The organism is Ruegeria sp. BE10 (genome assembly GCF_056538905.1).
The window spans coordinates 1-113059 of the sequence record NZ_JBQFTX010000005.1; the positions used below are offsets into that span (position 1 = coordinate 1).

Below are 113059 nucleotides of genomic sequence, written 5' to 3' on the forward strand. Positions count from 1 at the left end.
GCTTCGGCTTCGGCTTCGGCTTCGGCTTCGGCTTCGGCTTCGGCTTCGGCTTCGGCTTCGGCTTCGGCTTCGGCTTCGGCTTCGGCTTCGGCTTCGGAAAAGCCCTCTTCTACCGGCTCGGCCGCGTCAACAGTAGCTTGTTCCTCGGCAATTGTGGATTCGACCGCTTCGTCCGACTTGGGGTCTTCCACTGGCTTTTGATCGGTTTTCTTCTTACGAGCCACCGCAACATTCCCCTTATCGAATCCAAAATCATATGAATAACAGGCCACTCTAAGTTAATCGGTGGTCTCGCTACCCTCAACCCGCATCGCATGTTTCACAAGTTTTTTAACCGCTTTCCGCATTTTCTTCGGGGTTGGCGCTTTGGCGACCCTTAAATGCGCATAGTCCAAAAAATAAAGGGGTTCCGCAGTCGCTTCGCTGATTGCGGCCAGCCACAGGGGCGCTGAACCAGCCCAGATATCGGCAAATTGTCGCGCCGTCCGGGGCGAAAATAACGGTGCGATGACCGGCTCTTTGCCATCGGCGGCGGCTGCGGCCTCGGGTGTCAGCGGTAACAGGCGCTGCTGATAGACGGCCTGTTCGCGCACGGTCAGTCCCGACTCGGTCAGGCGGGTGGCGACATTGCCCCGGCTGTGTTCTCCACGCAAATGCAAAAGCGGGCTGTCGGGCCGATGTTTCAGCAGATAGGCCACCAGTTCTTCGGCCGCTGCGCCAACCATCTGCGCGTTCCAACCAGCACTTTGGGCCGTGCTGGTGGTGGCCGGGCCGACGCAAAAGGCGGGCATGTTCCGAGACAAGCCCAAGGATACGGCAGCATTCACCCCATTGGCCGAGGTGAAAATCAGTCCCCGCACACCACTGGTGTCGACATTGATCGGCAAGGGGTTGATTTCGAGTAGTGGGGAATAGATGACCTTGACCCGGGATCTGGTGCGGGCCGGCAGCTGCGCGACAAACCGTTCTGAGGCGGCGCGCGGGCGGGTCATCAACAAATACAACGGTCGGCGCCTTCCGCCTTGGGATTGTTTGCATCCGCGCAGGGTGATACCCCGCTTGGCAGTCATGGTGTAACGGATCAGGCCAATGGTGCAAACACTTACCATCCTCGGGTTGGAAAGCAGCTGTGATGACACGGCCGCCGCCGTCGTGCGCCAAACCGATGGTGCAGAGGCCGAGGTTCTGTCTTCTATCGTGCATGGCCAGACCGAGTTGCACAGCGCTTTTGGCGGCGTAGTGCCCGAAATTGCCGCCCGCGCGCATGCCGAAAAACTGGATGTCTGCGTGGTGCAGGCATTACAGTCCGCAGGGCTGACCCTGGCCGATATGGACGCCATCGCGGTCACCGCCGGGCCGGGTCTGATCGGCGGCGTCATGTCGGGCGTCATGTGTGCCAAGGGGCTGAGTGCAGCATCTGGCCTGCCATTGGTCGGGGTGAACCATCTGGCCGGGCATGCCCTGACACCGCGTCTGACGGATGGGATCGCTTTTCCTTATCTGATGCTGTTGGTCTCGGGGGGGCATTGTCAGTACCTGATTGCCCACGGACCGGAAAATTTCACCCGTCTGGGCGGCACCATCGACGATGCCCCCGGCGAAGCGTTCGACAAAACCGCCCGCCTGCTGGGCTTGCCGCAACCCGGCGGCCCCTCGGTCGAGGTCGAAGCCCGGTCGGGCGATCCTAAGCGGTTCCGCTTTCCCCGCCCACTGCTGGACCGGCCAGGATGTGATCTGTCGTTCTCGGGGCTCAAGACCGCGCTGATGCGGATGCGAGACCAGATCGTTGCCGAAAAGGGTGGGTTGACCCGACAGGACCGCGCAGATCTGTGCGCTGGGTTTCAGCAGGCCATTGTCGACACATTGGCCGAAAAAACTCGCCGGGCGATGGATCTGTATTTGGAGGAAAACCCTGCAGAGCCGGTGATCGCGGTTGCAGGTGGCGTAGCAGCAAATTCGGCAATTCGTGCAGCATTAGAGACCGTTTGCATAGAAAAAGGTGCGCGATTCACGGCCCCGCCGCTGAACCTATGCACCGATAACGCCGCCATGATTGCCTATGCCGGGATGGAGCGGTTTCGTACCGGTGCCCGGGATGGATTGGACCTGACCGCCCGGCCCCGCTGGCCGTTGGATCAGACCAGTCCCGCCATGCTGGGCAGCGGTAAGAAGGGAGCCAAAGCATGAGTGTTGCTGTCCTTGGGTCAGGTGCATTTGGCACCGCGCTCGCGATCTCGCTGGCCGGGAACGGATCGGTGACGCTGTGGTCGCGCAACACCGTGCAAGCCAAACAAATGCAAGACAGCCGCGAAAACGCTGCGCGCCTGCCAAACGTCGCCCTGCCGGACGAAGTGTTGGTGACAGCCGACATGCAGGACGCCGTGACCGCTGATGTCTTGCTGCTGGCGGTGCCTATGCAGAAATTGCGTGCAGCTCTGACGGAACATGCCCCGGTTTTGGCCGGTAAGACGCTGGTTGCCTGCTGTAAGGGGATCGAACTGTCCTCGGGCCTTGGTCCAATCTCGGTGATCCGCCAGACTATCCCGGATGCGCACCCGGCCCTGTTGACCGGGCCCAGCTTTGCCGATGACATCGCGCGCGGGCTGCCCACGGCGCTGACGCTGGCCTGCGCGGATGGTGATCTGAGCGAAACGCTGCAGACCGAACTGACCACTGCGAACCTGCGCCTTTATCGCACCACCGACGTGATCGGCGCGGAACTGGGCGGGGCATTGAAGAACGTCATGGCCATCGGCTGCGGCGCTGCCATTGGGGCCGGACTGGGCGACAGTGCCCGCGCTGCCCTGATGACCCGTGGTTTTGCCGAGATGCAGCGGTTCGCTTTGATGCGCGGTGCGCGTCCCGATACCTTGATGGGCCTGTCTGGATTGGGCGATCTGGTGCTGACCTGCTCATCCGAATTGTCCCGAAATTATCGTTTTGGCCTGTGTTTGGGTCAAAATCGCCCTTTCGACAGCCAAACAACGGTCGAAGGCGTCGCAACCGCGCGCGCCATGGCGGACATTGCCACGGCTGAGGGGCTGGACATGCCCATCAGCGCCACGGTGGCCGACCTGAGCCACGGTACCTATAGTGTGCCCCAAGCCATTCAAACCCTGCTCAACCGACCCCTCAAGGAGGAATAATATGCTCATTGCCCTGATCGCCAAGGACAAGGACGGTGCCCTGCAAACCCGGCTGGACAATCGCGCCAACCACCTGGCCTATATCGAGGAAACTGGCGTTGTTGCACAGGCAGGCCCCCTGCTGGACGGCGACGCGATGATCGGCTCGTTGATCATTCTTGAGGTCGAGGACATGGCTGCTGCGCAAACATGGGCAGACAACGATCCCTATGCCAAAGCAGGGCTGTTTCAATCCGTTGATCTTATCGTATGGAAGAAGGTCGTCGGCTGATGGCATATTGGCTGTTCAAATCCGAACCCTCAACCTGGAGCTGGGACCAGCAGGTTGCCAAAGGGGATGCGGGTGAAGAGTGGGACGGCGTGCGCAATTATCAGGCGCGCAATTTCATGCGTCAGATGGCAATCGGTGACCGCGGGTTTTTCTACCACTCGCAAAAGGACAAGGCGATTGTCGGCATTGTCGAGGTCTGCGCCGAGGCCCACCCCGACAGCACCACAGATGATGAACGCTGGGAATGTGTGGATATCAAGGCTGTACGCCCGTTCACCACAGCTGTCACTTTAGAGCAGATCAAGGCAGATGAACGTCTGGACGAGATGGTGCTGGTGAAAAACTCGCGCCTGTCCGTTCAACCTGTGACTGATGAGGAATGGGCAACCATCTGTGCGCTGGGGGCCACCCAACCGGATTGACGGAATCAACGTCTAAGGGTGCAAACCTTCTCAAACCACCAATAAAATGGTATATTTTTAGAGCTGCACCATGTGGGGGCAATGGCGGCCGCAGTTTCAGTGGTCGTCTGTCTTTTGGTGTTGCTCGATCTTTGGTTGATCAATTCGAAAGCAAGAACCCATGTCTGACGTTGAAGGCAGCGGTGGGAAGAACGAAGACATTGCTGCTGAGCTGAGTTCAAAATGCTGGGAAGCGCGCCTTGAGATTGCGCGAAAACAGCGCGCCGCTGCGCTGGCCGATGTGCAGCAATCAGGTCACCTGAAAATGTCACCGGAAATCGAGATTGAAGCGCCGCAGGAAGACAGCCCCGCAGAACCCGGTGAATTCAAATTTGAGCAGGTTGTGTTCAAAAGTTCTCAGTCGAAACACCCAATACAACCGCCCCGAAAACAGCGCGTCAATCGCATGTATCCGATCGTTTTTGGTGCAATGTTCTGTGGCGCTGCCCTGCATTGGGCCGCAACAAGTGTTTTGGCAGGATGGCGAAACCCCGACGCGGTGGTTCAAACCAGCTTATCTATTGATACAACAGCAGAAATCGACGCAAACGCAAATCCGGTGGCAGGTGATCCAAATGACGGTGATACGACCCTGTCCAGCTTGGAATCGGACGCGGCAGAACCGATTTCGCGGTTTGCCAAAGTGACGCACAAGACGTCCACTGCAAATACGGGGCCAGGGTCAGAAAGGAGCAGTTCAGTTGTTCCAATGAACTATGCGCCTGCCTGGGGTGAGACGCTATTGCCGCCAGTGATACAAGGCTCTTACGAACCGGTGGCTCCGCTAACAACCGTACCTGACCTCGTGATCGCCCGAGCCACCGCACCGAGATCGGTTCTCGTGATCCCCGAAAAACATGACAGCCTGCCTAATCATGACCAGCCGGCTGAAACAGGGGTATCTCTTTTTGTACCCGTTGGCGTGTCGAACGAAACCAGCATCGCCGTGCTTGAGATTTTGACCTCGGACCAGACTGACGTGATTGCAACAGCGCGGGTAAATTATGCCGTGAAGGCGACTCAGGTCCGATTCTATCACCCCAAGGACGCGCAAATTGCGGAACTGACAGCAAATTTGCTTGGCGGTATCTCTCGGGACTTTACGAAGTCCGGTCTAAAAACGCGACCGGGTCATATTGAGGTTTATTTGGCCGGTAAGGGGGGTGGAAGAAAACGCCAACCAAATCGAGGGCCAGATTCAGTGGAACGGTTTGTTGCCCGAATTATTGAAGAGTTCCAATAAAAATGCGGGAAGGTTCCGACGATGCAGAACCTTCCCTACCCCCGCGTGCTCCCTACTCACCACACGCGTCTGGAAATCTTTGGCTCTGACCGTACTGGTCACTCTTAGATTTTAGCCGAGTTCTGGTGGTCAGCACAAACACCAAGTGCTTAAAATTGAAAACGCCCGCCAGTGGCCTGACGGGCATCAAGGGATCAGCCGTAGACCGACTCTTTGCCGAAATGCTTGGTCAGCATGTAATAGACAACGGCGCGGTATTTGTTACGCTCAGACATGCCATAGGTTTCAAGCGCAGTGTTGATTGCACCCGTCAACTCTGGCCCGTCTGACAGGCCCAGCTTCTTGATCAGAAAGTTGTTCTTGACCGTCTCGATCTCACCTTCCTGCGTGGCAGCCACGGTCGACGCGTCGGCGTCATAGATCGCCGGACCACATCCGATTGTGACCTTGGTCAGCAGGTCCATGTCAGGGTCCATTCCGCATTTGTTTTTCAGATCATCTGCGTATTTTGCGATCAGCTCGTCGCGTTTTCCCATGTCCCAATCTCCCTAAGTTACAATGAAACGGCACCCTTACCGTCTTCATTAAGGTTAGCCGCGACGGATATTTTTCCGAAAGGAAAAAATTAAGGGATTTCTCCCCCTAATGCCGATAAGGGCGCAAAGCGGCCCGGCTAGCCTAGCGGCAAAAGCCCCAACCCGGACCCTGCAGGTGGAAATGGTCGGCATGCAAGCGATTGTAATCTGGCCCCAAAACAACCCGGAACCAGTCACAAGCACCACGTCCAATTCGATGCAAAAAGGCGGCCTCGGGTCCGGGTGTGTCCCAATCTGTCAGCAGGGTCAGGGATCGGCCATCCCCCAGTTGCAGGCCGATTATATCAATCGCGTCCGCGGTGGCGTGGCTGCTCCAGCCGCTGTCCTGCCCCTGCGCAGTGCGCACCCGGCGGCAATTGTAGCTGCCCACGTGGCGTAAGGCGCGCACGTCGGTGCCCAGGATCTCGCGCGCGGCCGGCTGCACCACGTGATGTTCCCATAAGGCCAGCCGCAATGTTGTGGTGCAGCTGGTTTCGACCGCTTCGATCCGTGCAGTGGTCAGACCAGACAAGAGGCCCCGACCGGCAATGCCGCAGTTCCGATCCACCACCAGCTCGTCCATCGGCTCAAAAACCACTCCGGCTGCGGACAGGGCGGCCCGGCACTGTGCCTCATCCCCCAATGCGTGGCGCAGCTGATACGCGGTGACCGGCGTAACCGGTGCTGTCACGGTCAAGTCCCGCAGCGGGTTCCAATGTGGCGGCACCGGAGTTTGCGGATGCGACAACACCCACCACCCGCCGCCGCCCACGACGATCAGCAAGGCAACGAGTGTAAAAAAGAAAGACGCCGCCAGATACAAAATCCGGCGGCGTCCTGTGCGTTTGGTCATACCCGTTCCGCAATCAATAGCGGTAATGCTCGGGCTTATAGGGGCCTTCGGGTTTCACGCCGATATAGGCCGCCTGTTCGTTGTCCATCTTGGTCAGTTTCACACCGATACGGTCCAAATGCAGACGGGCGACTTTCTCATCCAGATGTTTGGGCAGGATGTAGACGTCGTTTTCATACTGATCACCCTTGGTGAACAGCTCGATCTGCGCCAGAACCTGGTTGGTGAACGAGGCCGACATTACGAATGAAGGATGCCCGGTGGCGTTGCCGAGGTTCAGCAGACGACCTTCGGACAGCAGAATGATGCGGTTGCCCGAGGGCAGCTCGATCATATCCACCTGTTCCTTGATGTTGGTCCATTTGTGGTTCTTCAGGCTGGCCACCTGAATTTCATTGTCGAAATGACCGATGTTGCCAACGATGGCCATATCCTTCATCTCGCGCATATGCTCTATGCGGATCACGTCCTTGTTGCCGGTGGTGGTGATGAAGATATCAGCGCTGGCGACTTCGTCTTCCAGCAGGGTGACCTCGAACCCGTCCATTGCGGCCTGCAGGGCGCAGATCGGGTCAACCTCGGTCACTTTTACACGGGCACCCGCACCGCGCAGCGACGCGGCCGAGCCTTTGCCCACGTCACCATAACCACAAACGACAGCAACTTTACCGGCCATCATCGTGTCGGTGGCACGACGGATGCCGTCGACCAGCGATTCCTTACAACCGTATTTGTTGTCGAATTTCGACTTGGTGACACTGTCGTTCACGTTGATCGCCGGGAACGGCAGGTGGCCGTCTTTCACCAGCTGATACAGGCGGTTCACACCGGTGGTGGTTTCCTCGGACACGCCCTGGATCTGATCACGCATCTTGGTGAACCAGCCAGGGCTTGCCGCCATTCGCTTGGCGATCTGGGCCTTAATGACTTCTTCCTCTTCCGAGCCCGGAACGGGGATGATGTCTTCGCCGGCTTCGGCACGTGCGCCCAGCAGGATATACAGCGTTGCGTCGCCGCCATCATCCAGAATCATGTTCGGGCCGTCTTCGAACAGGAAGGATTTGTCCAGATAATCCCAATGCTCTTCCAACGTCTGGCCTTTGATCGCAAAGACCGGAATACCAGCCTCGGCAATGGCTGCCGCCGCGTGATCCTGGGTTGAGAAGATGTTGCACGACGCCCAGCGCACATCCGCGCCCAACGCCACCAATGTTTCGATCAGAACAGCCGTCTGGATGGTCATGTGCAGCGAGCCGACGATCCGCGCACCTTTAAGGGGCTTTGCGTCACCGTATTCCGCGCGCAGGGCCATCAGGCCCGGCATCTCGGTTTCGGCGATGTCCAGCTCTTTGCGGCCAAACCCGGCCAGCGCAATGTCTTTGACGATATAGTCCCCGGCCATCATATACTCCATTCCGGTAAGCAGGTCCGGGCTGCCCCCTAGCATCCCTTGGGGCAGGTAGCAACGCAGATGGCCGAAAACAGATTATTTGGCAGCAAAAATCAGCTGGGCTCACCCTTTAGTGTAATCTTCGGGATCGCTTCAAAAAAATCGGTGCCAACGGCGACAATACAACTAATGCCGTTCGCTTGGGTCACCAGAACCGTGTAGCTTCCGGTTTCCTTCGAGGTCCAAACCTCCATAACCGCCTGCGCACCACGCGTTTTCTGCAATCCACCAAAGACTAGCTCTTCTGCATAGCTGTCTTGCAGCTTGGCGATCACATGCTCGCGTTGCGCACAACCTTGGGCAAATGCAGGGGGGGCAGTGGCGGCCATTCCAAAGGCCAGGGTAATTCCAAACAGTCGCTTAAACATAGTAGCTCCCTTCGATACGAGTTACGTTCCGAGAGGGGCACACCAGGAGGAGCATGCACCCCCCTCAGCACAGATGTCGGTATCACCACGCGCCAATTCAAAGCACGTCTGGTCAAGAAAAAGTTGGCAGCTGGTGATCTCGACAGGTACATCATAACACAAAAACCCAAAACTTACGTGAGCGACTTCACAGGGCATGGCATAATGGCAACACAAGCACGAGCGTGGCAAAGAATGCTGTCGGGGCGCAGGCTGGATCTGCTGGATCCGACCCCCGTGGACATCGAAATCGAAGATATCGCCCACGGATTGGCCTTTGTGGCCCGTTGGAACGGCCAAACGGCGGGTGATTTCGCCTATTCCGTGGCCGAGCATTCCCTGCTGGTCGAAGAGCTTTTTGGCCGGATTGCGCCCAAAGCACCGGTGAAATGGCGCCTCGCGGCTTTGTTACATGATGCGCCGGAATATGTGATCGGAGATATGATCTCGCCGGTCAAATCCGCCGTTGGCCCCGATTACGGCGCTTTGGATGATCGTCTGGCGGCCGCGATCCACATTCGGTTCGGGTTGCCTGCTGCAGTGCCGAAAACGGTGAAACGGCAGATCAAGAAAGCCGACAAGATCAGCGCCTGGATGGAGGCAACGCAAATCGCGGGGTTTTCCGAGGCCGAGGCGACGAAGTTCTTTGGTCGTCCGGATAAGTCGGTGATGGAAGGATTGACGATTACGTTACGCCCGCCGGTTGAGGCACGCGAGGCGTATATGGCGCGGCATGAGAATCTGATCCAGAAGATTTAACAAAGGATGGCGTGTTCTCGGATCAATTGGTCCAATCAATAGGAAATGTACAAAAATCCGATCACAGACAGACCGATCAGAGTCAACCAGCCGATAAGTTGATATAGAAACCTCAATTTCTCCGCATTCATCTCACCGGTATCAAAGGGCTCCAGAGATGAACGGGTTTGCTTGGCCCCAATAAGTTTGGGGAAAAGTGCCGACAAAGCATGGGCGATGCCGAAGAAGGTCAAAAGAGAACAAGTTGCTAGTCCAAAGACACTCGCCGTTAAGCCGGTCATAGTCCATGGTCCATTCCAAGTTTGAAAAACAATGGATCCCACAACGATCAGAGCTCCGAGGGAACAGACGCCAAAAACCAAAGCGCCTAGACGTTGCACCCAAGTTTCAGGCGCGGTTTTCGCCAATAGCTGCAACACCATTCGAACTGAGTCTGTAGCCTACCTCGGACTGCGCTTCGCCAAAATTCGCTGCAACGTTCGGCGGTGCATGTTCAGGCGACGGGCGGTCTCGGAGACATTCCGGTCGCACAGCTCATACACCCGCTGGATATGCTCCCAGCGCACGCGGTCCGCGCTCATGGGGTTTTCCGGCGGTGGCGGCAGTTCGTCACCTTTGGCCAGCAGCGCATTGGTGATGTCGGTGGCATCGGCGGGTTTTGACAGGTAGTCGGTCGCGCCGATCTTGACGGCGGCCACGGCGGTGGCAATCGCGCCATATCCGGTCAGAACCACAACCCGGCTGTCGGGGCGTTTTTCGCGCAAAACTTCGACCACATCCAGACCGTTGCCATCCTCAAGCCGCAGGTCGACAACGGCATATGCAGGGGGGCGGGCTGTAGAAATGGCGCGGCCTGCGGCGACGGAACCTGCGGTCTCAACTTCGAACCCGCGCTTCTCCATGGCTTTGGCCAGACGTCTCAGAAACGGCTCATCATCATCCACCAAAAGCAGGGATTTATCGGGGCCGATATCCAGGTCAGAGCTGTCCGCCATATTCTGTTCTTTCCGTAATTTTACGTCTTTGGCTTAAACATGAGTAATAGCAGCGCCATTTCAAAGGTCAAATCGACTGTGCGCCCTACATCTGATCCAGGAAGCACCCGACCTTGTCGGCCATCTGCTCCGCCGTGTCGTCGCGGTTGAAGAATTCCAGGAATCCATGCTCGGGCGTCATCAGGTAAGTAAAGGTGGAATGGTCGACCAGATAGAATTCGTCGCTTTTGTCATGAGCCTTGTAATAGGTCTTGTAGGTTTGGCTGGCAGCCTTGACCTGCTCGGGCGTGCCGGTCAACGCGATGGTTTTGCCGCCCAGATTGAACGCATAATCAGCCATCACTTCGGGTGTGTCGCGATCCGGGTCGATCGAGATGAACAGCGGCGTCACAGACTGGCCACGCTCAGCCAGAATATCCACGGCCTCGGCATTGCGCGACATATCGAAAGGGCAGACATCGGGGCAGAAGGTATAGCCGAAATAAACCAGCGTCGGCTCGGTGATCACATCTTTGTCGGTAACGGTCTCTCCCTTGCCGTTGATCAGCTCGAACGGGCCGCCAATCGCGGCTGAGCCACCGGCGATCTGGCCGGAACGGCATTGCGCGAACCGATCGTCCGACCGGCCCCCCAGCGTCAGCAGCCACATGGCGCCCAGGCCAACGGCCAGAACAACGGTTGCGAGGATGGCATAAAGGCGGGTCATGACATCAATCCTGAAATGAGAGGGGTTGTTGATCGTTTTCGCCGGGACACCTATCAAGATGAACAGCCGATGCAACAGGACATAATAGACCGATGGCAAATTCCAACATCACTTCGTGGACCGGTCAAGAAGGCAGCAACTGGATTCGGCTGCGCACGCTGATCCTATTGCGCTGGGTGGCCATCATTGGCCAGTTCACGGCCATCACTGTGGCACAGCGATATTATCACGTGCAGCTGGAACTGGCCCTGTGTTATCTGGCCATTGGTGTTTCGGTCATGGGCAACATGACGGCCATTCTTCTGTTCCCGCAAAACAAACGCCTGACCGAGTTCGAGAACTTCCTGATGGTTCTGTTCGATTTGCTGCAGCTGGCCATTTTACTTTATCTGACCGGTGGTCTGAACAACCCGTTTGCATTGCTGCTGCTTGGGCCGGTGACCATTTCGGCCAACGTAATGAGTACGCGTTCAACCCTGATCGTGGGGGGTGTTGCGATTGTTGTGGCATCCTTGCTGGCTGAGTTTCATCTGCCGCTGCGCACGGATCAGGGCGAGGCTTTGCTAATCCCCGACATGTTATTGTTCGGAAACTGGGCCGCGATCGTTATCGCAATTGTGTTCATCGGTGCCTATTCGCACCGCGTCAGTTCCGAGGTCCGATCCATGTCCGAAGCGCTTGCAGCCACCCACATGGCCCTGGCGCGCGAACAGAAGCTGACCGATCTGGGCGGTGTGGTCGCCGCCGCCGCGCATGAGCTGGGAACGCCATTGGCCACGATCAAGCTGACCAGTTCCGAGCTGATCGAAGAGCTGGATGACCGCCCCGACCTGAAAGACGATGCCGCACTGATCCGCGAACAGGCCAATCGCTGCCGCGATATCCTGCGCGATATGGGCCGCGCCGGCAAAGATGATCTGCATCTGCGGCAGGCTCCTCTGTCCACCGTGGTGCATGAAGCCGCCGAACCGCATATTCATCGCGGCAAGACGGTGCATTTTGACGAAGGGCCTGCCGGGGACGGTGATGTGCAGCAACCCTCGATCCTGCGCAAGCCCGAGATCATTCACGGATTGCGCAACCTGATCCAGAATGCGGTGGATTTCGCCCGCGCCAATGTCTGGGTCGAGGCCGAATGGACCACCGATCAGATCACCATCAATATCATGGATGACGGGCGCGGTTACCCTTCGCAGATGATTGGTCGTATTGGTGATCCCTTCATGCGCCGCCGCCGAGCCGAATCCGATCAGCGGACCCGCCCGGGGTATGAAGGCATGGGGCTGGGGTTATTCATTGCCAAAACCCTGCTGGAACGCAGCGGGGCAGAGCTTCAATTCGCCAACGGGTCAGATCCCTATCAGAACCTGAGCGACAAAAAAGACCGGCGGGGCGCAATCGTACAGGTTTCCTGGCCGCGAAATCTGATCGACGCGCAAACCGGCGACACGCCTGTCCCGTCGGGTGCGAACCAGCGTATCCAGGTCTGAGTTAAGACCCCGTTAACCATTAACGGGCATAGTTCCTTCTCGTGATGTCAGTACCGAGGAGAGCATGGTCGACTGGATCATTCTGGCCGCTATCAGCCTGGTATCCGCCAGCCTGGCGGTGCAATGGCTTTTGCCCCGTCGTCGGCAGCGGGGCGATAGTTTCGGTCTGTCCTCACCCGCGTCGCTGTTCGATGCAGTGTTTCTGTTCGATGAGGACCGCCTTATCAGCCATTCCGATATTTCTCTGGAAGGGTTTCAGGCAGTCCGCGACTGGCCTGATCTGCGCCGCCTGCTGCAACGGGACTTTCCGACCTTTCCGGAAACACCAGACCGTATTCGACGCGAAGGTACCCTGGTCATTCCTGCCATCGACTGCACCATCGAACGCGATGTCCTGTGTGAATGGATCGACGGGATCGTGCGGGTGCAACTGCGCGACAGTACCGACCGCCCCGACCCGGTGCAGCGCGACCCCCAAGACCCGATCCGGCTGGCGATGGAACAGGCCCCCTATCCGGTTTGGCTGCTGGATCATCAAGGTAACGTGCGTTGGTGCAATGCCGCCTATGTCTCACTTGTGCGCAAGGTCCGTGGTCAGGATACTGATTTGACCGCACCGATGTTCCCCGGCGCTGATGAAGACGCACGGTTGGGGGCAAAAAGCCGCATCTCAATTTCGTCCGAAGGCAGCGGCAACAAGCTGTGGTTCGATCTCACTCTGGTGGATCACCCCGAGGGGCACCTGTGCTATGCCGTCGATATCAATGCCATCGTCGCCGCAGAGACCGCTCAGCGCAAGTTCGTCCAGACAATGACGAAAACCTTTGCTCAATTGTCTATCGGGCTGGCCATATTTGACCGCAACCGACAACTGGCCTTGTTCAACCCGGCGCTGATCGATTTGACCACCCTGCCCCCGGATTTCCTCAGTTGCCGCCCCAGTCTGTCCAGCTTTTTTGACCGTCTGCGGGATCAACACATGATGCCGGAACCCAAGAATTATCGCGGGTGGCGCAACCAGATGAACGACCTGCTCGAAGCGGCCGAGGACGGGAATTACCAGGAAACCTGGTCGCTGCCATCGGGGTCAGTATATTCGGTCAGCGGGCGGCCCCATCCCGACGGCGCCGTAGCTTTTCTGTTCGAAGATATCACGGCCGAGATTACCCTGACCCGGCGCTTCCGCTCGGAAATGGATCTGATGCAATCGGTTCTGGATAAGTTGGCCGATGCCATCGCGGTGTTTGGTGATGACGGAACACTGGCATTTACCAATCGCACCTATCAACAATTGTGGGGGGATTCTGGTGAGGCCGGGTTCGAACCGGATTCCGTGCTGGATGTGACGCGTGGCTGGCAGGAACAATGCGTTGCCTCACCGATCCTCGGCGAGATTCGCGATTTCGTGGAAATGCGCGACAACCGTGCTGAATGGTCCAACGACCTAAAGCTGCGGAACGGCACCCAACTGTCCTGTACGGTCAGTCCCATGCAGAACGGCGCAACGATTGTGCGGTTCTCGGTCGAGGATGCGCCGTCAACCCTGCCGATCCGTCAAATCAGCGCCTGAACCGGGTTGCAGCCGCCCGGGCGTACGGTCATTGTGGCGCCATGACGTTGCACGCCCGTTCGATCACCCTGAATTCGCCCGAAGAAACCGCCGATCTGGCCGCACGGCTGGGTGCAAAATTGCGCCCTGGCGACATCTTGTTGCTTGAGGGTGAGATCGGCAGCGGCAAGACCCATTTTGCGCGCAGCCTGATCCAATCACTGATGTCTGTGCCCGAGGACGTGCCTTCGCCCACCTTCACGCTGGTACAAGCCTATGATACCCTACCTGGCGAGATCTGGCACTGCGATCTGTACCGGCTAAGCGCCTTGGAAGAGATCGAAGAACTGGGGCTGTCCGACGCTTTTGAAACTGCCATTTGCCTGATTGAATGGCCGGACAAGCTGGGTCCGCTGACCCCTGCCACTGCCCTGACCTTGCATTTGAAAACAGACCCTAACACGACGGGTTTGCGATATCTGACCCTTTCGTGGTCCGATCCGAAATGGCCCCAAATACTGGAGAGTGCCGCATGACGAACCGGGCTGTGCTGGCCGAGGCGCTGATTGCACAAACACCATGGTCCAACGCCACGCGCGCACCGCTGGCCGGGGATGCCTCGAACCGCCGGTACGAACGTTTGACCGATCCAGACACTGGCCGCACGGCGGTTTTCATGGACTCACCTCCGGGCAAGGCCGAACCGGTTGAGGCTTTTGTCCGCATGGCCAACTATCTGCGGGAAGTCGGGCTTAGCGCACCCGAAATCTATGCCGAGGACACAGAATTCGGCTTTCTGTTGCTGGAGGATCTGGGCGATGATCTGTTCGCCCGCGTCCTCAGGCAAAACCCTCGGATGGAGCGCGAGCTGTATGAGGCTGCAACCGACGTTCTGATCGAGCTGCACAAGGCACCTACCCTGTCACTGCCGTCTTATGATCCGACGATGATGACCGAATTGGCTGCGTTGTCCTTCACCAAATACGCCCAAGCGGTATTGGGGGAACATGATGCAGACGCTCGGATACGGTTTGAAAACCGCTTTGCGGATATTTTGCACCAAGAAACCTCGGGCCGCAAAGTGGTGATCCAACGTGACTATCACGCGGAAAATATGATCTGGTTGCCGGACCGTGACGGGGTCAAGCGGGTAGGATTGCTGGATTTCCAGACCGCGATGCTGGGCCACCCGGCCTATGACCTCGTGTCGATGTTGCAAGATGTGCGCCGTGATGTGGCACCGGGGACCGAGATGCGGATGGTAAACCGATACATCGATGCAACCGGCGAAAAGGATCATGACTTTCGCACTGCCTACGCCGTGTTAGGTGCGCAACGAAACCTGCGCATTCTGGGCGTGTTCGCCCGATTGGCGGTGGACTATGGAAAACCGCAATACATCGATCTGATCCCGGCCACATGGGCGCATCTGATGCGCGATCTGGACCATCCTGCGCTGGTCTCTGTTGCTGATCTTCTGCGCAGCGCCCTGCCCGCCCCAACCCCGGAAAACCTGGACAGGCTCAGACAGACATGACCCGACACCCCGACGCCGTGATGTTGTTTGCCGCCGGGTTTGGCACCCGTATGGGCACTTTGACCAAAGACCGGCCCAAACCCCTGATCGAGGTCGCAGGCCGCCCGCTGATCGATCACGCGCTGGATTTGACGGACGATCTGCCCGCTGATCGAGTGGTTGCTAACCTGCATTATTTGCCCGACCAGCTTGCAGCGCATCTGACCCCCAAGGGCGTGCTGACCTCTTTGGAAGAGCCGGAAATTCTGGAAACAGGCGGTGGGCTGCGTGCTGCTCTGCCCCTACTGGGGCTGGATCCGGTATTTACCTTGAATACGGATGCAATCTGGTCCGGGCCGAACCCTCTGACCCTTTTGCGCAAAGCCTGGGACCCCAACCGAATGGATGCGCTGCTTATGTGTGTTCCCATCGCCCAGACCATCGGGCATGCCGGACCGGGCGATTTCACGGCAGATGCCGAGGGCCGGATCACCCGTGGCCCCGGATTGGTCTATGGCGGGGCGCAGATCATTAAGACCGAAGGGCTGGCAGCCATATCGGAACAGGAATTTTCGCTGAACTTGCTGTGGGATCAGATGCACAAACAGGGCCGTCTATTCGCGGCCACCTACCCCGGTCGCTGGTGCGACGTGGGCCGCCCCGAGGGGATTGCCCTGGCCGAGGGGCTAATTGCCGATGTTTGAGCCCAGCGCCGCACCCCGCGTCTTTGCCGTGCCTCCGGGCGCAGATTTTCCAAAGGCTCTGGTGGATGGCCTGCGTCTACGCGCCAATGACCAACCGGCCGAGGCGCTGGCCCGGGTCCAACTGGTTGTCAACACGCGCCGTATGGCCCGGCGCGTACGCGATCTGTTCGATCAGGGCTCGGCCTGCCTATTGCCACGCCAATCGCTGGTGACCGATCTGGGCGAAAGCGTCGATCTGGCGCAAATCCCGCCCGCCATCCCCGCATTGCGACGCAAGTTGGAGCTGACGCAACTGATTGCCAAGCTCTTGGAACAACAGCCTGATCTCGCTGCGCGATCCTCATTGTTCGATCTGTCCGACAGTCTGGCGGCGCTGATTGACGAAATGCAGGGCGAAGGTGTTTCGCCAGACGCGATCCGGCAGCTGGATGTCAGCGACATGTCTGGTCATTGGGCACGGGCCCAGGCTTTTATCGGGATTGCCGACCATTTCATTGACTCTGGCCCTGATGCGCTGGACGCGCAGGCGCGGCAACGGCGTGTGGTGGAAAACCTGATTGATCGCTGGCAGGTTTTGCCCCCGCAGCATCCGGTAATCCTTGCGGGCTCTACCGGCTCGCGTGGCACCACATTGATGCTGATGGAGGCTGTCGCCCGCCTGCCGCAAGGGGCGCTGATCCTGCCTGGTTACGATTTCGATCAACCTGACCATGTCTGGCAGGGATTGGACGATGCGCTAGCCTCAGAAGATCACCCGCAATACCGGTTCCGAAAACTGATGACCCGGCTTGAGATACAGCCGAGGCAGATCGAACGTTGGACGAACAACCCTGCCCCGTCCCCTGCCCGTAATCGGCTGATTTCACTGGCGTTACGCCCAGCGCCGATCACTGATGCCTGGATGTCCGAAGGTCCCCAGCTAACCGATCTGGATGGCGCCACCAAGGACCTCACCCTGGTTGAGGCGCAATCCCCCCGCGCCGAGGCATTGGCCATTGCCCTGCGTCTGCGTGAAGCGGCAGAATCCGGCCAGACCGCCGCGTTGATCACGCCTGATCGGATGCTGACTCGTCAGGTCAGCGCCGCATTGGATCGGTGGAACATTCTGCCGGATGACAGTGCGGGTCTGCCATTGCAGCTAACGCCTCCGGGCCGGTTTCTGCGCCATGTGGCTGGGCTTTTCGCCCGGAGGCTCGAGGGCGAGGCGCTGCTGACCCTGCTGAAACATCCGCTTTGCCACGATGGCGGCGATCGCGGTGCGCATCTGCTGCATACCCGTGATCTGGAACTGGATTTGCGGCGACACGGCCCTCCGTTCCCCGAAAGCGCCAGCCTGGCCGCTTTTGCCATCCGCAAAGAGGTGCCAGAGCAGTGGATGCAATGGCTGGTGGCGCAATTCTGCGACCAGCACGTGACGGGTGAATTACCTCTATCCGAATGGGTGACCCGCCTGCGCAATCTGGCCGAGGCGATATCGGCCGGTAGTGAAGGCGACGCCGGAACGCTGTGGGACAAGAATGCGGGCCAAAAGGCGTTGTCGATTCTGACTGCGCTTGAGGACGAGGCCGAACATGGCGGCCCGATGACGGCCCATGATTTCGCCGACCTGCTGGGCGCGCTGCTGGCGGGGGAAGAGGTTCGCGACCGGGACGCGCCACATCCGCATATCATGATCTGGGGAACGCTTGAGGCCCGGGTTCAGGGCGCTGATCTGTTGATTCTGGGCGGCCTAAATGAAGGCAGCTGGCCCGAGGCGGCAGCACCTGACCCTTGGCTGAACCGACAGATGCGCGACAAGGCGGGGCTGTTGCTGCCCGAACGCCGCATTGGCCTGTCAGCGCATGATTTCCAACAAGCCGTCGGAGCGCCCGAGGTCTGGTTGACCCGCGCAACCCGATCCGATGACGCCGAAACCGTGCCATCGCGCTGGCTGAACCGGATGACGAACCTGTTGCAGGGCTTGCCGGGGCAGGGTGGTCCCGAAGCGCTGGCTTCAATGCGCGCTCGTGGCAAGCAATGGCTGCGTTGGTCGGAACAGCTTGAGGTCGCGCCGAAGATCGAACCGGCCGCGCGTCCATCGCCGCGCCCGCCGGTCGCCGCACGCCCACGCCGTCTGAGCGTGACCGAAATCAAACGCCTGATCCGCGATCCCTATGCGATCTACGCCAAACATGTGCTGCGCTTGCGGCCACTGGACCCCATGGTCCAGGCACCAGACGCTTTGCTGCGCGGGATCGTCATCCACGAAATCCTTGAACATTTCGTCAAGGACAGTGTTTTGGACAGCGCTTTGCTGACACGCGAGAATTTCCTGAAACGCGCTGAGACGCTGTTGGACCAGCATGTCGCGTGGCCGACCGCCCGCAAACTGTGGCTGGCACGGCTTGAGCGGATTGCCGATGACTTCCTTACCGCTGAAACCGCCCGACGTGGCGATGGCGGGCCAGTGGCGTTTGAGGCCGCGATGAAGCTGGTGCTATCGCCACTGGATTTCACCATCGCCGGACGAGCCGACCGAATCGATCACAACAGCCGTGGCGCGCTGCGGATCGTGGATTACAAGACCGGCACGCCTCCGACCGAAAGCCAGCAAGCCAAGTTCGACAAACAATTGCTGATCGAGGCCGCCATGGCCGAGCAAGGCGCCATCGAAGGCATCGATCCGTTACCGGTTGCCGAGGCTGTATTCATCGGCATGGGCGGTACTTACAAAGAGGTCGCGGCCCCATTGGCCAAGGAGCCGCCTGACAAGGTTCTGACCGAGCTGAAAGAGCTGGTATCTGCCTATTTAGAGCCTGATCAAGGCTTCACCGCGCGCCGGATGCTGCACAAGGACACGGATGTTGGCGACTATGACCACCTCGCCCGGTTCGGCGAATGGGACCGCACTGACAAAACCACACCCGAGGTGCTGAAATGAACGCCCGCAATGATGCAACCGAGCGGCAGGTGCAGGCGGCGCGCCCAGATGCCTCGACCTGGTTGGCGGCCAATGCGGGGTCGGGCAAGACGCGGGTTCTGACCGACCGGGTGGCACGGTTGCTGCTGGGTGGCGTGCAGCCGCAACATATCCTCTGCCTGACATACACCAAAGCCGCCGCCAGCGAGATGCAGAACCGGTTGTTCAAACGGTTGGGTGAATGGGCGATGCTGGGGGATGACAGTTTGCTGGCGCAGCTGACTGATCTGGGCGTGCCGGGCGTGATCGACCCTGACAGGCTGGCGCAGGCCCGCACCCTGTTTGCCCGCGCCATCGAAACGCCGGGTGGACTAAAAATCCAGACGATCCACTCATTCTGCGCTTCGCTATTGCGGCGATTTCCTTTGGAGGCCGGGGTTAGTCCTCAGTTTTCCGAGATGGAGGACCGGGCCGCAGCGTTATTGCGCGAAGAGATCGTCGAAGATTTTGCCGAAGGTGCGCAGGCCGCACTGATTGAGGATGTCGCCCGTTTCGTGACAGATTCCGGCTTTGACAATCTGACCGCCGCCGTCACGCATAAACGCAACCTCTTCTCTCAGCCAATAGAGTGGCCTGATCTGCTGCAACGTTTCGATCTGCCCGACGGGTTCGACGAAAACGCCCTGCTGGCCCGCGTGTTTCTGGGTGGTGAGGTCGACTTGATCCGCGCGATCCTGCCTGCACTGACCGAAAGTGGCGGCAATAACGCCAAGGCTGCGGCCAAACTGGCGGCGTTTACCGAGGCGCGCATCAACAGCTTGCCGCTGTTGGAGAGCGTGTTTCTGACGGGCAAATCGGCCAAAGAACCTTTTACCACCAAGATCAACAGTTTCCCCACCAAAGCCCTGCGGGAAGGCGTGTTGGCTGGTCATATGCCACAGCTCGAAGCCCTCATGCTTCGGATCGAGGCCGCACGCGAACACCGGCTGGCGCTGGTCGCGGCACGCAAAACACATGTTCTGCACCGTTTTGCTGCTGCCTTTTTGCCAGAATACGAACGCCGCAAGCTGTTGCGCGGCTGGCTGGATTTCGACGACCTGATCCTGCGCGCACGGCAGGTGCTTAACGATCCGGCCGTGGCGGAATGGGTGCTGTACCGTCTGGATGGCGGCATCGACCACATTCTGGTGGATGAGGCGCAGGATACCAGCCCAGATCAATGGGATGTTGTTGAAAAGCTAGCTCAGGAATTCACCAGCGGGGAAGGGGCCCGATCCGGGGTCGAGCGGACTATTTTCGTGGTCGGCGACAAGAAACAGTCGATCTATTCCTTTCAGGGCGCCGACCCGCAGGCCTTTGACCGGATGCAGCAGGAATTTGGGCGCAGATTGGAAGAATCAGGCTCTAAACTGTGGGATTCGACGCTAGAATACTCATTCCGATCCTCCAGTGCGATCCTCTCACTGGTCGATATCCTGTTCGAAAACCGTGCCGAGGCCGGGTTTCACAAGGATAGCCTGCACCGCGCATTTAAGGCCGATTTGCCGGGGCGCGTTGATTTGTGGCCGGTGGTGGAAAAGGTCGACGAAGATGATGATGGCGACTGGACCGATCCGGTGGATCGACCCGGTGCGCGGCACCACACCGTCATTCTGGCCGAACAGGTAGCCCGCTCGATCAAGACCATGATCGACACCGGCGAGACGATCCCCGAGGATGGTGACCGGCCCGGCACTTTCGTTCGGCGCAAGGTGCAACCGGGGGATTTTCTGATCCTCGTCCAACGCCGTTCAGACCTGTTTGCCGAGATCATCCGCGCCTGCAAGGCCGAAGGCCTACCCATTGCCGGGGCCGACCGTTTGAAAGTGGGCGCGGAACTAGCGGTCAAGGATCTGGCGGCGCTGTTGAGCTTTCTGGCCACGCCCGAGGACAGCCTGTCACTGGCCACAGTGTTGAAATCGCCTTTGTTCGGGTGGGGTGAACAACAATTGTTCGACCTGGCGCATCGGCGGCAGGAACAGTTTCTGTGGGCCGCCTTGCGACAACGGGCCGAGGAGTATCCCGAAACGCTAGGCATCCTCAACGATCTGCGCGGCCAAATCGACTTTCTGCGCCCTTATGACCTGATCGAACGCATTCTGACCCGGCATGACGGGCGGCGGAAACTATTGGGCCGATTGGGAGCCGAGGCCGAGGATGGTATCAATGCATTGCTGTCACAGGCGCTGGCTTATGAGCGCACTGATATCCCCAGTCTCACCGGGTTTTTGATCTGGATGCAAACCGACGATCTGGAAATCAAACGGCAGATGAGCGGTGTCGGCAACATGATCCGCGTGATGACGGTGCATGGCTCCAAAGGGCTTGAGGCCCCGATCGTGATCCTGCCGGATACCGGCAAGCGACAAGCCCCGCGTGATGCCGAGATCATGGTGGGAGAGGGCACACCGCTGTGGAAAGTACCCGCGGATGCCTCGCCAGCCTTGATCGCCCAGGCACGAGCCGAGGCACGGACGCGGGAAGAAAATGAACGGCTTCGACTGCTATATGTGGCTCTAACGCGGGCCGAAAAGTGGCTAATCGTCGGCGCCGCCGGGGATGTCGGCAAAGACGGAACCAGTTGGTACCAGATGGTCGAGGCTGCGATGGCACGGGCAGGGGCCGCAAAGGTCCTTGGCTCGGAAACCCTGCGTTTGTCACATGCAGATTGGGACGCGTTACCTCTTGTCGAACATGTGGAGCCTCAGATTGCCGCGACTCCGCTGCCCAACCAGTTCCTTTCCCCAGCGTCCGTGCCAGAACAGGCGCCCGAGACGCTCAGCCCGTCTGATTTAGGTGGGGCCAAAGCGTTGCCCGGAGATACCGGCCAGGATGAAGAGGCCGCCAAACTGCGTGGCACGCGCCTGCACCTGTTATTGGAGCACTTACCATCCGTTGCACCAGAGAATTGGCCGCAGCTTTGCGCCCGGGTTCTACCTGATATGCAACAACCTGACCGGCAGGAACTGTTGGATGAGGCGCAGGCCGTTCTGGCGGCTGACCATCTGAAATTCGTGTTCGCCAATAACACAATGGCCGAAGTCTCGGTGACCGCCGATCTGAACGGGCGGCGCATGCATGGAGTGATCGACCGTCTGATCGTGACCGAGGCGGATGTGCAGGTGATTGATTTCAAATCAAATACCACGGTTCCTGACAGCGCATCAGCCTGCCCCGAAGGTCTGTTGCGGCAGATGGGGGCCTATGCGCAGGCGCTGGCGCAGATCTATCCGGATCGGGAAATCCGGACCGCGATCCTGTGGACCCGCACTGCCGATCTGATGTGGTTGCCACACGATCTTGTGACGGACGCGCTGGCCTGCACCCAGATATCTTGACCTTGGGCGGTGCCGACCCTACGTTCTGTTCCCGAGTTTACCCCATTCAGGAGACAGAATATGTCGACCGTAGCCGTGACCGACGATACCTTTGACGCCGAGGTTAAGAATTCCGACATCCCCGTTGTTGTCGATTTCTGGGCCGAATGGTGTGGCCCCTGTAAGCAGATCGGCCCCGCCCTGGAAGAGCTGGCCGCTGAATACGGCGACAAGGTGAAAATCGCCAAGGTTGACGTAGACAGCAACCCGAACGCCGCCGCCGCCATGGGCGTTCGCGGTATTCCGGCGCTGTTCATCTTCAAGGACGGTCAGGTCGTCTCGAACCGCGCAGGCGCGGCGCCGAAGGCGGCACTGCAAAGCTGGATCGACGAATCCATCTGATCCAACGTGATCAGCAAGTCATCAAAGGCGCCTTGAACCGGGCGCCTTTTTTATTGCCGGGAGGATCAGATGGCAAAAACACGGGTACTTGTGGAGTTCGGCATGGGGACGTCTTTGCGCCGCGAGGATTATACCGAGGCCGCGCTGCGGGCGATCAAAGATGCACTATGGCACAATTCGGTCAACATGGCCGAGCTGTTCGATTTTCCGAAAGAAGCGATGATCATCGACGCCGAAATTGGGGTTCAGCAGCCCGAAAAGGTGGATCGAGACGCATTGACTGCCATTTTCCCTTATGGACAGCCCAATATCACCATCACTCAAGGTGGGTTGGATATTGAAAAGCCGCATACCGAAGGTCGGACAGTCATTGCCAATGCGGCCATCATCGTTTCTTTCGATATGGAGCCCGCGACATGACCGAAAAACGTATCATTCTGGAAATGGGTACCGGCAACGACCTGTATGGGCAGGATTACACCAAGGCTGCACGCCGGGCGGTGCAGGATGCACTGCATCATTCGTCGATCACGCTGTTCTCAAAGCTGGGTGTGGATCATACCGACATGCGCGTTTGCGTCACGATTGGGGTACAGGACCCTGACCAGGTGAATTGCGATCTTGTTGCCGCCGATCTTCCCCGCGGACGGGCCGAGGTGCGGGCTGTCAAAGGTGGGTTGGATATCGAAGATACTGAGGCCGGCACGAGACATGTGGTGGCAACCGCCGCGATCGAGGCTTTCCTGCCCGACCTGTCCGGCCAATACAAACTGTCCTGACAAAGAAAAAGCCGCTCGGACGAGCGGCTTGCATTCTTTTTGCACTGGGCGCGGATCAGACGTTTCTGATGTCCGCGCGGCACAGGCCGATATCTTCCAGCTGTGCGTCGCTCAGCTCCGACAGGGCCTTGCGTGTCTTGCGGGATTCATTCCACGCGATTGCTTTGTCATAGGTTCCGTAGAACGCGTCCACTACGTGCAGGATGGTAGCTGCTCCGAGCGGCGCATGGGTTTTAGCGATGGTTGCCATTTGCGCAGTCCTTATATGTGAAACAGCCGACCGGTTGTCGGTTGTGAGGCTCATGTAGGACGTCAGGCTGAGACTCACAATTGCTAGTCCGGTAACCCCGCATTGCGATTCCTGCATATCTTTTAAGCAGTTCGTGACCTGTTGCGCTGCGGACAGGTCCGGCCCATATAGGACGGCAGTTGAAAACGGAGGCTTTTATGGCGGATAGCGATTTTCCCGGATGGCACGGCACAACCATCATTGGCGTCAAAAAGGGCGGTCAGGTGGTGATTGCCGGTGACGGACAGGTCAGCCTGGGCCAAACCGTGATCAAGGGAACAGCACGCAAGGTGCGCCGCCTGTCGCCCGGCGGGTTTGAGGTTGTCGCCGGTTTCGCCGGGTCAACCGCCGATGCCTTCACCCTGCTGGAGCGTCTGGAAGCCAAGCTTGAGGCCACACCCGGCCAGCTGGCGCGCGCCTCGGTCGAACTGGCCAAGGATTGGCGCACAGACAAGTACCTACAAAAGCTTGAGGCGATGCTGATCGTCACCGACGGCAAGGACCTGCTGGTGATCACCGGGGCAGGGGATGTGCTGGAGCCCGAACACAACGTGGCCGCCATCGGCTCGGGTGGGAACTTTGCCCTCGCCGCAGCCCGCGCCATGATGGACAGCGACAAACCCGCCGAGGACGTGGCGCGCGAGGCAATGGCGATTGCCGCCGATATCTGCGTCTATACCAACGGCAACCTGACGGTCGAGACGATCTCAGGCTAACAGCGCCTTGATCTCTTTTCCTTTCCAGCGCAGGTGCATGCCGACCAGCCCCATCAGGGCTGTCGCGATGACGATGTAATAGGGTAGGCGGATATCAAAGCTCATCAATCCGCCGCCGATCAGAGACATGACACCGCCCGCCAGACAGAAGACAGCGGTGGTCACACCCATGACCCAACCCTGATCGGTCTCGGCAACGGCCGAAGAAAACAGCCCCAACAGGGTTGGGTATGAGACTCCGAAAAAGAAATAGAAGAAGAAAACCGGCACGTAACTCAGCACACCGCTGGGGCTGAAGGCAAAACCGAACCCGCAAATCACCATCACCACCAGCGAAGTGTAGATGATCTGGTGCTTGCTGAACCTCTCTTGCGCAGGCTTCACCAGGAAGGTGCTTGAGAACGCCAGCGCAAAACCGATCACCACCATCGCCATGCTACCGCCAATGACTCCGTATCCCCAGGCGCTGGTCAGGAAATTATCAACGAAGACATAGAAGGTGACATTGGCGATCATGAACAGCGCATAGACTGGCAGGATTTTCAGAACCATCGGGTGTTCTCGCACAGCAATCAGGCTGTCGGTCACGTCCCGCGGGCGGAACACAAAAGCCGTACGCTCGGTCCGGGTGTCCTTGAAAAAGGTCAGCACAAGGAAGATGGCGATCAACACCAGAATAAATGCGCCATAGAACGGGGTTTTCAGCGTGGCAAAGCTGCCCAGCAGGTTGGCATCGGACAGAACCGCGCCAATGATTGGGCCGCCGACAAGGCCAAAGCTGACACCGGTTATGATGTAACCCATGTTGCGGTCGCGATCCGCCGCATCGGTACTGCCGTCAATCATCGCCGCCTGCGCGATGGGCTGGTTCCCTGCGGTGAACCCGGTGATCGAACGGCCTATGATCAGCAACAGCAAGCTGTTCATATACAGCGCCGCAATGGTCAACGCATACCCTACCAGTGCCCCGCTCAGACAGACCAGCAGCGCATTCTTACGCCCGATGGAATCCGAGACCTTGGACACATAGACCACACCCAGAAACCACGACAAAAAGAAACAACCAATTACCAGCCCGTAATACAGATGGCGGCGACCATCGGGCGTACTCTCGGGCAGGAACCCCGATTTCGTCTCCATGATCAGCGAGTTGATGATGGGAAACACCAGTCCTTGCCCGATCAGGTCCACAAACACCACGAACAGCAAGGTGATCTTGGCAATTTTCGTCACTTTCACACTCCTGACCGTCAACACCTTGAAATCACTGTAACAGAGGGCGCGCGTTTCACCTATGGAAAGCGTTTGCAAACCGGATGGGCCATTGCTAACCAACGCTGCCAATGAAAAGGGCTTGGTTGTTTTCGCGATTGCGGTGATTACCTAAGCCCAAGACTAGCCATGCCGACCGAAAGGACCGCCCCTGTGACCGACCTGACCCCGCGCGAGATCGTCTCGGAACTGGACCGCTTTATCATCGGGCAGAAAGACGCCAAGCGCGCCGTGGCCGTGGCGCTGCGCAACCGCTGGCGGCGCAAGCAACTAACCGATGACATCCGGGATGAGGTCTATCCCAAGAACATCCTGATGATCGGGCCCACCGGTGTCGGCAAGACCGAGATCAGCCGCCGTCTGGCAAAACTGGCCCGCGCGCCCTTTATCAAGGTCGAGGCCACCAAGTTTACCGAGGTTGGCTATGTCGGCCGCGACGTGGAACAGATCGTGCGCGATCTGGCGGATGCCGCCATCATCCAGACCCGCGAATACATGCGCGAAGACGTCAAGGCCAAGGCTCATCAGGCCGCCGAAGACCGCGTGATCGAAGCCATTGCCGGTACCGATGCCCGCGAAGGCACGCGCGAGATGTTCCGCAAGAAACTGAAAGCCGGCGAACTGGACGATACGGTGATCGAGCTGGAACTGTCCGACACCTCGAACCCAATGCCGATGTTTGACATTCCCGGCCAGCCCGGCGGCCAGATGGGGATGATGAATCTGGGTGATATCTTCGGCAAAGCGTTTGGCGGGCGGACCGTCAAGAAACGCCTGACCGTCGCCGAAAGCTATGATGCGCTGATCGGGGAAGAGGCCGACAAGTTGCTGGATGATGAAACCGTCAACAGGGTGGCGCTGGAATCGGTGGAACAGAACGGCATCGTGTTCCTGGATGAGATCGACAAGGTCTGCGCCCGTTCCGACGCCCGCGGTGGCGATGTCAGCCGCGAAGGGGTGCAGCGCGACCTGCTGCCCTTGATCGAGGGCACCACCGTGTCAACCAAGCATGGTGCGGTGAAAACCGACCATATCCTGTTCATCGCCTCGGGTGCGTTCCACATTGCCAAGCCGTCGGACTTGCTGCCCGAATTGCAGGGCCGACTGCCGATCCGCGTAGAATTGCGCGCCCTCACCGAAGAGGATTTCGTTCGCATCCTGACCGAGACCGACAACGCCCTGACCCGCCAATACACCGCATTGATGGGCACTGAAGAGGTCACTGTCAGTTTTACCGAGGACGGCATCGCCGCCCTGGCCAAGATCGCAGCAGATGTGAACCAAAGCGTCGAAAATATCGGCGCGCGGCGGCTGTACACAGTGATGGAGCGGGTGTTCGAGGAGCTTTCGTTCACCGCACCTGACAAGGCCGGGTCCGAGATCACCGTCAACGCCGATTTTGTCAGCGAAAACTTGGGCGAATTGACCAAGTCGACGGATCTGAGCCGTTACGTTCTGTAACGTCTTCAGCCGGAAATTGCCGCTGATCCTGCCCCATGTCGCTGGACGTGGGGCAAGAATTCGATAGCTTAGCGCAAAAGGCCGTTAGGACCCTGTTTGATGCGCTACCTGATTTTTCTATTTATGTCTTTGTCTCTGAGCGCCTGTGTTGACAGGACGGTCTCTGAAATTGTGCCGTCGGCTGCGTCCATAGGAACGACGAAAACCGTATTTGCCAGCACGACCAGGGCCCGCGAGGCAGACGGATCATTTGGTTTCAGGCGCAGTGAAAAACTGCAGTTTCTGGAAACCACCGTGTCCATACCGCCAACACACACGCCGGGAACCCTGAAGTTCTCTTATGCAAATCCTAACCCGCAAAAAGAGTTCGTTCTGGCTGGTGTGACCGAATTGAACGGGCCTCAGGGACTGCGGCAACATCTACGTGGGCAGGACGAAGTGACGATCTTTGTGCATGGCTATAACTCGACCCAAACCGAAACCATCTTTCGCGCGGCGCAGCTGTCGCATGACATTGGTCTGCCCGGATCGATCCTGGTGTATTCCTGGCCCAGCCGTGCGACGGGATATGGATACGCTTACGATCTGGACAGCATGCTTTTTGCCCGCGACGGTTTGGAACAGACCATTCGTGAATTGAAATCGATGGGCGTAAACCGGGTTCTGCTTGTGGCGCATTCCATGGGCAGTGCCCTGACGATGGAGATGATGCGACAAACCGAATTGCAGGAACCGGGTTGGGCCAAAAGAAATATCGAAGGTGTGGTTCTGATCTCTCCTGATCTGGACGTGGATTTGTTCCGTTCGCAGATGGACAGGATCGACAATCCACCCGACCCGTTCATTGTCATGGTCTCGCAAAAGGACAAAATCCTGAACATTTCAGCCCGTCTGCGAGGCACGGACGAGGGCGAACGGCTGGGCAATATCAGTTCGATCAAAACGCTTGAGGACTTTCCTATCAACGTGATCGACACGACCGCATTCAACAGCGATGCCGAATCTTCGCATTTCGTTGCTGCTACATCTCCGGCTTTGCTGGCGATCCTCAACTCGATCCGGCGGGTCAACAATACATTTGGCCCTGACGAGCGTCCGGCTATCGACATTCTGGTCCCCCCCAGCGAACGCAACCCCACAGGCGCGACCGGGATCGTGTTGACGGAAACGGGACAGGCGCAGGTGTCCAACCCGTGACACGGGTTAAATTGCGTCATTTTCTTTTTCAAAATGCCTCTTGGTTGAGCGCCGGGGTTCTGCTGACGTTTTTGTCCAGCTTTGGGCAGACCTTTTTCATCTCGGTCTTTGCCGGTGAAATCCGTGCAGCTTATGGGCTGAGTCACGGGGCCTGGGGAGGGCTTTATTCCCTAGGTACCACCGTTGCGGCTGTGGTGATGATCTGGGCCGGCGGGTTGACCGATATCTTTCGTGTTCGGGTTCTGGGGCCGGTGGTGCTGGCTGGTTTGACGCTTGCGGCGCTGTCGATGGCGTTGAACAATAGACTGTTCCTTCTGCCTATCGTGATCTTTCTGTTGCGCCTTTTCGGGCAGGGGATGAGCACCCATCTGGCGCAAGTGGCCATGGCGCGCTGGTTCACCGCGACACGTGGCAAGGCGCTGTCGATCGCCTCACTGGGATACGCGGTCGGAGAGGCGCTGTTGCCGGTGATTTTTGTCGCCGCGATGGTGTTTCTCGACTGGCGATTGTTGTGGGTGGTGGCCGCAGGTGTGACGGCATTGGGTATCCCGGTTCTGATGCGTCTGCTGCGTCTGGAGCGCACGCCGCAAAGCCTGTCAGGGGATCACATTGCCACCGGCATGCAGGATCATCACTGGACCCGGAGCGAGGCGCTGCGCAATTCGCTGTTTTGGTTCATGGTTCCCGCGATCCTTGCGCCATCTGCCTTCATCACCGCGTTTTTCTTTCATCAGGTCCATCTGGCGCAGGTCAGGGACTGGCCGCATATTCAACTGGTGGCGCTGTTCCCTGTATTCACCGGCGTTTCGATCCTGTCGATGTTTGCCGCTGGTTGGGCGCTGGATAAATGGGGCACCGCGCGAATCATGCCGTATTATCAACTGCCGATCGGTGTGGGCTTTGCTATTCTCTCGGTCACCAACACCATAACCGGCGCCCTGATCGGCCTGGTCTTTCTGGCTCTGACGGTCGGTGCGAACAACACATTGCCTAGCGCCTTTTGGGCTGAGTTTTACGGCACTCGCCATATTGGCGCGATCAAGGCGCTGGCGACCGCGGTCATGGTGCTGGGTTCGGCCATTGGGCCAGCTCTAACTGGGGTGCTGATCGACTGCAACGTCACGCTTGGTACTCAGTTTATGTGGATCGCTGCATTCTTTGTTGTAGTCAGCGGTTTGGTCTGGACCGGCATTCACCGCGCGAAAACCGCGTTTTAACGACCCCGGCGCAGATACACGTAATAGGCCCCGTCGCCGCCGTGGCTGATATGGGCGGGTGTTACCTGTAACACAGCCTGCGCCAGCGGTGGGATGGACAGCCAGTGTGGCACCTGATTACGCAGTACGCCGCGTGGGGTCGGGATGGGGCCGGGTTCGTCACGGTCCTTACCCTTGCCCGTAATCACCAGCACCAGCCGCTTGCCCTGTGCCTGCGCCGTCAACACAAACCGCACTAGCGCCGGATGCGCCGTGTCGATCCGCATACCGTGCAGATCAATCCGACCTTCGGGTTTCAGCTTGCCGCGCTTCATCCGTCCAAAAGCCTTGGTGTCCATCTGCACCGGGCTGGCGCGCAGGCTGTCAGTGACCGAGGGCTTCAACGCATGACGCGCCACTTTGGCGGGCGCGGTCTGGCCGATCTCGAACCCGTCCAGGCGCATCTTTGGTGTTTTGGTTGGCTTCGGTTTGGGCAGGGTGGTGGGATGAACCGATTGCGGCAGCTCAGGATGCAAACGTTCAGCCTGTTTGGTGACCTTGCGCCACAGCTCGATCTCTTCTTCGGTCAGTTTGCGCCGGGTCATCAGAACTCATCCGGGATCAGGGCATAGGCGCGTTGGATCGGCAACAGGATCACCATGCGGCCCGGATCTTTCAGACGCCCGGCTGCCTGCCCAGCGGCATCACCGGTGCCAAAGAAGATATCCGCCCGCTGAGCACCCTTGATGGCAGCACCCGTATCCTGCGCGATCATCAATCGGCGCATCGGGTCCTTGCCGTCTTTTTCCACCCAGACCGGAGACCCCAGCGGCGTATATTCAGGATCCGCGGCAATGCTGCGCATGGTGGTGACAGATCGGTTCATCGCTCCCAGCGGGCCAAGTTCGGGCGCAACGCGGGTGACTTCACGAAAGAAAACGTAAGAAGGGTTGTGAAGTAACAGTTCAGACCCGGCCTCGGGGTTTTTGCGCACCCAGGCGCGGATCATCTGCGCGCTCACCTCATGCGCGCCTAACGCACCGCGGCGGATCAATTCGGCCCCGATCGACCGATACGGATGCCCGTTCGCGCCGCCATAGCCCACGCGTAAGCCACCACCATCTGGCAGACGAATACGGCCCGAACCCTGGATCTGCAGAAAGAACAGCTCGACCGGGTCATCAACCCAGGCGATCTCAAGCCCCCGGCCAGTCATAGCATCCCCGGTAAGGATGTCCCGGCGGCTCAGCCAAGGCCCTTCGGCGCGTGCTTCGGGTGGCATTTTGTAGATTGGGTATTTGAACCGGTCGGTCCGGCTGCGCGATCCATCCAGTTCGGGCTCAAAATAGCCGGTGAACAGCGCATCTTTACCGTCTTCAACCAAAACCGGACGGAAGAACAGCTCGAAAAACGCCCGCGCTGCATCCCCTTCATAGGTTCGGGCCACAGCACAAAGGGCACGCCAATCCGGATCATTCAGATCGCCGCACGTATTCAGAAAAACCGAAAGGGCCGCCCCGTGATCGTCAGCGGCCCAGCCCTCAAGGTCATCAAACGACAGGATCGAGCGCGTCGCCTCAGCTCCGGCGGCGCTAGCGGTGGTCATCGCACCCACCAGTAAAAGCGACCGGAGTGCGGCAATCATGCGTCCGTGGCGACAAGCAGCCAGTTCGGATCGTCCGCGCCCATGACACGGGCAAAGGTCCAGCTGTCCTTTTGGCGTTTGACGGTGTTCGGGTTGCCTTCGATGATATCGCCGCCGCGATCACGCACAACCGAGGTCAGCTCACCCACGAATTTCATGGTGATCTCGGCCTGATTGGTATCTTTGTCGAATTTCACGTCGGCCAATGTGGTTTCACGCACGCCGATAAACTCGGCCTCGATGGTCAGGCCTTGATCTTCACGGGCGGCCACAACGGACACAAACGTGTCGAACACCTCTTCGGACAGGAAGGGTTGGATTTCGTCCAGATTACCCTTTTCGAAACCCATGACGATCATCTCATAGGCACCGCGCGCGCCCTGCACGAATTCGGTGACGGAAAAGCTGGGCTCGATCCGCTTCATCGCGGCAAGCGTCTGTGCCTGTTCGCTGTCTTCGGCAACATGGTCTGTGATGTCGAAATCAGGACCACCTTCAATCACCTCAAACCCGCGGCGGGCACTGTGCCCGTCGGGTTGTTCCTGAACAGGAGGTTTCTCAAAACCTTCACGCGTACCCAGCACGCTTTTCAGGCGCAGGATCAGGAAAACGGCTATTCCGGCCAGGACCAGCAACTGGATCATCGGTTCGTTCATTTCATCCTCTTTTCAGACCGCGACTTTGTATACGCGGCCTCATGCCACTATGTAGGTGACAGTTCGTGGCAAGTCCACTGCCCGACCACTGGTAAAGGATAACGCATATGTACCTGTTCTTGGCATTTTTATTGGTTCCGATCATCGAGATTGCCCTGTTCATTCAGGTGGGTGGTCTGATCGGCCTGTGGCCAACCCTTGCAATAGTGGTGCTGACCGCTGTTCTGGGCACTGCGTTGGTCAGGACACAAGGTCGCATGGCGCTGGCGAACCTGCAGCGATCCTTTGCCGAGTTGGACGATCCGACAGAACCCCTGGCCCATGGGGCGATGATCCTGTTGTCCGGCGTTCTGTTGCTGACGCCTGGGTTTTTCACCGATGCGGTCGGCTTTGCGCTGCTTGTTCCGGGCATTCGCGTGGCCGTGTTCCGATACCTGAAATCGAAGGTGACGATCACCCAGTTCCAGATGGGCAATGGGGCACAGTTCCGGTCTGGTCCTGCACCATTCGAGCAAGATGACGTGATTGACGGCGAATTCACCGAGGTTCGGCCCCGTCAGGACCCTTCGAAACCATCGAAATGGGTTGAAGGACCGTGACCTGCATTGAGGTGCCGCGCCCAACTTGCTAAGCAGTGTCGAATTTCATTTTTGGAGTAGATCCATGGCCGAAGAAAACGCTGCAGAAAACACGGCAGCCCAAGCCGCCCCCCAGGTACAAATGCGAGTGCTGGGGCAATTCATCCGCGATTTGTCCTTTGAAAACGTGATGGCACAAAAAGGTGTGTCCGGTGACGTTCAGCCCGAAATTGCCGTTCAGGTGAATCTGGATGCAAAAAAGCGCGCGACGGAGCATCAGTATGAAGTTGCAGTCAAACTGAACCTCAAGTCGAAAGCCAAAGGACTGGAAGACGTTCTGTTCCTGTGCGAAATCGACTATTGCGGCCTGTTCCACATCGAAGGCGTGGCCGAGGACCAGTTGCATCCGTTCCTGATGATCGAATGCCCGCGCATGTTGTTCCCGTTCCTGCGCCGCATCGTCAGCGATATCACCCGTGACGGTGGCTATCCGCCGGTCAATCTGGACAATATCGACTTTGTCGCGCTGTACCGCAACGAACTATTGCGTCGTCAAGCCGAAGCGCAGAAGGCGAACGCCTAATCGATTTGACCCGCGCCGGGTTTCACCTCAGGCGCGGGTCCACAAGGCGTTTTCGCCCAATTTCTCTACAAATGCTTTATGCGCCGCGCGTTCTTCGTCGGTGATCTTTGACGCCAATGGTGTCGGACGCGCCGCTGGGCGCCAATCGTCCTGACCGCCCGCGGCCGAGGAAGCAGTCGCGGACAAGCCGAAGTCCGGCTGCCGCCCCCCGATCAGTTCCAGATAGACCTCGGCCAGAATTTCCGAGTCGAGCAACGCCCCGTGCAGTACCCGGTTCGTGTTGTCGATATTGAACCGACGGCACAGCGCATCCAGTGACGCAGGTGAGCCCGGAAACCGTTTTCGCGCAATCGCCAGCGTATCTAGCGCCTGATCCATCGGAATCTGCGGCAATCCCATCCATTTGAGCTCCGCGTTCAGGAATTTCATATCGAAGGATGCGTTGTGGATCACCAGCTTCGAATCCTGGATGAAATTGAGAAAGCCCTGACCCACCTCGGCAAAGACCGGCTTGTCCTTCAGCGTGACCTCACCCTTTTCCGGCGGGCGCGGGTTTTCCAGCAGGTCGGGGCCGATCCCATGCACGCCAAACGCCTCTTCGGGCATCGAGCGCTTAGGGTTGATATAGACGTGATAGGTCTCGCCCGTGGCCACGTGGTTCCATAGCTCGACCGCGCCGATCTCAACAATCCGGTCGCCGCTTTCGGGATCAAACCCCGTGGTTTCGGTATCGAGTACAATCTCACGCATCTGCTATCCCCGCCCGTATTTGCCTGACCACATCCTGCACCTGCGCGCGGGCATGGTCCAGAGTATCGGTCACGATCACATAATCTGACCGCGCGCATTTTTCGTCATTCGGCATTTGCTTGGCGCGGATCTGTTCAAACTGTGCATCAGTCATCGTACCGCGCGCCATCACGCGACGCTTTTGTTCGTCCGCCGGGATCGAGACACAGGCCACCGCATCCATCACCGCATCACCACCGGTTTCAAACAACAGGGGGATGTCGAACACCAGAATATCCGCGGTCGCGTATTCCCTAAAAGTAGCGCGATCTGCGGCAACAAGCGGATGTACGATGGCCTCAATCTGTTTCAGCGCGGCTGGGTGCTGCGCGATGACTTGTTTCAGGGCGTCACGATTGACAGACCCATCGATGATGGCATCTGGAAAAGCAGCGCGCATCGGCCCGACGGCCGCTCCTTCCCTTGAATAGAGTCTATGTACGGCTGCATCCGCATCCCACAGCGCACAGCCTTCTTCGACGAACATCTGCGCCGTGGTGCTTTTGCCCATCCCGATCGAACCGGTTAAACCAAGCGCGAAACTCATCCCAAAACCGCCGCGCGCAGGTCATCGGTCACCTCGGGGCGGGTGCCGAACCAGCGTTCAAAACCGGGCACTGCCTGATGCAGCAACATGCCCAGACCATCGACCGTGGTACAGCCTGCTTCCTCTGCCGATTTCAGAAGATGCGTTTGCAAAGGTGCATAGACCAAATCATTCACAACCGCACCTGCTTGCAACCCATCCAAGGGCACCCGTAGTTCCGGTTGTCCCAGCATTCCCAGTGAGGTCGTGTTGACCACCAGCTCGGCCTCTTCGATGACATTGCCGGCCTGTACCCATTCCAAAACAGTGATGCGGTCGCCAAATTCATCCTTCAACTGATCCGCACGGGCGCGCGTACGGTTGGTCAGCATGATCTGGGGCACGCCCGCGTCCAACAAGCCCTGCAACACCGCCCGTGCCGCGCCGCCTGCACCAAATACTACCGCCGGGCCATCCGACGGAACCCAATCCGGCGCACCGCTGCGCAGGTTCTGCAAAAACCCATAGCCATCGGTGTTGTCCGCGTGGATCGTACCGTCACCCTGAAACACCAATGTATTTGCCGCCCCGATGACTGATGCGCGTTCCGATACGTGATCCGCAATACGCAACGCTGCTTCTTTGTGGGGCACCGTCACATTCGCCCCGACAAACCCCGCCTTCGGCAGGGTGTGCAGAACCGTCTCAAGATCCTCGGGCGTCACGTCCATGGGAATGTAATGCCCGGCCAGCCCATACTTCTTTAACCAATGGCCATGCAGCTGCGGTGATTTCGAATGCGCAATCGGGTGTCCGATTACTCCGGCCAGCGGAATTCGGTTATGTGTCATTGGTCGATCACCCCTTTGACGGCCAGATAATTGAGCAGTTCCAACAGGGGCATACCCAAGACATTAAAATAGTCGCCGTCAATGGTAGCGAACAGGCGAACGCCTTCTTCTTCCAGCTTATAAGCACCCACCGCGTGCCGGATACTGTCCCAGTTTCGGTCGATATAATCGCGTAAGTACGCGTCCGAACTCATCCGCATGCGCAAACGCACCTGCCCGACATGGCGCCAGATCGGCTCGCCATCCTGATAGATCACCGCCGCCGACAACAGCATGTGCCGCTTGCCCCGCATCGCCTTGAGCTGCGCCAGCGCGTCCTGGGGCGTTTCCGGTTTCGACAACAGCTTCCCGTCGAAATCCAACACCTGATCGCACCCCAGAACCATCGCACCGGGGTTTTTGTCGCTGACCTTGCGCGCCTTCATCTCGGCCAGTGCATCGGCGATGTCCCGAGGCGGGGCATCCTCGGCCAACAACGCGCCCTTCATGGTATCCTCGTCCACGCGCGCGACCTGAACGGAAAACGGCACACCTGCGTTTTCCAGCAGCTGCGCGCGTATGGATGAGCCTGAGGCCAGGATGATGGGGACAGACATGTGGACAACCCCGTGTGCAAATCGTTGAGCGTTCTTGGATGGTTTGTATGGTTTTCCGATTGACACGCAACCCCGGGATTTTCGCGCAGATCTTCCCTGAGTCGCTCGAACCCTGTCCATCCGGGACAAGGATAAGTTGGAATGACGGGATAAGCGGGAACTCCACATATACTCAGAAACTTATCCCCAGGGCACCTTTCGAATAAATAAATTAACACACTGATTTAATTACAATATTTTAACTACTAACAGAATCAGTGCTTTGACGCGTAAAAAATGTTCACCTGGGGAAAACACATGTGTAAAAAAGTAATCCACGGATTTTGTTCACCCTACAAAACCATCTTCCTTTTTCTTTTCTTATTTTTTTATTAGGGAGAGTTCCGAGCAACACCCGGAGCCAGGATGACCGATCTTCTTTTCACGATTTACCCGTGGGTGAAGTCTTTACATATCATGGCCGTGATCTCGTGGATGGCCGGTTTGTTCTATTTGCCCAGACTGTTCGTCTATCACGTAGAAAAGGCGCAGGCTGTCGATGGTGCTGAAACCATTTTCTTTGAAATGGAAGAAAAGCTGCTGCGTGTGATTATGCGCCCTGCCATGATCGTAGCGTGGGTGTGTGGCCTGATTATGGTGTTCACGCCAGGCATTGTCGGTTGGGACTTTACCTGGCCATGGGTTAAAGGTGCTGCCGTGATCGGCATGACCTGGTTCCATCACTGGCTGATGGCGCGGCGCAAAGACTTCTTAGAGGGCCGAAATACACTCACTGGGCGCCAGTACCGCATGATGAATGAGGTTCCCACCATTTTGATGGTTGCCATCGTTCTGGCGGTCATTCTGAAATTCTGAGGGCCTGTTTGACTCCGAAGTCAGCCGCGCTTATGTAGGGATCAACACGCCCGTCCGGGCGGCGTATCTTCCGTACTGAAATTCCACTTCGTGCCGCGATGCCTGCGGCGAAGGTATATATCATGACAACTGACACCCTGAATCTGGCTGACCTTAAGGCCAAAAGCCCCAAAGACCTTCTGGCGATGGCCGAAGAGCTGGAAATCGAAAACGCCTCGACCATGCGCAAGGGCGAGATGATGTTCCAGATTCTGCGTGAACGCGCTGATGAAGGCTGGACCGTTGGCGGTGATGGCGTGCTTGAAGTGCTGCAGGACGGCTTTGGTTTTCTACGTTCACCCGAAGCGAACTATCTGCCGGGCCCAGATGACATCTACGTTTCACCGGATATGATCCGTCAGCATTCGCTGCGCACCGGGGATACGGTCGAAGGTGATATCAAAGCACCGGATGAGAACGAGCGGTACTTCGCGCTGATCAAAGTCACCAAGATCAATTTTGAAGAGCCTGAAAAAGCCAAACACAAGATCCTGTTCGACAACTTGACGCCTTTGTATCCCGATGAACGTCTGAAGATGGAGATCGAAGATCCCACCATCAAAGATAAGTCGGCCCGGGTGATTGATCTGGTCTCACCTATCGGTAAAGGACAGCGGTCTTTGATCGTGGCGCCGCCGCGGACTGGTAAGACGGTGATCTTGCAAAACATCGCGCATTCGATCGAACAGAACCACCCGGAGTGCTATTTGATCGTTCTGCTGATCGACGAACGCCCCGAAGAGGTGACCGATATGCAGCGCTCGGTAAAGGGTGAGGTTGTGTCCTCGACCTTTGATGAACCTGCAACACGCCACGTCGCCGTATCCGAGATGGTGATCGAAAAAGCCAAGCGTTTGGTCGAGCATAAACGAGATGTTGTTATTCTTCTCGATTCGATCACAAGGCTTGGTAGAGCGTTTAACACTGTGGTCCCCTCATCCGGTAAAGTTCTGACCGGTGGTGTGGATGCAAACGCTCTGCAACGGCCCAAGCGCTTCTTTGGTGCTGCGCGGAATATCGAAGAGGGCGGATCGCTGACCATCATCGCCACCGCGCTGATCGATACCGGCAGCCGGATGGACGAAGTGATCTTTGAAGAATTCAAAGGCACGGGTAACTCGGAAATCGTTCTGGATCGTAAGATCGCAGACAAGCGCGTGTTCCCGGCGATCGACATCCTCAAATCCGGCACCCGGAAAGAGGACCTGCTGGTCGACAAAGGTGATCTGGCCAAGACCTTTGTTCTGCGCCGTATCTTGAACCCGATGGGCACCACTGATGCGATCGAGTTCCTGCTGTCTAAGTTGAAGCAGACCAAGACCAACGGTGAGTTCTTCGACTCGATGAATACCTGATACAGGTCTTAACCGACGCGAGGCCTTCGAATGGATACGATATTCGCCTTGGCCAGCGCCCAGGGTAAAGCAGGGGTGGCGGTCATCCGCCTCTCGGGCCCTTTGGCGCATTCAGCCGCAACCGAGCTGACCGGCAGCCCGCTACCGCCCCGCGGTATGCGGGTTCGGTCTTTGTGTGCAGCTGATGGGTCGCGCTTGGATGATGGGTTAGTTCTGACCTTCCAGGCCCCGGCCAGCTTTACCGGTGAAGATGTCGCAGAGTTGCAGATACACGGCAGCACGGCTTCGGTTAATGCGGTAATGCGCAATTTGTCCGATACGGTTGGGTTGCGGCTTGCGGAACCCGGGGAATTCACGCGCCGTGCATTGGAAAACGGCAAGATGGACCTGACGCAGGTCGAAGGTCTGGCCGATCTGATCGATGCCGAAACCGAGGCGCAGCGTAAACAGGCCCAGACCATTTTGGCCGGAGAGCTGGGTGGCTTGGCCGAACGCTGGCGCCGTGACCTGATCCGGGCGGCATCTCTGCTGGAAGCCGTTATAGATTTCGCCGATGAAGAGGTTCCAACCGATGTGACACCTGAGGTCTGCACATTAGTGACCGGCGTCATGCAAGACCTGCAACGCGAAGCGGACGGTGTAAAAATTGCCGAACGTATCCGGACCGGGTTCGAAGTTGCTATTGTTGGCCTTCCAAATGCAGGAAAGTCGACCTTGCTGAATGCGTTGGCGGGTCGAGAGGCCGCGATCACGTCGGAATATGCCGGCACAACTCGTGACGTTATTGAAGTTCGCATGGATCTCGGTGGTTTGCCTGTGACTTTGCTGGACACCGCAGGGTTGCGCGAAACCGAAGATCACGTTGAAAACCTTGGGATTAAGCTGGCCCGTAAACGTGCGGACGCGGCTGATTTGCGGGTATTTCTGACCGAAGACCCGTCAGACCTTGGTGTTCCCATGGTCGAAGGTGACATTCAGCTTTTTCCGAAATCTGACCTGCGCGGGGATGATAAGGGCGGGATTTCCGGGAAAACCGGTCATGGAATTGATCAGCTAATTTCCCATATATCGTGTGTATTGGGTGAGAGATCCACAAGCCATGGTATTGCAACCCGTGAACGCCACCGAGTCGCACTGAATGAATCCAAGGCAGCTTTGGTCGCGGCGATGACAGTTCTGGAATCAGGCCCAGACCTGTATGATATCGCGGCAGAAGAGTTGCGGACGGCTATCCGCGCCCTTGAAACATTGGTCGGCAGAATAGGGGTCGAAGACCTTTTGGATGAAATATTCTCCAGTTTCTGCCTGGGTAAGTAAGGAGTGTTTCACGTGAAACATTCAAAGTTCGATGTTGTTGTGATTGGCGCCGGACATGCCGGAACCGAGGCCGCCCATACCGCTGCACGCATGGGGGTTGAGACGGCATTGGTGACGCTGTCTGAGTCCGATATTGGAGTGATGTCCTGCAATCCTGCCATTGGGGGTTTGGGGAAAGGCCACCTGGTTCGCGAAATCGACGCGATGGATGGTGTCATGGGCCGCGTTGCGGACCAGGCCGGTATTCAATTTAGATTGCTGAATCGCCGCAAAGGGCCTGCTGTGCAGGGCCCAAGGACTCAGGCAGACCGGGCACTGTATCGTGATGCCATGCAGAAAGTGACACAGGCGCAAGAGCATTTATCCGTGGTGGTCGGGGAGGTCACAGATTTTCTGACAGATGGACCTCGTATCGTCGGAATACAATTGGCAGATGGGTCCGAGATTCATGCCTCGGCCGTGATACTCACATCTGGGACCTTTCTGCGCGGTGTTATTCATATCGGAGACGTTTCCCGACCTGGCGGGCGAATGGGGGACCGACCTTCTGTCAAACTGGCAGAGCGATTGGACAGCTTAAACCTTCCAATGGGGCGATTGAAAACAGGTACACCACCCCGGTTGGACGGTCGAACCATTGATTGGTCAGATCTAGAGCGGCAGGATGGAGACGAAGATCCGACGCTATTCTCGTTTTTGTCTGAGTCAGCTGTCGCACCCCAAATCTCGTGCGGAATTACGCATACGAATGCGCGTACACATGAGATAATTGAAAAAAACCTGTCACGGTCGGCAATGTATGGCGGTCATATTGATGGGGTCGGGCCCAGATATTGCCCTTCGATTGAGGATAAGATTGTTCGGTTTGCCGAAAAAGAATCCCATCAGATTTTCCTTGAGCCTGAAGGGATCCATGATCACACGATCTATCCAAACGGGATCTCAACTTCGCTTCCGCAGGACGTCCAGCATGATTATGTGCGGTCGATCAAAGGCCTGGAAAAGGCGGAGATCCTGCAACCGGGCTATGCAATTGAATATGACTATATCGATCCCCGTGTTCTGACGTCGTCCTTGTCCTTGCCTGATGCCCCGGGGCTATATCTTGCCGGGCAAATTAACGGGACAACAGGATATGAAGAAGCAGCCGCACAAGGGCTTGTCGCTGGTCTGAATGCAGCACTCGCTGTCCTGGGTCGGGAACCCGTTCATTTCACGCGTGCTGACAGCTATATAGGCGTTATGATCGATGACTTGACTACGCGAGGGGTTGCAGAACCTTATCGGATGTTCACCTCTCGGGCAGAGTTCAGGTTGTCTCTTCGGGCTGATAACGCTGATCAGCGATTAACACCTCTTGGAATTGACCTTGGATGTGTTGGTGATACGCGGGCTGAAAGATTTGATGAAAAGATAGAGAAACTTACAGCTGCCAAGTCAATACTGACAGACCGGACTTATACACCAAAGGAGGTCCGTGCAGCTGGAATCAATGTCAATCAGGACGGAAATCGCCGAGATGGCATGGCTTTGCTGGCTTTTCCTGATGTTACGTTCAATGATCTGATTCCGCTTGAGGCGGGTTTGCAAGATATTGAGGAAGATATCCGAAGCCAGGTCGAACGGGATGCGCTTTATGCGAACTATATTGCGCGCCAGAAAAAAGACGTTGAAGCCATGAAACGCGATGAATCCTATGAAATACCGCGCGATTTCGATTATTCGGTGTTGGAAGGCCTATCCTCCGAGATGAAACAAAAACTGTCTGAGGCAAAGCCGATTAATATTGCTCAGGCCGGGCGGGTAGAGGGCGTGACGCCCGCCGCTTTGACCTTACTGCTGGCCAAGTTGAGGCGAGAGCAAAAGGTCCGAAAGGCATGAGCTATGAGGTGTTTAAAGGTTTAGATGTTTCACGTGAAACATTTAGCCGTCTTGAAACCTACGTAGAACTGGTTCGGCGCTGGAATCCCAAGATAAATCTGGTGTCGCGCAACAGCCTGAATGACATCTGGTCACGGCATATTCTGGATTCAGTGCAGGTATACCGGTGTTCGGATGTGTTCCATAATTGGGTAGACTTGGGCAGCGGCGGTGGGTTCCCTGGCATGGTTTGCGCGATCATGGCTATAGAAGAAGCGCCAGCGGCGCGATTTACACTTGTAGAAAGCGATCAGCGTAAATCTGCCTTTCTGCGTAGCGTTGCACGGGAATGCGGGGCGAACTGTTCTATTGTGTCAAAAAGGATAGAATCCGTGGATCCGTTGAACGCCGATATTTTGTCTGCCCGCGCCCTTGCGGATCTGCCCACGTTATTGTCCTTTTGTGACAGGCATTTAAAAGAGTCCGGTACGGCGCTGTTGCCGAAAGGCGCAAGCTGGAAAAAAGAGCTGAATGACGCGCGCAAGGAATGGAATTTCGACTGCGAGCCGATTACAAGTTTAACTGAGCCCCAAGCTGTTATTCTAAGGATCAAAGGAGTATCGCGTGGTTGATCTGTCTCGTCCCTCAGGGCCCCGGATAATTGCGGTCGCCAATCAAAAGGGTGGGGTGGGAAAAACAACAACTGCGATCAACCTTGCGGCCGGTTTGGCAGAAGCAGGAAGCAGGGTTCTTGTGGTGGATCTGGATCCACAGGGGAACGCGTCAACCGGTTTGGGTGTTGAGGACAGGGATTGGACCACATACGATTTGATCCTGGACGATGCACCGCTTGAAGCTGTGGTACAAGAGACAGAAATTGGCGGGTTGCTGGTAATACCGGCAACCGTTGATCTAAGCTCGGCGGATATCGAACTGATTTCCAATGAAAAACGCAGCTATTTGTTGCATGACGCCCTGCGTCAGACCTCGATCGACCAGTTTGAGCTTGATTTTGTGCTGATCGACTGCCCGCCATCTCTGAACTTGCTGACTGTGAATGCGATGGTAGCTGCCCATTCCGTTCTGGTTCCCCTGCAAAGTGAATTCTTTGCACTGGAGGGGCTTTCGCAGTTGATGTTGACGATCAGAGAGGTTCGGCAAACTGCGAATCCGGACCTGAGAATCGAAGGTGTTGTGTTGACCATGTATGACAACCGCAACAACTTGTCCCGCCAGGTTGAAAAGGATGCACGTGACAATCTGGGTGAGATGGTATTTAAAACCAAGATACCCAGAAATGTGCGGGTCAGTGAGGCGCCGTCATACGCCTTGCCGGTGTTGCAGTATGACTCGGGATCGTTGGGTGCGATGGCATATCGACATTTGGCGCGTGAAGTCATTCACAAGAACAAAAATGCCGCTGCCTGAGCGGCAGTGAGGAGGGCGCAGTGGCCGTCAAAAAATCAAAACCCAGAGGTTTGGGCCGGGGACTATCTGCCCTGATGGCAGATGTAACGCAGGAAGCCGAAGGTCTGGTGACTACAGAACCGCGTCGTCCGGACATGAAAGTTCCGATTGAAAAGCTGCAGGCCAACCCTAACCAGCCGCGCCGTACATTCTCAGCGGATCAATTGGATGAACTGGCAGCCTCGGTCAAAGAAAAGGGCATTATTCAACCGCTGATTGTGCGGGAAATCAGCAATGGCGGATATGAAATCGTAGCCGGGGAACGGCGTTGGCGCGCTGCTCAGATGGCGCAGTTGCATGATATTCCGGTTATTGTGCGTGAGTTTGACGACACAGAAGTGTTGGAAGTCGCCATTATCGAAAACATACAGCGGGCTGACCTGAATGCGGTCGAAGAAGCTGCTGGCTATAAGCAGTTGATGGACCGTTTCGGGCATACTCAAGAGAAGTTGGCCGAAGCCTTGGGTAAAAGCCGCAGTCATATTGCGAACCTATTGCGCTTGCTGTCGTTGCCCTTGGACGTTCAGACGCTGGTCATCGAAGGTAAGCTGTCTGCTGGGCACGCACGAGCGTTGATAACGGCCGAAAACCCAACAGAACTGGCGAAAATCGTAGTACGGGATGGGCTTTCGGTTCGCGCAACCGAAGCGCTGGTAAAAAAACAACAGGCAGATCCGGCGAAAGCTGCCCCGCGTTCCCGAAACCTGGATGCGGGTAAAGACGCTGATACGCGAGCCTTGGAAAAAGATCTGTCGGCAATTCTGGCGATGAAAGTTGCGATCAATCACAAGGCTGGATCAGAAACCGGGCAAGTGGTGCTGACCTATGAAAACCTGGATCAGTTGGACGATCTGTGCGCCAAGCTTAGCCGTTAGGCCGGGTCCAGATAAACAGCATCACCGCGCCCAAAACCACGGCCTGAATGATCAGGACATGAGACGGCAGGGACAACAGAACCGATAGCCCGAACACGGCGGCGACCGAAATGGTGGCCGCCTTTTTTGCCCCGGGTCGGATAGCGCCGGACGTTTGCCAGTCAACGATCAACGGGCCGAAAGTGCGATGTGTAATCAACCAGTTGTGCAGGCGAGAAGACGACCGTGCAAAGAAAAACGCGGCCAGCAGCAAAAAAGGAACAGTAGGCAATAAGGGCAGAACGATGCCGACCACCGCGAAGCCAACGCAAATCAAACCCAGGGTGGCCCAAACATATTGCATCATTTACCCCAAAAGTTCCCGGATCACCGCATTTAAAACGGCGCGCCCATCTTTGGTGGCAATCAATCGGCCATTTGTCTGTTTGATCATCCCAAATTCTGTTAGATCGGCCAATTTGTCCTGCGGCAACGGGTGATCTGCCAGGGCATTATACCTGTCAATATCTAGACCCTCTACAACTCTTAACCCCATCATAAGGTATTCTTTGGCCTGCTCTTGCGCTGATAGGGGCGAGCGTTCTTTTTCTCCACTGCCTTTTCCGACAGCAGTTAGCCAAGCGTTTGGGGACAGGTAGGTTTCTGTAGCCAGTTTTTGACCATTCAAGGTGACGCGCCCGTGGGCACCAGGCCCGATGCCGACATAGTCGCCATAGCGCCAATAGATCAGGTTGTGCTGTGATTCAGCGCTGGGGCGTGCGTGGTTGGAAATCTCGTAGGTCAGCAGGCCATGTGCCTCGCAGATGTCCTGTGTTTCCAAATACATGTCGGCAGCGCTGTCATCTTCGGGTAGGCCACGCAGTTTACCAACGGCATAGCGATCCCCAAAGGCGGTTCCGTTCTCGATGGTCAGTTGGTACAGCGACAGGTGGTCGACAGCCATCGAAAGGGCTTCGGTCAGCTCGGCTCGCCAGTCTTCGGGGGTTTGGTGTTGGCGGGCGTAGATCAGGTCAAAACTGACCCTATCAAAGCAATTTCTGGCAATATCAAAGGCAGAACGTGCCTCAGCCACAGTGTGAATGCGACCCAATCGACGCAAATCTTCGTCATTAAGCGCCTGAACCCCCATCGAGATGCGGTTCACCCCGGCGTCCCGATATGCGGCAAAACGGCCAGCCTCGACCGAGCCCGGATTGGCCTCAAGCGTGATTTCCATGTCATTGGCCGGATGCCAGAGGGCGCGGGCCTGATCGATCACAGCGGCGACAGTATCTGGGTCCATTAACGACGGCGTGCCGCCGCCGAAAAAGATCGTGTTTAAAACCCGGCCTGGTGTTTCGGCAGCCGTGCGGCGCAGCTCATCCAAATATGCATTAAGCCATTGTTTTTGGTCGATATTACGTGAAACATGGCTATTGAAGTCGCAATAGGGGCACTTGGCCTCGCAAAAAGGCCAATGCACGTACAGGCCGAAGCCCCCGTTGCGCCAATCATCCGCCAAAGCAGCCCTTCACGAACATTTCCACAGCGCGGCCGCGATGGCTGATCTTGTTCTTTTCCCAGCGATCCATCTCGGCAAAGGTAATGTCGTACCCGTCCGGGACAAACATTGGATCATAGCCGAACCCGTCCTTGCCACGGATGGGCCAGACCAGTTGACCAGGGGCGATGCCTTCGAATACCTCGTCATGCCCATCGGGCCAGGCCAGTACCAGAGTGCATCGGAACTGCGCCGTGCGGGGATGGGCGGCACCTTTAGCCTCTAGCTCATCGTGGGCGCGGGTCATGGCCATCAGGAAATCTCGACCATCACCGGTTTCGGCCCAATCAGCGGTGTAAACTCCCGGAGCGCCATCCAGCGCATCAATGGTAATCCCGGAATCGTCCGACAGGGCAGGCAGGCCAGTGGCTTGGGCGGCAGCATGGGCCTTGATCCGGGCATTGCCGACGAACGTGTCCTCAGTTTCTTCCGGTTCGGGCAGGTCCATCTCAGCCGCGCCAACAACGGTCACGCCGAAGGGTTCAAGGAGATGTTTCATCTCCTCAAGCTTTCCCTTGTTATGCGTGGCCACCAGCAGCCTGTTGCTGTCGAACTTGCGGGTCATGCGGTTGCGGCTTTCTGGGCTGCGGCCAGCTCGCCCACACCTTTTTCGGCCAGATCCATCAGCTGATCCATCTGCGCGCGACTAAAGACCGAACCCTCGGCGCTCATCTGCACTTCGATCAATTTGCCCGAACCGGTCATGATGAAATTGCCGTCTACGCCTGCTTCGCTGTCCTCTGGGTAGTCCAGATCCAGAACGGGTTGGCCGGCATAAATACCGCAAGATACCGCTGCAACAGGGTCTATCAACGGATCCGAGATTACGTCCCCGGCCTTCATCAGCTTGTTCACCGCCAGCCGCAGTGCAACCCAACCACCAGTGATCGAAGCACAACGAGTGCCCCCATCGGCTTGGATCACATCACAGTCCACAGTGATCTGGCGTTCGCCCAGGGCAACCCGGTCAACACCAGCCCGCAGGGCACGACCGATCAGGCGCTGGATTTCAACGGTGCGCCCACCTTGCTTGCCCGACGCCGCCTCGCGCCGCATCCGGGTGTTAGTGGCGCGGGGCAGCATACCGTATTCAGCCGTAACCCAGCCCAGACCCGAGCCTTTGATGAAGGGGGGTACGCGATCCTCGATCGTGGCGGTGCACAGTACATGGGTGTCACCCATTTTGATCAGGCAGGAACCTTCGGCATGTTTGGTGAACTCCGTTTCGATTGAAACGGCGCGCATTTCGCTTAAATCTCGTCCTGAGGGTCGCATGGAAAATCCTTTGTTTGCTGGGTTGGGGATAACGCCCTCATGGCTTACGATGCAACCCCGATTGACCTTTCATATGCCTGCGATTTAATGACGGCCCAGCAGGGGACCGCTGATGAGCGAAGCGAGCAAAATTCTGAACGAGATGAACGACCGGTCACGTGAGGTGTTCCGGCTGATCGTCGAAAGCTATTTGGACAGCGGTGAGCCTGTTGGCAGCCGCACCCTGACCCGCACATTGTCGGAAAAAGTCAGCGCCGCCACCGTGCGCAACGTCATGCAGGATCTGGAGTTTCTGGGCTTGCTCGACAGCCCCCATGTCAGTGCGGGGCGCATTCCGACGCAGCAAGGCTTGCGTATGTTTGTCGATGGTTTGCTTGAGGTTGGCGATCTGGGCGCCGCTGATCGGCAGAAGCTGGACGAAACACTAGGGTCTAACGCAGGCGATGTGGGCGGGATGCTGGATCGCGTGGGTTCGGCCTTGTCACACGTGACACATGGTGCCTCCTTAGTTTTGACCCCCAAGCAAGAATCCGAGATCAAGCATATCGAATTTGTTTCGTTAGCTCATGACCGTGCATTGGTGGTGCTGGTTTTTGCTGACGGGCACGTTGAAAACCGCCTGTTTACACCGCCACCGGGGCAGACACCCAGTTCGATGCGTGAAGCGGCGAATTTCCTGAACGCGTTGATCGAAGGCCGCACGCTTGGCGAAGTGCGCCGTCAGATGCAGGCGCAGATTGACGCGCGTAAACAAGAGATCGACGTGCTGGCGCGGGAAATGGTCGAAAGCGGCATGGCGGCTTGGGACGGGGATGGGGGCGACTCGGCCCGTCTGATTGTGCGCGGGCGGGCGAATCTGCTGGGTGAACCGGGTGAAGTTGAGGAGCTGGACCGAATCCGCTCCCTGTTTGATGATCTGGAACGCAAACGAGACATCGCGGAATTCCTTGAATTGACCGAAGAAGGCGAGGGTGTGCGCATTTTTATCGGCTCTGAGAACAAACTTTTCTCACTTTCGGGTTCCTCTTTGGTGGTGTCTCCATATATGAACGCTGATCGAAAGATAATTGGTGCGGTCGGGGTCATCGGGCCCACGCGTTTGAATTATGGACGGATCGTACCGATCGTGGATTATACGGCGCAACTGGTCGGCAAGCTGATATCCGACCGGAGCTAGAGGGTAAGAGATGGCAGAGCCCAAAGACGAAGACTTCCTGGACAATATCGCAATGGCAGAGGCTGAAGAGCTGGCCGAAGAAATCGCCGAGTTCAGCGACGAAGCGCTAGAGCTGGATGAGTTGCGCGCTGAGCGCGACGATTACAAAGATAAGTTTATGCGTGCGCTGGCAGATGCCGAAAACGCCCGTAAGCGTGGCGACAAAGCGCGGCGCGATGCTGAGCAATACGGCGGTTCGAAACTGGCGCGTGATATGCTGCCGGTCTACGACAACATGAAGCGCGCACTCGAAGCCGCGACCGATGAGCAAAAAGAAGTGGCCGCCGGTCTGCTGGAAGGGATCGAGCTGACCATGCGGGCGCTGAAGGATGTATTCCAAAAACACGGGATCGAGGTGATCACGCCCGAGGTTGGCGATCGATTTGATCCAAACGTGCATGAGGCGATGTTCGAAGCGCCGGTTCCTGGAACCCGCGCCGGTGACATCATTCAGGTATCGGCCGAAGGCTTCATGCTGCATGATCGTCTACTGCGACCGGCGCAAGTGGGTGTGTCGTCGACACCTGCAAGCTAAGCGGCTTTAAAACCAAAATTTTTTTGAGGCGGTCAGGATCTGGCCGCCTCTTTCAGTTTATAAATCAGGTCCAGTGCCTCGCGCGGGGTCAGCTCATCAGGCAGCACGTCGTCCAGCATATCCGTGACCGGCGATGCCTTGGGTGCAGGTGGCGGGGGCGGCGGAGCGGCGGAAAATAGCGGCAGATCGTCGATCAGCGCCTTTTGCTTGCCGCCTTCGCGTTCGGTTTTTTCCAACTGGTCCAGTACGACGCGGGCTCGATCCACCACCGATGCGGGCAGACCGGCAAGCTGCGCGACTTGCACCCCATAGGAGCGGTCGGCGGCCCCCTTGTGGACTTCGTGCAGGAAAATGACCTCACCTTCCCACTCCTTGACTGCCACGGTTGCGTTGTCGACGCCCTCTAACTTGCCGGCCAGGGCAGTGAGTTCGTGGTAGTGGGTGGCGAATAGCGCGCGGCATTGGTTGGCGGCGTGCAGATGTTCCAGCGTGGCCCAGGCGATGGACAGGCCGTCATAGGTGGCCGTGCCACGGCCAATTTCATCGAGAATCACCAGCGCGCGGTCGTCGGCCTGATTCAGGATGGCGGCCGTCTCGACCATTTCCACCATAAAGGTCGAACGGCCCCGGGCCAGATCGTCGGATGCGCCGACGCGGCTGAACAATTGGCTGACCACACCGATATGCGCCTGTTCAGCGGGAACATAACTGCCCATCTGGGCCAGCAGGGCAATCAAGGCGTTCTGACGCAGGAAGGTCGATTTACCTGCCATGTTGGGACCGGTCAGCAGCCAGATCGCCGCGCCCTGATCCGCGCTGAGATCGCAATCATTGGCAATGAAGGCATCGCCGCTTTGTTGGCGCAGCGCGTGTTCCACAACCGGATGACGTCCACCCTGCACGTGGAAGGCGCGCGATGTGTCGACCTGGGGACGGCACCAATTTTCTCCGCGCGCCAGATCGGCCAATGCGGTGGTCAAATCCAGCTCGGCGAGCCCCCGGGCGGCTTGGTTGAGACGCGCGGCGCGGTCCAGAATCTCGTCAGAAAGCCTTTGATAGAGCCTCTTTTCTATTTCCAATGCCAAATTACCGGCGTTCAGGATGCGGGTTTCGATCTCGGACAGTTCGACGGTTGTAAACCGCACCTGATTGGCAGTGGTCTGGCGGTGGACATAGGTCTCAGAAAATGGCGGGTTCAGCATCTTCTCGGCATGGGTGGCCGTGGTTTCGATGAAATAACCCAGCACGTTGTTATGCTTGATCTTCAGCGAAGCAATGCCGGTGTGTTCTGCGTATTTCTGTTGAAATCCCGCAATGACGGATCGGCCTTCGTCGCGCAGTTTGCGGGCTTCATCCAGTTCCGTGTCAAAACCCGGAGCGATGAAACCGCCGTCACGGGCCAGCAGGGGTGGTTCTGCCACAAGGGCCTCATCCAACAAGGTCAAAAGATCGTCAAACCCGATCAAGTTCTGCACTGCGGTGGCCAGCAGAACCGGCAAATTCTGTGTGTCACAGATACCTGCAATAGCAGCTGCCTGCGTCATTCCGTTGCGGATGGCGGCCAGATCACGAGGGCCACCCCGTTCCAGCGACAGGCGCGACAGGGCGCGGTCCAGATCAGGGGTTTTGCGCAGGGCATCGCGCAGGTCTGAGGCGGTCAGACTGTCCTCAGCTGCAAAACTCACAGCATCCAGCCGGGCATGGATCACGTCCAGATTGCGCGAGGGGCTGGACAGGCGCTGTTCCAGCAACCTTGCCCCGCCCGGAGTGACGGTGCGATCGACCACCGACAATAGGGATCCGGCGCGACCACCCGACAAGGAACGGGTCAGTTCAAGATTGCGGCGTGTGGCGGCGTCGATCTGGACAACGCGATCCTCTGATTCCTTCAAGGGGGTCTGCAGCAGGGGCAGTTTGCCCTTTTGCGTGATCTCAAGATAGTCGATCAAGGCACCCATTGCCGAAACCTCGGCCCGACCGAAATTTCCAAACGCATCCAAAGCGCCCACGTGGAACAATCCGCAAATACGTTTTTCGGCGGCCGTGCTGTCAAAACTGGCGCGGCCGATGGGGGTTAGCGAAATTCCCAAATCACGGACTGGTTCCTGCAAAGCCTGTTCCGATCCGTCGGCAACGATCAGTTCGGACGGGGCAAGCCGTGCCAGTTCGGGGCTCAGCCGCACGGTTGTCAAAGGCATCACGTGAAACGCCCCGGTAGAGATATCAGCCCAGGCCAAGGCGGCCTCATCCCGCACTTCGGCATAGGCGGCCAGAAAGTTGTGGCGGCGGGCTTCCAAAAGGGCATCTTCGGTCAATGTGCCGGGTGTCACCAGACGCACGACATCGCGCTTTACTACTGATTTAGAGCCTCTTTTCTTCGCCTCGGCCGGGCTTTCCATCTGCTCGCAGACTGCCACGCGAAAGCCCTTGCGGATCAGGGTCAGCAAATAACCTTCGGCGGAATGAACAGGTACACCGCACATCGGGATGTCGGTGCCGTTATGCTTGCCGCGTTTGGTCAGGGCGATATCCAACGCCTCGGCTGCGTTGACGGCATCTTCGAAGAACATCTCGTAGAAATCGCCCATACGGTAGAACAGCAGGGCATCGGCGTGGGCCTCTTTGATTTCGAGATATTGCGCCATCATCGGCGTGACTGTGGACAAGGCTGACCCCTTTTGGCGTGTTCCGGGCGCGACCTTACAAATCCCGCATCTTCTGTAAAAGCCGAAAACTCATTCTCGTTGAGGCGCGCGTTTTCCTGCGCTATGAGGCGACAGCCCAACAGATGTAAAGAAACGACATATCAGATGCCCAAAGCGAAAATTACCGACGAAGAAGCCCTGGCCTTTCACCTGGACCCCACCCCTGGCAAATGGGAGGTGCAGGCCACGGTTCCAATGACAACCCAGCGTGATCTGTCGCTGGCCTATAGTCCCGGTGTCGCTGTTCCATGTGAAGCAATCGCGGAAAACCCCGAAACGGCCTATGACTATACCAACAAGGGCAATCTGGTCGCGGTAATCTCGAACGGCACGGCGGTTCTGGGGCTTGGAAATCTGGGCGCGTTGGGCTCAAAACCGGTGATGGAGGGGAAATCGGTCCTGTTCAAACGGTTTGCCGATGTGAACTCGATCGATATCGAGTTGGACACTGAAGACCCAGATGAATTCTGCCGCGCGGTGAAGCTGATGGGGCCGACCTTTGGCGGCATCAATCTGGAAGACATCAAGGCGCCCGAGTGTTTCATCATCGAACAGCGCCTGAAGGAAGAGATGGACATTCCCGTCTTTCACGATGATCAACACGGCACGGCGGTGATCTGCGCGGCAGGTCTGCTGAACGCACTGCATATCTCGGGCAAAAAGATCGAGGATGTGAGGATTGTTCTGAACGGTGCGGGTGCGGCGGGTATCGCCTGTATCGAACTGCTCAAGGCGATGGGCGCGCGGCATGAAAACTGCATCGTCTGCGACACTAAAGGCGTTATCTACCAAGGCCGGACCGAGGGTATGAACCAGTGGAAATCGGCCCATGCGGTCACCACTGAACTGCGCTCGCTGGAAGACGCCATGAACGGCGCGGATGTGTTCCTGGGCGTTTCAGTCAAAGGCGCGGTCACGCAGGACATGGTCGCCAGTATGGCAGACAACCCGGTGATTTTCGCCATGGCCAATCCAGATCCTGAAATCACGCCAGAAGAGGCGCATGAGGTGCGTGTGGATGCCATCGTCGCCACGGGGCGCAGCGATTACCCGAACCAAGTCAACAACGTGCTGGGCTTCCCCTATCTGTTTCGGGGTGCGCTGGACATTCATGCCCGTGCCATCAATGACGAGATGAAAATTGCCTGTGCCCATGCGCTGGCCCGTCTGGCGCGCGAGGATGTGCCGGATGAGGTTGCGATGGCTTATGGCAAATCGCTGACCTTCGGTCGCGATTATATCATCCCGACACCTTTTGATCCCCGACTGATCCATCGTATCCCACCTGCCGTGGCCAAGGCGGGCATGGATACCGGCGCAGCGCGGCGTCCGATCATCGACATGGACGCCTATGAGCTGAGCCTCAAATCCCGCATGGACCCGACCGCCAGCATTCTGCGCGGCCTGAACGCCCGTGCGCGCCAAGCGCAAAGCCGTATGATCTTCGCCGAAGGTGACGATCCACGTGTACTGCGCGCTGCTGTGACCTATCAGCGGTCTGGTTTCGGCAAGGCCCTGGTTGTCGGTCGCCCCGATGACGTAAAACAAAAGCTGGAAGAGGCCGGGCTGGGCGATGCCGTGCGCGAGTTGGAGGTGGTGAATGCCGCCAACACCACGCATCTCGAGACCTATACCGATTTCCTGTACAAGCGCCTGCAGCGCAAAGGTTTTGATAGCAAGGATATTTACCGCCTAGCGGCGCGTGACCGGCATGTGTTCTCATCCCTGATGCTGGCGCATGGGCATGGTGATGGCCTGGTAACCGGGGCCACGCGCAAGTCAGCGCATGTGCTGGACCGGATCAATCACGTGTTCGACGCGGACAAGGCGCATGGTGCGGTGGGTGTGACCGCCCTGTTGCATAAGGGGCGGATCGTGCTGATCGGTGATACGCTTGTGCATGAATGGCCGGACGAGAATGACCTGGCCAATATCGCCGAACGCTCAGCCGCCGTAGCCCGTCATATGGGGCTTGAGCCGCGCGTGGCCTTCGTCAGTTTCTCGACCTTTGGGTATCCGGTGTCGGAACGGGCCGAAAAGATGCACCGCGCGCCTGTCGTGCTGGATAAGCGCAAAGTGGATTTCGAATACGAGGGCGAGATGACCGTGGACGTTGCCCTGAACGAGGATCAACAGGCAGGCTATCCGTTCCAGCGCCTGACCGGCCCGGCGAATATCCTGATCGTTCCCGCTCGGCATTCGGCGTCGATCTCGACCAAGCTGATGCAGGAAATGGGCGGGTCCACGGTGATTGGCCCGATCCTGTCTGGTGTAGACAAGCCGATCCAGATCTGTTCGACCGGGTCGACGGCGAATGATATTTTGAACATGGCCATCCTGGCCTCGTGCGATATCGCTTAAGCCATGACGATCTGGAACCTCGGCTCGATCAACGCGGACATGATTTATGACGTGCCGCACCTGCCCGGACCGGGAGAGACGCTTTCGGCCAATCGGCTGGATCGGTATCTGGGTGGCAAAGGGGCAAATATGTCTGTGGCCGCCGCTCGGGCCGGGGCGCAAGTGGCGCATATCGGGGCCGTGGGGCCGGATGGGCGCTGGGCGCTGGATCGTATGACCGAATATGGCGTGGACACGCGCCATATCACTGGAGTCGAGGTTCCGACCGGTCATGCCATCATTGCGGTGGACGCACAGGGTGAGAACAACATCATTCTGTTCCCCGGCTCAAACCACGCGATCACTCAGGGTCAGTTGGGGCAAGCGCTGTCCTCGGCCCTGCAAGGTGATGTGCTGGTGATGCAGAACGAAACCAACTTACAGGTTGAATCTGCAAAGATGGGGCGCGATCTGGGGCTGACTGTCTGCTATGCCGCCGCACCGTTCCAGGCTGACGCGGTTCAGGCCGTGTTGCCGTATCTGGATTTTCTGATCCTGAATGAGATCGAGGCTGAACAACTACAGCAGGCAACCGGGCAATCCGTTACCGACCTTGAGGTCGAGCATGTAATCGTCACTTTGGGGTCAAAAGGAGCGCGGTATTACCATCGCGGCGCCGCTACGGATTTTCCGGCGCACAAGGTAAAGGCCGTGGATACCACTGGCGCAGGGGATACTTTCACCGGCTATGTTCTGGCAGGAATGGATCGCGGGATGCCAATGGCACAGGTGATTTCACAAGCAAACCGTGCCGCGGCCTTGATGGTCACGCGGCACGGCACAGCTGATGTTATTCCCGATCTCAAAGAGGTGCGCGAAGCGCGGCTCGATTAAGACCCCGCGAACGGTGCGTCACTGCCCCAAAGCTGCTTGACCCGGTCATCACGGCCGCAGGCTTTGCGATAGGCTTTGTACGCGCTGTGCTGGCGTTTGGGGCCAAAGCGGGTCAGGACCAGCTTGTTCCCCTTATAGTAATCCTGATGATAGGCCTCAGCCGGGTAGAATGCCCCTTGCTGCAGGATTGGCGTCACGATCTGTTGCCCCAGAGCGTTCTGGGCACTTGTCTTGGCTTGCTGAGCCAGGGCTTTTTCCCCAGCGTTAGAGACGAAAATGGCCGTGCGGTAGCTGTCACCCCGGTCACAGAACTGACCGCCCGCATCCGTTGGGTCGACCGAACGGAAGAACATACTCAGCAGGGTTTCACGGGAAACGCGGGCCGGGTCAAAGGTGATCTGAACCGCCTCGTAATGGCCGGTTTCGCCTTTGGTGACCTGATCATAGGTTGGATTGGCGGTACTGCCACCGGTGAAACCCGACACGGCGCCAGTCACGCCCGGAACGGATTCGAAATCGGATTCGACGCACCAGAAACAGCCCCCTGCAACCGTCAGGGTTTCGGACCCGGCGGCGGGTGCCGGGGCGGCACGCAGCAGGGCGACAAGAGCGATCAACGTGAACTGAAGCGTAGGTTTGAAAAAATTGAGATTGGCGATGCGGGTCATGGCAGGTCTCCTTTTCGGGATAAGGCTGCCCTGACTTATGCGTTGGCGCAATCCGCTGACATGGTTTGTCACGGGGTGGTGAGACGAGTTTATCGTCTTAACCTAGCAGCTGTCCCAGCTTCATCGCCACACCCATATTGCCCGAAATCTTGAGCTTGCCCAATGCTACGCCGGTCATCGGGTTCAGCTTGCCCGTCAGTAATTTGGTCAGGTTGTCCTGCGAAATGCGGATGGTGCAATCGGTGTCGCGATCCTGTGTGCTGGCCCGATTTTCGGCTAGAACGATGACACCATCCTCGCCACAATCGAATTTCAGCGAGCCCTCAAAGCTTTTGCCATCCAAGCCTTGCTGAATGCCTTTGGCGATGTCCTGCAGCATCTTTGTCCCCTTCACAATTTGCCTATGCGTAAAGAGAATGGGCGTTCTTGTGCAAGGGTGACCCAACTGGACCCTGCAATCACGACATTTGCAGGATTTGCCGGGTCCGCTCACAGGGTTGCCCATCATAAAAGGCATCAAGAACAGTCTGAAACTCTGACGGAGCTCCGGGCACGGATGCAAACAACGTCATCGAGGACCGCAGTTTCTTTGCGTCAACCCCACCCAGAATGTCACTGGCATCGCGCCCCTTGTGCTGCAACATCAACCCAGCAACCTTGGTCAGGCGCTGGCGGAGGTCTGGATTATCCAGATAAGCTGTGGCCTCATCCAAATCCTCGATCCCGTACAGCTGCGCCATGTGAGACCGGCCAAGTTCGGCCAATTGCGGAAATACAAACCACATCCAGTGGCTGGTTTTCTGTCCTTGTTCCAATTCGCGCAGGACGTCGGACCAGACCGCGTCCTGCGCTTCGATGAACAGATCGAGTTCGTCGTTGATGTCGTCGTCGTCGATCACTTGGACAGGCGCTTATCCCGCGCCGCCAGCAATTTCAGGCGCAGCGCGTTCAACTGGATAAATCCGGCCGCGTCTTTTTGGTCATAGGCGCCGGCGTCATCTTCGAACGTCACATGCTCTTCAGAATACAGCGAATGATCCGACCAGCGACCCACGGTCGAAGCCAGACCTTTGTACAGTTTCACGCGGACAGTGCCGGTGACATGGTCCTGAGATTTGTCGATGGCGGCTTGCAGCATTTCCCGCTCGGGGCTGTACCAGAAGCCGTTATAGATCAGCTCGGCATATTGCGGCATCAGCTGATCTTTCAGGTGCATCGCGCTGCGGTCCATGGTGATGGATTCGATCCCACGGTGCGCTTCCAGCAGGATGGTACCGCCGGGTGTTTCGTAGATACCGCGCGATTTCATGCCCACGAAACGACCTTCGACCAGGTCCAGACGGCCAATACCGTGCTTGCCGCCATATTCGTTCAGCTTGGTCAGGATGGTTGCGGGGCTCATCGCCTCGCCATTGATGCTGACCGCGTCGCCTTTTTCAAAGCCGATCTCAATGAACTCGGGCTCGTTCGGTGCGTCCTCGGGGTGGACGGTACGCTGATAGACATAGTCTGGCGCCTGATCTGCGGGGTCTTCCAAAACCTTACCTTCGGACGAGGTGTGCAGCAGGTTGGCATCGACCGAGAACGGCGCCTCACCGCGTTTGTCCTTGGCAATTGGGATTTGGTTCGCTTCGGCAAATTCCAACAGCTTGGTGCGGCTGGTCAGGTCCCATTCACGCCAGGGTGCAATGACCTTGATGTCGGGGTTCAGGGCATAGGCGGCCAGTTCGAACCGCACCTGATCGTTGCCTTTGCCGGTCGCGCCATGTGCAACGGCGTCGGCACCGGTGGCCTCGGCAATCTCGACCAGACGCTTCGAGATCAGCGGACGCGCGATTGAGGTGCCCAGCAGATACAGGCCTTCGTATTGCGCATTGGCGCGGAACATCGGGAAGACGAAGTCGCGAACAAACTCTTCGCGGATGTCCTCGATATAGATGTTTTCGGGCTTGATCCCCAGCAGCTCGGCCTTTTGGCGGGCGGGCTCCAGCTCTTCACCCTGACCCAGATCGGCGGTGAAGGTCACGACCTCACAGCCATACTCGGTCTGCAACCATTTCAGGATGATCGAGGTATCAAGGCCACCGGAATAGGCCAGAACAACTTTCTTGGGCGCGGACATCTGACTTCCCCTTATGCGTAAGACGCTTGGCCCCTAACGGGTTTTGAACGTGGGGGCAAGTTATCTGCGTTGACCCTGGGTGGGAATTGAGGTGATACAGGTGGAAAGAGAACAACGATTGGTTGAGAGGGCGGTTTCAGGATGTTGAGTTGGCAGATTTTCAAACATGCGCTTGGAATGATTTTCAATGATTTAGGCACAGCATTGCGCGTTTCGTCTCCTGTAATTGCGGTGTCTCTGCTGGGAGTGCTTTTGTTCATCGTAAAAGGGCCGGCATTTGTAACAGGAGAGCAGGGAGTTGCCGGTGGGGTTTTTCTGCTCGCGATCCTGAACTACATCGCTGCACTTTGGGTGGCTGTTGGATGGCATCGCTATTGTTTGCTGTCAGAATACCCAGGCAAAGTATTCCCTGAATTCAACGGGTCACGCATTTTGGCTTATTTTGGCTGGGCGCTGCTGCTGGGATTAATCTTTGCGGGAATGGCCCTCGTTTTAGTCGGAGTTGTTTATGTCGTCGGAGGGATTGGAACCGGTTCTTTCTCACTGCTCGGCGGAGCTGTCTTGACCGTTGGTTTCATCTTTATTTTTTGGGTTGCGCAGCGTTTGAGCCTGATACTTCCGGCAAGCGCAGTTGGGAACACGATTTCAATATCTGAATCGTGGCGCGCCACTCAAACAGTAGCGACGGCGATAATTATGGTTTTTCTATTTTTCTTCGCGTTTAGCTTTGTTCTGGGGTTTCTCGCAGGGTTTGTCGGTGCCTTTTCCGGGTTTCTGGGTTTTGTTCTTCAGGCTGTTGTGAACTGGATGATTGCGATGGTCGGCCTGAGTATCCTAACGACGTTCTATGGTATTTGCGTTGAAAAACGCGAGCTCGCCTAACCCGCGTACACATATGTATTCCTTGCTCTTTTAGTCGGGATAGGCCACTGAAACGGTCATGACTGATTTCATGACCCGCGCCCGCGCCGCCGAACAGGCGATGCGCACCGTCTTTCCCGCGACGCCTCTGCAGCGGAATGCCCATCTGTCTGATCGGTTTGGTGCTGACATCTGGCTCAAGCGTGAAGACCTCAGCCCGGTGCGGTCGTATAAAATCCGTGGTGCGTTCAACGCCATGCGCAAGCAGCAGGGGCAAGAGCTTTTCGTCTGCGCCAGCGCGGGAAATCATGCGCAGGGCGTGGCCTTCATGTGCAAGCACCTGAACGTGCGTGGTGTGATCTTCATGCCGGTGACGACGCCGCAGCAGAAAATTCAGAAAACCCGCATTTTTGGCGGCGACAATATCGAAATTCACCTGACCGGAGACTATTTCGACGACACGCTGGCCGCTGCGCAGGCGTGGTGTGCGCAGCAGGGCGGGCATTTTCTGTCGCCCTTTGATGATGAGGATGTGATCGAGGGGCAGGCGTCTCTGGCTGTCGAGGTTGAGGCGCAGCTGGGTGGCGTCCCGGATCACGTGATCCTGCCTGTTGGCGGGGGCGGCATGTCCTCGGGCGTGGCGACATGGTTCGGGGATCGGACACATTGCCTGTTTGTCGAACCCAAAGGCGGGGCCTGTTTGCATGCGGCCATGGCAGCGGGGCATCCGGTGGCGTTGGATCACATCGACAATTTTGTCGATGGGGCAGCGGTCGGGAAGATCGGGGCGAAACCGTTTGAACTGCTCAAGGATCGCCACCTGTCCGACGTGTTGGTCCTGTATGAGGACCGTATCTGCACCACCATGATCGAAATGCTGAATGTCGAAGGCATCGTGCTTGAGCCCGCAGGCGCTCTGGCGATCGAGGCGGTGACTGATGTGCAAAGCTTTATCCGCGGCAAAACCGTTGTCTGCGTCACCTCGGGCGGCAATTTCGATTTCGAACGTCTGCCCGAGGTCAAGGAACGGGCGCAGCGTTATTCCGGCGTCAAAAAGTACTTTATCCTGCGCCTGCCGCAGCGCCCCGGCGCGTTGAAAGAGTTTCTGGGCATATTAGGGCCGGAAGACGATATCGCCCGGTTCGAATACATGAAGAAGTCGGCGCGCAATTTCGGTTCGGTCCTGATCGGCATCGAAACCCGTAAGCCCGAGAATTTCGCACGCCTGTTCGCGCATCTGGATGAGGCTGGCTTTACCTATACCGACATCACCGAAGACGAGACGCTGGCGCAGTTCGTGATCTAGGACAGGTTCGCGGCTTTCTCGGCAAAGAACACAGTTTTGGAGTTGTCATAAACGGCCAGGAGGGCAGGCAGATCGACGTCACTGGCCTTGCCAGCGGCGGCGTTGCGCTCTGCGTCCTGACACAGCTTGAAAAACCGGTCGAACCCCAGACTCAGCGCGCTGCCCTTGAGGAAATGCATGTTCTGTTCGAACTCAGCCCGGTCGGTGTCCTGATGCAGCCGGTCGATGGTTTCCTGAACCTCGTCCAGAAAGATCTGCACCACCTCTTCGAATTCGTTGGCACCCACTTCATCCTGCAGTTGTCTGACTCTGGACCAGTCGATCATGTTCGGCCTCTCCACACATATCGCGACCTGACTTGCGTAGCTCACGGCGAGTAAAGAGCGGGTTAAGCAACAAGACAAAGACGCCTTCACCGGATGTTAAACCGCCCCGCGCTAGGGTCGCTGCGTTCCGTAAAGGTCGCAGTGCAGAGGGTTCAGGTGGCAGAAGGCAGTCAGGCAGAGGCCAGGACAGAGCTGGATTTTGGTGCGATCCAAAAGGTGCTTGTCGTCGATGACAGCCGCCTGCAACGGCGGATTCTGGTGGCTTCACTGAAAAAATGGGGCTTTGAGGTGCTTGAGGCCGACAGCGGTGATGTTGCGATCGAGATGTGCGCCACCGACCCGCCGGATCTGGTGGTCAGCGACTGGGTGATGCCGGGGATGAGCGGGCTGGAATTCTGCCGTGCCTTCCGGGCGCTGGAAAGTGATCAATATAGTTACTTCATCCTGTTGACCTCAAAAAGTGAAAAGCAAGAGGTGGCGCGCGGGCTGGACGCTGGTGCGGACGATTTCCTGATCAAACCGCTTGAGGCGGATGAGCTGCGCGCGCGGATCTCGGCCGCGGCGCGGATTCTGGATATGCAGCGCGAACTGTCCGAGAAGAACCGGATGATCGAATCCGCGTTAGAAGACCTGCGCGTGGCGCATGATGCCATCGACAAAGACCTGATTCAGGCCCGGAAAATTCAGGAATCCCTTGTCCCCGAACTGACGCGGGATTTCGGGAAATCGCGGGTCAGCATGCTGCTGAAACCCTGCGGGCATATTGGCGGTGATCTGGTGGGGATGTTCTCGCCCGGGGTCAATCGGCTGGGGTTTTACAGCATTGACGTGTCGGGCCACGGTATCACCTCGGCGATGATGACGGCACGATTGGGCGGCTATCTGTCCAGCAATCATTTCGATCAGAACGTGGCGATGGAAAAACGCTTTGACAAGTTCTATGCTCTGCTGCCACCCGAACAGGTGGCCGAGATGCTCAATTGCCGCCTGATGGCCGATGCCGGCGTCGAAGAATATTTCACCATGGTCTATGCTATTGTCGACTTGCGCAACGGGCATCTTAAGATGGTGCAGGCCGGGCACCCGCATCCACTTGTTTTGCGCCAAGACGGCAGTGCCGAATTTCTGGGCGAAGGCGGCCTGCCCATCGGTTTGCTGCCCGATGTGTCCTTTCAGCGGATCGAAACTTACCTGCAACCTGGCGATAAACTGATGCTGTATTCTGATGGCTTTACCGAGTGTCGTCTGGCCGATGGCGGCTTGCTTGAGGAAGAAGGCCTGCAGCAGATGGCCCGCGATTGTGCGCCCGACCGCAGCGGTACTGAGTTTCTGGACGATATGTTCTGGCGCCTGACGCAGGCCATGGCACCGGGCAGCGGCATGGATGATGACGTGTCCGCCGTGTTCTTTGAATATAACGGAGCTTAGAAACTGTTCAGATGTCGGGTAGCAAAGTGACGGTCCCCCTCGTTGCCAAGCATCTGCACCGCAACGGCAGTTTCCATCCAAAGTGCTTCGTGAAACTCTTCGCGAGGCGGTCCCATCCGGCGCACCGGACGAGCGCTGTAGATCATGCAGATTTTCTCGGCCCAAAGGTCATATTCAGGCATAAAGGTGAACCGGCGAAACGCACCGATCCGCCGCGGGGCGGCGATCAGCCAGCCGGTTTCTTCGAACACTTCGCGATGCAGCGCGGTAATCGGGGATTCGCCCGGATCAATGCCACCGCCCGGCAGCTGCAATTCGGGGTTCAGCCCGTCGTCATACCACGTGACCAGCAGGTCTTTTCCTTGCGGCAGCAACGCATAGACACCCGGTCTGCGTGTATATGTACGCCCTTTTTCCGGGGTTTCACCGAACCGTCTGATCATGTATGGCCCCTTCAAACCCAATCTGTTCAACCTATATGGTGCCGGTATGCCAACCCGTGGCGTGTAAGGAAACCCCATGTCTCTTGGAACGAAAATCGCGTGGGACGATACTGTCCTGCCCTTTCAACTTGATGTATCGGATATGCGCGGCCGTGTAGCCCGTCTGGATGGCGTGCTGGACGGTATCCTGAAGCAGCATGACTATCCCGAAAAGGTCGAGGCGTTAGTGGCCGAGATGGCCCTGCTGACCGCGTTGATCGGCCAGACCGTTTCGCTGCGTTGGAAACTGTCTTTGCAGGTGCAGTCCAAGGGCCCGGTGCGCATGATCGCGACCGATTACTTTGCGCCCAAGGTCGAGGGAGAGCCGGCCCGCATCCGCGCCTATGCCAGCTATGATCGCGACCGCCTGACCGATGGCGGGCCGTTTGATCAGGTGGGCGAGGGTTATTTCGCCATCATGATCGACCAGGGTGAAGGCACGCAGCCGTATCAGGGGATCACTCCGCTGGCGGGGGGCTCGATCTCTGCCTGTGCCGAGGCGTATTTCGCACAATCCGAGCAGCTGCCGACGCGGTTCTCGCTCAGCTTTGGCAAATCGACCGAGCCGGGCGTCGGTGAACACTGGCGCGCGGGCGGAGTGATGCTGCAGCACATGCCCAAGGCCTCGCCCTTTGTGGCGGACGGACAAGGTGGGGGGCAGATCCTGACCGCCGAAGATCTGGTCGACGGGGAAGAGAGTGAAAACTGGGGCCGCGTCAACATCCTGTTGGATACGGTCGAGGATCTCGAATTGATCGGGCCTTCGGTGGCGCCGACCGACCTGTTGATCCGGCTGTTTCACGAGGAACAGCCGCGGGTCTATGACGCTCAGTCCGTGCAATTCGGCTGCACCTGTTCGGAAGATCGTGTGCGGCAAAGCCTGTCGATCTATTCGGCCAAGGACATCGAAAAGATGACCACGCCCGAAGGCAAGGTAACCGCCGATTGTCAGTTCTGTGGCGCACATTACATACTGGAACCGGGTTCGGTCGGCTTTGATGCGGACGACGCCTGATCCTACGGACCAGCTGCGGGCGGCCCTGCGCCGCCCCGGCCATGGTTCAAGCGATTTCGACCTGAACCCCGAAACCATCCTGCCTGAAGGGCGCAAATTGCGCCCGGCGGGGGTGCTGGTTCCGATTACGGTGATTGACGACACGCCGCGGCTGATTCTGACGAAACGATCCTCGGCTCTGAAACACCACCCCGGCCAGATCGCCTTTCCCGGCGGTAAGCAGGATCAAGGCGACGTAGATGTCACCGCCACTGCCCTGCGTGAGGCGCAGGAGGAGATCGGTCTGCCGCCCGACTTGCCCGAGATTCTGGGCCACCTATCGTCTCATGAAACCGTCACGTCCTTTACCGTTACACCGGTTGTCGCGATCCTGCGCGAACCGTTTCAACTGACCCCCGAACCGGGCGAAGTGGACGAGGTGTTTTCGGTTCCGCTTGCACATGTCCTCAACCCCGCGAATTATATCGTTGAATCGCGCCGCTGGCGTGGTCACAAACGGTATTATTTCACGGTGCCGTTCGGCCCCTACTACATCTGGGGCGCGACGGCCCGAATGTTGCGGGGATTGGCCGCACGGGTGAATGAATGACGCGAATTTCTGAGGCCTGGGTTACTGACCCGGCAACGCAAAAGGTCTGTGCGGCGTTGACGGGCGCTGGTGCGCAGGCGTTGTTCGTCGGGGGTTGCGTGCGCAACGCGCTGCTGGGCGCGCCGGTCTCGGATATCGATATAGCCACCGATGCGCGCCCCGAACGGGTGATGGAGCTGGCGCAGGCAACGGGCCTCAAGGCCATCCCCACCGGAATCGACCACGGCACGATCACTGTGGTCAGTGGCGGTGCCCCGCATGAGATCACCACCTTTCGCCGCGACGTGGAAACCGATGGCCGCCGGGCGGTGGTGGCTTTCTCCGACAAGGTGGAAGAGGACGCCGCGCGCCGCGATTTCACCATGAATGCGATCTATGCGCGGCCCGATGGCAGTATTCTCGACCCGTTGAACGGGCTGCCCGACCTGCAATCCCGCCGTGTGCGCTTTATCGGCAACGCCGAGAACCGCATTCGAGAGGATTACCTGCGATCCCTGCGGTATTTCCGGTTTCACGCCTGGTATGGCGATGCAGAGGCTGGGTTTGATCCGGACGCTCTGGCGGCGATTGCGTCTAATCTGGACGGGCTAGAGGGCCTGTCTCGTGAACGGGTCGGGGCCGAACTTCTGAAACTTATGGGCGCATCCGATCCGGCACCCTCGATTGCCGCGATGCGTCAATCGGGAGTTCTGGCCCGGCTGTTGCCAGGGGCCGAGGACCGTGCGTTGGCACCGTTGATAGCCTTAGAGGAACAGGCCGGAGCCGCGCCTGAGTCAATTCGGCGTCTGGCCGCAATCACAACGCCAGAAATCGCCGAGACTCTGCGCTTGAGCAAGGCGCAATTACAACGTCTGACCCGCATGCGGGATGAGGCATCCGGTACCGCCAGCGTTGCCGAACTGGGGTTTCGCTATGGCGAAGAGGGCGGCTTGCACGAAACCCTGCTGCGCTGCGCCTTCCTTGAACAGCCGTGGAGCGAAACCTTGCGCACCGATCTGCACAAAGGGGCTGAGGCTGATTTCCCGATCAAGGCCACCGACCTGATTCCCGATTTCACCGGTCCCGCGCTGGGCAAAAAACTGGCCGAGCTTGAGGCGCGCTGGATTGCATCAGGCTTTGCGCTGACCCGCGAGGAATTGCTGAGCATCTGACACGAAGTCTCAAAAGGGGATGACAAATCAACTTCTTTGTGGTTTCGTGCGCCTGTCACATGAATGGAGGGATGCGAATGTATTACGGGATCTGGTTCGGCTAAAGCCGGAACACTTTGACCCGTAGGGGTGGTGTTCTGGCGCCATCTTTCTTCGCATGACCTATTTACTGCTCAATCGGAGCACTCTCCATGTTTCGCTATTTCGAAAACCTTGTTGACCCTTTTGCCGACTATACCGAGACCGACACACCGCCCACGCGGCTGTGGCCGTTTATGCTGGATTATTCCCGACCTTTCATGCGGGTGTTTTTCTGGACCGCGCTGATTTCAGTCATCGTCGCCGCGGTCGAGGTCGGGCTGATTTATTACATGGGCCGCGTGGTTGACCTGTTGTCTGGCCCTCCGGCTGAGGTCTGGCAGGCCCACGGGACTGAATTGATTCTGATGGCTGTGTTTGTGCTGCTGTTACGGCCGATGCTGCATGTGGTTGATGTCCTGCTGCTGAACAACACGATCCTGCCGAACTTTGGCACCATCATACGTTGGCGGGCGCATAAGCACGTGCTGCGTCAGTCCGTGGGGTGGTTCGAGAATGACTTCGCGGGCCGTATCGCAAACCGGATCATGCAGACGCCCCCCGCCGCGGGTGAGGCCGTGTTTCAGGTTTTTGACGCGATTTCTTTCTCGCTGGCTTATCTGATCGGGGCGGCGATCCTATTGATGGCGGCCGATCCGCGCCTGTTGTTGCCGCTGCTGATCTGGTTTGCACTATATGCATTGTTGGTGCGCTGGACGGTCGCTCGGGTCGGACCGGCGTCCAAGGCGGCGTCGGATGCGCGCTCGGCGGTGACAGGTCGGGTGGTGGACAGTTACACCAACATCCACTCGGTCAAGATGTTCGCGCATGATGATCAAGAGTTGGACTATGCCCGCGAAGCCATCGCTGAAACCCGTCGCACCTTCCAGGTTGAGATGCGGATCTTCACCATTATGGATGCGGTTCTGGTGACGTTGAACGGCCTGCTGATCGTTGGAGTTGTCGGTTGGGCCATTGCCTTGTGGATGCAGGGCAGTGCCACGGTCGGTGTGGTGGCAGCGGCGACCGCACTGACCTTGCGACTGAATGCGATGACCGGTTGGATCATGTGGGCGTTGACCAGTTTCTTCCGCCAGCTTGGTGTGGTGGCCGAAGGGATGGAGACGATTGCCCAGCCTATCGACCTGCTGGATGCGCGGGATGCGAAACCTTTGCAACTGACCACAGGTCAGATCGACATCCGCGACCTGTCGCATCACTATGGCCGCAAAACCGGTGGGCTGGATCATATCAACATGACCATTCAACCGGGTGAAAAGATTGGTCTGATCGGGCGGTCCGGTGCCGGAAAATCGACCCTAGTAAAGCTGCTTTTGCGGTTTTACGACGTGGAACAGGGCGCAATCCTGATCGACGACCAGAACATCGCAAGCGTCACTCAGGACAGTCTGCGCAGCAAAATCGGTATGGTGCAGCAGGACAGCGCCTTGCTGCATCGTTCGGTGCGCGACAACATCCTCTATGGCCGTCCCGAGGCGACTGAGGAACAGATGATCGCCGCCGCCAAACAGGCCGAGGCGCATGAATTCATCCTCGACCTGCAAGACCCACAAGGACGCACCGGCTATGACGCGCATGTGGGGGAACGGGGCGTAAAGCTGAGCGGTGGTCAACGGCAGCGGGTGACGCTGGCGCGGGTGATCCTGAAAGACGCGCCTATCTTGCTGTTGGATGAGGCGACATCTGCTCTGGATTCCGAGGTCGAAGCGTCGATTCAGGAGACCCTCTACGGCATGATGCAAGGTAAAACCGTGATCGCCATTGCCCACCGGCTGAGCACCATTGCGCAGATGGATCGTATTCTGGTTATGGATGGAGGTCGGATTGTAGAGCAGGGCGGCCATTCCGAATTGTTGGCGCATGGGGGGCTTTACGCTCAGTTCTGGGCGCGGCAATCTGGGGGCTTCCTGAACCCGGAGGCTGCGGAATGAAGGCTGCCGATCTTATAGATCCGTTCAAAAACTCTGAGACGCCCCCGCCGCAAACGCTGGGGGCGTTCATCCGTTGGTGCCTGTCCGGCGCGTGGCCGATGATTTTTGTCGCGGCCAGTTTTTCGGCCATGGCTGGCGCGATGGAGGCAGGAACGGCCTGGATGTTGGGTCTGGTGATCGATCTTGCCTCGGAAAATGGACCTCAGGGTTTTTTCAACGCAGATAATCTGTGGATGATTCTGGGCGTGGTGGCATTTTTCATGTTGCTGCGCCCGGCGCTGTTCGGGCTGTCTTCGGTGACGAACAACTATATCGTCATGCCCAATGTGCCGCCGCTGGTGCTGGCCAAGCTGAACCGCTGGACCCTTGGCCAATCGGTCACTTATTTCGACGATGATTTCGCGGGCCGGATCGCGCAGAAACAGATGCAGACGTCGAATGCGTTGGCCTCTGTCGTGTCCGAGACAATCAGTGCAATTGTGTTTGCCTTGGCCTCACTTGCCGGTTCTTTGCTCTTGTTAGGGTCTATTCATCCACTGGTGATGTTACCTTTCGCCGGGTGGCTGGTGGTGTATTTTCTGCTGATCCGCTGGTATCTGCCACGCATTCGCGCCCGGTCTGCTGCGCGGGCTGGCGCGCGCGCCATGGTGTCCGGGCAAGTGGTTGATACCATCACCAATATCAAGACCGTAAAGCTGTTCGCCCATTCTGCGTTCGAGGATCAGGCCGCGCGAAACTCGATGGTTGATCTACGCGAAAAGATGTTGGCCTTCGGGGCATTGTCCGCCAGCTTCCGATTTATCCTGATGGTGCTGGCCGGGGTTCTTCCGGTTCTCTTGCTGGGCGCGACGCTGCTTTTGTGGAGAAACGGGATTGCGACGGCGGGTGATATCGTGGCGGCTGGCGCGGTTTCAATCAGAATTGCGCAGATGACCGGCTGGGTCAGTTTCACACTGATGGGGCTCTACGCGAATGTGGGTGAGGTCGAGAACGGTATGAAGACGCTTGCCAAACGCGACCGGGTCGAGGACGTCGCGCAAGCCACTGACCTGACAGTGACCGAGGGGCGGATAGATTTCAACCATGTCAGCTTTGCCTATGGTCGCGATGTGGGCGGTGTGTCCGATGTGAGCATGACCGTGCATCCGGGTGAAAAGCTGGGAATTGTTGGGGCCTCGGGTGCTGGGAAATCCACTTTGGTCTCGTTGTTGCTCAGGCTCTATGACGGGGAAAAAGGCATTATTCGCATTGATGGGCAAGATGTCAGCCAGGTAACGCAGGACAGTTTGCGTAGTCAGATCGGCATGGTCACGCAGGAAACTGCGATGTTCAACCGTTCGGCGCGTGAGAATATCCTGTATGGCCGCCCAAACGCGTCAGAAGACGACATGATTGCAGCGGCGAAGAAGGCCGAAGCGCATGATTTTATTCTTAGCCTACAGGATGCCCATGGCCGCAGCGGCTATGAGGCGCATCTGGGCGAACGCGGTGTGAAGCTCAGCGGTGGGCAGCGGCAACGGATCGCTCTGGCGCGCGCTATCCTCAAAGATGCGCCGATTCTGGTGCTGGATGAGGCGACCTCGGCGCTGGATTCCGAAGTTGAGGCGTCGATTCAAACCGCCCTGCACCGGGTGATGCAGGGCAAGACGGTCCTGGCGATTGCACATCGCCTGTCCACGCTCAGCGAGATGGACCGGATTATCGTCCTGGATCAGGGGCAGATCGTCGAATCCGGCACCCATGATGCGTTGTTGGAGCAGGGCGGGCTGTACGCGCGGTTCTGGCATCGCCAATCGGGCGGGTTCATTCAGGCCGAAGCCGCCGAATAGCGCACAAAGCGTGCTAGGGGGTTTTGTTGCGCGCAAAGCCCCGGTATCAGGCCCCTTATGACGCAATACTTCACCATAAATCGCCTGGGTCATCAGGGAGACGGCATTGCTGACGGCCCGGTTTACGCGCCGCGTACCCTGCCAGGTGAGGTGGTAAGTGGTACATTAATAGGGCAGCTGCTGACTGACCTACGGGTTGAAACACCCTCGGACCAACGGGTGAAACCTCCTTGCCGTCACTACAAGGCCTGTGGTGGATGCCAATTGCAGCACGCAGCAGATGATTTTGTGGCCGACTGGAAGGTCGAAGTGGTGCGCACCGCACTGGCGGCGCAGGGGCTAGAGGCGAAGATGCGCCCGATCCATACTTCGCCCGAGCGGTCGCGCCGCCGTGCCACGATCGCCGTGCGTCGAACCAAAAAGGGCACACTGGCCGGATTCCATGGCCGAGCGTCCGACACGATCACCGAAATCCCCGAATGTCATCTGCTGGACCCGGCCCTGATTGCTGCCATACCGGTGGCCGAGGCGCTGGCTATTCTGGGCGGAAGTCGCAAGGGCGTGCTGGCCGTGACACTGACCTTGTCCGAAGGCGGGCTGGATGTGGCCGTCAAGGGTGGCAAACCGCTGGATGGGCCGTTGGAACTGGCATTGGCGCAGGCAACCGAGAAGCACGGCTTGGCGCGGCTTAGCTGGGATGGTGAAGTGATCGCAATGCGCCAACCTCCGATGCAACGCTTTGGGGGTGCTGGGGTTGTGCCACCGCCCGGAGCATTCCTGCAGGCGACAAAAGACGGGGAACAGGCTCTGTTACAGGCGGTTTTGCAGGCAATACAGGGTGCGAAGCGTATTGCCGACCTGTTTGCAGGCAGTGGGACCTTCTCACTCCCCCTCGCCGAAAATGCCGAGGTTCACGCGGTCGAAGGTGAAGCCGCGATGACGGATGCGCTGGATCAGGGCTGGCGCCGCGCGCAAGGGTTGAAACGGGTCACGACCGAGTCCCGCGACCTGTTCCGCCGCCCGCTGATGCCCGATGAGTTGAAATCCTTTGACGCCGTTGTGCTGGACCCGCCCCGCGCTGGGGCCGAGGCGCAAGTTGCCGAACTGGCACAGGCGCAGCGCCCGGTGATTGCATATGTCTCGTGCAACCCGGTGACCTTCGCGCGGGACGCAAAAACGCTGGTTAATGCGGGCTACACTCTTGAATGGGTACAGGTGGTGGACCAATTTCGATGGTCGTCACACACGGAACTTGCCGCGCGGTTTGTATGGGGGCCCGCATCATGAGCAGACAGGAGAGTGTCAATATGGGCTTCAATCAGCGTCTGCTGACCATCATCGAACATCCCACTTTTGGCCGGTTCATCACTGCGGTCATCATCTTTAATGCTGTGTTGTTGGGGATGGAGACATCGCCAACCCTGATGGAGGCCGCGGGACCCCTGATCGTGACGCTGGACACAATCTGTCTGGCCATTTTCGTGGCCGAGATCGCCATGAAGCTGTTGGCGACCGGGCGACGGTTCTTTCTCAGCGGCTGGAACGTTTTTGACTTTATCGTTGTCGGCATCGCCTTGATCCCCAGCGCCGGGGGGCTGTCGGTGCTGCGGGCGTTGCGAATCCTGCGGGTACTGCGGGTTATCTCGGTCGCGCCGCGCCTGCGGCGGGTGGTCGAGGGTTTTATTTCGGCCCTGCCGGGCATGGCCAGCGTATTCCTGTTGATGGCGATCCTGTTCTACATCGGTGCCGTGATCTCGACCAAGCTGTTCTCTGCCACTTTCCCGGACTGGTTCGGCGACCTAGGTCTGTCGGCCTATACGCTGTTCCAGATCATGACGCTGGAAAGCTGGTCCATGGGCATTGTCCGTCCGGTGATGGAGGTCTACCCCTATGCCTGGCTGTTCTTTGTTCCGTTCATCATGGTCACCACCTTTGCGGTCGTGAACTTGCTGGTCGGTCTGATTGTAAACTCGATGCAGGATGCGCATCATGCCGAGGATGAGGTGCGAACTGACGCCTATCGCGACGAAGTATTGGAACGGCTGGAAAGCATCGAGCGCCGCCTGACCGAACAGCAGCACATTAAAAAGTGATTTCAGTTTTTCGGAAATCTGGCATAATGCTGAAAAAAAAGAGCAGGCAGTGAAACATGGATCGTCGAGCATTTGGATTGGGCGCTATGGCAACGCTGGGCCTTTCGGCCTGTGCCACAGCTAGCCCACGATTTCTGACATACGATGGCCCCGAGGTGACCTCATTGGTCATCAACAAGGGTTCGCGGAAGATGTATCTTCTGCACAACGAAACCATTCTCAAGGAATATAAGGTGGATCTGGGCTTTGCGCCGAATGGCACAAAGACCAAGCGCGGTGATGGCCGCACCCCCGAAGGCAGTTATCTGATCGACCGTCGCAACCCCAACAGTCGCTATCACCTGTCGCTGGGGATTTCCTATCCGAATTCCAATGATATCGCGCAGGCCAAGGCGGCCGGTGTTGATCCGGGTGGTGATATTTTCATTCACGGTCAGCCGAAAAAGCGGTCGGAACTGAAACGCGCCAAGAAGACAGCGGATTGGACTGCCGGTTGTATCGCCGTCAAGAATGAAGAGATCGAAGAGATCTATGCGATGGTCAACAAGGGCACACTGATCACGCTGCGCCCGTAACTGGTTCCCAATCCCCGAACCCGAATTGCATATAGTCGCGCTGGTAGGCCTCAGCCGCCAGCGTTTCTAATTTGTCGTCATAAATTTCGGCCAGCGTGAACGGGATTTCCGGCGCGCAAAACCCAGGTGTTGGTGGGCTGTGATGCCCCATCCGTCTGGCTAGATCGGGCAGGGTTGTTGCGATCTCATCCTCGCGCAGGATGAGGTCAGGCAGAGCAAAGGATGCCATTCCGTCTAATACCTGAGACTGGCTGCACCACGTTCCATCCACACGAATGGGCGTCTGTCCGGCTAGATTTTGGCCTAGGAAGATTAGGAAAGCCGAAAACGCCTCATAATGCTGATCAACCGGGTAATTGCCGTCACGCAGCTGACCCGGGATCGGAATTTTGAACCGGTTGCGCAGCATATTTCGGATTTTCAGGTAAGCGCCGGGCCCGGTGCTGAGAATGTTGGAACAAAAGGCCGAATGCGCCCGTGCCAGAGGGTGCTGTAGTACCGTGAATTTTCGGTGTCCGGGATGAGCGTGCAGCCATCGCCGCATCTGTTTGCGGTTCAGATTGGTGACCAGCTTGTCGGTGCTGACCGAGTCAAGATCGGCCATCCATTGGGTCACAGGTGCCTCAAGCCCGCCGCGTATCGGCATAAACATTAGCGGCGTATGCGGCGCGGCAACAAAATTGCCGACGGTCGATCCGCGCCGGGGCTCGAAATTCGGGGTGCGATGCAGGTTGAAACTGTCGATCCGGGCCAAGGCATGCTCGGTCTCTTCCGGGTTTGTCACTTTGGACAGGGTCGGGCCCGGGTTTTGCGGCTTGATCGTATCGTCAATCGAAGCCGACCGCGCCGATATACCCAACCACGCGGCCAGCCCGTTCAGCACCTCCAGATTGGTCAGGTCGTCATAGGAAATGTAAAACCCGGTTTGACCCGTTCGCTGAAGGGTATTGAGCAACAAGAGCTGAAAATCCTGCTGTCTATCCAGATAGGATTCAAACTCTTCCGCACTAAACTCTACCTGTGCTTCGCGGCGGCGTTTGATGTTCTTCAGTTGCCACTGCTTGGTTTCCCGCGCAATTTTCAACGAAACGTAACTGTCCAGAGGATTGCGCGTCAAAATGATTTTGGCGCAGCGTGGGTCAGCCAAAACAGGCTCTAACACGCGGTTATCGTGCCCCTGAAAGAAGCGGAACCCATTTAACTCGCCGGGTGCATCTTTGATTGCCTGCACCAGTTTCATCGGATCGCCGTCACGATCTTCCAAAGTTACATCCAACAGACTTTCAGATTTCAGCCGACCAATGAAATGTGGGTTGAATGCCTCACCAAAGCTGGTGACGCCTTCAAGCGCGTTGAGATTAAACTCAAGCAGGTTGGACCCGGTGCGCATCGCGGCGAGGATGACGAAATAGTCGAACTTGGATGTCATGACAGACTATTGCACCAGATAGGGTTTCTTGAATGGCCGAACCCGCGCGCCGAAAATATCATCCGCCGGAAAATCCCCCACCAAATAAGGATGCATTCCCTGATTTTTGAGGTTCTGGAGGAATTGTCCAAAGCCAGTCAAATCCACCATTTTTGGCGCCTCGGTCAAATGGTTCGCGCGATGGGTGCCGATTTCCTCAATCACGGTCTGCATGGGCTCCATCGGAGATTCCACAAATTCGGCCAAGGACCAGGTCCGCACCTGCGCCTTGGTCCAGACCGAGCCCAGAACCTCAAGCTGTTTGGTTTCAATCTGTTGAAGGCGTGCCGCTTCACAGCGGATATCGGCGAAATTCATGTTCGACCGGAACAGTGGGATCGCCCAGGCCCCGGTGATAACCGAGATTTGCGCGTTCTTATCCCGCGCCAGAAACCAGCTGATCTTTTGCGTATCCCCGGGACCGAATTGAAAGCACTGCCGCTCACCCCGTGTGTTCCAGATCAGGTTCGAGATAAAGGCCGTAGGGTTATAGTCACGCAGAACCGCACAATCGCTGAGCGCACCGTTTGTGATCGTGTCCCCGTTGGCGAACTCGGCCCGAGCGGGGCCAAACAAGTGCCCATGCACCCGTGCGCCTGTGGTCTCAGCCAGCCAGGGTTCAAAATCCTCGAACAGCTCGGCAAAGCCCTGAAATACCGAATAAGGGAATGAGGTCAGGCCGTTCTCACTGCCGTGGCGAGGAAAGCGGCTTTGCATGTACAGCCCGTCGCGCCCACGGGTTCGACGCTCGACCGCTTTGGAAAACACCCGGTCGATCTTGCCCGGGTTGGGTTCGGCTGGTCGCATGGCGCTGCTCTGATCGGTCAGAAAGGCCTGATACAGCCGATCAGCACGCGTCCAGATCTTTCGGGCCACAAAACAGTCCGAGCGGCGCAGCAACTGCAGATGATCATCATAAAAGATATGTGGTCGCCCCTGATAGTCGAATTTCGACAAGGTCAGCGACCGGCTTTCGATGTGGGTGGAATACAGTCGGGCCAGCGTCTGGAAATAGCTTTCATCCGGAATCCAGACGCGGCGGAAATAGCGGTCATAGGTCTGCCGCTTGGGGTCCTGCAGAATGGCCGACAGGGTCTGTCGGGTCAGGCACCACCATTGGCTGCCCATATGCGGCATCAGCCCTTCGGGGATTTTGCGGCGCATCCCGAGGGCGCGTTGCAGTTTTACATAAGCGTCGAACAGTTTGCGGTTCCGGCGCCAGGAAAACGGAAAGCGCAGTGTAAAACGTTCCTGATCCAGCCCACCGATCGTCCAGCTGACATCGGCGGTCGTGGCGCTTTCGATGAAATCGACCCGAGGCCGGTCAGAAAGATAGTCGATCAGCTCATCCACGGGCCGTAGGGGCAGGCAGGCCCCCGAAGACAGGTAGACGTGATGAACGTCCGGAAAAGCCCCAAGCATCAGTTCGGACGCGGATTGTGAGGCCGCGACAATTCCCCAACTACCCCATTCGCAGGTATGGCGTTCCGAGAACCGGATCAACGCTTCATCCGCGAATGCGGCAACGAAATCGGAATAAACTTGATCCGGCACTTTGCGGTCCACATGGATCACCACCGGACAGCCCGATGCCGTCCAATGCCGTGCCACCTGCTCGGCCCGGTGCAGTGCTGTATGAACCAGCATAACAACGCCCAGACGGCTCATGCCCAGTTTCCTTTCGACATGAGGCCAAGAATCTCTAACTGACGCCAGTTGATGTATTTCTCGGACCGGTCGCACCAGAATACCGGCTGCTCGTCCAGCCCCTGGGCATATGCGCGATATTCGCCCGAGCGGCGGTAATGCTGGCCGCGCTGCATCTCTTCGCGGGCTTTGTCGCCCAGCGTGCTGATCAGCTTTGCGTGCAGCAACGCGCCACTGGTCTTTTCACCGCCCCAATCGTCATAAACCTGGTTTAAGCCACGCGGCAGCAGCGAATGGGTCGAGCTGACATAGACATAGCGACAGTCCCATTTGACCAAGGGGATCTTGTTCAGCGCAGGCGCTTGCAAGGGGGTGTCGCGAAAGAACACGCGCGCACGAGGTCCCCCCTGAATCCACAGATTCTTATACTCGGGGTTCTTTGTGATCATATAGTTGCCGGCATCAAACCAGCGGGCGATCTCAAACGGGTCCTGCCCTTCGTGATACGGCTGAGCATCCACTGGTCCTTGCGGATACATGTCGATCAGCATGGTGCCGAAACTGCGTACCGCGCAGCCGTCCAGCCAATCGGTCAGGGCGCGGATCGGACGGGTGTCGCAGAACGGATAGATAAGGAACTCATCCGGGTCGACTGTCAGAACCCAATGTCCGTGTGCGTATTTTCGCAACAGGTAGTTTGACCAATCCAATCCAAACGAAGCCTGTTTATAGCTGGCATTTGCCCGCCAGACCGAAACGTCGGGTTGGCTTGCCAGGTATTCGCCCGAGCCATCATCGCTGTCGTTGTCGACAAACAGAAAATGATCGACGCCCAACCTGCGGTAGTATTCCAGAAAGTAAGGCAGGCGGATTTTCTCGTTCCGCAGAACGCTCATCAACAAGATATCGTCGCGTTGGATATCGTTGGTCTTGTCGGATATCGGCTTTAATTGCCGACGTTTGCGCAGGCAGCGCACCAGACGACGCTTGCGCCGTAATCTCATTCGGTATGATTCCAACAGGCTCACGCGTTTGCACTGCCTTTTTCGTTACGCGAGCATGCCCGGGGGCTGGACGATCCAGAGTGGTGCCGGGCAAGTGCCGTTTTATGCCATTGATGCATCTTTCAAGGCAACGAATTTAAAAACCGTTAGTCACATATGCTGCTTTTCAGCAAACTTTCCCCATCAGACCCAATTGTTGTAATTGGGCCCAGCCCTCAAGACGCACGGACTGAGGCGTCCACATGTCGGGGCGGTTTCCAATCGCATCATAATATGACCCAAATAGGTCGGGATCATGAAAATGCTGCCGTCGGGTTTTTTCGGTCGATGACTTGTCCACCACCTCGGGAAGAAATTTGGTGTGAAGCAACACGCCTGAAGGCGTCTTGCCGCCGGGGCCGTCATAGACCGCGTTCAGATGCCGGGGCAGGGCCGAGTGGCACGAGTTCACATAGGCATAGCGCCGTGACCAGCGCACCAGCGGGATTTTGTTCAACGTGGGCGAATGCCGCGGCCTGTCGGCAAAAAACATCCGTTCTCGCGCGCCACCCTGCACCCACAGGTTGCCCAATGGGCCTTGGCGCTGCGCCCGGTAGGGGCCGGGATCGAACCAGCTAAGGGTTTTGGTCGGGTCCATTTCGGGGTCATAGGGCTGCGCGCCCAGTGGCCCCTTGGGGTAGAGATCCAGCAGCAGCGCGCCAAAGGCGAAGTGGCCTTGTTGGTCCAAGGTGCCTGTTAGGTCATGCAGGGATTTGCTGTCGTGGTTGGGGTAGATCAGCAGCTCATCCGCGTCCACCATCAAGGTCCAGTGTCCGTGGCCATAGCGCATTTGCAGCCATGTCAGCCAATCCAAACCGTATCGCGCGTCGCGATAGCTGTTAGAGGTCTGCCACAGCGACACATCGGGCTGATCGCGCAGAAATCCGACCGAGCCGTCATCGCTGCCGTTATCCACGACCAGAAAGTGATCCACCCCGAGCCCGCGATAGTGGCGGAAGAACCACGGAAGGCGATTGACTTCATTGCGCAGCGTGGTGAAGGCCAGTACCGCGCCGGGTCTGATATGCGCGGTCTGATCCTTGAGACTGGCTAGCTGATGGCGGCTGCGAAAGGATCGCCAAAGCAACCGCCGTCGTTTCAGACGCAACCGGTACTTCTGCACCCATCCAATGGGGGGAAGATTATCGGCTGCATGATCTGTCACCTATGGCTCACTTTTCGTAATTGCCGTTCTGATGCCAGCGCCAGGCATCACTGATCATCGTCTCTAACGTTGATCTTTTTGGGGTCCAACCAAGCTCTTGCCCCGCGCGGACCGAGCCTGAAACAAGCTTGGTGCAATCGCCAGCGCGGCGGGGGCCGATGGAATAAGGCACCTCGCGGTTGGTGACGGCTTTGGAATGGCCGATCACCTCCATCACCGAAAAGCCCGATCCGGTGCCAAGGTTGAACACGCGGCTGCCCTTGCCCTGTTCCAGCCAGTTCAACCCCAGAACATGAGCATCGACCAGATCACAGACATGCACATAGTCGCGGATGCAGGTACCGTCGGGCGTGTCGTAATCGGTGCCGAACACAGTCAGCCCGTCGCGCTTGCCGTCAATGGCGTCCAGCATCAGCGGCACCAGATGAGTTTCGGGACGGTGGAATTCCCCCACTTCACCCTCGGGGTCGGCACCGGCCACGTTGAAATAGCGGAAGATCACGTGATTCAGGCCATATGCGGCCTCGAAATCATGCAGGATATCTTCGATGGCCCGCTTTGAGGCACCATAAGCGTTCAGCGGCAGTTGCGGTGTGTCTTCATCCAGCACCACATTGTCATGCTCACCATAGGTGGCGCAGGTCGAGGAGAACACAAAGTTCAGGCAACCGGCTGCCACGGCTGCCTCGATCAGGTTCAGTGATCCGGTGACATTGTTGGTCCAATATCTGCCGGGCTGGGACATCGCCTCGCCCACCTGACTGAGGGCGGCGAAGTGCATTACGGCGGCGGGCTGGTATTTGGCGAAGACCTCATCCAACCGAGCGCGATCCAGCAGATCGCCCTGTTCGAACGGTCCGAATTTCACCGCGTCCTGCCAGCCGGTGATCAGGTTGTCATAAGTCACGGGTGTATAGCCCGCCTGCGCCAGCGCCTTGCAGGCATGCGATCCGATATATCCAGCTCCGCCGGTTACAAGAATATTGGTCATCTGTCTTCCAGACAAAGAAGTTTGCGCCCTGCTATGCCAACAGGTGTGTCCAGGTCAGGGGGAAAATGGCTCAATCCAACCCCATCGCGGCCATCATTTCCTCAAGCTTGGGAACGTCCTGCGGGTTGTTCAGTTCCCAGAACTGGCGGCCTTTGGCCTCAACCTCGACGCACAGAACTTTGCGGCCATTCTCCATAAAGCGCAGTTGCTCAAGCCCTTCCAGCTGTTCCAGCGGGCCCACCGGCCAGGTGGAATAGGCGGCCAAAGCATCGGGGCGATAGGCGTAGACGCCGACATGGTGGAAAACCGGGGTCTCTTCTTCGCCTGCGTAGGTCTCGGCGGTGAACGGGACGACTTCTTTTGAGAAATACATGGCGCTGTGATCCGCGGCGAAGACGGCGGTGGTGCCGCCAACGCGCCCGTGCTTGCGGTCGTTTAGCAGGCTGTTCAGCGCGTCACCATCGCAGCGCAGCACGGGTGTGGCCACGCCCGCCCCGGGCGCAGCGCGCAGGCCAGCGATCAGGTCTTCGACAAACCAATGCGGTGTCAGCGGCGCGTCGCCTTGCAGGTTCACCACGATGTCATAGCCATCGCCAAGGTTGGCATGGGTCTCAGCGCAGCGTTCGGTGCCATTGCCACAGCTTTCCGAGGTCATCACCACCTCGGCCCCGAACCCTTCGGCCACTTCGCGGATGCGGTCGTCATCGGTGGCAACGACCACCTTGTCGACGCCCGACACCGAACAGGCAGCGCGCCAGGACCGCTCGATCAACGTCATCGCGGTGCCATTGGCGCCGGTCAGCGGAACCAGCGGTTTGCCCGGATAGCGGGTCGAGGCATAGCGGGCGGGAATGGCGATCAGAACGGACATCAGGCCTCCTTCAAGTCAACACCCGGAGCGTAGGCGATAAAGAACGGGTTTGCATAGCCGTCCTTGCCATAGGTCAGCGGTGAATGATCATCAAAGCGCACCACGTTGCCGCCCGCACCGGCCAGCACGGCATGGCCCGCAGCTGTGTCCCATTCCATCGTGCGGCCAACGCGGGGGTAAAGATCTGCCTCGCCCGTGGCCACCAGACAGAATTTCAGGGATGAGCCCGCGCTCTTGCTGTCCTTCACCTGATATTTGTTGATGTAATCCTCGGTGGCCTGATCGCGGTGCGATTTCGACGCCACGATCAGAAGCGCTGAATTGTCCGGATTAGACACTGATATGGAAGTCACCTCCCCAGCCTGGGCTTTGTCCAATGCTCCGGTCTCTTCAACCGACTGACCATCGGCCTGTGTATAAAACATGCGGCCCTTTGCAGGCGCATAAACCACGCCACGGGTTGGAACGCCGTTTTCGACCAACGCAATATTCACCGTGAAATCGCCGCGCCGGTTGATGAATTCCTTGGTGCCGTCCAAAGGATCAACAATCAGGAATGTGTCACCCTTTTTTGAATGCGAGGCGGACTGTTCCTCGGTCACCAGCAGAATATCCGGGAAGGCATCGCGCAGACCGGCCGAAATCAAGGCATCGGCAGCTTCGTCTGCTTCGGTCACCGGGCTGGAATCGGATTTGACCTTTACGTCGAAATCATCCGAATTGTAGATCTCCATGATCTTGTCACCGGCTTCCAGGGCCAGCCGTCGAATGACGGGAATGAGGGCGTCGTAGGTCACAAAAAAGCTCCGTTCCTGTGATTTGTTGATCGAATAGCCTGACGGCCTTATGATGTGCCGGTTACGGAACGGCAAGAATTTCGTGACAGATTGCAGGCGAAAAAACGGGAAAGACGCTTCGGGTGTATTATTTCAAGCGAAACCAGTCCTTACTGGGCGGCGCGTTCACAACGGTCGAGCTGATTTTCCACGCCGTTGTTCGCAGCATACGGTCCCAGCATCACAACGCGGTCGTGGCCATAATCATCAACATCTTGCAGGTTCTGGCCCTAGTTTTGGTGTTATATACGATCCTGTCTTTCCTAGGACCACGTATTGCAAGAATCCGCGGCGAATTTGTCCTGTTTCTGCTGTCGGGCGTGTTTCTGTTCATCACCCATATCAAATCCGTCAGCGCGGTAGCGGGGGTCGGGACCGGCAACAACCCGATGATGCTGCATTCGCCTATGAACATGGTTGTCGTCCTGTTGGCCACCGCTTTTGGGGCGCTTTACACGCAGATTGTGACAATCATCGTGATCCTCTTTATTTACAGTGTAGCAGTCGCGCCAATTGAAATTCAGGAACCGGGCGGCGCTTTTGGCATGTTGATCCTGAGCTGGTTTGTTGGCTGCGCAATTGGCGTCGTCTTCATGGCTCTGCGACCGTGGTTTCCCACTTTTGTGACAGTCCTAACCAATATCTACCGGCGCTTGAACATGATCTTTTCGGGTAAAATGTTCGTGGCGAATGCGCTGGGCGGTGCCACGTTGGCCATGTTCACCTGGAACCCCCTGTTTCACCTCATCGATCAGTGCCGCGGTTTTCTTTTCCGCAATTATTTTCCTCGCAATACCAGCTGGGAATACGCGCTTTGGGTGGGGCTGATCCTGCTGCTGATCGGCTTGTTGGGAATTTTCTTTTCCCGTCAGCATGTGTCCCAAAGCTGGGAGGCGCGCCGCTAACCGGCCACACGCAGCGTCAGGTTGATCCGACCACCCTTGGGCAACAGTTTCGAAGACCCGAACCGGATGCGGTCGACGCCGTGATAGGTCAGCCGGGCGGGCCCGCCCATGATCACCACATCACCCGAATTCAGCCAGATGGATTCGGTCTTGCCGCCCCGTGTCTGGTTGCCGATGCGGAACAGGGCATCATCCCCCAGTGAGATCGACAGGACCGGCCAGGAAAAATCGGCCTCGTCCTTGTCTTGATGCAACCCCATCCGGGCCCCTTCGCCGTAGTAGTTGATCAAACAGCAATCAGGATCGCGATCCGCGCTGGCAAGGTCGCGCCAGATACCAAGAATCTGATCCGGGATCGCGGGCCAAACCGCGCCTTTGGGGTGTTGCGCCTGATATCGGTAACCCGTCTTGTCGGTGACCCAGCCCAGTGACCCGGCCGACGTCATACGCACGGACATTTCCTTACCCGAAGGCGTGACCGGCCGGAACAAAGGGGCCGATTTCAGAATCGGCCGCAGGCTGTCGATCAGCCGCTCCTGCGCGGGCCCGTCCAGCCAGGCTTTCCTGATATCAAAACCGCGTAAAAGCAGCCGCGCCATCCGAGAATCCCCGATCCTTGCAAAAACCTTGCCAAAAAGGCCACAGATTCCCGAAAACCTGCGTTTTACAACGCTTGCAGGCCTCTGATCCCGCCCTTATATACGCCGGGACGCGCGATGGTGTAGGGCTGTTGCGCACATCAGATCGGGGCCGGGTGCCATAACGGGTTCGGACCTCGGGACATCGCCTTGAAGAGAAAGGGATTGAACATATGGGAAAAGTAATCGGGATTGACCTCGGAACCACCAACTCGTGTGTGGCCATCATGGACGGCTCGCAGCCGAAGGTCATCGAAAACGCCGAAGGGGCGCGGACCACGCCCTCGATCGTCGCCTTCACCGAAGATGAGCGACTGGTCGGTCAGCCTGCAAAACGCCAGGCGGTCACCAACCCCGACAACACGATCTTTGGTGTTAAGCGTCTGATCGGTCGTCGTGTGGATGATGCAGAAGTCGAAAAAGACAAGAAAATGGTGCCGTACGCCATCGTCGATGGCGGCAATGGCGACGCGTGGGTTGAAGCCCGCGGTGAAAAGTACTCCCCAAGCCAGATCTCGGCCTTCACTCTGGGCAAGATGAAGGAAACCGCCGAGAGCTATCTGGGTGAGGAAGTCACGCAAGCCGTGATCACCGTTCCTGCATATTTCAACGACGCACAGCGTCAGGCCACCAAAGACGCCGGTAAAATCGCCGGTCTGGAAGTGCTGCGGATCATCAACGAACCGACAGCGGCTGCGCTGGCCTATGGTCTGGACAAAGAAGAAACTCAAACCATCGCGGTCTATGACCTTGGTGGCGGTACTTTCGACGTGACTATTCTGGAAATCGACGACGGCCTGTTCGAGGTCAAATCGACCAACGGTGACACCTTCCTGGGTGGTGAAGACTTTGACATGCGCATCGTCAACTACCTGGCGGATGAGTTCAAAAAGGAACACGGTGTCGACCTGTCGCAAGACAAGATGGCGCTGCAGCGTCTGAAAGAAGCTGCTGAGAAAGCCAAGATTGAGCTGTCTTCGACTTCGCAAACCGAAATCAACCAGCCGTTCATCTCGATGGGTTCGAACGGTCAGCCGCTGCACATGGTCATGAAACTGACCCGTGCCAAGCTGGAATCGCTGGTTTCGGACCTGATCAAAAAGTCGATGAAGCCCTGCCAGGCCGCTCTAAAAGACGCTGGTCTGTCGGCTGGCGACATTGACGAAGTTGTTCTGGTCGGTGGTATGACCCGGATGCCGAAAGTGATCGAAGAGGTCACCAAGTTTTTCGGGAAAGAGCCGCACAAGGGTGTGAACCCGGACGAAGTGGTTGCCATGGGCGCCGCCATCCAGGCCGGTGTTCTGCAGGGCGACGTCAAAGACGTTGTTCTGCTGGACGTGACCCCGCTGTCGCTGGGGATTGAGACGCTGGGTGGCGTGTTCACCCGCCTGATCGATCGCAACACCACGATCCCGACCAAAAAGTCTCAGGTCTTCTCGACCGCCGAGGACAACCAGAACGCCGTAACCATCCGCGTGTTCCAGGGTGAGCGTGAAATGGCTGCGGACAACAAGATCCTGGGTCAGTTCAACCTCGAAGATATCCCGCCTGCACCGCGCGGCATGCCTCAGATCGAGGTGACTTTTGATATCGACGCCAACGGCATTGTCTCGGTTTCGGCCAAGGACAAAGGCACGGGCAAAGAGCAGAAGATCACCATCCAGGCCTCGGGCGGTCTGTCGGATGAAGACATCGACAAGATGGTCAAGGACGCCGAAGAGAACGCGGAAGCCGACAAGGAACGCCGCGAGCTGGTAGACGCCAAGAACCAGGCGGAAAGCCTCATCCACTCGACCGAAAAGTCGATGGAAGAGCATGCCGACAAGGTCGACCCGACCACCATCGAAGCCATCGAGCTGGCAATTGCCGCGCTGAAGGACGAGCTGGAGACCGAGAATGCCGACAAGATCAAGTCGGGCATCCAGAACGTCACCGAAGCGGCCATGAAGCTGGGCGAAGCCATCTATAAGGCGCAAGCCGAAGAAGGTGAGGATGAGCCTGCGGCGGCAGATGCTGCGCCGGGTGAGGACGACATTGTTGACGCCGAGTTCGAAGATCTGGACGACGACAAGCGTAACTAACGGGTAACCGGGCCAATGTGGGCCGGTCCGGTTGCCGGGCCGGCCCAAATACGTTGAGGCTGAAGGAAATACTGATGTCAAAACGCGACTACTACGATGTGCTCGGCGTATCAAAGGGCGCATCAGCGGATGAAATCAAAAAGGGTTTTCGCAAGAAAGCCAAAGAGTTGCATCCCGATCGCAACAAAGACAACCCGGATGCCGAGTCGCAGTTCAAAGAAGCCAACGAGGCTTATGATGTTCTGCGCGACGCCGACAAAAAGGCCGCATATGACCGTTTCGGCCATGCCGCCTTTGAAAACGGTATGGGCGGCGGTGGTGGTCGTCCGGGCGGCGGCTTTGGTCAGGGTGATTTCTCCAGCGCATTCTCAGACGTGTTCGACGATCTGTTCGGCGATTTCATGGGCGGTCAGCGTGGCGGCCCCGGTGGCGGGCGCCGAGCGGCGCGCGGATCGGACCTGCGCTATAACCTGCGCGTGACGCTGGAAGAGGCGTTCGCGGGCCTGCAGAAAACCATCAGTGTTCCTGCCGCCGTGGCCTGTTCGGCCTGTGACGGATCGGGCGCAGAAGGCGGAGTGGAGCCAACCACCTGTCCAACCTGTTCGGGCATGGGCAAGGTGCGTGCACAGCAGGGTTTCTTTACCGTCGAACGATCCTGCCCGACCTGTTCGGGTCTGGGTCAGATCATCAAGAACCCCTGTAAAGCCTGTGGCGGTGCAGGCCGCGTGGAAAAAGAACGCGCTCTCTCCGTCAACATCCCCGCCGGTGTCGAGACCGGAACCCGCATCCGCCTGGCGGGTGAGGGTGAAGCTGGGATGCGCGGTGGCCCTCCGGGTGATCTGTATATCTTTGTCGAAGTGTCGGATCACAAGCTGTTCGAACGCGACAGCGTGAACCTGTATTGCCGCGTCCCTGTCAGCATGGCCAAGGCCGCGCTGGGCGGTTCGATCGAAGTGCCAACCATCGATGGTGGCCGCGGCCGCGTGCAAATACCAGCAGGCAGCCAATCGGGCCGTCAGATGCGCCTGCGCGGCAAAGGCATGCCCGCCCTGCGTGGCGGCGGTGTGGGTGACATGTTCATCGAACTGGCGGTGGAAACGCCGGTCAACCTGACCAGTCGCCAAAAAGAACTGCTGAAAGAGTTCGACGATTTGGGTGAGGATAACCACCCGGAATCAAAAAGCTTTTTCTCATCCGTCAAATCCTTTTGGGATGGGATGAAGGGCTAAGATCACTCCACCAAGTTGCCAAAAGGCCGATCCCCTTGGGTCGGCTTTTTTCGTTTTATAGGTCCAGTTTGTCCATGAACTTCGCGAAAATTGGCCCTTGAATCCTTTCGCATCCCCTGAGATTGTCGCGCCAACCGTTGGGGTGCCCTGATCAAGGGGCTGAGAGGCGTGAATGCGCTAACCCATCGAACCTGATCCGGGCAATACCGGCGTAGGGAACGGTCTACACACACAGACGTTTTCCATGCTGCGTTGCCCCCTGAAGATGGAGCAACGATATGGCGCATATTGCCCTGACAATTGCGGGCTCGGACAGTGGCGGTGGGGCCGGGATTCAGGCCGATCTCAAGGCGATGTCTGCGTTGGGCGTGTATGGGGCCAGCGTGATCACGGCGGTCACGGCGCAGAACACGCGGGCTGTGACCGCAGTGCACGGCATACCGCTCAACGTAGTGGCCGCTCAGATCGAGGCGGTGCTGACCGACCTGGATGTAGGCGCGATCAAGATCGGCATGCTTGCGACCCCTGAAATTATTCAAACCGTTGCCGAGACTATCGCTGGGTATGATGGCCCCGTCGTTCTGGACCCGGTGATGATCTCCAAATCTGGCGATGCCTTGCTGGCACAGGATGCGGTTCAGACCCTGCGTGATGTTCTTGTGCCCCAAGCGACCATGCTTACCCCGAACTTACCCGAGGCCGCTTGTTTGCTGGGCACCTCGGACGCCGAATCCCCCGATCAGATGATCGCGCAGGGGATGGCGCTGTGCGGGCTGGGGGCGCGGTCGGTATTGATGAAAGGCGGACATGGGCGCGGCGACGTTTGCCACGACGTCTTGCTTGATCCTTCGGGAGTTGTGGCAGAATTCACCGCCCCCCGGTGCGATACGCGCAACACGCATGGCACCGGTTGCACCCTGTCGTCTTCGATAGCAGCCGGGCTGGCGCGAGGGCTGGGCCTGACCGATGCGGTCGCGCAGGCGCATGAGTATCTGCAAGGGGCCATTGCTAAAGCTGACGGTCTGATGGTCGGACAAGGGCATGGCCCGGTTCATCATTTCCATCGGGTCTGGCCCGCGTGACGGTCTGGTCGGTCATAGGGGCCGGTGTGGCCGGGCTGGCCGTAGCCAGCGAGCTAGTGTTGCGCGGGGCCAAGGTTCAGATCTTTGATCCCAGTGGTCCACCTGGCCCGCATGGGTGTTCTTGGTGGGCTGGCGGTATGCTGGCCCCATGGTGCGAGTTTGAAAACGCCGAAGAACCGGTGTTGCGGCTGGGCAAGGCTGCGTTCGAGTGGTGGTCTACGCGTACTCGGGTGGAACAACGTGGCACGCTGGTTGTTGCCAACCCGCGTGATCTGCCGGATTTGCGTCGGTTCGCCCGTCGGACCGGGGGGTATACCGAGATTAGTCAGGCTGAAATTGCCAATTTAGAGCCTGATCTAACCAGTTTGACCAAAGGTCTGCATTTCACGGATGAGGCTCATCTGAACCCGCGACAGGCGCTGCGGGATCTGCACCGCCAATTGCTGGACCAAGGGGTAGTCTTCCACCGGAAACTGGCCCCGACCCAGCTGGAGAATGCAATCGATTGCCGCGGTCTGCACGGGCGTGAGGTTTTGCACGACCTGCGCGGCGTCAAGGGAGAGATGTTGGTGATCCGCTGCCCGGACGTGACCCTGACGCGACCTGTACGTCTACTGCATCCAAGGATGCCGCTGTACATCGTGCCGCGTGGGGATGGTGTCTACATGCTGGGCGCAACGATGATCGAAAGCGAAGACAGCAGCCGCATCACGGCCCGATCCATGCTGGAACTGCTCAGCGCCGCCTATGCGCTGAACCCCGCCTTTGGCGAGGCCGAGGTGCTTGAGATCGGTGTCGATCTGCGCCCGGCTTTTCCCGACAACCTGCCCCGCATCCGGCGGCTGGGGCATACGATTTATGCCAACGGACTGTACCGCCATGGCTATCTGCTGGCCCCAGCGCTGGCGCAGGGAGTGGCCGATCTGGCGTTGGACAACAAACATTCGGAGATGGTTGATGAAGATCGTGCTTAATGGTGAATCGCGCGAGGTGCGCGCCGAAATCCTCTCGGATCTGTTGGTCGAATGCGGGTTCTCTGGACGGGTAGCGACAGCTGTAAACGAAGACTTTGTGCCCTCGGGTCTGCGCATTGCTCAAAAGTTGACCGATGGCGACCGGGTTGAAGTCGTCGCGCCGATGCAGGGAGGCTGAGGATGAAAAGCTTTTATGGGACCCAACTTCCCAACTCATTGATGCTGGGCACGGCGCAGTACCCCAGCCCCGCCATTCTGGAACAGGCGTTTCGCGAGAGCGGCGCGGGTGTTGCCACAGTTTCCTTGCGCCGTGAATCCGGGGCTGGGCAGACCTTCTGGCAGATGATCCGCGAGCTGGGCGTGCTGATCTTGCCAAACACTGCTGGGTGCCACACGGTCAAAGAAGCCGTAACCACCGCCCATATGGCGCGTGAGGTGTTTGACACTAATTGGATCAAGCTGGAACTGATCGGCCACACTGACAGTTTGCAGCCAGATGTGTTTCAACTGGTCGAGGCCGCGCGCATACTGACCGAGGACGGGTTTCACGTATTCCCCTACACCACCGACGACCTGATCGTGGGCGAGCGTCTGCTGGCCGCCGGGTGCGAGGTGCTGATGCCTTGGGGTGCACCCATCGGGTCGGGGCGCGGGCTGAACAATGAATATGCCCTGCGCGCGATGCGGGCCGAATTCCCCGACATACCGCTGGTAGTGGATGCGGGCGTCGGCCTGCCCAGTCACGCCGCGCAGGCGATGGAGTTGGGTTATGACGCCGTTCTGCTGAATACCGCTGTCGCTCGCGCCGGAAACCCTGTGGCCATGGCCCGCGCAATGATGCTGGCGATTCAGGCCGGGCAACTGGCGCATCAAGCCGACCCGATCGAGGCGCGCGATATGGCCGAACCATCAACTCCGGTAATCGGAAAGGCCTTCTTATCATGATGTTAGACCGGTTCTATCCGATCTTCGACCACTCTGACTGGTTGCGCCGGATGCTGCCCCTGGATGTGAAGCTGGTGCAACTGCGGATCAAGGATCAGCTTGATGTGATCATACGGGAACAGATCGCCCAATCGTTGGAACTATGCCGTGCCCACGGCACCGTGCTGGTGGTCAATGATCATTGGCAGGCGGCTATCGACGCTGGTTGTGAGTGGATTCATCTCGGGCAAGAGGATCTGGACGAGGCCGATCTGAAAGCCATCCGCAAGGCGGGGCTGAAACTGGGTGTCTCTACCCACGATGATGATGAATTAGAGCGTGTCCTGACCATGGACCCGGATTATGTGGCTTTGGGCCCGGTCTATCCGACGATCCTGAAAAAAATGAAATGGGAACAGCAGGGCCTGCCACGCGTCACCGAATGGAAGGCACGGGTGGGGGATATCCCTCTGGTCGCGATTGGCGGCATGAGCGTTGAGCGGGCGCCGGGCGTCTTGCAGGCGGGGGCCGACATCGTCTCGGTCGTCACGGACATCACGCTGAATTCCGATCCAGAAACCCGCGTTCGCGAATGGATCGAGGTCACGAGATGAGCCGCTATGCCCGCCAGATGATCCTGCCCGAGGTTGGACCGGCAGGCCAGACCCGCCTGTCGGCAGCGCGGGTTCTGGTGGTGGGCGCAGGCGGATTAGCCTCCCCGGTCTTACCCTTGTTGGCCGGGGCCGGGGTTGGGCATATAACCATCCTGGACCGGGATCAGATCGCGCTATCGAACCTGCATCGGCAGACATTGTTCGCTGAATCCGACTGTGGGCGCGCCAAGGCCAAAGTCGCCGCAGAACGCTGCCGGGCGCTGAATGGTGACATCACCGTAATGGCTGAGAATCAGGCTCTAACAAACCAGAATGTGTTAAATTTTGTCCGCAGCTCTGACATTGTTCTGGACTGCGCGGACAGTTATGCGGCCAGCTATATCCTGTCGGATACCTGTTTGTTGCAGGGCAAGCCGCTGATCAGCGCATCCGTATTGGGGCTGACCGGCTATGTCGGTGGGTTCTGTGCTGGCGCGCCGTCCTTGCGTGCGGTGTTTCCGGATGCACCGGATAGCGGCGCGAGCTGTGCAACGGCCGGCGTGCTGGGCCCTGTCGTTGGGGTGATAGGTGCCTTGCAGGCGCAAATGGCGCTGGGCGTGATCCTTGGCCTGGACCCCTCGCCTTTGGGACAGTTGGTACAGTTCGACGCCCGCACGCTGCGCAACAGCACATTCAGATTTGACGGCGCACCGGAACCGGGGCACTACTTTCGATTTCTTTCCGCCAGCCAATTGACCGAAGATGATGTGATCATTGAACTGCGCACCCGGGACGAGGCCCCCGAGCCTCTTCACAGCAGGGCACGTCGGGACATTGTTGAATCCCTGAAAACAGAGCCTAACAAAGGAAAAAGACTTGTGCTTTGTTGCTCTAGCGGATTGCGCGCATGGCGGGCGGCTGAGCAAATTCAATCGGATTGGGCCGGTGAGATTGTCCTGGTTGCAGCCTCAACTACATGAGTGAATTGATACACGAGGTAGGTGGAAACCGGTGACTATCGACCAAAAGGGTCTAAGGTCGTTTGGGCGCGTTAACCTTTCGGAAACCGATTCTGCGCAAATCTGAACGCATGACTCAGGACGCCTTTGCCGAAGCCCCGATGCTGTTTGAAAGTGACGAAGCCCCGGTGGCGCCCCTGCCCTCGGGTCGGTTACCGTCCTACATCAAAGATCACCGGAAACGCCTGCGGGAACGGTTCATGTCAGGTGGATCGGCGGCGATGCCGGATTATGAGCTGTTGGAACTGGTGCTGTTCCGTTCAATCCCGCGGCAGGATGTAAAGCCGCTGGCACGGGCGCTGATGGACACGTTTGGGGATTTCAACCGGGTTCTGACCGCGCCCGAGGAACGGCTGCGTCAGATCAAGGGCGTTGGTGACACGGTGATCACCGATTTGAAGATACTTGAGGCCTGCGCCCATCGCATGGCCCGCGCGCGGGTGATGCAGCGGCACGTGATTTCAGGTTGGGATGCACTGCTTGACTATTGTCACACCACGATGGCCCATCGCGAGACGGAGCAGTTCCGGGTGTTCTATCTGGATCGCAAGAACGTGCTAATCGCGGATGAGGAACAGGCCAAGGGCACCGTCGATCACGTACCGGTATATCCGCGCGAGGTTGCGAAACGGGCGTTGGAATTGAATGCGTCAGCCTTGATCCTGGTACACAATCACCCTTCGGGCGATCCGACCCCGTCGCAATCAGATATCGACATGACCAACCGGATACAGGACGCATGTCTTGCCCTGGGGCTGACGCTGCATGATCATCTGATCATCGGCAAATCGAATGAACTGAGCTTTCGGTCGCAGGGATATCTGTAGCGAGTTACTGAACCCAGATCTCGACCCGGCGGTTGATCTTTCGGCCCCATTCGGTGTCGTCGCAAGCCATCGGCATCGCCTCACCAAACGCATCGACTTGCAATTCAACACTATCGGGAATGGCAGTTTCCACCGCCGCCAACACCGCATTGCGCACGGTTTTGGCGCGCAGCAAGGCGATCCGCTTATTTGCAGTCGCGGCTCCGTCGCCGTCGCTGAAACCAACGAACACCAGCTTGCGCGCATTCAGCGTCCCGGCCTCAAGCTGTTGGGCCAAATGCTGGATGTTCGACCGTGATTGTGCGTCGGGGCGGGACGAGCCTGCCTCGAACCTGACCGATAGCGACAGCCGGGACATGGGTCTGAGGGTATCGACCATGCGCTGCAATTCCTCCAACCCAACCTCAGGGCCACCCGAGGCCACCGCATTGGCCAGACGATCCCCCTGCAATCCGATCCGCATCATCTCGGGTTCCTGATCGACAAAACCCGCATTGCGGATCGCCTTTTGGGCTGCGTCGCCTTGGGTATAAGCCAGAAACTGCCGGGCGATACGGGGCAGGCGGCGCTTGGGGAGGTACAGGAACATGGGTGAGGTCAGCGGGTAGTCCTCGGTCTTGATCGTCTGCCGGGTGGCCATCAACACGTGACCACATCCACCGGTCAGGGGCAGTGCGCGGGCCGCGTCAGCCTCGGCCTGGCTAGCGATGCCGATGGCAAAAGGGTCCTTGGTGACCTTTTGAACCAGATCGCTGCTGCGTTCATGCCGGATAACGGCATCAGACAGAACGACACTGGCGGGTGAAAGCAGTTGATCCTCGACCCCTTGTGCCAGACCTGATCCGGCGTCGGGCAGGTGCAGCGCAATTGGTGCGTCGGGTCCACCCAAGGCGGACCAATTGTCAATCGTGCCAGAAAACACCAAGGCGAGATCCGCGGGAGAGATTTGGGGCACGGGATTGTCCGGCGCCACGATGGGCACCAACGCATCCAACGCAATAACCCGCGACCGGCGTGCGTGGTTCAAGTCGCCCAAACCAGCGGCTTCGGCAGCCTCTTGCTCTGACGGGCGGATTTCGCGCAAAGCCATGACAATGTCGGTCTGATCTGCGATCAGATCGGCAAAGCCCTGACCGGTATTGCCGATATCGAAATAGAATCGGCCCAGCGGCGCGTCGCGCCCATCCTGATGAAGCTCGTATATCAAACTGTCCGGAGCGGATTGGCGGGACGTGACTGACAGTCCTTCCTGTTCGGCAAAGCCCATCAACAGGGCAGGCAACACCTTCTCGGCCATGACGGAAGAGCCTGAAAACGTCAGTTCGCCCACGAAATCGGTCAGATTGGGGCAGGCAGGACCATCGCAGGTCACGCCCGAGCCATCCACCGTCAGCTCACCAAATTGGGTGTCGACGCGGTAGAACTCTCCGTCAAAGCCAAGCAGGGTGCCTGTCACCTCGACCTTGCCGTCATGAGAGGTGAGCGTGATATCCTGCGCCTGAACAGCTGAGGAAAGTGTTGCCGAAAACAGTGCGACCGCCGCCACACGAAGAAATGTCATAGGAAGTTCTAGCCTGCCTGCGGTTTTAGTTTGCCGCGATTGTCAGGTTTTGGAACAGATTATTCAACACCAGAAACTCACCTGTTTTGGAGCAGTCTGGAAAGTTCAGCGTTAATTCGCGCGGCCGCAGTTTCCGGTCTTCGCGCAACTCCAGCGACTGGACGTGCAGGTCCGTTCCGCAATTTTCTGATGTCACCTCAGCCTCGACCGTCAATTCGATCGAGCCCGATTGATCCGATTGCGCGGCGGGAAAGGAATAGATCTCGAGGTTGCGCGCATCGCTGAAGGTCGGTTGCGTTAGCTGAACGACACTGCCTGCGCCTTGCGAGTCAGACTGAGCCGAAACATGACCTGCATCCCCATAGCTGGCCCCAAATTCCAGCGCGTGGATCTGCAGCTCGGTCGTGCCCTGCCATTGTAATACAACGCGGGCATACTGGCTGATGTCGGGAACGTGAGTGGTGGCTACGGTCCCTTTCTGATCGTCAAGCGAGATCAGGAAGATCGCGTATTCCGACAAGGCCGGTATGGTCAGGTCCAGCGTGCCATTGGCGTCTGTCTGCTGCGTTACGGTCAGTCCACTGTGATGCACCTCGATCCGTTCATTGCCGTAGCAGGGGGCCTTGATGATCAGGCGCGCGGCAGCACCGGGCACGGCGCGTGCGCGGGCGCTCAGGCTACAATCAGCGTGATTAGAGGGGGTTGACCGGCTGGGAGTCTCAACTCGTTGTGCTGAAGGGATGGCGCGGTCTGTTTCCTGGGCGGGGGTCGAGGAGGTCAAGACGATGTCCTCCAGCCCGGGAATACCGGCACCTTGATCAGCGGCCGCAAGTTCAGTGCCCTGCACGTCGTCAGACCACGCAGGAAATCCATTTTGCATCAGGTAACCAATTGCCAGCGCGCAAACGACAGTGCCGCCGGTGGTCACGTAGTTCTTTATTACAAACAAGACACCCTCCCCAGTTGAAGGAGCGAGTCGCATATTGATTCTGAATCACGGCCAATATGTGGCCGTGAGGGGGACTCAATGTGTCTGAATTATGCTGACGTTAGGTCAGGCGCCCATGGCAGTGTTTGAATTTTTTGCCCGATCCACAGGGGCAACGGTCATTGCGCGACGGGTTGCCCCAGGTGCTTGGATCATCCTCGACAAAGCCGGGACGCGGATCGCCCGAGGCTTCGGCCTCGGCTACCGCTTCGGCCCGTTCGGTCGCTTGTTCGACTTGCTGCTGCGCCTGAGCCTGTTGTGCTTGCATCTGCGCCAGCATTTCCCGCTGCTCTTCTTCAGACAGTGGGCGCACGCGTGACAATTGCTGAGTCACGGTCTCACGCAGGCTATCGAGCATCGACTCGAACAGCTGGAAGCTCTCGTTCTTGTATTCGTTCAGCGGATCGCGCTGGGCATAGCCGCGGAACCCAACGACCGAGCGCAGATGTTCCAGCGTCAACAGATGCTCGCGCCATTTACCGTCGATGGTGTTCAACAGCACCTGTTTTTCGATGTTGCGCATGTTTTCGGGACCAAAGGCCGCCGCTTTCTGCGCCATCATCTCGTCTGCGGCGTTGATCAGACGTTCGCGTACCTGCTCGTCATCCACGCCTTCTTCGGCGGCCCAGTCCTGTACAGGGGCGTCGATGGTCAGCTTATCCTTGACCGCCTCGTGCAGACCGTCCGTGTCCCATTGATCGGCATAGGATTTTGGCGGCATGTGTTCGTCGATCAGATCGTCGATCACCTGTTCGCGCATATCCGAGACGATTTCGGACAGGTCGTCCGAAGACATAATCTCACGCCGTTGGCTGAACACTACCTTCCGCTGGTCGTTCATCACGTCGTCAAATTTCAGGACGTTCTTGCGCATGTCAAAGTTGCGGCCTTCGACCTTGGACTGTGCCCGCTCCAGTGACTTGTTCACCCAGGGGTGGACGATGGCTTCGCCTTCTTTCATGCCCAGGGTGGTCAGCACCTTATCGAGCCGTTCTGACCCAAAGATTCGCATCAGGTCGTCTTCGAGGCTCAGGTAAAACACGGTGCGGCCCGGATCGCCCTGACGGCCCGAACGGCCACGAAGCTGGTTGTCAATGCGGCGGCTTTCGTGACGCTCGGACGCCATCACATAAAGACCACCGGCTGCCAGAACCTTTTCCTTTTCCTCGGCATGGCGGGATTCTTCAGCGGCACGCAGCTGGGTCGGGTCGGCCTCGGGGTTTTCGGCCAGTGCCTGCAAAACCTTCATTTCCACATTGCCGCCCAGCTGAATATCGGTGCCGCGGCCAGCCATGTTGGTGGCGATAGTCACCGCACCCAGACGGCCGGCATCGGCGACGATCTGCGCCTCTTGCTCGTGCTGGCGGGCGTTCAGAACATTGTGTGCAATGCCTTCCTTTTGCAGCATTTGGCTGAGCAGTTCGGATTTCTCGATCGACGTGGTGCCCAGGAGGACCGGCTGGCCCTTTTCCTGCGCCTCTTTGGTCTGTTCGATCATCGCGCCGTATTTCTCACCGGCGGTGCGATAGACCTGATCGTCTTCGTCCAAACGGGCAATCGGTTTGTTGGTCGGAACCTCGACTACGCCCAAACCGTAGATTTCAGCGAATTCTTCGGCCTCGGTCAGTGCGGTGCCAGTCATGCCGCCCAGCTTGTCGTACAGGCGGAAATAGTTTTGGAAAGTCACACTGGCCAGCGTCACGTTTTCCGGCTGAATCTGCACACCTTCTTTGGCCTCGATGGCCTGATGCAGACCTTCGGACAGGCGGCGGCCCGGCATCATCCGGCCGGTGAATTCGTCGATCAGCACGACATCGCCGTCACGGACGATATAGTCCTTGTCGCGCGTGAACAGCTTGTGCGCGCGCAGACCCTGATTGACGTGGTGCACCACGGTTGTGCTTTCGGGATCATACAGCGAATGCCCTTCGGGAATCAGCCCCGCAGCAATCAGCTGCTGTTCCAGAAACTCGTTGCCCTCATCGGTGAAGGTCACGTTGCGGGACTTTTCGTCCAGCGTATAGTGATCGTCCTGCAACGAGGGGATCAATCCATCAATGGCGGTATACAGATCCGAACGGTCCTGCGACGGCCCCGAGATGATCAGCGGTGTTCGCGCTTCGTCGATCAGGATCGAGTCGACCTCGTCCACAATCGCGAAATTGTGGTATTTCTGGTAAATCTGGTCCAGCTCGGCCTTCATATTGTCGCGCAAATAGTCGAAACCCAGCTCATTATTGGTGGCATAGGTCACGTCACAGGCATAGGCCGCTTTCTTTTCGGCGTCGGGTTGGCCCGACCAGATCACGCCGGTGGTCATGCCCACGGAGGCAAACACCTTGCCCATCCATTCCGAGTCGCGCTTGGCCAGATATTCGTTCACCGTGACCACGTGAACGCCCTTGCCGGTCAGCGCATTCAGATAGGCGGGGAAGGTGGCGACCAGCGTCTTGCCCTCACCAGTCTTCATTTCCGAGATGTTGCCTTGATGCAAGAACGCGCCGCCCATCAGCTGCACGTCAAAGGCGCGCAGACCCAGCGCGCGTTTGGCGCCTTCGCGGACGTTGGCAAAGGCTTCGGGCAGCAGGTCATCCAGGCTTTCCCCGTCCAGTGCGCGTTTGCGCAGCTCGGCGGTTTTTTCGATCAGGCCGTCATCGGACAGTTTCTCGAACTCTGGCTCCAGCGCGTTGATTTTCTCGACCAACGGGCGGGTCGCCTTAATCTTGCGGTCGTTCGGTGTTCCGAACACCTTTTTGGCGAGCGTTCCGAGTCCCAGCATGTTCACTCCAGCGGATCTGTTCTTATCGTGGTTGCGACAGGCTTGCCCACCTTGCGCGCAACCCATAGATACGGGGGGTGAAAGGCGGCCCTGTCCAAGGCTTCAAAGCGATGTAAGCGGCAGGTCCCAGAGTGTCAACGCTGCGCCCTGTCGCGGCAAAGAAATAGGATGATTCCATGCCCAAAGGCCTCACTTTTCTGCCATCGTTGGCGCTTGCTGCTGTGATGGCCCTGCCATTGGCCGCCGAAACCAAACCTGATGCCGCCACCGTGGTCGCTCGTGTGAATGGTGATGAAATCACATTGGGTCACATCATCGCCACCGCAGCCGCGCTGCCCGAGCAGTACCAGCAGATCGAAGACGATGTTTTGTATGATCTGATTCTGGATCAGCTGATCCAGCAACAATTGTTGAGCCAGCAGCAGGACGCTTTGAGCAAACTGAACACTCTGGCCTTGGAAAACGAGACGCGATCCATGCGGGCGGTGCAGGCGGTGGATGCGTTGATCGACGAAAACCTGACCGACGACGTGATACAAGACGCCTATGACGCCCAGTACGCAGATTTCGAAGGTTCGGACGAGTTCAACGCCAGCCATATTCTGGTGGAAACGGAAGACAAAGCCAAAGAAATCAAGGCACAGCTGGATGACGGCGCCGATTTTGCCGAGATGGCCAAAGAACACTCCACCGGCCCGTCGGGCCCGAACGGGGGTGAGCTGGGCTGGTTCGGACCCGGTCAGATGGTCCCGGAATTTGAGGCGGCCGTGATCGCGCTGGACAAAGGCCAGATTTCCGAGCCGGTGAAAACTCAGTTCGGCTGGCATCTGGTCACCCTGAACGACAAGCGCAAAACCGAAGCGCCTGAATTGGAACAGGTACGCGCCGAGTTGACCCAAACCCTGCAACAGGGCGTCATTCAGGCTCGGATCGACGAGCTGACCCGCGAGGCCGACATCGATCGTCCCGCCCCGGATGGTGCTGGCCCCGAGGCGCTGCGTCAGATCGAACTGCTTCAGGAGTAACCCCCGTGGCCACGATCACCAAGGTATCTCCGTTGGCCCCGGCGGCCTTTCCCGATTTGCCCGCGATTGATGGTGTGCGGTTCGCCACGGTCGAGGCCGGTGTGCGCTATCAGGGCCGTACTGATGTTATGCTGGCGGTGATGGATCCCGGCACTTCGGTGGCGGGGGTGTTCACCCGCTCCGCCACACGCGCGGCTCCTGTCCTAGACTGTCAGGACAAGATCGGCGGAACCAACGAGGGACCAGCTGCGATCCTGGTGAATTCAGGCAATGCCAATGCCTTTACCGGTCATTATGGTCAGACCTCGGTGGCCGAGGTGACGCAGGCAGTTTCCAAGGCCACCGGTGTTCCGGTCGAACGGGTTTTTACCTCGTCCACCGGCGTAATTGGTGAGCCGCTGCCCCATGAGCGTATCGTGGCGCAGCTTGAGGCTCTGAAAGCGGGCCTTAGCCGTCACGCGGTTGAGGATGCCGCGCGCGCGATCATGACCACGGACACGTTCCCAAAAGGATCCTGCGCGCAGGTCGAGATTGATGGAAAAACAGTCTCTATTGCGGGGATTGCAAAGGGATCAGGCATGATCGCCCCGGATATGGCGACGATGCTGGTTTACATTTTCACCGATGCGCAGGTCGAACAGTCGGCGCTGCAGGCGCTGCTAGGCGCGCAGACGGACCGGACATTCAACTGCATCACGGTGGATAGCGATACCTCAACTTCGGACAGCCTGTTGCTGTGCGCGACCGGGGCGTCAGGCGTGGATGCGACGGGCAATGCCGCCTTTGCCGAGGCACTGGAAGGCGTGATGCTGGATTTGGCGCAGCAGGTAGTGCGCGACGGAGAAGGTGCGACTAAATTCGTGGAAATCCGCGTGACTGGGGCCACCTCGGACGCAGATGCCAAGGTGCATGGGTTGGCCATTGCCAATTCCCCTCTGGTCAAAACCGCAATTGCGGGCGAGGACCCGAACTGGGGCCGCGTTGTTATGGCCATCGGAAAATCGGGTGCCGCGGCGGATCGGGACCTGCTGAGCATTTCTTTCGGTGACATTCTGGTGGCCGAGAAAGGCTGGGTCAGCCCCGATTACAGCGAGGACGCCGCCGCCGCCTATATGAAAGGTCAGGATCTGGTGATCTCGGTCGACCTGGGGCTGGGCGAAGGTAAGTCCACCGTTTGGACCTGCGATCTGACCCACGGGTATATCGAGATCAACGCGGATTATCGCTCGTGAAACCGGAGCAATTCCAGCAAAAGTGGAGCCCGGTTTTGCGTCCGGGATTGCGACCATGAAAACCGTATTAGTGTCTGCCGTCGCCCTGATCGACATCGAGGGCCGGGTGTTGCTGGCGCAGCGCCCGGAAGGTAAATCCATGGCGGGCTTGTGGGAGTTCCCCGGCGGCAAGATCGAAGCCGGAGAAACGCCCGAAGCCGCCTTGATCCGCGAATTGCATGAGGAGCTGGGCATCGACACCTGGGCCTCCTGCCTTGCCCCGCTGACCTTCGCCAGTCACAGCTATGACGATTTTCACCTGTTGATGCCCTTGTTTGCCTGCCGCAAGTGGGAGGGGATCCCGCAGTCTAAAGAAGGGCAGGCACTGAAATGGGTGCGCGCGAATGAGTTGCGAAACTACCCGATGCCTGCAGCGGATGTGCCGCTGATCCCAATTTTGCGGGACTGGCTGTAAGTCCGTCAGATTGGACGTCGGAACGAAATCAGTTCCGTTTTCAACCAAGAGAATGTGAATGCAATGTGAACAACGCGTTGCTTCTGTATTTAATATTGTTGATGCAAACTCTGTTAGCTTACGGCGAGTCGAAAACACCTAATGGTGCCTGTCTGCAGAATTACTCAATGATAAGGTCAGGGGCGGCTACGCAGATTGAATGGCGCAGATCGGATTGGTGATGTTATGAAAAGCGATACAAGTTCCACCAACAATGAATTGCAAAACAAATGGGCGACATGGACGATGAAGCCTGAAAAGAAACAGCTAAGTTTCAAGTATTTCGCGTCTGCATTGGTCATTGCGGCGTCGGCCTTTGTTGTTGTCGGCCTTCATCAACACGCGATTTTCTGATTTTTTTACCAGCGCCCAACGCGCCGTGTCTTATGTGGTAATCCAGAATATTTAGCCATTAGAAGACCTCCGCAAGACCGATGTCTGCAGCGGCAAATCGTTCCTGACGATGAGAGCATTTGATAGTAGGTCAGGGCTGTTTATCTGTTCGTTCGGTTTAGGTTTGCAATTTCCACACCCGAGATCGGTCAGGTTTCACCACGTCTTGGTTGTTACAATTCGTAAGAATTGAGAAAACATCAGGAAAAAGTTGACGCTGATCGTGCAAGCGTCCCTTAATCGGGCGTTGGCGTCCGGGGTTGATCCTCGGGTCCGCTTTTTCCGGCCCGGGGAGAGGCCGGATGTGGAGGAGAGGAAGATTGGCTCAGACGCAGTCGGGCGCCGAGGGGATGCACTCCCTTGCTGCGCTGCTACACCGAAACGCGACACAGTTCGGGGACGCCCCGGCCTATCGAGAGAAAGAATTCGGCATCTGGCAATGCTGGACCTGGGCTGAGACGACTAAGGAAATTCGTGCCATCGCGTTGGGGTTTCTCGAGTTGGGTGTTGAAAAGGGCGACCATATTGCTGTGATCGGTCGCAACCGCCCGGCGCATTATTGGTCGATGGTCGCGGCGCAAATGGTCGGTGCGGTTCCGGTTCCACTATATCAGGACGCGGTGGCCGAAGAGATGGCCTATGTGCTGGAACATTGCGGTGCAAAATACGTCGTCTGCGGGGACCAAGAGCAGGTCGATAAGGTCATCGAGATTCAGGAAAACCTGCACCAGGTCAAAAACATCCTTTATACCGACAAGCGGGGGATGCGGAAATACGACCATTCCCAGATGAATGCGCTGGATGATATCATGGCCGAAGGCCGTGCCGGTCACGCCCGGTTCGATGCGGAACTGGACAAGCGCATCGCTGCGATCACCTATGACGATACCTGCGTGATGCTCTATACCTCGGGCACTACCGGCAAGCCCAAGGGCGTGGTGTTGTCGAACCGCAACGTCATCGAAAGCGCCAAGAATTCAGCTGAGTTCGATCATCTGACCCAGAGCGAGGATATCCTGTCCTACCTGCCGATGGCCTGGGTGGGCGATTTTATCTTTTCCATCGGTCAGGCCTATTGGTGCGGGTTCTGCGTGAACTGCCCCGAAAGCGCCGATACGATGATGACCGATCTGCGCGAGATCGGGCCGACCTATTTCTTCGCCCCGCCGCGCGTGTTTGAGACCCAGCTGACCAATGTGATGATCCGGATGGAGGACGCGGGCAAGCTGAAGCAGCGCATGTTCCATCACTTCATGGCGCATGCCAAGAAGGTCGGAGGTTTGCTGCTGGATGGCAAACCCGTGGGCCTCGGTGATAAGTTGAAATACGCGCTGGGCAATCTGCTGGTCTACGGCCCGCTGAAGGATACGCTGGGCTATGGTCGGTTCCGGGTGGGCTATACGGCGGGTGAGGCCATCGGGCCCGAGATTTTCGATTTCTACCGATCCCTTGGCATCAATCTGAAACAGCTCTACGGCCAGACCGAGGCCACTGTATTCATCACCGTGCAACCGGACGGCGAAGTACGCGCGGATACGGTTGGTGTGCCTGCGCCGGATGTCGAGTTGAAGATCGATGACAAGGGAGAAATTCACTATCGCTCGCCCGGTGTTTTTGTTGAGTATTTCAAAAACCCGGATTCCACGGCCTCGACCAAAGATGCCGAGGGATGGGTTGCCACTGGCGATGCCGGTTTCATCGAAGAGAACTCAGGACATTTGCGGATAATTGACCGCGCAAAGGATGTGGGCAAGATGGCCGACGGGTCGATGTTTGCGCCGAAATACGTCGAGAACAAGCTGAAATTCTATCCTGACATCCTTGAAGTTGTTTTGTTCGGAAACGGCAAGGATCGCTGCGTGGCCTTTATCAATATCGACCTGACAGCAGTGAGCAATTGGGCGGAACGTAACAACGTGGCCTACGGGTCTTATCAAGAACTGACGGCGAATCCACAGGTGTTAGAGACCATCAAGGCGCATGTGGAAGAGGTGAACAAATCTGTTGCCGCCGACGAGATGCTGTCGGGCTGTCAGGTGCATCGCTTTGTGGTTCTACACAAGGAACTGGATGCGGATGACGGCGAGATGACCCGCACGCGGAAAGTGCGGCGCGGGTTTGTCGAGGACAAGTTCAGCGACATTATCGCGGCGCTGTATGACGGGTCAGAGACCGTCTCGACCAAAACGGAAGTGACCTATGAGGACGGCCGCAAGGGATCGATCAGCGCAACGCTTGAGATCGTAGATGCGTCGGTTGTACCGGTCGCTCAACATAAAGTGGCTGCGGAATGATGGGTCGCCGAGCGCCGCTCGACCTGCGGTCATCGCCCCGCCCGCCATCCCGTTTTTGCGTAGGTCAGGGAGTGACTGATGCTGGATAGTTCCGAAGGATATGTCACCGAAGACGGCCGCAAGATCGGCGGCGTGGTGATGGAGATGAAGAACATCACTCTGCGTTTTGGCGGTGTGGTGGCGATCAAGGATATCTCGTTCGATATTCGCGAGGGTGAGATCCGGGCGATTATTGGACCGAACGGGGCGGGCAAGTCCTCGATGTTGAACGTGATTTCCGGGTTCTATGTCCCGCAAGAGGGTGAGGTCTGGTTTCACGGAGCCAAGCGCCCGCAGATGCGGCCATTCGAGGTCGCGCAGCAAGGCATTGCGCGGACGTTCCAGAACATCGCTCTGTTCGAAGGTATGAGCGTTTTGGACAACGTTATGACCGGACGGCTGAACTTTATGAAGACCAACATTTTTCAGCAGGCCTGGTGGAAGGGCAAGGCAGAAGCGGAAGAGGTGGAGAACCGCGAGGCGGTGGAGAAGATCATCGATTTTCTGGAAATCCAGCACATTCGCAAAACGCCGGTGTCGCGCCTGCCCTACGGGCTGAAAAAGCGGGTCGAGCTGGCCCGTGCGCTGGCGGCCGAACCCAGGCTGCTGCTGCTGGATGAGCCGATGGCGGGCATGAATGTCGAAGAAAAAGAGGACATGAGCCGCTTTATCCTAGACGTGAATGACGAATTCGGCACCACCATTGCCTTGATCGAACACGATATGGGCGTGGTGATGGACCTGAGCGATCGCGTGGTCGTGATGGATTATGGAAAAAAGATCGGCGACGGCACCCCGGATGAGGTGCGCAGCAATCAGGACGTCATCGACGCCTATCTGGGGGTCAGTCATGACTGAGCATCGGACAGACATGGGGAGAGGCGCAGATGCCTGAACAACTCGTATTCGCGATGGAGGTCATCCTCAACGGTCTGATGGCCGGGGTGCTCTATGCGCTGGTCGCGCTGGGCTTTGTTCTGATCTACAAAGCTTCGGGGATTTTCAATTATGCCCAAGGCGTTATGGCGCTGTTTGCGGCGATGACGCTGGTCGGGATCATGAACGGGCAGGTGCCCTTTGCGCATGTGATCAACGCGACTTTTGGCACGCACGTTCATACTTTCGGGTGGAATGTGCCCGCTTTTGTGGCGATCCTTTTGACCATGGGTGTCATGGTATTGCTGGCCTGGGCGGTACAGCGGTTCGTCATGCGTCATCTGGTAGGGCAAGAGCCGATCATCCTGTTCATGGCCACCATCGGGCTGGCCTATTTCCTTGAAGGTGTGGCCGACCTGATGTGGGGATCCGAGATCAAGACGCTGGATGTGGGCCTGCCGCAGGGCATCAACCTGTGGATTGATGAGAGCACCTATAACATCTTCGGCTATGGCTTCTTCCTCGACAATCTGGACATCGTGGCGACTGTGATTGCGGCGCTGCTGGTGGCGGCCCTGGTGGCGTTCAGCCAGTATACCAAACAGGGCCGGGCCATGCGCGCTGTGGCCGATGACCATCAGGCAGCACTGTCGGTTGGCATCTCGCTGAACTTCATCTGGATCATGGTCTGGTCGGTGGCTGGGTTCGTGGCGCTGGTCGCGGGTATCATGTGGGGCACCAAGTCGGGCGTGCAGTTCTCGCTGTCGCTGATCGCGCTCAAGGCGCTGCCGGTGCTGATGCTGGGCGGGTTTACCTCGATCCCAGGTGCCATTGTCGGTGGGCTGATCATCGGTGTGGGTGAAAAACTGTTCGAGTTCGCCATCGGCCCCTTGGTTGGCGGTGCGACCGAGAACTGGTTTGCCTATGTTCTGGCGTTGATCTTCCTGGTGTTCCGACCGCAAGGCCTCTTCGGTGAGAAAATCATCGAGAGGGTGTAGGGCATGACCAAACTGATCGCCATCATCAACGTCATCGCATGGGCCGGGTTCTGGGCCTTTGGCTATATCGCCGTCACCTCGGAAGATCTGACCGAAAGCCAACTGGTCGTGGCCGCGATACTGGCTTTTGCCGGGCTGATCACGGGCGTTCTGGCCTACATGAAACTGGTGCGCAGTTCCGAGGCGAGCGGATACGCCAAAGGATCGAACCAACTGGATGCCAAGGCCCGCAACCGGGCGCAGGAAGAGTGGGAGAAATAAGTCATGTTCTACCGTGAGGCCGGGGATTTCAAAACCTCCTACATCGATGACAACCAGACCTTTCCGATCAAGTTCGACCGGTATCGGTACTATGTCGTGCTCGCCGTGGCCTTTGGGATCATTCCGTTCCTCATCAATGATTACTGGGCCAATGCGTTGCTGTTGCCGTTTCTGATCTATGCGATTGCAGCGATCGGGTTGAACATTCTAGTGGGCTATTGCGGTCAGGTCAGCTTGGGCACCGGGGGGTTCATGGCCGTGGGGGCCTATGCCTGCTACAAGCTGATGACCGCGTTCCCGGATGTCAGCATGTTCATACATGTCATTCTGGCGGGCGGGATCACCGCCATTGTCGGCGTGCTGTTCGGCCTGCCAAGCCTGCGTATCAAGGGGTTCTATCTGGCGGTGGCAACACTGGCCGCGCAGTTCTTTCTGGTCTGGCTTTTCAACCGCGTACCGTGGTTCTACAACTATTCCGCTTCGGGCCAGATCAACGCGCCCGAGCGAGACGTGTTCGGCATCATCATCACCGGCCCGAATGCGCCGGCCTGGGCAACCTATCTGTTCTGCCTGATCTTCCTGTCGGTCAGCGCCATTATCGCGCGCAACCTGACGCGTGGCACCACGGGGCGCAGCTGGATGGCGATCCGCGACATGGATATCGCCGCCGAGATCATCGGGGTGAACCCGCTGAAGGCGAAACTGACCGCTTTTGCCGTCAGCTCGTTCTTTGTGGGCATCGCCGGGGCGCTGTTCTTTGCCGTCTATTTGGGTGCTGTCGAAGTGGGTGAGGTCTTTGGCATTCAGAAATCATTTCTGGTGCTGTTCATGATCATTATTGGCGGGTTAGGGTCTATTTTCGGATCCTTTGCGGGTGCTGCGTTTCTGGTGTTGCTGCCCGTGGTGCTGAAAGTCGTTGGCGCCGATTGGCTGGGCTGGCCCACCGATATTGTGGCGCATCTGCAGCTGGTGATTGTCGGCGCGCTGATCATCATGTTCCTGATCCTTGAGCCACACGGTCTGGCGCAGCTTTGGCGCGTGGCGAAAGAGAAACTCAGACTCTGGCCGTTCCCGCACTAAGGGGCAGGCCCAATCAGATAACGGGTGCAAAGCCCGACCCCAACATCGGACCAACCAAGGGAGGAGACACCCGATGAAATTGACACTGGCAACCGCGGCGCTTAGCGCCCTGATGGCCGCAGGACCGGCTCTGGCGGATTTGGTAATCCCTGATCTCAGCTACCGGACTGGGCCTTATGCAGCTGGCGGCATTCCGTTTTCGGACGGGTATAACGACTATTTCACCCTATTGAACGAACGGGATGGCGGCATTGGCGGCGTGCCGATCCGCGTGGTCGAATGCGAAACTGGCTACAACACCGAAAAAGGGGTTGAGTGCTACGAATCGACCAAGGGCGAAGGCGCGTTGGTCTATCAACCGCTGTCGACGGGCATCACCTATCAGTTGATCCCAAAAGTGACTGCGGACAATATCCCGTTGCACACGATGGGATATGGCCGGACTTCGGCTAAGAATGGCGACGTTTTTAGCCACACGTTCAACTATCCGGCCAACTATTGGGACGGGGCGTCAGGTGCGATTAACTATCTGCTGGAAGAAAACGGTGGCGATCTGAGCGGCAAGAAAATTGCTCTGGTCTACCACAATTCGGCCTACGGCAAGGAGCCGATCCGCACGCTGGAAGAACTGTCCAATAAGCACGGCTTTGAGCTGGCGGCCCTACCGGTCGATCACCCCGGTCAAGAGCAAAAGTCGCAATGGCTGCAGATCCGCCGCGACCGTCCTGACTATGTCTTGATGTGGGGCTGGGGCGTCATGAACCAGGTTGCGGTACAGGAAGCCGCGAACATCCGCTTCCCGATGGAGAATTTCATCGGTATCTGGTGGTCCGGCTCGGAAAATGACGTTGTGCCTGCGGGTGAGGCCGCGAATGGCTACAAGGCGCTGACCTTCCACAATGTGGGCACGGATTTCCCGGTCTTTGCTGACCTGCAACAATATGTGGTCGATTCTGGCAAGGCTGCCGGTGCAGGCGATCAGGTTGGGACGGTACTGTATAACCGTGGCCTTTACGCCGCGGTGCTGGCTGCAGAAGCCATTAAGAAAGCACAAGAGCTTTCGGGCAATGCCGAAATCACTCCGGCTGACATGCGTGACGGTATGGAAGCGCTTGAAATGACCGAAGAGAAAATGGCTGAGCTGGGCCTGCCGAACTTTGGTCCGACCTTCTCGGTCTCGTGCAAAAACCACGGCGGCGACGCTCTGGTTGGTGTGACGCAGTGGGACGCGGCGAACAAGACCTGGTCGCTGATTTCTGACTTCAAACCAACAGATGGTGACGTGATCGGTGCGCTTATCGACGAGGATTCCGCAGCTTACGCGTCGGAAAACAACCTCGAGGGGCGCTGCAACTAAAGCGCAACAAAAAAAGGGGTGGCGGTGATCCGCCGCCCCAACCCCCAAACAAGGACAGGCGGTGATGCTGGAGTTTCTCCGGATAAGAACAGGGATAGTGCTGAGTGCGGTACTTGGGCTTGCTGCGTGCAGCGCGCCCGAGATCGACGGGCCGACCTGCACCGGGCTTGTCCGAGATTTTGTTCCGGCGAAATCCGTTGTCGGGCGCAGCTCAGCGCCGAATGTGGATGCGACTGCGGATCTGTTTGCCCGGGTGTTCGAAGGTCAGGCCACGCAACGTGCAAACCTTGACCGCGATGGGCGGGGCATTCCAGTCGAAATTCTAGCTATGACCACCGGTGGGCAATATGGTGCCTTCTCATCAGGCGTTCTGACGGGCTGGACAGAAAACGGCAGGCCAGACTTCAACGTCGTGACCGGGGCCAGCGCCGGGGCATTGATTACCCCTCTGGCATTTGCGGGATCGGCGTTTGACGCGCGCCTGAAATCCAATACCAGGATCAATTTGAACGATGTGCTGTCGCTGCAAATCGTGCCACCGATTCCTTTGGCCAGTTCTGTCTTCAGCACCAAAAAGCTGAAACGGCTGGTCGAAAGTGAAATTGACGAACCTCTGCTGGATCGTATCGCCAACCGGGCCGACCCGGGCCAATCCGGGCAAGAGGTCAACAGCGTGGTGGTCGGCGCGGTCAATCTGAAAACTGGGCGGTTCGACATCATGGATATCGGTCAGTATCTGGCCACCACCCCAGATGATTTCGCGACAAAAGAGGATTGCGTGTCCGAGGCGGTTCTGGCCAGCTCGGCCATTCCGGTTCTGTTCCCGCCTCGCAAGATCAATGGGGACCTTTATGCGGATGCAGGTGTGCGCCAGCACGTGTTTCTGGAAGGTCTGGCCCAGGGTCAGCAAACAGCTACGCAGCGCACAGGCCAACAATTTGACGTTCGGGTAACTTTGCTGGTGAACGGCGATCTGGTTGTCGCAGAAAAGGACCCGGGACCCGGTATCCTCGCGTTGGCAGGCCGGAATTTCCAACTGGTCACCGATCAGGGATTTCGCGAGTCGATCGACCGAACCCTTCGCGTTGTGAAACAGAACCCCTCTTGGACCTTTAAGGCATTGGTTGCGCCTGAACTGCCCGCGCTCAATTGCAAGAACCCCGAACCCCTTTTTGACAAATGTATCACCGGGGCCTTGTTCGAGGCGGGGAAGAACATGACAAGCTCTCAACCCATCCCGTGGCTGACCGCGGCTGAGTTGGAGCGCAAGATCAACGAAATCTACGGGAGTTGACGATGCTGGATGCGGCACAAACCACCGATGTACAGGCCGAAACCCTGTTGGAGGTCAACAATATCGAGGTGATCTACAACCACGTCATTCTTGTGCTGAAGGGCGTCAGCCTAACCGTGCCCAAGGGTGGGATCACCGCCTTGCTGGGCGGCAACGGGGCGGGCAAGACCACGACGCTCAAGGCGGTGTCGAACCTGCTGCAGTCCGAACGGGGCGAGGTCACCAAGGGTACGATCACCTATCGCGGCACCAGCGTGCATGAAAGCGATCCGGCCGATCTGGTGGAAAAGGGCGTCATTCAGGTGATGGAAGGCCGCCATTGCTTTGAACACCTGACGGTCGAGGAAAATCTTCTGACCGGGGCCTATACTCGCAAGGATGGCAACGCGGCGATCCAGCAGGATCTTGAACTTGTGTATTCCTATTTCCCGCGTCTCGCCGAACGGCGCCGGTCGCAGGCGGGCTACACCTCGGGCGGGGAACAGCAGATGGTGGCAATGGGCCGGGCGCTGATGTCACGGCCGGAAACGATCCTGCTGGATGAGCCCTCGATGGGTCTTGCGCCGCAGCTAGTCGAAGAGATTTTCGGCATCGTCAAGGATTTGAACGAGAAAGAGGGCGTGTCCTTCCTGCTGGCCGAACAGAACACCAATGTGGCACTGCGGTTTGCACATTACGGATACATTCTGGAATCGGGGCGTGTTGTGATGGACGGCCCGGCGGCCGATCTACGCGAAAACCCGGATGTGAAAGAGTTTTATCTGGGCATGTCCGACGAGGGGCGCAAAAGCTTCCGTGACGTGCGCTCATACCGCCGCCGCAAAAGGTGGCTGTAAGCGGATGGAGGATCTGGTCATGACGAATTACTACGACGCGCTCGAGACCCGTTCAGCCGACGAGCGCGCTGCCGATCAGGCGCAGGCGCTGCGTGTTCAAATTCAGCGGGCGTTGTCCGCGCCAGGTTTTGCGGCGCATCTGGCAGGGGTTGATTGCAATGCTGTTGCCTCGGCCGAGGATCTGGTGAAACTGCCGGTGCTGCGCAAATCTGATCTGGCGCAGGCACAGGCGGCGCGGCCGCCGTTTGGCGGGTTCACGGTCACACCAGCGCGGCATTTTCACCATGTTTTCCAGTCCCCGGGTCCGATTTATGAGCCCGGCAGCACTGATCCCGATTGGTGGCGCATGGGCCGGTTCCTGCATGCGGCAGGCGTAGGACCCGGTGATATCGTCCATAACTGTTTTGGCTATCACCTGACCCCGGCTGGGATGATTTTTGAAAGTGGTGCGCGGGCTGTTGGGGCCGCTGTGCTGCCCGCCGGTACCGGCCAGACCGAGCTGCAGGTCACTGCGGCGCGGGATGTGGGGTGTACGTCTTATGCTGGTACTCCGGATTACCTGAAGGTCATTCTGGACAAAGCGGATGAGATGGGCGTGGAGCTGAACTTTTCTTCTGCCGTGGTGGGTGGTGGCGCACTGTTCCCATCGCTGCGTCAGGATTATGCCGACCGGGGTATTTCCTGTCTGCAATGTTATGCCACCGCCGATCTGGGCAATATCGCCTATGAAAGCCACGCGATGGAGGGGATGATCATCGACGAGCATGTGATTGTCGAAATCGTCACGCCCGGCACAGGCACCCCGGTTGCCACGGGTGAGGTGGGTGAGGTCGTGGTGACCTCGTTAAACCCAGATTATCCGCTGATCCGGTTTGCCACCGGTGATATGTCCGCGATCATGCCCGGACAATCGCCTTGTGGCCGCACCAACTTGCGTATCAAGGGTTGGATGGGACGGGCCGATCAGACCACCAAGATCAAAGGCATGTTCGTGCGTCCTGAACAGGTGGCCGCGCTGGTCGACAAACATTCAGAGATCGTCAAAGCCCGTGTCATCGCCGCGCGACAGGGGGAAATGGACACGATGACCGTTCAGATCGAAAGCCCACGCGACGATGACGTGACCTATGCCAAATCCGTAATTGAGGTGCTGAAACTGAAAGGCGCGATTGAGGTTGTGGCCCCCGGTTCACTGCCCAAGGACGGATTGGTGATCGAGGATCAGCGCGTTTACGAATAGTCCAACAAAGGGTTCTGCGGCAGTTTGTGCCGCAGAATTGTTCCTCTGCCTACTGGTGTTTCTTAGCATTTTAGTCGATTAAAGGCGAAACCTGCGCCTCTTTGCCTGTAACACCGGAAACATGGCCGAAATCGAATACTCAGAACACGGAACGCGCAATCGGGGCGTGTTTGGCACCCGGTTGGTGGCCGTGGTGGCTTATCTGGTGGCAGCAGCCTGTCTGCTGCCGATGATTGCGGTTGTGCTTGCGGCAGTGACGGGTGGGACGGAAACGATCTCACACCTGCTGGATACGGTTCTGCCCGGCTATGCGCTGACGACGTTGATTTTGGTGGTTCTGGTCGCCCTCGGGACCCTGTCCATCGGTGTGGGCGCGGCCTGGCTGGTGACGATGACCCGCTTTCCCGGTGTTCGCTTTCTTGAGATCGCTCTGGTCTTACCACTGGCCTTTCCGGCCTATGTTCTGGCCTATGCCTATACGTTCATTCTGGATCACCCCGGTATCGTTCAATCCACCCTGCGCGAGGTGACCGGCTGGGGCCCGCGCGATTATTGGTTCCCCGAGATTCGCTCGACCGGGGGCGCGGCGGTGATGCTGATCCTGGTTCTGTATCCTTATGTCTATTTGTTGGCCCGCGCCGCCTTTCTACAGCAAAGCTCGACCGCTTTTCTGGCCGCGCGGGCGTTGGGGAAAAGCCCTTGGCTGGCGTTCTGGCATGTGTCCTTGCCAATGGCGCGCCCGGCAATTGCCGGCGGGGTCCTGCTGGCGATCATGGAGACCATCGCCGATTTTGGCACCGTAGCTTATTTCGGCGTTCAGACCTTTGCCACCGGTATCTATACCAGCTGGTTTTCGATCGGAGACCGCGCTGCCGCCGCGCAGCTGGCCATGTGCCTACTGGGTTTCGCATTGCTACTGGCAGTGATCGAACGCACTCGGCGGGGCAAGGCAAAATATTACCAGGCAGGTAAAAGCCACGCCCCACTGCCAGCACAGCAGATTAAAGGTTGGTTTGCAGTTGCGGGGTTCATGCTGTGTGCCATTCCGGTGCTGTTGGGTTTTTTGCTGCCGGTGTTCATTCTCGTGCAGATGGGGCTTGAATCGGAACAGAACCTGCTGTCGCGGCGCTATATCGGGTTCATCCAGAACTCGTTGACGCTGGCAGGTACGGCTGCCGTCGTCACCGTTTTTGCGGCGATTTGCATCGGGTTCTATCAGCGGTTGCGCCCGGGCAAAGGGTCCGCCACGGCAGGTTATGTCGCGCGGCTGGGTTATGCGGTGCCGGGTGGTGTAATCGCGGTGGGCCTTTTGGTGCCATTTGCTAGTTTCGACAACGCATTGGATGCTTGGATGCGCGAAACTTTTGATATCTCGACCGGACTGCTGGTTACCGGGTCAATCTGGTTGCTGATCGCGGCCTATATGGTGCGTTTCCTGGCCGCCGCGCTCAGCGCTTATGAGGGTGGGCAAAGCACGGTGCATGTCAACATGGACGCCGCTGCACGGTCGTTGGGCCAGACCCCGTTGGGAACGCTGAGACGGGTGCATTTGCCGATCCTGACGCCCTCGCTGCTGACGGCGCTGCTGATCGTCTTTGTCGACGTGATGAAAGAGCTTCCCGCCACCCTGATCATGCGGCCCTTCAATTTTGATACGCTGGCGGTACAGGCGTATCGGCTGGCCTCGGATGAGCGGTTGGAGGGTGCCGCCGTGCCCTCGCTGGTGATCCTTGCGGTGGGGCTGTTGCCGGTGATTCTGATCTGCCGCCAGGTCGGGCGGCGCTAGCACAGGGCGAACCAAAAAATCACATCCTGTTGTGCTTGGGCTTGATTCAAACGCAATTTCCGGCAAGGCTTGGGGTATGAACATGCAGCCTCCCAGCCGGTTTTCTGCAAACTCGGCCCAGATGCCCGTCGCGTTTAACCGGCACGAGATGTCCCATATTCTATCCGTCTATGGCAGGATGGTCGCCGCCGGAGAATGGCGCGATTACGGAATTTCCAACCTGCGCGACATGGCGGTGTTTTCCATCTTTCGGCGAACGGCAGAACATCCGATTTACCGGGTTGAGAAACATCCACGTCTGCGGCAAAGGCAGGGGATGTATTCGGTGGTTGGCATGGATGGCCGCATTCTGAAACGCGGCCAGGATTTGCGCACAGTTCTAAGGGTGTTGGAACGCAAGCTGATTCGCTCGGTCGACCTTGATTAGAGCCGTTTGTGGGCGGTCACTGGCCCATCACCCTGTTCCAGAATACGCGTGATAGCCTGATCCATCGGCTCGAACGTCACATCCATGTGATACGCATTGGCATGTAGCAGCATGTTGTCGCCATAGACCCAGGCGACGTGACCCTTCCAAAACAGCAGATCGCCGCGTTTCGGTTCCGTCCCAGCGGGCAGGGCCTCGCCCAATTCACGCTCTTGATCGCTGCTATCGCCGGGGCAGGGCGTGCCGCAGGCCAATAGCCCAGCCTGCACCAGACCCGAGCAATCCAGCCCGAACCGGCTGTTGCCGCCCCAAAGATAGGGTGTGCCCAGAAACAGTTCGGCCACGGAAACCGGATCGGTCAGGTGGATGGCGTTGCGCTTGGCATGAACGGCGGGGATGAATCCCAGCTCAGTTTCCAGAAATCGGCCATTTTCCGAAAGAACCTGAACCCTGCTGCCGAAACTCAACGAGATCCGGTCGGGGCTTTTCATATCCGGCTGCGCATAGGCGTGGGTCGCAGGCGCCGTGACCCAATGCGTATCGGGCACCGGTGCCCCCAAATGATCCAGGTTTACCCAGCCCGGGTAACTGTCCTTGTCGGCGGTGATCCGGCCCCAACCCTGTTGCGTTTCAAGGACGGTGACGGTGTCACCGAATAAAAGCTGCCGTTCCCTTGGACCATCCGGGCGGCGCAACAGGTCAGCGACGGGGGTTATGATGCGCTGTTGGGTCATAAGCCCAGAATCTCGGGTAGGGCGGTCAATATGGCGCGGGGGCCTTGACCGAGGCCGCCTTTGCTGCGGCCGGGGACCTTGCTGGGCTGCCACGAGTAGATGTCGAAATGCATGTAACGACTATTGCCCACAAACCGACGCAGGAACAGCGCGGCGGTGATCGAGCCTGCAAACCCACCCGGAGGCGCATTGTCCAGATCGGCGATGCCGGGTTCGATCATTGCCTCATAGGGTTCATGGAACGGCATCCGCCAAACCGGATCAGCGGCCTGCCTGCCTGCTTGTGCCAAAGCATCGGCAGCACTGTCGTCATCGGTGTAAAACGGCGCAAGATCGGGGCCAACGGCCACCCGCGCGGCACCCGTCAGCGTGGCCATCGAGATTACCAGATCCGGCTCCCCCTCATCTGCCAGCGTCAGCGCATCGGCCAGTACCAGCCGCCCCTCGGCGTCGGTATTGTTGATCTCAACCGTCAGGCCCTTGCGCGAGGTCAGGATATCGCCGGGGCGAAAGGCGTCTCCGGCCACCGAATTTTCAACCGCTGGGATCAACACCCGCAGTTGCAGCGGAAGGTTCAACGCCATGATCATCCGGGCCAGGCCCAGCACATTGGCCGATCCGCCCATGTCCTTCTTCATCAAGCCCATCGAGTTGCCGGGTTTCAGGTTCAACCCACCGGTATCAAAACAAACACCTTTGCCGACCAATGTCAGCTTGGGGCCAATACTGCCCCAGTTTATCTCGATCAGCCGGGGGTCCTGCGCGGATGCCCGGCCAACGGCGTGGATCATCGGAAAGTTCTGGTCCAACAGCGCCGCACCGCGGATCACGTCGCACGACGCCTCGAATTCCTGCGCCAGCACCTCGGCAGCAGCTTGCAATTGATCCGGACCCATATCTGCGGTGGGCGTGTTGACCAAATCGCGGGTCAGGGCCTCGGCTTGGGCCAAAACTTCGATCAACGTGGCGTCGACGCCCTCGGGCGCGATCAGCCGTGCATTGGCCGGAGATTGCTTGGCATAGCGGTTGAACGCATAGCCGGTCAGCAACCAGCCCAGACATTCGGTCGCTAACACCTCGGATGGGACGCCAGAAGTAATGTGATAGGCGCCTTCTGGCAGGGTTTCGGCCACGGCGGCCAGCGGAAAGCGCTTGCGCACCCGGCCTGTTGCTTTGCCATATCCCCCCAGCGCAAATTCGGGTTTGCCTTCCGGTCCGGGAATCAGCACTGCCTGACCCAGCGCACCGGTGAACCCGCTGGCCCTGACCCAGGTTGCAATATGGTCTGGCTGATCGCTCAGCCAGCCTTCCAGATCGGGTTGTGCGATGACATGCAGCGGAAGCGATGGATCAGAAGAGGAAGCGAAGGACAGGGTCATGGAAATCTCGGCTTGTTCGATTTGCGCCCAGCCTAGCCGCCCACGGCCCGTCCGCAAGCCCCGTCAGACCGAAAGGTCCTGCTGATCCCAGATCACCGTCAGCGAGTTTTCACCGACCCGGATCAGCCGCGACAGGGTGGCGCCGGTGGCAACGGCATCCCCCGCATCCACGGACTGCGCCACATCCCCGGCGACGCGGGCCAATGCGACCATGCCGATCTGTTCGGCGATCGCCACCAGCGACCGCGCGCATTTGCGCAACCCGGCCCAATCGCGTTGCCGCCAGAACCGTTCGCAGTTCGACAGGCGCACGGCCAGTTCCTCGACCGTACGGCACAAAACGTCCAATGCGTTCTTGTCGCCCAATTGCCGGTACAATCCATTCAGCCGGTCCTGATCCAGACGAACGGTTTCCTTGTGTTCAAGCGTGAGTATCTTATCCACCACATTCACCCCAATATTTTGTGCCCCCACGGCATGGACCGACTTTGACCGCGAATTCCTTTGCAAAACCTTGCATTCGCGGGGGATAATCGCTCGAATTTTCTGCGAATTCGGGGTAGAGCAGCCCCCAGCGAACAAATCAGGGACTTTCAAATGGATCACGCCAAACCTTTGCCGAACTATTTGGTCAAGCGGTATCACGGCTGGAAAGCCACCACATATTCTGAAAACCAAGTCTGGTATCGCCGTCTGGCCACTGAAGGACAACGTCCACGGGCGATGGTGATTTCATGTTGTGACAGCCGCGTCCATGTCACTTCGATCTTCGGGGCCGATCAGGGTGAGTTCTTTATTCACCGCAACATTGCCAACCTGGTGCCGCCCTATGCACCGGATGGTGATCATCACGGCACCAGTGCGGCGATTGAATATGCGGTCACCGCCCTGAAAGTGGCGCATCTGATCGTGCTGGGCCATTCGCAATGTGGTGGTGTGCAGGGCTGTATCGACATGTGCAAGGGGCAGGCCCCGCAACTGGAAGCCAAAGAAAGCTTTGTGGGTCGCTGGATGGATATCCTCAAGCCGA

112 protein-coding genes, 1 pseudogene and 1 riboswitch (1 of these 114 cut by a window edge) are annotated in these 113059 nt (G+C 57.9%); of the genes and pseudogenes, 70 read left to right on the forward strand and 43 right to left on the reverse strand.

Features of this window, described 5'->3' with window-relative positions; translation table 11 throughout:
• A pseudogene (locus tag ACR0M2_RS12315) lies at window positions 1–224 on the reverse strand (hypothetical protein); the annotation flags it as partial.
• Window positions 225–278: 54 nt separating this feature from the next.
• On the reverse strand, window positions 279–992 hold the full coding sequence (locus tag ACR0M2_RS12320; RefSeq protein ID WP_480705323.1) for a uroporphyrinogen-III synthase: 714 nt from the start codon (window positions 990–992) through the stop codon (window positions 279–281).
• A 97-nt stretch (window positions 993–1089) separates the two neighbouring features.
• Between ACR0M2_RS12320 and tsaD the strand changes: the two genes are divergently transcribed.
• The 5 genes from tsaD to ACR0M2_RS12345 all read left to right on the forward strand — a co-directional run bounded on the left by tsaD (window position 1090) and on the right by ACR0M2_RS12345 (window position 5121).
• Window positions 1090–2187 carry a tRNA (adenosine(37)-N6)-threonylcarbamoyltransferase complex transferase subunit TsaD gene (gene tsaD, locus ACR0M2_RS12325; protein WP_480705325.1) on the forward strand — a complete coding sequence of 366 codons (1098 nt, stop codon included), beginning with the start codon at window positions 1090–1092 and terminating at the stop codon, window positions 2185–2187.
• Entirely contained in the window at window positions 2184–3146 is a 963-nt protein-coding gene (locus tag ACR0M2_RS12330; protein WP_425081210.1) for an NAD(P)H-dependent glycerol-3-phosphate dehydrogenase, read from the forward strand. The genes tsaD and ACR0M2_RS12330 overlap by 4 nt, the downstream gene beginning before the upstream one ends.
• A 1-nt stretch (window position 3147) precedes the next feature.
• Window positions 3148–3417, forward strand: coding sequence for a YciI family protein (locus tag ACR0M2_RS12335; protein WP_170349518.1), 270 nt, complete (start codon window positions 3148–3150; stop codon window positions 3415–3417).
• Window positions 3417–3839 carry an EVE domain-containing protein gene (locus tag ACR0M2_RS12340; RefSeq protein ID WP_170349519.1) on the forward strand — a complete coding sequence of 141 codons (423 nt, stop codon included), beginning with the start codon at window positions 3417–3419 and terminating at the stop codon, window positions 3837–3839. The genes ACR0M2_RS12335 and ACR0M2_RS12340 overlap by 1 nt, the downstream gene beginning before the upstream one ends.
• A 160-nt stretch (window positions 3840–3999) precedes the next feature.
• Window positions 4000–5121, forward strand: coding sequence for a hypothetical protein (locus ACR0M2_RS12345; RefSeq protein WP_480705327.1), 1122 nt, complete (start codon window positions 4000–4002; stop codon window positions 5119–5121).
• Window positions 5122–5315: 194 nt separating this feature from the next.
• Here the strand turns inward: ACR0M2_RS12345 and ACR0M2_RS12350 are convergent, their stop codons facing one another.
• From ACR0M2_RS12350 to ACR0M2_RS12365, 4 genes are all read right to left on the reverse strand, one after another.
• Window positions 5316–5657, reverse strand: coding sequence for a DUF2853 family protein (locus ACR0M2_RS12350; RefSeq protein WP_170349521.1), 342 nt, complete (start codon window positions 5655–5657; stop codon window positions 5316–5318).
• A 142-nt stretch (window positions 5658–5799) separates the two neighbouring features.
• Complete coding sequence (locus ACR0M2_RS12355; RefSeq protein ID WP_480705328.1) at window positions 5800–6549, reverse strand: extensin-like domain-containing protein; 750 nt, start codon at window positions 6547–6549, stop codon at window positions 5800–5802.
• 13 nt (window positions 6550–6562) lie between these two features.
• Entirely contained in the window at window positions 6563–7951 is a 1389-nt protein-coding gene (gene ahcY / locus ACR0M2_RS12360; protein ID WP_170396897.1) for an adenosylhomocysteinase, read from the reverse strand.
• Window positions 7952–8052: 101 nt separating this feature from the next.
• Window positions 8053–8367, reverse strand: coding sequence for a hypothetical protein (locus tag ACR0M2_RS12365; RefSeq protein WP_425081214.1), 315 nt, complete (start codon window positions 8365–8367; stop codon window positions 8053–8055).
• Between the two features lie 204 nt (window positions 8368–8571).
• On the opposite strand from ACR0M2_RS12365, the gene ACR0M2_RS12370 reads away from it, so the two are divergent.
• Window positions 8572–9165: an HD domain-containing protein gene (locus ACR0M2_RS12370; protein WP_170349525.1), complete on the forward strand. Its 594-nt coding sequence runs from the start codon at window positions 8572–8574 to the stop codon at window positions 9163–9165.
• A 35-nt stretch (window positions 9166–9200) separates the two neighbouring features.
• Here ACR0M2_RS12370 and ACR0M2_RS12375 read toward each other — a convergent pair whose 3' ends face one another.
• The 3 genes from ACR0M2_RS12375 to ACR0M2_RS12385 all read right to left on the reverse strand — a co-directional run bounded on the left by ACR0M2_RS12375 (window position 9201) and on the right by ACR0M2_RS12385 (window position 10866).
• Entirely contained in the window at window positions 9201–9587 is a 387-nt protein-coding gene (locus ACR0M2_RS12375; protein ID WP_170349526.1) for a hypothetical protein, read from the reverse strand.
• An 18-nt stretch (window positions 9588–9605) separates the two neighbouring features.
• Window positions 9606–10160, reverse strand: a complete 555-nt coding sequence (locus ACR0M2_RS12380) for an ActR/PrrA/RegA family redox response regulator transcription factor (protein WP_142637470.1) — start codon at window positions 10158–10160, stop codon at window positions 9606–9608.
• Window positions 10161–10245: 85 nt separating this feature from the next.
• Window positions 10246–10866 carry an SCO family protein gene (locus ACR0M2_RS12385; protein ID WP_480705331.1) on the reverse strand — a complete coding sequence of 207 codons (621 nt, stop codon included), beginning with the start codon at window positions 10864–10866 and terminating at the stop codon, window positions 10246–10248.
• Between the two features lie 92 nt (window positions 10867–10958).
• Between ACR0M2_RS12385 and regB the strand changes: the two genes are divergently transcribed.
• The 10 genes from regB to ACR0M2_RS12435 all read left to right on the forward strand — a co-directional run bounded on the left by regB (window position 10959) and on the right by ACR0M2_RS12435 (window position 23561).
• On the forward strand, window positions 10959–12356 hold the full coding sequence (gene regB / locus ACR0M2_RS12390; RefSeq protein WP_170515345.1) for a sensor histidine kinase RegB: 1398 nt from the start codon (window positions 10959–10961) through the stop codon (window positions 12354–12356).
• 64 nt (window positions 12357–12420) lie between these two features.
• Window positions 12421–13926, forward strand: a complete 1506-nt coding sequence (locus tag ACR0M2_RS12395; protein ID WP_480688564.1) for a PAS-domain containing protein — start codon at window positions 12421–12423, stop codon at window positions 13924–13926.
• 41 nt (window positions 13927–13967) lie between these two features.
• Entirely contained in the window at window positions 13968–14441 is a 474-nt protein-coding gene (tsaE, locus tag ACR0M2_RS12400; protein ID WP_170349530.1) for a tRNA (adenosine(37)-N6)-threonylcarbamoyltransferase complex ATPase subunit type 1 TsaE, read from the forward strand.
• A complete protein-coding gene (locus tag ACR0M2_RS12405) occupies window positions 14438–15442 on the forward strand; it encodes an aminoglycoside phosphotransferase family protein (RefSeq protein ID WP_480638495.1) in 1005 nt (334 codons plus the stop codon). Before tsaE ends, ACR0M2_RS12405 begins: the two co-directional genes overlap by 4 nt.
• The gene (locus ACR0M2_RS12410; RefSeq protein WP_480638494.1) at window positions 15439–16125 is read left to right on the forward strand and encodes a nucleotidyltransferase family protein; all 687 of its coding nucleotides are present in this window, start codon (window positions 15439–15441) and stop codon (window positions 16123–16125) included. The genes ACR0M2_RS12405 and ACR0M2_RS12410 overlap by 4 nt, the downstream gene beginning before the upstream one ends.
• Entirely contained in the window at window positions 16118–19045 is a 2928-nt protein-coding gene (addB, locus tag ACR0M2_RS12415; RefSeq protein WP_480705334.1) for a double-strand break repair protein AddB, read from the forward strand. The genes ACR0M2_RS12410 and addB overlap by 8 nt, the downstream gene beginning before the upstream one ends.
• Complete coding sequence (gene addA / locus ACR0M2_RS12420; protein WP_480705336.1) at window positions 19042–22401, forward strand: double-strand break repair helicase AddA; 3360 nt, start codon at window positions 19042–19044, stop codon at window positions 22399–22401. Before addB ends, addA begins: the two co-directional genes overlap by 4 nt.
• Before the next feature lie 9 nt (window positions 22402–22410).
• Complete coding sequence (gene trxA / locus ACR0M2_RS12425) at window positions 22411–22782, forward strand: thioredoxin (protein WP_226689009.1); 372 nt, start codon at window positions 22411–22413, stop codon at window positions 22780–22782.
• Between the two features lie 69 nt (window positions 22783–22851).
• Window positions 22852–23202, forward strand: coding sequence for a Lin0512 family protein (locus ACR0M2_RS12430; RefSeq protein WP_480705338.1), 351 nt, complete (start codon window positions 22852–22854; stop codon window positions 23200–23202).
• The gene (locus ACR0M2_RS12435) at window positions 23199–23561 is read left to right on the forward strand and encodes a Lin0512 family protein (protein WP_170506426.1); all 363 of its coding nucleotides are present in this window, start codon (window positions 23199–23201) and stop codon (window positions 23559–23561) included. The genes ACR0M2_RS12430 and ACR0M2_RS12435 overlap by 4 nt, the downstream gene beginning before the upstream one ends.
• A 55-nt stretch (window positions 23562–23616) precedes the next feature.
• Here ACR0M2_RS12435 and ACR0M2_RS12440 read toward each other — a convergent pair whose 3' ends face one another.
• Window positions 23617–23811 carry a DUF1127 domain-containing protein gene (locus tag ACR0M2_RS12440; protein ID WP_170349537.1) on the reverse strand — a complete coding sequence of 65 codons (195 nt, stop codon included), beginning with the start codon at window positions 23809–23811 and terminating at the stop codon, window positions 23617–23619.
• 197 nt (window positions 23812–24008) lie between these two features.
• Between ACR0M2_RS12440 and hslV the strand changes: the two genes are divergently transcribed.
• The gene (gene hslV / locus ACR0M2_RS12445) at window positions 24009–24566 is read left to right on the forward strand and encodes an ATP-dependent protease subunit HslV (RefSeq protein WP_058283350.1); all 558 of its coding nucleotides are present in this window, start codon (window positions 24009–24011) and stop codon (window positions 24564–24566) included.
• Here hslV and ACR0M2_RS12450 read toward each other — a convergent pair.
• Window positions 24558–25799, reverse strand: coding sequence for an MFS transporter (locus ACR0M2_RS12450; RefSeq protein ID WP_170349538.1), 1242 nt, complete (start codon window positions 25797–25799; stop codon window positions 24558–24560). The two genes, hslV and ACR0M2_RS12450, sit on opposite strands and share 9 nt — an antisense overlap.
• Before the next feature lie 192 nt (window positions 25800–25991).
• Between ACR0M2_RS12450 and hslU the strand changes: the two genes are divergently transcribed.
• From hslU to ACR0M2_RS12465, 3 genes are all read left to right on the forward strand, one after another.
• On the forward strand, window positions 25992–27299 hold the full coding sequence (gene hslU / locus ACR0M2_RS12455) for an ATP-dependent protease ATPase subunit HslU (RefSeq protein WP_170349539.1): 1308 nt from the start codon (window positions 25992–25994) through the stop codon (window positions 27297–27299).
• Between the two features lie 294 nt (window positions 27300–27593).
• Window positions 27594–28496: an alpha/beta hydrolase gene (locus ACR0M2_RS12460; protein ID WP_367647920.1), complete on the forward strand. Its 903-nt coding sequence runs from the start codon at window positions 27594–27596 to the stop codon at window positions 28494–28496.
• Window positions 28493–29713 carry an MFS transporter gene (locus tag ACR0M2_RS12465; protein ID WP_480705340.1) on the forward strand — a complete coding sequence of 407 codons (1221 nt, stop codon included), beginning with the start codon at window positions 28493–28495 and terminating at the stop codon, window positions 29711–29713. The genes ACR0M2_RS12460 and ACR0M2_RS12465 overlap by 4 nt, the downstream gene beginning before the upstream one ends.
• Here the strand turns inward: ACR0M2_RS12465 and ACR0M2_RS12470 are convergent.
• From ACR0M2_RS12470 to ACR0M2_RS12480, 3 genes are read right to left on the reverse strand one after another with little or no spacing between them, the layout of a single operon-like run.
• Window positions 29710–30297: a Smr/MutS family protein gene (locus ACR0M2_RS12470; RefSeq protein ID WP_170349542.1), complete on the reverse strand. Its 588-nt coding sequence runs from the start codon at window positions 30295–30297 to the stop codon at window positions 29710–29712. The two genes, ACR0M2_RS12465 and ACR0M2_RS12470, sit on opposite strands and share 4 nt — an antisense overlap.
• The gene (mltA, locus tag ACR0M2_RS12475; RefSeq protein ID WP_480705342.1) at window positions 30297–31337 is read right to left on the reverse strand and encodes a murein transglycosylase A; all 1041 of its coding nucleotides are present in this window, start codon (window positions 31335–31337) and stop codon (window positions 30297–30299) included. Before mltA ends, ACR0M2_RS12470 begins: the two co-directional genes overlap by 1 nt.
• The gene (locus tag ACR0M2_RS12480) at window positions 31334–31993 is read right to left on the reverse strand and encodes a Tim44/TimA family putative adaptor protein (protein ID WP_170376548.1); all 660 of its coding nucleotides are present in this window, start codon (window positions 31991–31993) and stop codon (window positions 31334–31336) included. Before ACR0M2_RS12480 ends, mltA begins: the two co-directional genes overlap by 4 nt.
• 107 nt (window positions 31994–32100) lie before the next feature.
• Between ACR0M2_RS12480 and ACR0M2_RS12485 the strand changes: the two genes are divergently transcribed.
• Both ACR0M2_RS12485 and secB read left to right on the forward strand, forming a co-directional pair.
• Entirely contained in the window at window positions 32101–32592 is a 492-nt protein-coding gene (locus ACR0M2_RS12485) for an FxsA family protein (protein ID WP_170349545.1), read from the forward strand.
• Window positions 32593–32656: 64 nt separating this feature from the next.
• Window positions 32657–33154, forward strand: coding sequence for a protein-export chaperone SecB (gene secB / locus ACR0M2_RS12490; protein ID WP_170349546.1), 498 nt, complete (start codon window positions 32657–32659; stop codon window positions 33152–33154).
• Between the two features lie 27 nt (window positions 33155–33181).
• Here the strand turns inward: secB and dnaQ are convergent, their stop codons facing one another.
• The 4 genes from dnaQ to ACR0M2_RS12510 are packed head-to-tail and all read right to left on the reverse strand — an operon-like array spanning window position 33182 to window position 35916.
• Complete coding sequence (dnaQ, locus tag ACR0M2_RS12495) at window positions 33182–33904, reverse strand: DNA polymerase III subunit epsilon (protein ID WP_170411140.1); 723 nt, start codon at window positions 33902–33904, stop codon at window positions 33182–33184.
• Entirely contained in the window at window positions 33897–34490 is a 594-nt protein-coding gene (gene coaE, locus ACR0M2_RS12500) for a dephospho-CoA kinase (RefSeq protein ID WP_170411137.1), read from the reverse strand. The genes dnaQ and coaE overlap by 8 nt, the downstream gene beginning before the upstream one ends.
• Window positions 34487–35320 carry a shikimate dehydrogenase gene (locus ACR0M2_RS12505; protein ID WP_480705344.1) on the reverse strand — a complete coding sequence of 278 codons (834 nt, stop codon included), beginning with the start codon at window positions 35318–35320 and terminating at the stop codon, window positions 34487–34489. The genes coaE and ACR0M2_RS12505 overlap by 4 nt, the downstream gene beginning before the upstream one ends.
• Window positions 35317–35916, reverse strand: coding sequence for a Maf family protein (locus ACR0M2_RS12510; RefSeq protein ID WP_480705346.1), 600 nt, complete (start codon window positions 35914–35916; stop codon window positions 35317–35319). Before ACR0M2_RS12510 ends, ACR0M2_RS12505 begins: the two co-directional genes overlap by 4 nt.
• Before the next feature lie 405 nt (window positions 35917–36321).
• Here ACR0M2_RS12510 and ACR0M2_RS12515 point away from each other — a divergent pair, with 405 nt between their 5' ends.
• The 7 genes from ACR0M2_RS12515 (at window position 36322) to ACR0M2_RS12545 (ending at window position 43684) form a co-directional block, all read left to right on the forward strand.
• Window positions 36322–36771 (forward strand): CopD family protein, encoded by a 450-nt coding sequence (locus ACR0M2_RS12515; RefSeq protein WP_480705348.1) that lies wholly within the window; start codon window positions 36322–36324, stop codon window positions 36769–36771.
• Between the two features lie 122 nt (window positions 36772–36893).
• Window positions 36894–38165: a transcription termination factor Rho gene (rho, locus tag ACR0M2_RS12520; RefSeq protein WP_170349552.1), complete on the forward strand. Its 1272-nt coding sequence runs from the start codon at window positions 36894–36896 to the stop codon at window positions 38163–38165.
• A gap of 30 nt (window positions 38166–38195) precedes the next feature.
• Window positions 38196–39482: a tRNA uridine-5-carboxymethylaminomethyl(34) synthesis GTPase MnmE gene (mnmE, locus tag ACR0M2_RS12525; protein ID WP_480705350.1), complete on the forward strand. Its 1287-nt coding sequence runs from the start codon at window positions 38196–38198 to the stop codon at window positions 39480–39482.
• 12 nt (window positions 39483–39494) lie between these two features.
• Window positions 39495–41363 (forward strand): tRNA uridine-5-carboxymethylaminomethyl(34) synthesis enzyme MnmG, encoded by a 1869-nt coding sequence (gene mnmG, locus ACR0M2_RS12530; protein WP_480705352.1) that lies wholly within the window; start codon window positions 39495–39497, stop codon window positions 41361–41363.
• Window positions 41360–41974 carry a 16S rRNA (guanine(527)-N(7))-methyltransferase RsmG gene (gene rsmG, locus ACR0M2_RS12535; protein ID WP_170376533.1) on the forward strand — a complete coding sequence of 205 codons (615 nt, stop codon included), beginning with the start codon at window positions 41360–41362 and terminating at the stop codon, window positions 41972–41974. Before mnmG ends, rsmG begins: the two co-directional genes overlap by 4 nt.
• Window positions 41967–42770: a ParA family protein gene (locus tag ACR0M2_RS12540; RefSeq protein WP_170349556.1), complete on the forward strand. Its 804-nt coding sequence runs from the start codon at window positions 41967–41969 to the stop codon at window positions 42768–42770. Before rsmG ends, ACR0M2_RS12540 begins: the two co-directional genes overlap by 8 nt.
• A gap of 20 nt (window positions 42771–42790) precedes the next feature.
• The gene (locus tag ACR0M2_RS12545; RefSeq protein ID WP_480705354.1) at window positions 42791–43684 is read left to right on the forward strand and encodes a ParB/RepB/Spo0J family partition protein; all 894 of its coding nucleotides are present in this window, start codon (window positions 42791–42793) and stop codon (window positions 43682–43684) included.
• On the opposite strand, the gene ACR0M2_RS12550 is transcribed toward ACR0M2_RS12545, so the two are convergent.
• Genes ACR0M2_RS12550 through rph form a run of 4 tightly spaced genes read right to left on the reverse strand, consistent with a single transcriptional unit; the run spans window position 43674 to window position 46499 of the window.
• Window positions 43674–44027, reverse strand: coding sequence for a YbaN family protein (locus ACR0M2_RS12550; protein WP_170349840.1), 354 nt, complete (start codon window positions 44025–44027; stop codon window positions 43674–43676). The two genes, ACR0M2_RS12545 and ACR0M2_RS12550, sit on opposite strands and share 11 nt — an antisense overlap.
• Window positions 44028–44030: 3 nt before the next feature.
• Entirely contained in the window at window positions 44031–45185 is a 1155-nt protein-coding gene (gene hemW / locus ACR0M2_RS12555; protein WP_226689016.1) for a radical SAM family heme chaperone HemW, read from the reverse strand.
• Window positions 45175–45789 carry an RdgB/HAM1 family non-canonical purine NTP pyrophosphatase gene (rdgB, locus tag ACR0M2_RS12560; RefSeq protein WP_480638478.1) on the reverse strand — a complete coding sequence of 205 codons (615 nt, stop codon included), beginning with the start codon at window positions 45787–45789 and terminating at the stop codon, window positions 45175–45177. The genes hemW and rdgB overlap by 11 nt, the downstream gene beginning before the upstream one ends.
• Window positions 45786–46499, reverse strand: a complete 714-nt coding sequence (gene rph, locus ACR0M2_RS12565; RefSeq protein WP_480705356.1) for a ribonuclease PH — start codon at window positions 46497–46499, stop codon at window positions 45786–45788. Before rph ends, rdgB begins: the two co-directional genes overlap by 4 nt.
• A 112-nt stretch (window positions 46500–46611) precedes the next feature.
• On the opposite strand from rph, the gene hrcA reads away from it, so the two are divergent.
• Together hrcA and ACR0M2_RS12575 are read left to right on the forward strand one after the other, a co-directional pair.
• Window positions 46612–47676, forward strand: a complete 1065-nt coding sequence (gene hrcA, locus ACR0M2_RS12570; RefSeq protein WP_170361045.1) for a heat-inducible transcriptional repressor HrcA — start codon at window positions 46612–46614, stop codon at window positions 47674–47676.
• Between the two features lie 10 nt (window positions 47677–47686).
• Window positions 47687–48250 (forward strand): nucleotide exchange factor GrpE, encoded by a 564-nt coding sequence (locus tag ACR0M2_RS12575; RefSeq protein ID WP_170349562.1) that lies wholly within the window; start codon window positions 47687–47689, stop codon window positions 48248–48250.
• A 32-nt stretch (window positions 48251–48282) separates the two neighbouring features.
• Here ACR0M2_RS12575 and mutS read toward each other — a convergent pair whose 3' ends face one another.
• The gene (gene mutS / locus ACR0M2_RS12580; protein ID WP_480705588.1) at window positions 48283–50898 is read right to left on the reverse strand and encodes a DNA mismatch repair protein MutS; all 2616 of its coding nucleotides are present in this window, start codon (window positions 50896–50898) and stop codon (window positions 48283–48285) included.
• 162 nt (window positions 50899–51060) lie between these two features.
• Here mutS and ACR0M2_RS12585 point away from each other — a divergent pair, with 162 nt between their 5' ends.
• Window positions 51061–53316, forward strand: a complete 2256-nt coding sequence (locus tag ACR0M2_RS12585; protein ID WP_170349563.1) for an NADP-dependent malic enzyme — start codon at window positions 51061–51063, stop codon at window positions 53314–53316.
• 3 nt (window positions 53317–53319) lie between these two features.
• Window positions 53320–54189 carry a ribokinase gene (locus tag ACR0M2_RS12590; protein ID WP_170376521.1) on the forward strand — a complete coding sequence of 290 codons (870 nt, stop codon included), beginning with the start codon at window positions 53320–53322 and terminating at the stop codon, window positions 54187–54189.
• On the opposite strand, the gene msrA is transcribed toward ACR0M2_RS12590, so the two are convergent.
• The 4 genes from msrA to ACR0M2_RS12610 all read right to left on the reverse strand — a co-directional run bounded on the left by msrA (window position 54186) and on the right by ACR0M2_RS12610 (window position 56979).
• A complete protein-coding gene (gene msrA, locus ACR0M2_RS12595) occupies window positions 54186–54857 on the reverse strand; it encodes a peptide-methionine (S)-S-oxide reductase MsrA (protein ID WP_480705358.1) in 672 nt (223 codons plus the stop codon). The genes ACR0M2_RS12590 and msrA overlap by 4 nt on opposite strands.
• Before the next feature lie 97 nt (window positions 54858–54954).
• Complete coding sequence (locus ACR0M2_RS12600; RefSeq protein ID WP_480705360.1) at window positions 54955–55236, reverse strand: SCP2 sterol-binding domain-containing protein; 282 nt, start codon at window positions 55234–55236, stop codon at window positions 54955–54957.
• A 79-nt stretch (window positions 55237–55315) separates the two neighbouring features.
• Window positions 55316–55756, reverse strand: a complete 441-nt coding sequence (locus tag ACR0M2_RS12605; RefSeq protein ID WP_480705362.1) for a DUF1810 domain-containing protein — start codon at window positions 55754–55756, stop codon at window positions 55316–55318.
• The gene (locus tag ACR0M2_RS12610) at window positions 55753–56979 is read right to left on the reverse strand and encodes an argininosuccinate synthase (protein WP_480705364.1); all 1227 of its coding nucleotides are present in this window, start codon (window positions 56977–56979) and stop codon (window positions 55753–55755) included. Before ACR0M2_RS12610 ends, ACR0M2_RS12605 begins: the two co-directional genes overlap by 4 nt.
• A 141-nt stretch (window positions 56980–57120) precedes the next feature.
• Here ACR0M2_RS12610 and ACR0M2_RS12615 point away from each other — a divergent pair, with 141 nt between their 5' ends.
• Entirely contained in the window at window positions 57121–57861 is a 741-nt protein-coding gene (locus ACR0M2_RS12615) for a hypothetical protein (RefSeq protein ID WP_480705366.1), read from the forward strand.
• Window positions 57862–57919: 58 nt separating this feature from the next.
• Entirely contained in the window at window positions 57920–59146 is a 1227-nt protein-coding gene (gene ilvA / locus ACR0M2_RS12620; protein ID WP_480705368.1) for a threonine ammonia-lyase IlvA, read from the forward strand.
• On the opposite strand, the gene ACR0M2_RS12625 is transcribed toward ilvA, so the two are convergent.
• Entirely contained in the window at window positions 59143–59472 is a 330-nt protein-coding gene (locus tag ACR0M2_RS12625; protein ID WP_480705369.1) for an Hpt domain-containing protein, read from the reverse strand. The genes ilvA and ACR0M2_RS12625 overlap by 4 nt on opposite strands.
• Window positions 59473–59628: 156 nt before the next feature.
• Between ACR0M2_RS12625 and ACR0M2_RS12630 the strand changes: the two genes are divergently transcribed.
• Window positions 59629–60900, forward strand: a complete 1272-nt coding sequence (locus ACR0M2_RS12630; protein ID WP_480705371.1) for a PP2C family protein-serine/threonine phosphatase — start codon at window positions 59629–59631, stop codon at window positions 60898–60900.
• Here the strand turns inward: ACR0M2_RS12630 and ACR0M2_RS12635 are convergent.
• Window positions 60897–61343: an NUDIX hydrolase gene (locus ACR0M2_RS12635; protein WP_170349572.1), complete on the reverse strand. Its 447-nt coding sequence runs from the start codon at window positions 61341–61343 to the stop codon at window positions 60897–60899. The two genes, ACR0M2_RS12630 and ACR0M2_RS12635, sit on opposite strands and share 4 nt — an antisense overlap.
• A 76-nt stretch (window positions 61344–61419) precedes the next feature.
• Between ACR0M2_RS12635 and hslO the strand changes: the two genes are divergently transcribed.
• From hslO to ACR0M2_RS12675, 8 genes are all read left to right on the forward strand, one after another.
• On the forward strand, window positions 61420–62397 hold the full coding sequence (hslO, locus tag ACR0M2_RS12640; protein ID WP_170349573.1) for an Hsp33 family molecular chaperone HslO: 978 nt from the start codon (window positions 61420–61422) through the stop codon (window positions 62395–62397).
• Window positions 62381–62986, forward strand: a complete 606-nt coding sequence (locus tag ACR0M2_RS12645; RefSeq protein ID WP_170396832.1) for a CoA pyrophosphatase — start codon at window positions 62381–62383, stop codon at window positions 62984–62986. Before hslO ends, ACR0M2_RS12645 begins: the two co-directional genes overlap by 17 nt.
• Window positions 62983–64137, forward strand: coding sequence for a CCA tRNA nucleotidyltransferase (locus ACR0M2_RS12650; protein ID WP_480705373.1), 1155 nt, complete (start codon window positions 62983–62985; stop codon window positions 64135–64137). The genes ACR0M2_RS12645 and ACR0M2_RS12650 overlap by 4 nt, the downstream gene beginning before the upstream one ends.
• A 191-nt stretch (window positions 64138–64328) precedes the next feature.
• The gene (locus ACR0M2_RS12655; RefSeq protein WP_480705374.1) at window positions 64329–66167 is read left to right on the forward strand and encodes an ABC transporter ATP-binding protein; all 1839 of its coding nucleotides are present in this window, start codon (window positions 64329–64331) and stop codon (window positions 66165–66167) included.
• Window positions 66164–67996 (forward strand): ABC transporter ATP-binding protein, encoded by a 1833-nt coding sequence (locus ACR0M2_RS12660; RefSeq protein ID WP_480705376.1) that lies wholly within the window; start codon window positions 66164–66166, stop codon window positions 67994–67996. Before ACR0M2_RS12655 ends, ACR0M2_RS12660 begins: the two co-directional genes overlap by 4 nt.
• A gap of 57 nt (window positions 67997–68053) precedes the next feature.
• The gene (locus ACR0M2_RS12665) at window positions 68054–69283 is read left to right on the forward strand and encodes a class I SAM-dependent RNA methyltransferase (RefSeq protein WP_480705378.1); all 1230 of its coding nucleotides are present in this window, start codon (window positions 68054–68056) and stop codon (window positions 69281–69283) included.
• Window positions 69284–69303: 20 nt separating this feature from the next.
• Window positions 69304–70089, forward strand: a complete 786-nt coding sequence (locus ACR0M2_RS12670; RefSeq protein ID WP_170349843.1) for an ion transporter — start codon at window positions 69304–69306, stop codon at window positions 70087–70089.
• 56 nt (window positions 70090–70145) lie between these two features.
• Window positions 70146–70664 carry a L,D-transpeptidase family protein gene (locus ACR0M2_RS12675; protein ID WP_480705380.1) on the forward strand — a complete coding sequence of 173 codons (519 nt, stop codon included), beginning with the start codon at window positions 70146–70148 and terminating at the stop codon, window positions 70662–70664.
• Here the strand turns inward: ACR0M2_RS12675 and ACR0M2_RS12680 are convergent.
• The 7 genes from ACR0M2_RS12680 to cysQ form a co-directional block, all read right to left on the reverse strand.
• Entirely contained in the window at window positions 70648–72093 is a 1446-nt protein-coding gene (locus ACR0M2_RS12680; RefSeq protein ID WP_480705382.1) for a nodulation protein NodH, read from the reverse strand. The genes ACR0M2_RS12675 and ACR0M2_RS12680 overlap by 17 nt on opposite strands.
• A gap of 6 nt (window positions 72094–72099) precedes the next feature.
• Window positions 72100–73800 carry a DUF5927 domain-containing protein gene (locus ACR0M2_RS12685; RefSeq protein ID WP_480705384.1) on the reverse strand — a complete coding sequence of 567 codons (1701 nt, stop codon included), beginning with the start codon at window positions 73798–73800 and terminating at the stop codon, window positions 72100–72102.
• Entirely contained in the window at window positions 73797–74783 is a 987-nt protein-coding gene (locus ACR0M2_RS12690; protein WP_480705386.1) for a glycosyltransferase family 2 protein, read from the reverse strand. Before ACR0M2_RS12690 ends, ACR0M2_RS12685 begins: the two co-directional genes overlap by 4 nt.
• A 166-nt stretch (window positions 74784–74949) precedes the next feature.
• A complete protein-coding gene (locus ACR0M2_RS12695; RefSeq protein WP_480705388.1) occupies window positions 74950–75987 on the reverse strand; it encodes a glycosyltransferase family 2 protein in 1038 nt (345 codons plus the stop codon).
• Between the two features lie 7 nt (window positions 75988–75994).
• A complete protein-coding gene (gene galE / locus ACR0M2_RS12700; protein ID WP_170361011.1) occupies window positions 75995–76978 on the reverse strand; it encodes a UDP-glucose 4-epimerase GalE in 984 nt (327 codons plus the stop codon).
• Window positions 76979–77048: 70 nt separating this feature from the next.
• On the reverse strand, window positions 77049–77849 hold the full coding sequence (locus ACR0M2_RS12705; protein ID WP_480705390.1) for a 3-deoxy-manno-octulosonate cytidylyltransferase: 801 nt from the start codon (window positions 77847–77849) through the stop codon (window positions 77049–77051).
• Window positions 77849–78646, reverse strand: coding sequence for a 3'(2'),5'-bisphosphate nucleotidase CysQ (gene cysQ / locus ACR0M2_RS12710; RefSeq protein ID WP_170411059.1), 798 nt, complete (start codon window positions 78644–78646; stop codon window positions 77849–77851). The genes ACR0M2_RS12705 and cysQ overlap by 1 nt, the downstream gene beginning before the upstream one ends.
• 122 nt (window positions 78647–78768) lie before the next feature.
• On the opposite strand from cysQ, the gene ACR0M2_RS12715 reads away from it, so the two are divergent.
• Complete coding sequence (locus ACR0M2_RS12715; protein ID WP_170361005.1) at window positions 78769–79590, forward strand: ABC transporter permease; 822 nt, start codon at window positions 78769–78771, stop codon at window positions 79588–79590.
• Here ACR0M2_RS12715 and ACR0M2_RS12720 read toward each other — a convergent pair.
• The gene (locus tag ACR0M2_RS12720; RefSeq protein WP_170361003.1) at window positions 79587–80189 is read right to left on the reverse strand and encodes an alpha-ketoglutarate-dependent dioxygenase AlkB family protein; all 603 of its coding nucleotides are present in this window, start codon (window positions 80187–80189) and stop codon (window positions 79587–79589) included. The genes ACR0M2_RS12715 and ACR0M2_RS12720 overlap by 4 nt on opposite strands.
• A 212-nt stretch (window positions 80190–80401) precedes the next feature.
• On the opposite strand from ACR0M2_RS12720, the gene dnaK reads away from it, so the two are divergent.
• The 9 genes from dnaK to radC all read left to right on the forward strand — a co-directional run bounded on the left by dnaK (window position 80402) and on the right by radC (window position 88957).
• On the forward strand, window positions 80402–82309 hold the full coding sequence (gene dnaK, locus ACR0M2_RS12725; RefSeq protein WP_170349589.1) for a molecular chaperone DnaK: 1908 nt from the start codon (window positions 80402–80404) through the stop codon (window positions 82307–82309).
• Between the two features lie 74 nt (window positions 82310–82383).
• Window positions 82384–83538, forward strand: coding sequence for a molecular chaperone DnaJ (dnaJ, locus tag ACR0M2_RS12730; RefSeq protein WP_170349590.1), 1155 nt, complete (start codon window positions 82384–82386; stop codon window positions 83536–83538).
• Window positions 83539–83666: 128 nt separating this feature from the next.
• Window positions 83667–83773, forward strand: a riboswitch (TPP riboswitch).
• 43 nt (window positions 83774–83816) lie between these two features.
• Window positions 83817–84620, forward strand: coding sequence for a bifunctional hydroxymethylpyrimidine kinase/phosphomethylpyrimidine kinase (gene thiD / locus ACR0M2_RS12735; RefSeq protein WP_480705392.1), 804 nt, complete (start codon window positions 83817–83819; stop codon window positions 84618–84620).
• Entirely contained in the window at window positions 84617–85594 is a 978-nt protein-coding gene (locus ACR0M2_RS12740) for an FAD-dependent oxidoreductase (RefSeq protein ID WP_480705394.1), read from the forward strand. Before thiD ends, ACR0M2_RS12740 begins: the two co-directional genes overlap by 4 nt.
• Window positions 85578–85772 (forward strand): sulfur carrier protein ThiS, encoded by a 195-nt coding sequence (gene thiS, locus ACR0M2_RS12745; protein WP_170349593.1) that lies wholly within the window; start codon window positions 85578–85580, stop codon window positions 85770–85772. The genes ACR0M2_RS12740 and thiS overlap by 17 nt, the downstream gene beginning before the upstream one ends.
• Before the next feature lie 2 nt (window positions 85773–85774).
• Complete coding sequence (locus ACR0M2_RS12750; protein WP_480705396.1) at window positions 85775–86539, forward strand: thiazole synthase; 765 nt, start codon at window positions 85775–85777, stop codon at window positions 86537–86539.
• Entirely contained in the window at window positions 86536–87132 is a 597-nt protein-coding gene (locus tag ACR0M2_RS12755; protein ID WP_480647570.1) for a thiamine phosphate synthase, read from the forward strand. Before ACR0M2_RS12750 ends, ACR0M2_RS12755 begins: the two co-directional genes overlap by 4 nt.
• Window positions 87129–88091 carry a HesA/MoeB/ThiF family protein gene (locus ACR0M2_RS12760; RefSeq protein WP_480705398.1) on the forward strand — a complete coding sequence of 321 codons (963 nt, stop codon included), beginning with the start codon at window positions 87129–87131 and terminating at the stop codon, window positions 88089–88091. The genes ACR0M2_RS12755 and ACR0M2_RS12760 overlap by 4 nt, the downstream gene beginning before the upstream one ends.
• A 110-nt stretch (window positions 88092–88201) precedes the next feature.
• Window positions 88202–88957 carry a RadC family protein gene (radC, locus tag ACR0M2_RS12765; protein ID WP_058283296.1) on the forward strand — a complete coding sequence of 252 codons (756 nt, stop codon included), beginning with the start codon at window positions 88202–88204 and terminating at the stop codon, window positions 88955–88957.
• Between the two features lie 4 nt (window positions 88958–88961).
• On the opposite strand, the gene ACR0M2_RS12770 is transcribed toward radC, so the two are convergent.
• From ACR0M2_RS12770 to secA, 3 genes are all read right to left on the reverse strand, one after another.
• Window positions 88962–90518: a phosphate ABC transporter substrate-binding/OmpA family protein gene (locus ACR0M2_RS12770; RefSeq protein WP_480688633.1), complete on the reverse strand. Its 1557-nt coding sequence runs from the start codon at window positions 90516–90518 to the stop codon at window positions 88962–88964.
• Between the two features lie 25 nt (window positions 90519–90543).
• Window positions 90544–91467, reverse strand: a complete 924-nt coding sequence (locus tag ACR0M2_RS12775) for a hypothetical protein (RefSeq protein WP_480705400.1) — start codon at window positions 91465–91467, stop codon at window positions 90544–90546.
• 100 nt (window positions 91468–91567) lie between these two features.
• Entirely contained in the window at window positions 91568–94285 is a 2718-nt protein-coding gene (gene secA / locus ACR0M2_RS12780) for a preprotein translocase subunit SecA (protein WP_480705402.1), read from the reverse strand.
• Window positions 94286–94461: 176 nt separating this feature from the next.
• On the opposite strand from secA, the gene ACR0M2_RS12785 reads away from it, so the two are divergent.
• From ACR0M2_RS12785 to ACR0M2_RS12855, 15 genes are all read left to right on the forward strand, one after another.
• A complete protein-coding gene (locus tag ACR0M2_RS12785; protein WP_480705404.1) occupies window positions 94462–95310 on the forward strand; it encodes a peptidylprolyl isomerase in 849 nt (282 codons plus the stop codon).
• Window positions 95311–95315: 5 nt separating this feature from the next.
• A complete protein-coding gene (gene argJ / locus ACR0M2_RS12790; RefSeq protein WP_480705406.1) occupies window positions 95316–96542 on the forward strand; it encodes a bifunctional glutamate N-acetyltransferase/amino-acid acetyltransferase ArgJ in 1227 nt (408 codons plus the stop codon).
• 55 nt (window positions 96543–96597) lie between these two features.
• On the forward strand, window positions 96598–96996 hold the full coding sequence (gene mutT / locus ACR0M2_RS12795; protein ID WP_170349603.1) for an 8-oxo-dGTP diphosphatase MutT: 399 nt from the start codon (window positions 96598–96600) through the stop codon (window positions 96994–96996).
• A gap of 195 nt (window positions 96997–97191) precedes the next feature.
• Window positions 97192–97389, forward strand: coding sequence for a hypothetical protein (locus ACR0M2_RS12800; protein ID WP_170360986.1), 198 nt, complete (start codon window positions 97192–97194; stop codon window positions 97387–97389).
• Window positions 97390–97778: 389 nt separating this feature from the next.
• Window positions 97779–99722 (forward strand): AMP-binding protein, encoded by a 1944-nt coding sequence (locus tag ACR0M2_RS12805; protein WP_480705590.1) that lies wholly within the window; start codon window positions 97779–97781, stop codon window positions 99720–99722.
• 78 nt (window positions 99723–99800) lie between these two features.
• Window positions 99801–100619, forward strand: coding sequence for an ABC transporter ATP-binding protein (locus ACR0M2_RS12810; RefSeq protein ID WP_170349605.1), 819 nt, complete (start codon window positions 99801–99803; stop codon window positions 100617–100619).
• Window positions 100620–100648: 29 nt separating this feature from the next.
• Window positions 100649–101635 carry a branched-chain amino acid ABC transporter permease gene (locus ACR0M2_RS12815; RefSeq protein WP_170360982.1) on the forward strand — a complete coding sequence of 329 codons (987 nt, stop codon included), beginning with the start codon at window positions 100649–100651 and terminating at the stop codon, window positions 101633–101635.
• A 3-nt stretch (window positions 101636–101638) separates the two neighbouring features.
• On the forward strand, window positions 101639–101896 hold the full coding sequence (locus ACR0M2_RS12820) for a hypothetical protein (RefSeq protein ID WP_170411030.1): 258 nt from the start codon (window positions 101639–101641) through the stop codon (window positions 101894–101896).
• A 3-nt stretch (window positions 101897–101899) separates the two neighbouring features.
• Window positions 101900–102976: a branched-chain amino acid ABC transporter permease gene (locus ACR0M2_RS12825; protein ID WP_170349609.1), complete on the forward strand. Its 1077-nt coding sequence runs from the start codon at window positions 101900–101902 to the stop codon at window positions 102974–102976.
• A 73-nt stretch (window positions 102977–103049) separates the two neighbouring features.
• Entirely contained in the window at window positions 103050–104333 is a 1284-nt protein-coding gene (locus tag ACR0M2_RS12830) for an ABC transporter substrate-binding protein (RefSeq protein ID WP_480705408.1), read from the forward strand.
• A 64-nt stretch (window positions 104334–104397) separates the two neighbouring features.
• Entirely contained in the window at window positions 104398–105627 is a 1230-nt protein-coding gene (locus tag ACR0M2_RS12835) for a patatin-like phospholipase family protein (protein WP_480705410.1), read from the forward strand.
• 2 nt (window positions 105628–105629) lie between these two features.
• Window positions 105630–106463, forward strand: coding sequence for an ABC transporter ATP-binding protein (locus tag ACR0M2_RS12840; RefSeq protein WP_170349612.1), 834 nt, complete (start codon window positions 105630–105632; stop codon window positions 106461–106463).
• Window positions 106464–106482: 19 nt separating this feature from the next.
• Complete coding sequence (locus ACR0M2_RS12845; RefSeq protein WP_480662907.1) at window positions 106483–107703, forward strand: phenylacetate--CoA ligase family protein; 1221 nt, start codon at window positions 106483–106485, stop codon at window positions 107701–107703.
• Window positions 107704–107824: 121 nt separating this feature from the next.
• Complete coding sequence (locus ACR0M2_RS12850) at window positions 107825–109489, forward strand: ABC transporter permease (protein ID WP_480705412.1); 1665 nt, start codon at window positions 107825–107827, stop codon at window positions 109487–109489.
• Window positions 109490–109565: 76 nt separating this feature from the next.
• Window positions 109566–109916, forward strand: coding sequence for a DUF2794 domain-containing protein (locus ACR0M2_RS12855; protein ID WP_170349615.1), 351 nt, complete (start codon window positions 109566–109568; stop codon window positions 109914–109916).
• Here the strand turns inward: ACR0M2_RS12855 and ACR0M2_RS12860 are convergent.
• The 3 genes from ACR0M2_RS12860 to ACR0M2_RS12870 form a co-directional block, all read right to left on the reverse strand.
• Window positions 109913–110650 carry a C40 family peptidase gene (locus ACR0M2_RS12860; protein WP_480705414.1) on the reverse strand — a complete coding sequence of 246 codons (738 nt, stop codon included), beginning with the start codon at window positions 110648–110650 and terminating at the stop codon, window positions 109913–109915. The genes ACR0M2_RS12855 and ACR0M2_RS12860 overlap by 4 nt on opposite strands.
• A complete protein-coding gene (locus ACR0M2_RS12865; RefSeq protein ID WP_480705416.1) occupies window positions 110647–112029 on the reverse strand; it encodes a leucyl aminopeptidase family protein in 1383 nt (460 codons plus the stop codon). The genes ACR0M2_RS12860 and ACR0M2_RS12865 overlap by 4 nt, the downstream gene beginning before the upstream one ends.
• Window positions 112030–112092: 63 nt before the next feature.
• Window positions 112093–112482 carry a hypothetical protein gene (locus ACR0M2_RS12870; RefSeq protein WP_170349845.1) on the reverse strand — a complete coding sequence of 130 codons (390 nt, stop codon included), beginning with the start codon at window positions 112480–112482 and terminating at the stop codon, window positions 112093–112095.
• A gap of 144 nt (window positions 112483–112626) precedes the next feature.
• Between ACR0M2_RS12870 and ACR0M2_RS12875 the strand changes: the two genes are divergently transcribed.
• Window positions 112627–113059 carry the 5' portion of a carbonic anhydrase gene (locus ACR0M2_RS12875; RefSeq protein WP_170349618.1) on the forward strand. It continues 218 nt past the right edge of the window, so 433 of the gene's 651 nt are visible here — the first part of the coding sequence; it begins with the start codon at window positions 112627–112629; its stop codon lies off the right edge, out of view.

Bases quoted from the DNA above. Each gene is read 5' to 3' on its own strand.
- ACR0M2_RS12320 (WP_480705323.1), bottom strand. From the start codon at position 992: ATGACCCGCCCGCGCGCCGCCTCAGAACGGTTTGTCGCGCAGCTGCCG.
- tsaD (WP_480705325.1), top strand. From the start codon at position 1,090: ATGGTGCAAACACTTACCATCCTCGGGTTGGAAAGCAGCTGTGATGAC.
- ACR0M2_RS12330 (WP_425081210.1), top strand. From the start codon at position 2,184: ATGAGTGTTGCTGTCCTTGGGTCAGGTGCATTTGGCACCGCGCTCGCG.
- ACR0M2_RS12335 (WP_170349518.1), top strand. From the start codon at position 3,148: ATGCTCATTGCCCTGATCGCCAAGGACAAGGACGGTGCCCTGCAAACC.
- ACR0M2_RS12340 (WP_170349519.1), top strand. From the start codon at position 3,417: ATGGCATATTGGCTGTTCAAATCCGAACCCTCAACCTGGAGCTGGGAC.
- ACR0M2_RS12345 (WP_480705327.1), top strand. From the start codon at position 4,000: ATGTCTGACGTTGAAGGCAGCGGTGGGAAGAACGAAGACATTGCTGCT.
- ACR0M2_RS12350 (WP_170349521.1), bottom strand. From the start codon at position 5,657: ATGGGAAAACGCGACGAGCTGATCGCAAAATACGCAGATGATCTGAAA.
- ACR0M2_RS12355 (WP_480705328.1), bottom strand. From the start codon at position 6,549: ATGACCAAACGCACAGGACGCCGCCGGATTTTGTATCTGGCGGCGTCT.
- ahcY (WP_170396897.1), bottom strand. From the start codon at position 7,951: ATGGCCGGGGACTATATCGTCAAAGACATTGCGCTGGCCGGGTTTGGC.
- ACR0M2_RS12365 (WP_425081214.1), bottom strand. From the start codon at position 8,367: ATGTTTAAGCGACTGTTTGGAATTACCCTGGCCTTTGGAATGGCCGCC.
- ACR0M2_RS12370 (WP_170349525.1), top strand. From the start codon at position 8,572: ATGGCAACACAAGCACGAGCGTGGCAAAGAATGCTGTCGGGGCGCAGG.
- ACR0M2_RS12375 (WP_170349526.1), bottom strand. From the start codon at position 9,587: ATGGTGTTGCAGCTATTGGCGAAAACCGCGCCTGAAACTTGGGTGCAA.
- ACR0M2_RS12380 (WP_142637470.1), bottom strand. From the start codon at position 10,160: ATGGCGGACAGCTCTGACCTGGATATCGGCCCCGATAAATCCCTGCTT.
- ACR0M2_RS12385 (WP_480705331.1), bottom strand. From the start codon at position 10,866: ATGACCCGCCTTTATGCCATCCTCGCAACCGTTGTTCTGGCCGTTGGC.
- regB (WP_170515345.1), top strand. From the start codon at position 10,959: ATGGCAAATTCCAACATCACTTCGTGGACCGGTCAAGAAGGCAGCAAC.
- ACR0M2_RS12395 (WP_480688564.1), top strand. From the start codon at position 12,421: ATGGTCGACTGGATCATTCTGGCCGCTATCAGCCTGGTATCCGCCAGC.
- tsaE (WP_170349530.1), top strand. From the start codon at position 13,968: ATGACGTTGCACGCCCGTTCGATCACCCTGAATTCGCCCGAAGAAACC.
- ACR0M2_RS12405 (WP_480638495.1), top strand. From the start codon at position 14,438: ATGACGAACCGGGCTGTGCTGGCCGAGGCGCTGATTGCACAAACACCA.
- ACR0M2_RS12410 (WP_480638494.1), top strand. From the start codon at position 15,439: ATGACCCGACACCCCGACGCCGTGATGTTGTTTGCCGCCGGGTTTGGC.
- addB (WP_480705334.1), top strand. From the start codon at position 16,118: ATGTTTGAGCCCAGCGCCGCACCCCGCGTCTTTGCCGTGCCTCCGGGC.
- addA (WP_480705336.1), top strand. From the start codon at position 19,042: ATGAACGCCCGCAATGATGCAACCGAGCGGCAGGTGCAGGCGGCGCGC.
- ACR0M2_RS12430 (WP_480705338.1), top strand. From the start codon at position 22,852: ATGGCAAAAACACGGGTACTTGTGGAGTTCGGCATGGGGACGTCTTTG.
- ACR0M2_RS12435 (WP_170506426.1), top strand. From the start codon at position 23,199: ATGACCGAAAAACGTATCATTCTGGAAATGGGTACCGGCAACGACCTG.
- ACR0M2_RS12440 (WP_170349537.1), bottom strand. From the start codon at position 23,811: ATGGCAACCATCGCTAAAACCCATGCGCCGCTCGGAGCAGCTACCATC.
- hslV (WP_058283350.1), top strand. From the start codon at position 24,009: ATGGCGGATAGCGATTTTCCCGGATGGCACGGCACAACCATCATTGGC.
- ACR0M2_RS12470 (WP_170349542.1), bottom strand. From the start codon at position 30,297: ATGACCCGGCGCAAACTGACCGAAGAAGAGATCGAGCTGTGGCGCAAG.
- mltA (WP_480705342.1), bottom strand. From the start codon at position 31,337: ATGATTGCCGCACTCCGGTCGCTTTTACTGGTGGGTGCGATGACCACC.
- ACR0M2_RS12480 (WP_170376548.1), bottom strand. From the start codon at position 31,993: ATGAACGAACCGATGATCCAGTTGCTGGTCCTGGCCGGAATAGCCGTT.
- ACR0M2_RS12485 (WP_170349545.1), top strand. From the start codon at position 32,101: ATGTACCTGTTCTTGGCATTTTTATTGGTTCCGATCATCGAGATTGCC.
- secB (WP_170349546.1), top strand. From the start codon at position 32,657: ATGGCCGAAGAAAACGCTGCAGAAAACACGGCAGCCCAAGCCGCCCCC.
- dnaQ (WP_170411140.1), bottom strand. From the start codon at position 33,904: ATGCGTGAGATTGTACTCGATACCGAAACCACGGGGTTTGATCCCGAA.
- coaE (WP_170411137.1), bottom strand. From the start codon at position 34,490: ATGAGTTTCGCGCTTGGTTTAACCGGTTCGATCGGGATGGGCAAAAGC.
- ACR0M2_RS12505 (WP_480705344.1), bottom strand. From the start codon at position 35,320: ATGACACATAACCGAATTCCGCTGGCCGGAGTAATCGGACACCCGATT.
- ACR0M2_RS12510 (WP_480705346.1), bottom strand. From the start codon at position 35,916: ATGTCTGTCCCCATCATCCTGGCCTCAGGCTCATCCATACGCGCGCAG.
- ACR0M2_RS12515 (WP_480705348.1), top strand. From the start codon at position 36,322: ATGACCGATCTTCTTTTCACGATTTACCCGTGGGTGAAGTCTTTACAT.
- rho (WP_170349552.1), top strand. From the start codon at position 36,894: ATGACAACTGACACCCTGAATCTGGCTGACCTTAAGGCCAAAAGCCCC.
- mnmE (WP_480705350.1), top strand. From the start codon at position 38,196: ATGGATACGATATTCGCCTTGGCCAGCGCCCAGGGTAAAGCAGGGGTG.
- rsmG (WP_170376533.1), top strand. From the start codon at position 41,360: ATGAGCTATGAGGTGTTTAAAGGTTTAGATGTTTCACGTGAAACATTT.
- ACR0M2_RS12550 (WP_170349840.1), bottom strand. From the start codon at position 44,027: ATGCAATATGTTTGGGCCACCCTGGGTTTGATTTGCGTTGGCTTCGCG.
- rdgB (WP_480638478.1), bottom strand. From the start codon at position 45,789: ATGACCCGCAAGTTCGACAGCAACAGGCTGCTGGTGGCCACGCATAAC.
- rph (WP_480705356.1), bottom strand. From the start codon at position 46,499: ATGCGACCCTCAGGACGAGATTTAAGCGAAATGCGCGCCGTTTCAATC.
- hrcA (WP_170361045.1), top strand. From the start codon at position 46,612: ATGAGCGAAGCGAGCAAAATTCTGAACGAGATGAACGACCGGTCACGT.
- ACR0M2_RS12575 (WP_170349562.1), top strand. From the start codon at position 47,687: ATGGCAGAGCCCAAAGACGAAGACTTCCTGGACAATATCGCAATGGCA.
- mutS (WP_480705588.1), bottom strand. From the start codon at position 50,898: ATGATGGCGCAATATCTCGAAATCAAAGAGGCCCACGCCGATGCCCTG.
- ACR0M2_RS12585 (WP_170349563.1), top strand. From the start codon at position 51,061: ATGCCCAAAGCGAAAATTACCGACGAAGAAGCCCTGGCCTTTCACCTG.
- ACR0M2_RS12590 (WP_170376521.1), top strand. From the start codon at position 53,320: ATGACGATCTGGAACCTCGGCTCGATCAACGCGGACATGATTTATGAC.
- msrA (WP_480705358.1), bottom strand. From the start codon at position 54,857: ATGACCCGCATCGCCAATCTCAATTTTTTCAAACCTACGCTTCAGTTC.
- ACR0M2_RS12600 (WP_480705360.1), bottom strand. From the start codon at position 55,236: ATGCTGCAGGACATCGCCAAAGGCATTCAGCAAGGCTTGGATGGCAAA.
- ACR0M2_RS12610 (WP_480705364.1), bottom strand. From the start codon at position 56,979: ATGTCCGCGCCCAAGAAAGTTGTTCTGGCCTATTCCGGTGGCCTTGAT.
- ACR0M2_RS12615 (WP_480705366.1), top strand. From the start codon at position 57,121: ATGTTGAGTTGGCAGATTTTCAAACATGCGCTTGGAATGATTTTCAAT.
- ilvA (WP_480705368.1), top strand. From the start codon at position 57,920: ATGACTGATTTCATGACCCGCGCCCGCGCCGCCGAACAGGCGATGCGC.
- ACR0M2_RS12625 (WP_480705369.1), bottom strand. From the start codon at position 59,472: ATGATCGACTGGTCCAGAGTCAGACAACTGCAGGATGAAGTGGGTGCC.
- ACR0M2_RS12635 (WP_170349572.1), bottom strand. From the start codon at position 61,343: ATGATCAGACGGTTCGGTGAAACCCCGGAAAAAGGGCGTACATATACA.
- hslO (WP_170349573.1), top strand. From the start codon at position 61,420: ATGTCTCTTGGAACGAAAATCGCGTGGGACGATACTGTCCTGCCCTTT.
- ACR0M2_RS12645 (WP_170396832.1), top strand. From the start codon at position 62,381: ATGCGGACGACGCCTGATCCTACGGACCAGCTGCGGGCGGCCCTGCGC.
- ACR0M2_RS12650 (WP_480705373.1), top strand. From the start codon at position 62,983: ATGACGCGAATTTCTGAGGCCTGGGTTACTGACCCGGCAACGCAAAAG.
- ACR0M2_RS12655 (WP_480705374.1), top strand. From the start codon at position 64,329: ATGTTTCGCTATTTCGAAAACCTTGTTGACCCTTTTGCCGACTATACC.
- ACR0M2_RS12660 (WP_480705376.1), top strand. From the start codon at position 66,164: ATGAAGGCTGCCGATCTTATAGATCCGTTCAAAAACTCTGAGACGCCC.
- ACR0M2_RS12665 (WP_480705378.1), top strand. From the start codon at position 68,054: ATGACGCAATACTTCACCATAAATCGCCTGGGTCATCAGGGAGACGGC.
- ACR0M2_RS12670 (WP_170349843.1), top strand. From the start codon at position 69,304: ATGGGCTTCAATCAGCGTCTGCTGACCATCATCGAACATCCCACTTTT.
- ACR0M2_RS12675 (WP_480705380.1), top strand. From the start codon at position 70,146: ATGGATCGTCGAGCATTTGGATTGGGCGCTATGGCAACGCTGGGCCTT.
- ACR0M2_RS12680 (WP_480705382.1), bottom strand. From the start codon at position 72,093: ATGACATCCAAGTTCGACTATTTCGTCATCCTCGCCGCGATGCGCACC.
- ACR0M2_RS12685 (WP_480705384.1), bottom strand. From the start codon at position 73,800: ATGAGCCGTCTGGGCGTTGTTATGCTGGTTCATACAGCACTGCACCGG.
- ACR0M2_RS12690 (WP_480705386.1), bottom strand. From the start codon at position 74,783: ATGAGATTACGGCGCAAGCGTCGTCTGGTGCGCTGCCTGCGCAAACGT.
- galE (WP_170361011.1), bottom strand. From the start codon at position 76,978: ATGACCAATATTCTTGTAACCGGCGGAGCTGGATATATCGGATCGCAT.
- ACR0M2_RS12705 (WP_480705390.1), bottom strand. From the start codon at position 77,849: ATGTCCGTTCTGATCGCCATTCCCGCCCGCTATGCCTCGACCCGCTAT.
- ACR0M2_RS12720 (WP_170361003.1), bottom strand. From the start codon at position 80,189: ATGGCGCGGCTGCTTTTACGCGGTTTTGATATCAGGAAAGCCTGGCTG.
- dnaK (WP_170349589.1), top strand. From the start codon at position 80,402: ATGGGAAAAGTAATCGGGATTGACCTCGGAACCACCAACTCGTGTGTG.
- dnaJ (WP_170349590.1), top strand. From the start codon at position 82,384: ATGTCAAAACGCGACTACTACGATGTGCTCGGCGTATCAAAGGGCGCA.
- thiD (WP_480705392.1), top strand. From the start codon at position 83,817: ATGGCGCATATTGCCCTGACAATTGCGGGCTCGGACAGTGGCGGTGGG.
- thiS (WP_170349593.1), top strand. From the start codon at position 85,578: ATGAAGATCGTGCTTAATGGTGAATCGCGCGAGGTGCGCGCCGAAATC.
- ACR0M2_RS12750 (WP_480705396.1), top strand. From the start codon at position 85,775: ATGAAAAGCTTTTATGGGACCCAACTTCCCAACTCATTGATGCTGGGC.
- ACR0M2_RS12755 (WP_480647570.1), top strand. From the start codon at position 86,536: ATGATGTTAGACCGGTTCTATCCGATCTTCGACCACTCTGACTGGTTG.
- ACR0M2_RS12760 (WP_480705398.1), top strand. From the start codon at position 87,129: ATGAGCCGCTATGCCCGCCAGATGATCCTGCCCGAGGTTGGACCGGCA.
- radC (WP_058283296.1), top strand. From the start codon at position 88,202: ATGACTCAGGACGCCTTTGCCGAAGCCCCGATGCTGTTTGAAAGTGAC.
- ACR0M2_RS12770 (WP_480688633.1), bottom strand. From the start codon at position 90,518: ATGACATTTCTTCGTGTGGCGGCGGTCGCACTGTTTTCGGCAACACTT.
- secA (WP_480705402.1), bottom strand. From the start codon at position 94,285: ATGCTGGGACTCGGAACGCTCGCCAAAAAGGTGTTCGGAACACCGAAC.
- ACR0M2_RS12785 (WP_480705404.1), top strand. From the start codon at position 94,462: ATGCCCAAAGGCCTCACTTTTCTGCCATCGTTGGCGCTTGCTGCTGTG.
- mutT (WP_170349603.1), top strand. From the start codon at position 96,598: ATGAAAACCGTATTAGTGTCTGCCGTCGCCCTGATCGACATCGAGGGC.
- ACR0M2_RS12805 (WP_480705590.1), top strand. From the start codon at position 97,779: ATGCACTCCCTTGCTGCGCTGCTACACCGAAACGCGACACAGTTCGGG.
- ACR0M2_RS12810 (WP_170349605.1), top strand. From the start codon at position 99,801: ATGCTGGATAGTTCCGAAGGATATGTCACCGAAGACGGCCGCAAGATC.
- ACR0M2_RS12815 (WP_170360982.1), top strand. From the start codon at position 100,649: ATGCCTGAACAACTCGTATTCGCGATGGAGGTCATCCTCAACGGTCTG.
- ACR0M2_RS12820 (WP_170411030.1), top strand. From the start codon at position 101,639: ATGACCAAACTGATCGCCATCATCAACGTCATCGCATGGGCCGGGTTC.
- ACR0M2_RS12825 (WP_170349609.1), top strand. From the start codon at position 101,900: ATGTTCTACCGTGAGGCCGGGGATTTCAAAACCTCCTACATCGATGAC.
- ACR0M2_RS12830 (WP_480705408.1), top strand. From the start codon at position 103,050: ATGAAATTGACACTGGCAACCGCGGCGCTTAGCGCCCTGATGGCCGCA.
- ACR0M2_RS12835 (WP_480705410.1), top strand. From the start codon at position 104,398: ATGCTGGAGTTTCTCCGGATAAGAACAGGGATAGTGCTGAGTGCGGTA.
- ACR0M2_RS12840 (WP_170349612.1), top strand. From the start codon at position 105,630: ATGCTGGATGCGGCACAAACCACCGATGTACAGGCCGAAACCCTGTTG.
- ACR0M2_RS12845 (WP_480662907.1), top strand. From the start codon at position 106,483: ATGACGAATTACTACGACGCGCTCGAGACCCGTTCAGCCGACGAGCGC.
- ACR0M2_RS12850 (WP_480705412.1), top strand. From the start codon at position 107,825: ATGGCCGAAATCGAATACTCAGAACACGGAACGCGCAATCGGGGCGTG.
- ACR0M2_RS12855 (WP_170349615.1), top strand. From the start codon at position 109,566: ATGAACATGCAGCCTCCCAGCCGGTTTTCTGCAAACTCGGCCCAGATG.
- ACR0M2_RS12860 (WP_480705414.1), bottom strand. From the start codon at position 110,650: ATGACCCAACAGCGCATCATAACCCCCGTCGCTGACCTGTTGCGCCGC.
- ACR0M2_RS12865 (WP_480705416.1), bottom strand. From the start codon at position 112,029: ATGACCCTGTCCTTCGCTTCCTCTTCTGATCCATCGCTTCCGCTGCAT.